Below are 115,343 nucleotides of genomic sequence, written 5' to 3'. Positions count from 1 at the left end.
TGGCGAAGGCCTCGTCGTCGAAGTACTGCACCGGCGGGGACTTCATGAAGTACGACGACGCGGAGAGGATCGGGCCGCCGATGCCGCGGTCCTTGGCGATCTTCGCGGCGCGCAGGGCGTCGATGATGACACCCGCCGAGTTCGGGGAGTCCCACACCTCGAGCTTGTACTCCAGGTTCAGCGGAACGTCACCGAAGGCGCGGCCTTCGAGGCGGACGTACGCCCACTTGCGGTCGTCCAGCCACGCCACGTAGTCCGACGGACCGATGTGGACGTTCTTCTCGCCCAGCTCGCGGTCGGGGATCTGCGAGGTGACGGCCTGCGTCTTGGAGATCTTCTTGGACTCCAGGCGGTCGCGCTCCAGCATGTTCTTGAAGTCCATGTTGCCGCCGACGTTGAGCTGCATCGTGCGCTCAAGACGGACACCACGGTCCTCGAACAGCTTCGCCATCACGCGGTGCGTGATGGTCGCGCCGACCTGCGACTTGATGTCGTCGCCGACGATCGGGACGCCCGCCTCGGTGAACTTGTCCGCCCACTCCTTGGTGCCGGCGATGAAGACCGGGAGAGCGTTGACGAAGGCGACCTTGGCGTCGATGGCGCACTGGGCGTAGAACTTCGCGGCGGCCTCGGAACCCACCGGCAGGTAGCAGACGAGAACGTCGACCTGGCGGTCCTTGAGGATCTGGACGACGTCGACCGGCTCCTCGGCGGACTCCTCGATGGTCTCGCGGTAGTACTTGCCCAGACCGTCGAGCGTGTGACCGCGCTGGACCGTGACGCCGTTGCTCGGGACGTCACAGATCTTGATGGTGTTGTTCTCGCTGGCGCCGATGGCATCCGAGAGGTCGAGGCCGACCTTCTTCGCGTCGACGTCGAAGGCGGCGACGAACTCGACGTCACCGACGTGGTACTCGCCGAACTGGACGTGCATCAGGCCGGGCACCTTGGCCGCCGGGTCGGCGTCCTTGTAGTACTCGACGCCCTGAACCAGCGAGGCGGCGCAGTTGCCCACGCCGACGATGGCTACGCGAACCGAACCCATTCCGGTTGCTCCCTGTGTGATCGTGGAAGCCCTGCAGTGCGCAGGGTTTCACTTGGCGGTGTCGTCGGACGGATCCGGCCGGGTACTGCCCCCGTGCCGGGGCAGGCCGCCCGTTTCTCCAGAATCGTTGTCGTGCAGAGCGGGGGCGTCGGAGCCGGATCGTTGATCCCGCCCTGCCCGCTCGCTCTCGATGAGCTCGTTCAGCCAGCGCACTTCGCGCTCCACGGACTCCATACCGTGGCGCTGGAGCTCAAGCGTGTAGTCGTCGAGACGCTCGCGGGTCCGGGCCAGGGAGGCGCGCATCTTCTCCAGGCGCTCCTCCAGCCGGCTGCGGCGTCCTTCGAGGACGCGCATCCGCACCTCGCGCTCGGTCTGCCCGAAGAAGGCGAAGCGTGCGGCGAAGTGCTCGTCCTCCCAGGCGTCCGGCCCGGTGTGGGAGAGCAGCTCCTCGAAGTGCTCCTTGCCCGCGGAGGTCAACCGGTAGACGATCTTGGCTCGGCGTCCCGCGAGTGAAGCGGCGAGGGCCTCCTCGGGAGCGCTGCCCGGTTCCTCGATCAACCAGCCGTTGGTGACCAGCGTCTTGAGGCAGGGATACAGCGTTCCGTAGCTGAAGGCCCGGAAGACCCCCAGCGAGGTGTTGAGGCGCTTCCGCAGCTCGTACCCGTGCATCGGGGCCTCGCGCAGCAGGCCGAGGACGGCGAACTCGAGGATGCCGGAGCGTCTGCTCATTCGTCGCCTCCTCCTCCGCCTTCGGGGCCCTTATGCCGTGCTGATGTATCGACTCGATACATCAGCACGATAGAACGGCCTCCCTGTCCCGACAAGTGGGACCGCCGTGACCGGCGTCACATCGTCAATTCACAGCGTTCGACTTGCCTGATTTGGGGTGAAGTCCGGCCCTAGGAGGGTTTTGGCCGTGCGTAGTCTGTGCGGCATGCAGAACACCGGGAACCGAGCATCGCCGTGGGGCGTCAGTGCTCCGGGTGACCGGCTGCGGTACGGAGGGACTTCCGATGGGGTTCCGGCCGTGCGCATTTCGGGGGGACCGGAACTCAACTGCCGCTTCCAGGCGTATGCGCCTGCCCGAGGAGTAGTCGTTCGATGAGCGAGCATCGTCGCAAAATGCCGCCGCAGCAGCCGCCGACGGGCGGACGCGCGGCGACACGGCGCGCTGCCCAGCAGCCGGTGGGCCGCAGGTCGGCCCCGGCCCATGACGTCGGTACGGGGGCCCCTTCGGCCTCGTACGGTCCCGCTTCCTCCCATGGGGAGGAGCAGCGTCCCTACGGGGGTCGCGCGGAGGCCCGCAGGGCCGCCCAGCGCGGCAGCCGCCGGAAGGGGGCCGACGTCGGCCCCGGTGGCCCTGCGGGCCCCGGCGGGTCCGGTGGTGGACGACGAGGTGGTGGCGGCCGCGGCAGCGGTCCGGGACGCGGTTCCGGCGGTCCCCCGCCCGGCAAGAAGCGGATCATCGACTACCCCCGTTACGGAAAGTACGGCTGGCGTCGCTGGATGCCGTCGTGGAAGCTCGTGACGGGCACGTTCCTGTTCTTCGTGACGAGCCTGATGGGCGCGGGCGCCATCGCGTATACGCAGGTGGAGATTCCCAACGAGGCCCTGACCGCGAAGTCGCAGAACAACATCTACTACTGGGCCGACAAGACCCGCATGGTCGCGACGGGCAGTGGCCAGAACCGCCAGATCGTCAACTTCGAGCAGATCCCGAAGTCGATGCAGAACGCGGTGATCTCGGCCGAGAACAAGACCTTCTGGGACGACTCCGGAATCGACCCCATGGGTATCGGCCGGGCCGTGTGGAACATGGCCAAGGGCGGCGAGACCCAGGGTGGTTCGACCATCACCCAGCAGTACGTGAAGAACAACCGTCTTGACGACCAGTCGCAGACCCTCAGCCGGAAGGTGAAGGAACTCTTCATCTCCATGAAGGTCGGCGGCGAGGTCGAAAAGTACGACATCATGGCCGGCTATCTGAACACCGCGTACTACGGCCGGGGAGCCTACGGCGTCCAGGCGGCGGCGCGTGCCTACTTCAACACGGACGCCGAGAAGCTCAACCCCAGCCAGTCGGCGCTGCTGGCCGCGGTCCTCAAGGGCGCGACGTACTACGACCCCGCCGGCTACCCCGAGATCGACTCCGAGGCCACGCCCGAGAAGAACACGAAACGTGCCACCGAGCGGTGGGCGTGGATTCTCGACGAGATGAAGAACGACGGGCATCTCTCGGCCGAGGAGCGTGCGAAGTACACGACGTTCCCCAAGGTCGAGGTGCCCAAGAAGAGCGCCAACCTGAGCGGTCAGATCGGCTATCTGGTCAGCACGGCCAAGGCGAACGTCAAGGCCCAGTTCGGTATTACCGAGCAGGATCTGGAGCGTGGCGGCTACGAGATCTACACCACCTTCGAAAAAGAGAAGGTGAATGCCCTCGAGAAGTCGGTCACGAAGATCCTGGACGAGTACATCGACCCGAAGAAGCGCCCGAAGGAGGACACCAACGTGCAGTTCGGTGGTGCCTCCGTCGACACGGCGACCGGGAAGATCGTCGCTCTCTACGGTGGCGTCGACGCGACCAAGCACTTCCGCAGCAACGCCGACAACACCGGCGCCCAGGTCGGATCGACGTTCAAGCCCTTCGTGCTCGCCGCCGCCATGACCGACGGGGTCCGGGACAAGGACCTCGGAGAGGTCCAGGACCGGTCCACCCGCACGATCGTGGACCCGGACAAGAGCCGCTACTCCGGCCAGAACAAGCTGACGATCCGCAAGTACAACGGCGAGATCTGGCACGACGACAAGGGCAAGGAGTGGCGCCAGACCAATGACGACGACGCGAGCTACAAGGACATGACCCTGCGCCGGGCCATGGTCAAGTCGGCGAACTCGCCGTACGTGCAGCTCGGTATGGACGTCGGCATCGACAAGGTCCGCGAGGCCGCCATCAAGGCGGGCCTGCGCCCCGACTCGCTCGTCCCGGGCGAGTTCCCCTCCTTCTCCCTCGGTGTCTCCAGTCCCAGCGCCATCCGCATGGCCGGCGCCTACGCGACCTTCGCCAACGAGGGCAAGCAGAACGACCCCTACTCGGTGGAGACCGTGAAGCGGGAGGGCGTCGTCATCAAGCAGCACGAGGGGAAGCCGGCGACCGCCTTCTCCCCGGCCGTCGCCAACAACGTCACCGACGTCCTCCGGAGCGTCGTGGACGAGGAGGAGGGCACCGGCAGGAAGGCCCGGATCCCGGGCCGCGAAGTGGCCGGCAAGACGGGTACGACCGACGGCAACAAGTCGGCCTGGTTCGTGGGCTACACCCCGCAGCTGTCGACGGCGATCGACATGTACCGGTTCGACGACGACGAGACGAAGAAGAACCGCGAGTTCCAGGAGATGTTCGGCACGGGTGCCCAGCCGCGCATCCACGGTTCGTCGTTCCCGTCCCGGATCTGGCAGGACTACATGACCGGGGCCGTGGCGAGCTACCCGGTCAAGAGCTTCCCGAAGCCGGAGAAGCTGGAGGGCGCCGAGCCGGTCTTCGGTGGTGGCGCCACCAGCCCGACGCCGACCCCGACCGCGACGACGCCGTCGCCGACCATGACGACGCCGACGCCGACGACGACTCCCCCGACGACGCCGCCGACGACGACTCCCCCGCCCACCGCCACCAGGACGCCCAAGCCGGGCAAGACGACCTGTGACGTCTGGAACTGGAACTGCGACAACACGGGGGAACCGGGTGACCCCGGCGGCAACACCGGGCAGCCCACCACCACGGGTACCCCGTCGGGCACACCGACGACGCCGAGCGGCACACCGAGCGACGACGGCAACGGCAACAACGGGAAACCCGAGGACGGGACCTGGATCCCCTGATCCCTCCCGCCCGGGCACTTCCTGAGGGCCGCCGCGACCGCTCCGTACCTTCCGTACGGGCCGGGCGCGGCGGCCCTCGCCGTTTTCCCGGAGACGTACGGCAGGATGTCCCCCATGCCGAGCCTCCAGAAGACGAGCGCGCCGCAGGGACGGTCGCAGGGCCGCTCGCAGACGGTCATCCCCACCCACCGGGACAAGGTGGCCGCCACGGGCAGCGAGCTGATCGGCGGCCCCTACGGCCGTCGGGCGCTGAGCGGTACCGGACAGCTGACGCCGGTGCGGGTGATCGCCCTCGTGGCCATCGGCATGTTCGCGCTCGGCATGGTGCAGAAGCTGCCCTGCTACAACTGGGCCTGGTTCCGGGGTACGACCTCCCAGTACACCCACGCCTGCTACTCGGACATCCCGCACCTCTACTCCGGGCGGGGCTTCGCGGACGGTCTGGTGCCGTACTTCGACCGGCTGGGCGGCGACATACCGTTTCTGGAGTATCCGGTCCTGACGGGCCTGTTCATGGAGGTCGCGGCCTGGCTGACGCCGAGCGGCGGCGACACGATGCAGCAGGAGCGGGCGTACTGGCTGGCCAACGCCGGTCTGCTGATGGTCTGCACGGCTGTCCTCGCGGTCTGTGTGGCCCGTACGCACCGTCTGCGACCCTGGGACGGCCTCCTCGTCGCCCTGGCGCCCTCGGTCGCGCTCGCCGCCACGGTCAACTGGGACCTGCTGGCCGTCGCGCTGACCGCCGCCGCGGTCCTGATGTGGTCGCGCGGGCGGCCGCTGGCCTTCGGCATCCTGCTCGGCCTGGCCGCCGCGTCCAAGCTCTACCCGGTCCTGCTCCTCTGCCCGCTGCTGCTGCTCTGCTGGCGGGCCGGGAAGTGGCGTGAGTACGGGGCAGCCGTGCTCGGCACGGGCGGCGCGTGGCTGCTGGTGAACCTGCCGGTGATGCTGCTCGCCCCCGAGGGCTGGAAGCAGTTCTACCTCTTCAGCCGCCAGCGGAACGTGGACTTCGGTTCGGTCTGGCTCCTCGTCAGTCAGCGGACGGGCGTGTCGATCCCGCCGGACCGGGCCAACCTGTACGCGCTGCTGCTGATGCTGGCGGCGGTGGCCGGCCTCGCCTACCTGGCGTTCACGGCGCCCCGCAGGCCCCGCTTCGCCCAGCTGGCCTTCCTGATCGTCGCCGCGTTCGTACTGACCAACAAGGTCTACTCGCCTCAGTACGTCCTGTGGCTGGTCCCGCTCGCGGCCCTCGCCCGGCCGCGCTGGCGCGACTTCCTCATCTGGCAGGCGTGCGAGGTCATGTACTTCGTGGGCGTCTGGATGTACCTGGCGTTCACGTACAGCGGCAACAAGCAGGGACTGCCGGTGGACGGCTACCAGTTCGCGACCGTCCTGCACCTGCTCGGCACGCTCTACCTGTGCGCGATGGTCGTACGCGACATCCTGAGGCCCGAGAAGGACCCCGTCCGGCAGGACGGCGCCGACGACCCCTCGGGGGGTGTCCTGGACGGCGCGGAGGATGTCTTCGTGGCCGGCAGGGCCGCACATCCGGCCCGGCACGCGGCACCGGCCATGGAGACAGGGCCGCGCGTGGAGTGGGGCACCCCCGGGGAGCAGGTCTCCCGGGGGTGAGCGGGTCCGGCCGGCTCAGCGCTCGACGATCCGGTCGAACTGCGTCGTGGTGTGGCGCAGATGCGCCACGAGCTCGTCGCCGACCCGGGGCTCCTGGGCGTCGGCTGGCACGAACAGGATCGACACCTGCATGTGCGGCGGCTCGGCGAACCAGCGCTGCTTCCCGGCCCAGACGAAGGGCGACAGGTTCCGGTTGACGGTGGCCAGACCGGCCCGTGCGACGCCCTTGGCGCGCGGCATGACGCCGTGCATCGCCTTGGGGGCCTCCAGGCCCACGCCGTGCGAGGTGCCGCCGGCGACGACGACGAGCCAGCCGTCCGACGCGGCCTTCTGCTGGCGGTAGCCGAAGCGGTCGCCCTTGGCGACCCGGGTCACGTCGAGGACCGCGCCCCGGTACTCCGTGGCCTCGTGGTCACCCAGCCACAGCCGGGTGCCGATCCGGGCGCGGAAGCGGGTCTGGGGGAACTGCTGCTGGAGCCGGGCCTGCTCCTCGGCGCGCAGGTGGCTGACGAACATGGTGTGCAGCGGCAGCCGGGCGGCCCGCAGCCGGTCCATCCAGCCGATGACCTCCTCCACGGCGTCGGTGCCGTCCGGGCGGTCCAGGGGGAGGTGGAGCGCGAAGCCCTCGAGACGGACGTCCTCGATGGCGGCGTGGAGCTGCTGGAGCTCCTCCTCGCGGACGCCGTGGCGCTTCATCGAGCTCATGCACTCGATGACGACCCGGGCCCCCACCAGGGCGTGGACGCCGTCCACGGACGACACGGAGCGGATGACCCGGTCGGGCAGCGGAACCGGTTCCTCACCCCGGCGGAAGGGGGTGAGGACCAGCAGGTCACCGCTGAACCAGTCCTTGATCTTCGCGGCCTCGTAGGTGGTGCCCACGGCGAGCATGTCGGCACCGAAGCGGGCCGCCTCGTCGGCGAGGCGCTCGTGCCCGAAGCCGTATCCGTTGCCCTTGCAGACAGGGATCACACCGGGGAACTGGTCGATGACGGTCTTCTGGTGCGCGCGCCAGCGAGCGGTGTCGACGTAGAGGGAGAGCGCCATGGCCGGCCCGGAACCTTTCTGATGGCAGCGGTGTATCAAAGGTATGTACGAGACTACGGAAACGTCAGCGGCGCGACATGTAGATGTCGAGCGCCTTGTGCAGCAGCTTGTTCAGCGGGAAGTCCCACTCGCCGACGTACTCGACGGCCTCGCCACCGGTGCCCACCTTGAACTGGATGAGTCCGAAGAGGTGGTCGGTCTCGTCGAGCGAGTCCGAGATGCCCCGCAGGTCGTAGACGGTCGCGCCCATCGCGTAGGCGTCGCGCAGCATGCGCCACTGCATCGCGTTCGAGGGCCGGACCTCGCGGCCGATGTTGTCGGAGGCGCCGTAGGAGTACCAGACGTGGCCGCCGACGACGAGCATCGTGGCCGCGGAGAGGTTCACACCGTCGTGACGGGCGAAGTAGAGCCGCATGCGGTTGGGGTCCTCGTTGTTGAGGACGGTCCACATGCGCTGGAAGTACGAGAGCGGGCGCGGCCGGAAGTGGTCACGTACGGCCGTGATCTCGTACAGCCGCTGCCACTCGGCCAGGTCCTCGTAGCCGCCCTGGACGACCTCGACGCCGGCCTTCTCGGCCTTCTTGATGTTGCGGCGCCACAGCTGGTTGAAGCCCTTGAGGACGTCGTCGAGCGAGCGGTTCGCGAGCGGGACCTGGAAGACGTAGCGGGGCTGCACGTCGCCGAAGCCGGCGCCGCCGTCCTCGGCCTGCTGCCAGCCCATCTTCCGCAGCCGGTCCGCGACTTCGAAGGCACGCGGTTCGACATGGGTGGCCTGGACGTCCTTGAGACGCTTGACGTCCGGGTCCTGGATGCCGGACTTGATGGCGGCCGAGTCCCAGCGGCGGATGACGACGGGCGGGCCCATCTTCACCGAGAAGGCACCCTGCTGCTTGAGGTGCGCCAGCATCGGCTGCAGCCAGTCGTCGAGGTTGGGCGCGTGCCAGTTGATGACCGGGCCCTCGGGCAGATAGGCGAGGTAGCGCTTGATCTTCGGCAGCTGGCGGTAGAGCACCAGGCCGGCGCCGACGAGCTCGCCGTCCCTGTCGAACCAGCCGAGGTTCTCCGAGCGCCACTCGGTCTTCACATCAGCCCACGCCGGGACCTGGCAGTGGCTCGCCGACGGCTGGCTCTGGATGAATGCCAGATGCTGCTCACGGCTGATGGTCCTCAGGGTCAGGCTCATGCGGGGCGCTCCTCGGCAGGTGTGTCCCCATCGGTCAGGGGCTCCGGCTCTCGCGCCGAAGCCTACTGTGACCGGGGAGCGCCCCGGATGGGCATGTGTGCCCTGACGTGCCGCCGGTCAGCCGACGACGCCTCCGAAGAGACCGCCGTGGGCCATGCCGAGGAAGAAGCCCAGGGCTGCCGCGCCGAGCCCGACGATCAGGGCGAAGCGCTCGCGGGTCGTCACGGAGATGAACTGGCCGTAGGCGCCGGTCAGGATGCCGATCAGGCCCGACCAGGAGCTCAGCAGATGCAGGTTGTGGAACTGCGCGGTGACGAGGGCGAGGACGCCCAGCACCAGTGTCACTCCGACCAGGGTGTCCTGGAGCGGATGGGGCTTGCCGTCGGTGGCGAAGAGGGAGTGGCCCGGGTCGGGTCGCATTGCCTGTGCCATGGAGCACCTCCTGGCGTGCCTGCGGGAAGGCGGCGCGTCGTGGCGCCGCCGACATCCGATGTGTACAGATTGCGTCCCCTCACCAGTGAATTTCAACCGGAGGGCGATGTCCGGGTACGCTGTACGGTCTGCACCGGTGTCTGCCCTGGTCCGTCTGGATCCCGGCGGTGTCCCTCGTTCGCGAGGGGGACTGTCAGTGGCGGCGGATACCGTTGCTTACGCATCACGACCCTCCTGCCACGGAACGACCGTGGCCGCTGAGTCCAAAGGAGGTGGGTTCCACATGCGTCACTACGAAGTGATGGTCATCCTCGACCCCGATCTCGAGGAGCGCGCTGTCTCCCCGCTGATCGAGAACTTCCTTTCTGTCGTCCGTGAGGGCAACGGAAAGGTCGAGAAGGTCGACACCTGGGGCCGTCGTCGTCTGGCCTACGAGATCAAGAAGAAGCCCGAGGGCATCTACTCGGTCATCGACCTGCAGGCCGAGCCTGCGGTCGTCAAGGAGCTCGACCGACAGCTCAACCTGAACGAGTCGGTCCTCCGGACCAAGGTCCTCCGTCCCGAGACCCACTGAGCTTCTAGCTCAGTGGTCATCGGGTCCGAGTAGCAGCAAAGCAGCCAGAAGCAATCCCGCCGAGAGGTTCCCCCATGGCAGGCGAGACCGTCATCACGGTCGTCGGCAATCTTGTCGACGACCCCGAGCTGCGCTTCACCCCGTCCGGTGCGGCGGTCGCGAAGTTCCGTATCGCGTCCACCCCCCGCACCTTCGACCGTCAGACCAATGAGTGGAAGGACGGCGACAGCCTCTTCCTCACCTGCTCGGTCTGGCGTCAGGCGGCGGAGAACGTCGCCGAGTCGCTTCAGCGAGGCATGCGCGTCGTCGTGCAGGGCCGGCTGAAGCAGCGGTCCTATGAGGACCGTGAGGGCGTCAAGCGCACGGTCTACGAGCTGGATGTCGAGGAAGTCGGCCCCAGCCTCAAGAACGCCACGGCCAAGGTCACCAAGACCACCGGTCGCGGCGGCCAGGGTGGGTACGGCGGCGGTGGCGGCGGCCAGCAGGCCGGCGGAGACAGCTGGGGTGGGAACTCCGGCGGTGGCCAGCAGGGTGGTGGCGGTGCTCCCGCCGCCGACCCGTGGGCGACCGGCGGTCCCTCCTCTTCCGGCTCTTCCGGCGGCCAGCAGGGCGGCGGAGGCGGCTGGGGTGGAAACTCCGGCGGCGGCTACTCGGACGAGCCCCCCTTCTAGGGCGCAAGCCCTCGAAGCAGCTCGTATCCCACTTCTTGATCACACAGGAGAAACACCATGGCGAAGCCGCCTGTGCGCAAGCCTAAGAAGAAGGTCTGCGCGTTCTGCAAGGACAAGACCGTCTACGTGGACTACAAGGACACGAACATGCTGCGGAAGTTCATTTCCGACCGCGGCAAGATCCGTGCCCGCCGCGTGACCGGCAACTGCACGCAGCACCAGCGTGACGTCGCCACGGCCGTCAAGAACAGCCGTGAGATGGCGCTGCTGCCCTACACGTCCACCGCGCGATAAGGGAAGGGTGACCGAAAAATGAAGATCATCCTCACCCACGAGGTCTCTGGCCTCGGTGCCGCTGGCGACGTCGTCGACGTCAAGGACGGCTACGCTCGCAACTACCTGGTCCCGCGTGGTTTCGCGATCCGCTGGACCAAGGGTGGCGAGAAGGACGTGGCGCAGATCCGCCGCGCCCGCAAGATCCACGAGATCGCGACCATCGAGCAGGCCAACGAGATCAAGGCCAAGCTCGAGGGCACGAAGGTGCGCCTGGCCGTTCGCTCCGGCGACGCCGGCCGCCTCTTCGGCTCCGTGACCCCGGCCGACATCGCCTCGGCGATCAAGTCCGCGGGTGGCCCCGACGTCGACAAGCGTCGCGTCGAGCTCGGTTCGCCGATCAAGACCCTGGGCTCGCACCAGGTGTCCGTGCGTCTGCACCCCGAGGTTGCCGCGAAGCTCGGCGTCGAGGTCGTCGCCGCGTAACGCTGCCCTCGGCAGTCTGCGCTCAGCAGTGAGGAAGGGCCGCACCCCTCGGGGTGCGGCCCTTCCGCCGTTTCACGTGAAACATTCACCGGGTCGCGCCGGTGACGATCCAGCGTCCGGAGCGGGACCGCAGCCACAGCGTCGCCATCCGGACCGACATCATCAGCGCCATCGCCCACCAGAGCGCCGTGAGGCCGCCCCCGAGCGCCGGGATGACGAGGGCGACCGGGGCGAAGACAGCGAGGGTCAGCAGCATGGCCCAGGCCAGATAGGGGCCGTCTCCCGCGCCCATCAGGACGCCGTCGAGGACGAAGACCACTCCGGAGATCGGCTGCGAGAGCGCGACCACGAGCAAGGCCGGGAGCAGGGTGTCCTGGACCGTGGTGTCGTTGGTGAACAGCGGGATGAACAGGGGGCGGGCGACGATGATCAGGGCGCCCAGCACCACGCCGGAGACCACGCCCCACTGGACCATGCGGCGGCAGACCTGGCGGGCGCCCTCGGCGTCGTCCGCGCCGAGATAGCGACCGATGATGGCCTGGCCCGCGATGGCGATCGCGTCGAGGGCGAAGGCCATCAGGCTCCACAGGGACAGGATGATCTGGTGGGCGGCGACCTCCGCGTCGCCGAGCCGGGCCGCGACGGCCGTGGCGATCAGCAGGACCGCGCGCAGCGAGAGCGTACGAACGAGGAGCGGGACGCCGGCCTGGGCGGAGGCGCGGATGCCGGCCGCGTCGGGGCGGAGGGAGGCCCCGTGGCGGCGGGCGCCTCGTACGACCACGACAAGGTACGCGGCGGCCATGCCGCACTGGGCGATGACCGTGCCCCAGGCGGAGCCCGCGATGCCCAGATCGGCCCCGTAGACCAGACCGACGTTGAGCGCGGCGTTGGCCGTGAAACCGCCGATGGCCACGTAGAGCGGTGTACGGGTGTCCTGGAGGCCGCGCAGGACACCGGTGGCGGCCAGGACCACCAGCATCGCGGGAATGCCGAGACTGGAGATCCGGAGGTAGGTGACGGCGTAGGGGGCCGCAGTGTCGGAGGCCCCGAAGACGTCGACGAGCCACGGTGCGGTGGGCAGGGTCAGCGCGACGACGGCGGCGCCGAGGAGGAGGGCGAGCCAGATGCCGTCCATGCCCTGACGGATCGCGGCCTGGAGGTCTCCGGCGCCGACACGGCGGGCGACGGCGGCGGTGGTGGCGTAGGCGAGGAAGACGAAGACGCTGACGGCGGTGGTCAGCAGCGCCGCGGCGATCGCGAGACCCGCGAGTTGGGGCGTGCCGAGATGGCCCACGACGGCGCTGTCGACCATGAGGAAGAGCGGCTCGGCGACCAGAGCACCGAAGGCCGGGAGGGCGAGGGAGACGATCTCGCGGTCGTGCTGTCGGCGGATGGCCTTGGAGGTCGCGGGGGCCTGGGTCATGGGATCAATCTAATCTTCCACAGGTAAGCGACGCAATGCCTCTGTAGTCCTTACCTGTGGAGGGGAAGGGGCTTCGGATGTGGGTCGTTTGTTCTGATCTTGGTCCAGCGGGAAAAGTTTTTCTCCCCCACAGGCCGTGGATGGTAAAAGACCAGGTCAGATGGGTGGGGCAGGGAGCCTTATGAGTTTGTCCACATGACTGTCCCCCGCTGCGTGCACAGGTTCCGGCAAGTTCTCCACAGCATCTGGCCCTTCACCCACAGGGCCTGTGGATAACCAGATTGGCTGACGCCTCTCGCGGGCCTACCGTGGACCGGCGCCCGACGCGCCAGAAGCGGTCGCGAAGCCACTCTTTGATGAAGGCCGTGGCGTAAGAAAGAGTGGCATGGCGAGGTCCGCGGAGCGGACGGGAGGAGGTGGCTTGGTGAGCGTTACCGAGCCCTTGGACGACCCCTGGGCCGACAGCGGACCGAGCGACCGGCTGCCCGCCCGTCCCCGCGGCGAAGGGCGTGGCCGCGGCAGAGGCCGCGACGACCAGCATGAGCGGGGCGGTGACGGTGCCTGGGACGGCGGACTCTCCGGCTTCGAGCGGGTCCCCCCGCAGGACCTCGACGCCGAGCAGTCCGTCCTCGGCGGCATGCTGCTCTCCAAGGACGCCATCGCGGACGTCGTCGAGATCATCAAGGGCAACGACTTCTACAAGCCCGCGCACGAGACCGTCTACGCCGCGATTCTCGACCTCTACGCCAAGGGTGAGCCGGCCGACCCCATCACGGTCGGCGCAGAGCTCACCAAACGCGGCGAGATCACCCGTGTCGGCGGCGCTTCCTACCTCCACACCCTCGTCCAGTCCGTGCCGACCGCGGCCAACGCCTCGTACTACGCGGAGATCGTCCACGAGCGGGCGGTGCTGCGCCGCCTCGTGGAGGCCGGCACCAAGATCACGCAGATGGGCTACGCGGCCGACGGAGACGTCGACGAGATCGTGAACTCGGCCCAGGCCGAGATCTACGCGGTCACCGAGCAGCGCACCACCGAGGACTATCTGCCGCTCGGCGACATCATGGAGGGGGCGCTCGACGAGATCGAGGCGATCGGCTCCCGCAGTGGCGAGATGACCGGTGTCCCCACCGGCTTCACCGACCTCGACTCGCTCACCAACGGCCTCCACCCCGGCCAGATGATCATCATCGCGGCCCGCCCCGCCATGGGTAAGTCGACCCTCGCCCTCGACTTCGCCCGGGCCGCGTCCATCAAGCACAACCTGCCCAGCGTCATCTTCTCGCTCGAGATGGGCCGCAACGAGATCGCGATGCGTCTGCTCTCGGCCGAGGCCCGGGTCGCGCTGCACCACATGCGCTCCGGCACGATGACCGACGAGGACTGGACCCGCCTCGCCCGCCGGATGCCGGACGTCTCGCAGGCCCCGCTCTACATCGACGACTCCCCGAACCTGTCGATGATGGAGATCAGGGCGAAGTGCCGCCGGCTCAAGCAGCGCAATGGCCTCAAGCTCGTCATCATCGACTATCTGCAGCTCATGCAGTCCGGCGGCTCGAAGCGGCAGGAGAGCCGACAGCAAGAGGTCTCCGACATGTCGCGAAACCTGAAGCTCCTCGCCAAGGAGCTGGAGCTGCCCGTGATCGCGCTCTCCCAGCTGAACCGTGGCCCCGAGCAGCGCACCGACAAGAAGCCGATGGTCTCCGACCTGCGTGAATCCGGCTCGATCGAGCAGGACGCCGACATGGTGATCCTGCTCCACCGCGAGGACGCCTACGAGAAGGAGTCCCCCCGCGCGGGCGAGGCGGACATCATCGTGGGCAAGCACCGTAACGGCCCGACGGCCACCATCACCGTGGCCTTCCAGGGCCACTACTCCCGCTTCGTGGACATGGCCCAGACCTGACGCAGGAAGGCTTATGCGCTCCGGGTGAGGTACATGTTGCCGTCGGTGAAGGAACCCTCGACGTACGGGTCCAGGTGGCCGGGTCGCCCACTGGAGGCCCACCAGATGCGCCACACCCCGGCCTCCGGGTCGAACTGCCGCAGTGTGAACCCCTCGAAGGCGTCGGCCCAGATCCGGTCGATTCGGAACGCCCGTCGGCGGGCACGGCAGAACTCATAGAGGCAGGCACTCGGCGAGCAGGTCGACGATGTCGCGCCAGGCTCGCCGCGCGTGCTGGGGGTGGTAGCCGACGCCGGGGAGCACGGTCTGGTCGACCGGCGGGTGGTGGAAGGCGTGCAGGGCTCCGCCGTAGACCACGAGGCGCCAGTCGACGCCCGCGGCCTGCATCTCGGCGGTGAAGGCGTCCCGTTGCGAGGCGGGCATGATCGGGTCCTCCGATCCGACCCCGGCCCAGACGGGGCAACGGATGTGGGCCGCCTCGCCCGGGCGGCCCGTGATCAGGCCGTTGACCGTCCCGATCGCGCGCAGGTCGACGCCGTCGCGCCCGAGTTCGAGTGCGATGGCGCCCCCGGTGCCGTAGCCGATGGCGGCGATCCGGCCCGGGTCGGTGCGTGGCTCGGAGCGCAGGACGTCGAGTGCCGCATGGCCGATCCCCCGCATCCTGTCCGGGTCGGCGAGCAGCGGGGTGACGTGCGCCAGCATCTCCTGGGGGTCGGTGAACCAGCGCCCGCCGTTGATGTCGAAGGCCAGTGCCACGTAACCCAGTTCGGCGAGGGCGTCGGCCCGGCGGCGCTGGACGTCGTTCAGGCCCGGGCCCTCGGGCCCGAGCAGGACAGCGGGCCGGCGGTCGGCACCGGCGGGGAGCGCGAGGTGCCCGATCATCGTGAGGCCGTCGGCCGGGTATTCGACCGTGCGTGTGGTGACCGTCGTCATGAGACGGACTGTAGTGAGGGGCGAGCCCGGACGGGCCGGTCTTCACCGTCGGCAGAACGGCGTGGGGGCGGCGCGGGGCCGTCTGCGGACAAATCGAGAAGCATTGTGGGGGGCCGTCGCGTTGGATGGCCCTCATGACCTCATCTTTCGAAGCCCTGTTGCCCGGTACCGAGCGGGCCCTGCTGCACCGCGTCGCCGTCGCCCAGTCCGAGGGGCGGTCGCCGTCCTTCGTGGGGGCCGTGGTGCGCGACGGAGCACTGGTGTGGAGCGGTTCGCGCAGCTGTGTGGACGGGCATGCGCCGGACGCCGACACGCAGTTCAGGATCGGCTCGCTCACCAAGGTGTTCACCGCGGTGCTGGTGATGCGGCTGCGCGACGAGGGGCTTCTCGGCCTTGACGATCCGCTGGAGCGGCACCTCAAGGACACGGACGTCGGTGAGGTGACGATCGCTCAACTCCTCGGCCACAGCGGTGGACTCGCGGCCGAGACTCCCGGGCCGTGGTGGGAGCGTTCTTCCTCCGAGCTGCGGCCGGAGCTCTCCGACGTCCTGGGGGAGCAGCCGTTCCTCCAGACGCCGGGGCGACGGCACCACTACTCCAACCCCGGCTACACACTGCTCGGTTCGCTGCTCGAGGCCGTGCGCGGCATGACCTGGGAGGAGGCACTGCGGCGCGAGATCCTGGAGCCCCTGGGGATGGGCCGTACGACCGTCGATCCGGTCGCCCCGCACGCGGGCGGCTGGGCCGTGCATCCCTGGGCCGATGTGCTGCTGCCGGAGCCGTCCGAGTCCTTGGGGCTGATGGCGCCGGCGGGGGTGCTCTGGTCGACGGCGGCGGACCTCGCCCGGTTCGCCGCGTTCCTCGCGGCGGGTGACGAGCGGGTGCTCGCCTCGGCTTCGGTGGAGGAGATGAGGGTGCCGGCCGCCCCGGCCGGTGAGGGGGACTGGGAAGGCGGTTACGGGCTCGGTCTCCAACTGCTCCGCAAGGACGGTCGGACCCTGATCGGCCACACCGGTTCCCTGCCCGGCTTCGTCGCCGCCCTGTGGGTGAGTGTGGAGGACGGGCTTGCGGCGATCGCCCTCGCCAATGCCACCTCGGGGCCGCCGACGGCGGTCGTGGCCGCCGATCTCGTGCGGATCGTGGCCGAGGCGGAGCCGCGGTTCCCCGAGCCGTGGCGCCCGCTTCCGGAGGCCGAGGTCGACGAGGAGCTCCTTGCCCTGACGGGGCCCTGGTACTGGGGTACGTACGCCTACGGGCTCCGGCTCGGACCGGAGCGGGGAGTGGTACTCGAACCCCTGCGGGGAGCCGGGCGGCGGGCCCGCTTCCGGGCGCTGCCCGAGGGCGGCTGGGTCGGGCTGAACGGCTACTACGCGGGGGAGACGCTCCGGGCGGTCCGGCGCGCCGACGGCAGCGTGAGCCATCTCGATCTGGGCTCGTTCGTCTTCACGCGGGAGCCGTACGCGCCGGCGGACGTCGTGCCGGGCGGAGTGGACGAGGCAGGGTGGCGCGGCCTCTGAGCCGTTCCGCGGTGTTTCACGTGAAACGGCGCGCCCGGACCTGTGTCCTGGCGCGCCGCTGCCTCGCTCACCGTCTCAGAGGCTCTTCTTGAAGCCCAGGTGGGAGGCCTCGAAGCCGAGGCGCTCGTAGAAGCGGTGGGCGTCGGTGCGGGTGGCGTCGGAGGTCAGCTGTACGAGCTGACAGCCCTGGCGCTCGGACTCCGCGACGGCCCACTCGATGAGCTGTGTCCCCAGGCCGCTGCCGCGCTCATCGGCGTGGATGCGGACGCCCTCGATGATCGAGCGGGTGGCGCCCCGGCGGGAGAGCCCCGGGACGACAGTCAGCTGGAGAGTGCCGACGACCTTCTCCGCGCGGACGGCCACGACGAGGTGCTGGTGGGGGTCGCTCGCCAGACGCTCGAAGGCGGTGAGGTACGGGCCGAGGTCGTCCGGGGATTCGCGCTGTGCGCCCAGGGGGTCGTCCGCGAGCATCGCGACGATGGCTTCGAGGTCTGCCGCTGTGGCGGGGCGTATCTCAAGATCGCTCATGGCCCGCAGCGTACGCCGGTCATGCCGTGCGGCTGTGCGTCAGGCGGGAACGCTCACGCCCTCCACGACCTGGACCAAATGTGAGGGCTATCCGGCCGCGACGGTGAGGGGGGCGAAGCGGCGGCGCCAGTCGCCGGGGAGGTCGGGGAGGGAGCGGACCATCACCGCGTTGGAGGCGATCGCGTCGATGCCGTTCTCCTTGACCCAGCTCAGCAGGGCCGTGTGGCGTACGTCGATGTCCGTGCGCAGCGGACGGTGGGTGGCGGCCGCCAGGGAGGCGATCAGGGCCTGGGCCGTCGCGGGGTCCCGGGCGATCAGCGGTCCGACGACATGGGTGTCCATGTTGGGCCAGGCCGCCGCGAAGCCGGTGATCTCGCCGTCCGCCTCCGCGACTCGGAGGTGGTCCGCGAACGCGGGGAGGCGTGTGATGACGTGGGTGCGGTCGAGGCCGAAGACCTCGTGGTCCAGGCGCAGGATCGCCTGGAGGTCCTCCGCTGTCGCCGGGCGCACCGGTATGGCCGGGGCGGGTGTGGTGAAGGTGTACCGCCCGAGCACCATCTCCGCCCGGCTCGTCTGCGTGAAGCCCAGCTGCTCGTACAGGGGCCGGCCGTTCGCCGTGGCGTGGAGCGTGAGCGGCGTGTCCCCGGCCTCCGCGACGACGTGCTCCATGAGTCGGCGCCCCAACCCTTGGCGGGCGTACCGCTCGGCGACGAGGACCATGCCGATCGCGGCCAGCTCCGGACCGTACGGCGTGACCACGGAGCAGGCGATCAGCCCGGTTCCCGAGGGGTCGTCGATGCCGTAGCCGGTGCCGGCGGTGAGCAGCAATCCCCATTTGTGTTCCTCGCGGTGCCAGCCCCGGTTCTCGGCCAGGTCGGCGCAGGCGGGGAGGTCGACCGAGGTGAGGCGCCGGATGGGGAGCTGTGCGAGGGCGGAGGGGGAGATCGGCATGCTTTCAGGCTGTCCGACTCGGAGATCTTCCGTCCACCGTTTTAGTGGATCTGGCCGATACGCGAGGCGGCGTTGCATCCACCCGGCGGCATGAGGACGATGTTTCACGTGAAACCCCGTAAGCAGCGACTGCACCTCTTCGACCTCGACGGCACCCTGATCCGGGGGTCGGCCGCCGCCGTGGAGATCTCCCGGCAACTGGGGCTCAGCGAGGAGATCGCCGCTCTGGAGGAGAGCTTCCTGCGGCGGGGGCTCACTCCGGACGAGTTCGCCGTCCGGGCCCATGCGCTGTGGTCCGCGCTCACCGAGGACCAGGTGACGGCTGCTTTCGAAGGGGCGCCCTGGCTGGCGGGCATCCGTGAGGTCTGGGCCGACATCCGGGAGCGGGGCGACCGCTGTGCGGTCATCTCCCTCTCCCCCGACTTCTTCGTCGAGCGGCTGCTCGACTGGGGTGCCGACGCGGCGCACGGTTCGCGCTGGCCGGCCGTCCCCTTCACCGAGCCGATCCACCGGCCCAGCATCCTCGACGCGAGGGCGAAGGTGCGGATCGCGGGGCGGCTCTGCGTGGAGTTCGGGGTGGACCCGGTCGACTGCGTCGCCTACGGAGACTCGATGTCCGACGCGGAACTCTTCGCGATCGTGCCGGAGACCGTGGCCGTGAACGCGGATCACCATCTCGCCGGGCTCTCCCGCCACAGCTATGCGGGCGGCGATCTGCGAGAGGCCTACGCGCTGGTCCAGAACAGCGCAGCCTAGCCAGAAACCTTGGCCTTTGGCCCGAGAACGGCTGTTTCCGTCTGAAGCGTCGGGGGGTAGGCGCATGCTGCGATCACGGAAGCCGTCCAGCGCGAGGCGAGGCACATGATGGATGCTCCGACCACCACGACGACAGCGGAGGACACGGACGAGCCCCGAATATCCGGCGAGCCCTCCGCCGACGCGGTGCTCGTACGCCGCACCCTGGCGGAGATCGAGCCGCTCGCCGACCGGGTGACCTCGTACTTCTACGCCCTGCTCTTCATCCGGAACCCCGGGCTGCGCGAGATGTTCCCCGCGGCCATGGACACCCAGCGGGACCGGCTCCTGAAGGCCCTCCTCACCGCGGCGGAGCATCTGGACGACACCCCGAAGCTCACCGCGTACCTGGAGAACCTCGGCCGAGGGCACCGCAAGTACGGCACCCACTCCGCCCACTACCCGGCCGTGGGCGAGGCGCTCATCGGGGCGCTCGTCCGGTACGCGACGACGAGCTGGGACGAGGAGACCGAGGCGGCCTGGGTCCGTACGTACACGACGATCTCCCAGATCATGATCGACGCGGCGGCGGAGGACGAGCGGTCGGCGCCCGCCTGGTGGCACGCCGAAGTGGTCTCCCACGAGCTGCGGACCCCGGACATCGCCGTCGTCACGCTCCGGCCCGACCAGCCGTATCCCTTCCTCGCGGGGCAGTACACGACGCTCGAGACCCCGTGGTGGCCACGGACCTGGCGCCACTACTCCTTCGCTTCGGCCCCCCGGCCCGACGGGCTGCTCTCCCTCCACGTCAAGGCGGTCCCGGCCGGCTGGGTGTCCAACGCCCTTGTCCACCGGGCACGCCCCGGGGACGTACTGCGCCTGGGGCCGCCGGCCGGCTCCATGACGGTCGACCACGCCACGGACACCAGCCTGCTCTGTGTGGGCGGCGGCACCGGGATCGCGCCGATCAAGGCCCTGGTGGAGGACGTGGCAGAGCACGGGGACCGGCGGCCGGTCGATGTCTTCTACGGGGCACGCAGCGATCACGACCTCTACGACATCGACACGATGATGCGGCTCCAGAAGACCTTCCCCTGGCTCTCCGTCCACCCGGTCACGGAAGAGCAGGGGCGGCTCCCGGAGGCCGTCTGCCGCTACGGCCCCTGGAGCGAGCGCGACGCCTATCTCTCCGGTCCGCTCGGCATGGTCCGTCGTGGGGTGGACGCGCTCCGGGGAGCCGGGATTCCCGCGGAGCGCATCCGCCATGACTTCCTCGCCGAGCTCGCCCCGGCGAAGGCTTCCGATCAGCCGAGGTCGGGGGCGTGCATCGCGCGGACTCCCTCGATGTTGCCGTCGAGGTAGTGGCGCAGCGAGAGCGGCACGAGGTGCACGGCGGCGATGCCGACCCGGCTGAAGGGCACCCGGACGATCTCGTACTCGCCGACCGGTTCCTCCACCTCGGGGCCGTGGCGCATCGAGGGGTCCATGGAGTCGAGCCGGCACACGAAGAAGTGCTGGACCTTCACCCCGGAGACCCCGCCGTCGACGATGTGTTCGACGGTGTCGACGAAGCAGGGCACCACGTCGGTGATCTTCGCGCCGAGCTCCTCGTGCACCTCGCGGTGGAGGGCTTCGACGACGGTGGTGTCGGAGGTTTCCACGCCGCCACCGGGCGTGACCCAGTAGGGATCCATCCCCGGCTTGGTGCGCTTGATGAGGACGAGGTCGTCCCCGTCGAGCAGGATGGCGCGTGCGGTGCGTTTGATCACGGGCCGTTCGTTCATGGGAAGAAAATGGCCCGTACGCGGTGTCCTGAAACTCACCAGTCCGCAGCGGCTCGCAGCAGTTCCTCGTGAGCCCGGGCGATCGGCGACAGTGCGAGCGTCCCCGTACGCACGACGAGGAAGTAGGTCCGCAGCGGAGGGACCGGCGGGTCGAGCAGCGCCACGAGCCGGCCCTGCTCCAGCGCCTCCTCGCAGAGGTAGCGGGGCAGGACGGCGAGCCCGGCGCCGGAGGCGGCGGAGTCCCGTACCGCGCGCAGGTCGGGGGCGATCACGGTGGCGGCGACCGCCGGCTCGGACTCGAAGACGCTCGCCCAGTAGCGGGCGACGAACGGCAGCGACTCGTGCACCTCGACCACGGGAAGCTGCTCAAGGGCCACCGCGCCCCGGTGGAGGAGCGCCTCGGGGGAGAGCCGGGCCGCCCAGCGTGGCGCCGCGACCAGGACGTACTCCTCGTCGCAGAGCGGGGTGGAGACGAGCAGCCCGCCCCGGGGGCGCGCGGTGGCGACGGCCAGGTCGTGGTGGCCCGCGGCGAGGCCGTCGAGGATCTCCTCCGTGTTCCCGAGGAACGACGCCCGTACGGCGAGCCCCTGGCCGACGAGGGGAGTGAGAGCCGGCAGGACGCGGAAGGCGGTGAACTCCGGCAGCCCCGCGACATGGAGGGTACGGACGCCGCTCTCCTCGTCGAGGCCCGTCTCGGCGATCTCGACGAGGGCGTCCAGGTGCGGAGCGGCTCGGTGCGCGAGTTCGTCGCCGATGGTCGTCGGGGTGACTCCGCGCGCCCGCCGGAGGAAGAGCGGCCGGCCGAGCTGCCGTTCGAGGGTGCGGATCTGGCTGGTGACGGCCGGCTGGGAGAGGCCGAGGAGCGCGGCCGCGCGGGTGAAGGAGCCGGCCCGGTGCACCGTGACGAACGTGCGCAGCAGGGCCAGGTCCATGTCCGTCCCCTCCCGGGCGTGCGGCCGTTCGACTCAGGCGGTCGGCTGACTGCGCCTCAGGAACGTCCAACTATAAATAAGTCGATAGGTCTCTGTCGCTACCGTGATTGGACACTGACGCTCGGTCAACTAGCCTTGCTCAGGCGGTCTCCGCGCGTGGACCGAGGCGTTCCGAGCCACGAGGGGGGAGGCTCGGAGCGCCCCGTTCCGCGTACCGGCGGCCGGTGGCGCCGGTCTCAGCCGGCGGCTCCGGCCTCGTCGAGGGCATGCAGCACATCGGCGATCAGGTCCTCCGGGTCCTCGGCGCCGACCGAGAACCGGATGAAGCCCTCCGCGACCGCGTCCCCGCCCCACCGCCCGCGCCGCTCCGCCGTGGAGCGCACGCCGCCGAAGCTGGTGGCGTCGTCCACGAGTCGCAGCGCTTCGAGGAACCGATCGGCCCGCTTCCGGTCCGCGAGTTCGAAGGAGACCACGGACCCGAAGCGCCGCATCTGGCGGGCGGCGACCGTGTGCGAGGGGTCGCCGGGCAGCCCCGGGTACCGCAGCCCGGTCACGTCCGCGCGCTCGGCGAGCGCCCGGGCGAGCGTGAGGGCGGTGGAGCACTGACGGTCGATCCGCAGGTGGAGCGTGGCGAGCGAACGGTGGGCGAGCCAGGCCTCCATGGGACCGGGAATGGCCCCGACGACCTTGCGCCAGCGCCGTACCTCCGCCGCCCGCTCGGGATCGCGGCAGCTGACATGGCCGAGCAGGATGTCGCCGTGCCCGGTCATGCCCTTGGTGTCGCTGGCGACCGAGAAGTCCGCGCCCAGGGCGAGGGGCCGCTGGCCGAGCGGGGTGGCGAGGGTGTTGTCGACGGCCACGAGCGCCCCCGCGGCATGCGCCTCGCGCACCAGGCGGCGGATGTCGCAGACGTCGAGCCCGGGGTTCGACGGGGTCTCGATCCAGAGGAGACGGGCCCCGTCGAGCACGGCGAGCTGGCCGTCGCCGCCGGTCGGCGCGGTGCGGACCTCGATGCCGTACGCCCGCAGCTGCTCGTGCAGCAGGGGCAGGGCCTGGTAGCCGTCGGTGGGCAGCACCACCGCGTCGCCCGCCTTCAGCTGGGAGAGGAGGACGGCCGAGATCGCGGCCATGCCCGAGGCGAAGACCAGCGTCTCGACGCCCTGCTCCCCCGGCGCCTCCAGCTCGCCGATGGCCCGCTCCAGATGGGTCCAGGTGGGGTTCTCGTCGCGGCCGTAGGTGTACGGGCCCGTCGGCTCGCCCGGCAGATGGAAGTGCGCGGCGAAGACCGGCCCCGGCAGGGTCGGCTCGTACTTCACGGGTTCGGGAAGCCCGGCCCGCACGGCGCGGGTCCCGTCGCCGTATTCCTTGTCGGTCACGGCGTCCCCGCTCGTGGTGCCCACTCAGTCGCCGTCCGGAAGCACGACGTTCAGCGCCCACGAGACGACGGAGATGATCAGGCCGCCCAGGACGGCGGTCCAGAAGCCCTCGACGTGGAAGCTGAGGTCGAACTGCTCGGCGAGCCAGGAGGTGAGGAGCAGCATCAGGGCGTTGACCACGAGGGTGATCAGGCCGAGTGTCAGGATGAAGAGGGGCAGCGTAAGCAGCTTGACGACCGGCTTGACCAAGAAGTTCACGAGCCCGAAGACCAGGGCGACGAGAATGAGGGTCAGGGCCTTCTTGCCGGTGCTCTCACCGGTCAGGGTGATGTCCTGGAGCAGCCAGATGGCCACTCCCAGGGCGCCCGCGTTGGCGAGCGTCTTGACTACGAAATTCATCATGTGTCTGATCGTGGCAGACATGATCGGGCCGAGGGCAGGGGCGAGCGGGCGATGAAGGCATTCCGACTGGATGAACTGGAGGCGGAGCGTGCCGCGAACAAGGGCGCGTACCTCCAGTTCCTGCGGGAGCGGAACATGTCGGTGGGCCTGTACGCGCTGGACGCCGGGGAGCTCGACCCCCAGCAGCCGCACCGTCAGGACGAGGTGTACTTCGTCGTGAGCGGCCGGGCGGCGATCACGGTCGGGACGGAGACGACCCAGGTGGCGCGCGGCAGCGTGGTCTATGTGCCGGCCGGGGTGGAGCACAAGTTCCACCACGTCAGCGAGGATCTGCGGGTGATGGTGGTCTTCTCCCCACCGGAGAGCTGAATCCCTGTCCTGGCCAGCCACCCCCTAGGGGTCGGATCAGGGGAGAGCGGGGGCCTCGGCGCCCCCATGCGTCTCTCCCGGCCCCTAGCCTTGGGGGTGTTCGGCGCGGAGTGTGCCGGACGGGATTCGAGAGCGAGGTAGGACGATGGCCGTACAGGAGATTCTCGCGGGGATGCCCTGGTGGGTGAAGTGGCTCGCCATACCGGCGCTCGCCCTGCTCGTCTTCGGCGGGCTGATCACCAGCGTCCTGGCCGTCGTGGTCGGACTGCTCTTCAAGGTGCTGCTCTTCGTGGCCCTCGTCGCCGGACTGATCTACGTCGTACGGAAGTTCAGCTCCTCCGGCCGCTCCCGTGAGGACTGGTAGCACAAGCTACTCATCGGTATGAAGGCGACGGAGGGTATTAGCCCGGCCGGGGGAACGCGCCGGTCGAATCGGGGCGGGGGCCCGAGGGCTGCCACTATGGTGGAATCTCTCCGCCGCGTTGGGGACTACAGGCGTAGACCTCCGTACTGACCAGCGGTTTCCCAGGCCCGGCGGGCGCGCGGGGGCGGCCCCCGCGGGCGGGTGCACTGCATCCGTCGACACGCCTGGGGGTGACCTTTGGCCACGGCTACGCAGACAGCTGCGCCTACCCTGATCGGCTCGGTGCAGCGGGCGCTGAGACTTCTGGAGGCCGTGTCCTCCCACGAGGGCGGCGCACCGGCCAAACAGCTCGCCCGTGAGACGGGCCTCCCGCTGCCCACCACGTACCACCTGCTCCGCACCCTGACGCACGAGGGCTATCTGCGCCGTGAGAAGGGTGTGTTCGTGCTGGGTGAGGCCGCCGTCCGACTGGCCGGCGGCGAAGCTGTGCAGAATCGTCGCATCAAGATCGAAGACTCCCTTGCCCGTTGGCGGGACGAGATCGGTGTGCCGGTGTACTTCGCCCTCTACCGCGAGGGGGAGATCGAGCTCGTCGCCGTCGCCGACACTCCCTCCGCCCCCGCCGTGGAGGAATGGGCCGACTTCCGGCAGACCGCTCACGCCCATGCGATCGGGCAGTGTCTGCTGAGCCAACTCGATCCGAAGTCTCGTCAAGACCACCTCGACCGCCATCCGGTGGAAGCCATCACTCCCTTCACGGTGCGTAACCACCGTGTGCTTTTGGAGCGTTTGGACGGTTTGGGGCGAATGGAACCCCTGGTAGAGCGTCAGGAATATGCGCTCGGCACGGTCTGTGCCGCGATCCCCATCACCGCGGGCTCCGCGGCGGCCGCGATGGCCATTTCCCTCCCCCTTCACCAGGAAGAACGGTTGCTGCCAGCAATCGAGCGGCTACGTAACGAGATCGGAAGGCTCTTCAGTTCACTCGCTTTCTCTATCAGTATCTGAAAAATCACTCCTTGTGATCTGCTAGCGCTTCCAGCACGATTGCGTCAAGAGGGCCACGGGGGATCATTCCTGGCCGTTTCGGTCACAGCTTTCAGCAGCTGTGTTCACACAACTGCTTCATCTACTGCGGGGTACACGATGCGAGAGTCCGTTCAGGCCGAAGTCCTGATGAGCTTCCTCGTCTCCGAGGAGCTCTCCTTCAGGATCCCGGTCGAACTGCGATATGAGTCCCGGGATCCCTACGCGGTGCGGATGACCTTCCACCTTCCCGGGGACGCTCCCGTGACCTGGGCGTTCGGCAGAGAACTGCTGCTCGACGGGATCAACCGGCCGAGCGGGGACGGCGATGTGCACATCGCACCGACCGAGCCCGAAGGACTCTCGGACGTCTCCATCCGGCTCCAGGTCGGCGGCGACCGCGCGCTGTTCCGCGCGAGCGCGCCACCGCTGGTCGCCTTCCTCGACCGTACGGACAAACTGGTTCCGCTCGGTCAGGAACGGACCCTCGGCGACTTCGAGGACAACCTGGAGGCCGCGCTGGGCCGGATCCTGGCCGAGGAGAGTGCGGGCCCGGCCGCCTGACCCGGCGCACGCGCCCCCTCGTACGCCTCAGGTGGCCCGGCTCGTACGCCTCACTTGGCGCGGCGGCGCCGTCCGCCCCGTACCGCCGCGGGCCGGGATCCCCCGGAAGCCGGTCGGTCGGCGGAGACCACCAGGGCCGCGAGCGCCGTGGTGACCGGCACCGAGGCGACCAGCCCGATCGATCCCACCAGCGTCCGCACGATCTCCTCGGCGACCAGCTCGCTGTTGGCCACCGTCCCCATGCTGCTCTGCGCGATCGAGAAGAGCAGCAGCAGCGGGAGGGCGGCGCCCGCGTAGGCGAGCACCAGGGTGTTCACGACCGAGGCGATGTGGTCGCGGCCGATGCGGATGGCGGCCCGGTACAGCGCGCGTGGACCCATGCCCGGATCTGCCTGGTGCAGCTCCCAGACCGCCGAGGTCTGGGTGACGGTCACGTCGTCGAGCACACCGAGCGAACCGATGATGATCCCGGCCAGGAGCAGGCCGGACATGTCGATGTTCGGGTACAGGCCGTGGATCAGGCCGGTGTTGTCGTCGGTGTTGCCGGTGAGCGAGGCCCAGCCGATGAAGAGCGAGCCGAGCAGGCCGATCAGCAGCAGGGAGATCAGCGTCCCGAGCACAGCGACCGAGGTGCGGGCCGAGAGGCCGTGGCACATGTAGAGCGCGATCAGCATGATGGCGCTCGAACCGACCAGCGCCACGACCAGCGGGTTCGATCCCTGAAGGATCGCCGGCAGGATGAAGAACGTGAGCACGAGGAAGCTCGCGACGAGGGCGATGAGTGCCATCACGCCCCGCATCCGGCCGACGAGGACGACGACCAGGGCGAAGATCCCGGCGAGGATCGCCAACGGGACCTTACGGTTCACATCGGTCACCGAGTACTGCAGGTCGCGTGGGGCGTCGGGGGCGTACGCCACCACCACCCCCTGCCCCTCGTGCAGTTGGCGTGGCGCGTCCGGCTGCACGATCTCGGTGAACGTACGTCCCTTCTCCGGGCCGCTTGTCACCTCGATGGTCGCCTTCTCGCACTGCCCCTGCTGGGATTCGACGGCCTCGCGCCCCTCCGGGGTGGAGGTGTCGCCGGTCGGCGGGACCTGCGCGGCGTTCACGTCCTTGCAGTCGACCTGCTCGACGGAGACGACGCTGCCCTGCTCGGTCTGCCGGTCGAAGCCGACGCCGGTGCGCTCGTGCGCCGGGGCGCCGCCCGGCCACAGCCACACCAGGCCCACCACGACAGCGGTGGCGAAGGGGATCAGGACCGCGGCGATGACCTTGCGCAGGTGCCGGGAGACCGGGGCGGCGGGGCCGTGGCTGTGGCTGTGGCCGTGCCCCTGGCCGTGCCCGTGGGAGGGGCCTGGACCGTGGTCGTGGCCGTGCGGCTCGGGAGTCTGCTCGGGGGAAGTCACCGACCGATCATCGCAAGAACGACGGGGGCCCACTGTTCAGCACGCCAGGGATGACGCTAGCGTGGTGGCACCTTTGCACACGCGGGAGCTCGGAGCACCGGGCTGAGAGGGCGCTGATCACCGTACGCACGTACGGGAAGAGGCTGCGCCGACCGCCGAACCTGTTACCGGGTAATGCCGGCGTAGGGAGATCGGTCTCATGACCATTCAGGACGCACGCACGCCTGCCTCCGACCAGGACGGCACCTCTGTCGACGGCGAGCGCACGCCGGGCTGGCACAAGGGGTATGTCCAGGGCTCGCGCCCCGACCTCCGGGTGCCGGTCCGTCAGGTGCACCTCACCAACGGCAAGGACGTCACGCTGTACGACACGTCCGGCCCGTACACCGACCCCACCGTCGACACCGACGTACGCCGGGGCCTTCCGCCGCTGCGCGAGAACTGGATCATCGCGCGCGGCGACACCGAGGAGTACGCGGGCCGCCCGGTCCGCCCCGAGGACGACGGCATCAAGCACACCTCGCCGCGCGGGGGCGGGCTCAAGAACCTCGACGCCGTCTTCCCCGGCCGCCCGCGCCTGCCGCGCCGGGGCCGCGACGGCGAGGCGGTGACGCAGCTCGCGTACGCCCGCCGGGGCGAGATCACCCCGGAGATGGAGTACGTGGCGATCCGGGAGAACGTCTCTCCCGAGGTCGTACGGGAGGAGATCGCCGCAGGCCGCGCGGTGCTCCCGGCGAACGTCAACCACCCGGAGATCGAGCCGATGATCATCGGCAAGCGGTTCCTGGTGAAGGTCAACGCCAACATCGGCAACTCCGCCGTCACCTCCTCCATCGAGGAGGAGGTGGAGAAGATGACCTGGGCGACCAAGTGGGGCGCCGACACGGTCATGGACCTGTCCACCGGCCGCAACATCCACACCACCCGCGAATGGGTGCTGCGCAACTCCCCCGTGCCGATCGGCACCGTGCCGCTCTACCAGGCCCTGGAGAAGGTCGACGGCAGGGCCGAGGACCTGACCTGGGAGATCTACAAGGACACGGTCATCGAGCAGGCCGAGCAGGGCGTGGACTACATGACCGTGCACGCCGGCGTACTCCTGCCGTACGTGCCGCTCACCGCGCGCCGCAAGACCGGCATCGTCTCGCGCGGCGGCTCGATCATGGCCGCCTGGTGTCTCGCGCACCACGAGGAGAACTTCCTCTACACCAACTTCGAGGAGCTCTGCGAGATCCTGGCGGCGTACGACGTCACGTACTCGCTCGGCGACGGACTGCGCCCCGGCTCGATCGCCGACGCCAACGACGAGGCGCAGTTCGCGGAGCTGCGCACGCTCGGCGAGCTGAACACGATCGCCAAGCGCCACAACGTCCAGACGATGATCGAGGGCCCCGGGCACGTCCCGATGCACAAGATCAAGGAGAACATCGACCTCCAGCAGGAGATCTGCGAGGAGGCGCCGTTCTACACGCTCGGCCCGCTGACGACGGACGTCGCGCCCGCCTACGACCACATCACCTCGGGCATCGGCGCGGCGATGATCGCCTGGTGGGGCACGGCGATGCTCTGCTACGTCACGCCCAAGGAGCACCTGGGCCTGCCGAACAGGGACGACGTGAAGACGGGCGTCATCACGTACAAGATCGCGGCCCACGCGGCGGACCTCGCCAAGGGGCACCCGGGCGCGCAGGAGTGGGACGACGCGCTGTCGGACGCGCGGTTCGAGTTCCGCTGGGAGGACCAGTTCAACCTGGCGCTCGACCCGGTCACCGCACGCGAGTTCCACGACGAGACGCTGCCGGCGGAGCCCGCGAAGACCGCGCACTTCTGCTCGATGTGCGGTCCGAAGTTCTGCTCGATGAAGATCTCGCAGGACATCCGCCGGGAGCACGGCGGTACGCAGCAGGAGATCGAGGCCGGGATGGCGGAGAAGTCCAAGGAGTTCGCCGCGAGCGGTAACCGCGTCTACCTGCCGCTGGCGGACTGACCCGTGGCGGACCGACCCGTGGCGGACTGACCTTCTCCGGCGCTTGTCCGGCCCGCGGCCCCGGGGGAGCCGCGGGCCGGTGGCGTGTCAGGGGAGGGGCGGTGCCGGTGGGCCGGTGGCGGCCAGGGCGTCGCGGAGGAAGGGGAGGATGCCGCGTTCGAGGAGGGCGCGGTGCCAGGCCTCCCGGGCGCGGGTCAGCTCCTCGTCGGGTGGGGCGCTCGCGGCCGGAGTGTTGCGCAGGGCCGTCACGAGGAGCCCGGCGGCCGCGCAGAGCAGTCCGGCCGCGGCCAGGGTGCCGAAGACCAGGCCGGCCGTCAGCAGCGTCGCACCGAAGACCAGGGTGGGGGCGAGGGCCCGCAGGACCGCGCCGACCAGCAGGAGTACGGCTGCGGCCGACCCGGCGAGGACGGGCACCAGGACGGTGAAGATCGCGACGACGCCCGCGCCGGGACCGGGACGGTCGGCCGGTTCCGGTGACCGGGCCCCGAGCGCGGCGCGGTTCGCCTCGCGGACCTTCACGAAGTGGTCGTACTCGCTCGCCGCCGCGCTGGTGACCAGTGCCGTCGCGTTCAGCGTCATGGCGCGCAGCTGCGCGAGCGTGAGCCGGGTCCCGGCTCCGGAGAGGTCCGGGCGTGCGTGGGCGGTGCTCAGTGCCTGGTCGAGGATCCGCTCGTACTCGGCGCGGTCCTCGGTCAGCAGGTGCGGAGCCACGTTCATGTGCATCCCCCGATGCTCCGTAGGCCCGGATCAGCCGTGGGACACGGTGGGTCGGGCGGAAACGGAGGAGAGCCTGCTACGGATGGACCCGATGGTAGGGCCGGGGTGCCACGCGCTGACAGGGAGTTTCCGGAATTCGCCTTCCCCGGATGCGCAGGGTTATGCCTCAGCGGTCCAGGGGGAGTTGGACGACCAGTAGCTTTCCGGCCATGGTCACTCCGCCGTCCATGGCGATCGCCAGACCGTCCGCGTAGACGTGCGGTCCGTCGACGACCGGGCCGGAATTGCCCTCGCCGTCCTCCGTGCCGACCTGGCCGAGGAGGTACGGGATGGGGCTGTGGCCGTGGACGATCCGGTGGCCGCCGTAGGTGGAGAGCAGCTCCTGGACGGCCTGGGGGCCGCCTTCGTCGCGGAAGGCGAACCGCTTGGTGAACTTGCGGAAGACGTCCCAGACCTCGTCGGCGTCGTTCCGGTTGAGGATGTCGTGGACCGTGTCGTTGACGTCCTCGATGGTCCCGCCGTATTCGAGGTACGCGGTGGTGTCGGAGTGCAGGAGGAGGTGGTCGTCCTCGCGCACCACGGCGTCGAGCCGGGACATCCACTGGAGGTGGACGTCCTGGAGCCGGTCCATGTCGTGCTTCTGGCCGCCGTTGAGCAGCCAGGCGGCCTGGAAGGTGGCGGTGCCCGCGCCGGAGTTCACCGGGGTGTCGCCGAAGCGCTTGGCGCCGATGAGCAGCAGTTCGTGGTTGCCCATGAGGGCCTTGCAGTAGCCGCCGGCGGCGGCGGCCTCGGCGGAGAGCCGCATGACGAGGTCGATGACGCCGATGCCGTCGGGGCCGCGGTCGGTGAAGTCGCCGAGGAACCAGAGGCGGGCGTTGCCCGCGGCCCAGCTGCCGTTCTCGTCGATGAGGCCCTGGGCGTGGAGGGCGGCGACGAGCTCGTCGAGGTAGCCGTGGACGTCACCGACGACGAAGAGCGGGCCGGGTCCCTCGCCGTTCGCGGGCGCGGGCTCCGTGGCGGGGGCGGTCTCGGGGGCGACCGGGACCTGGACGGTGTCGCCGCGGTTGATGACCGGGAGGTCGCGCTCGGTCGGCGTGTAGCCCTCGGGCATCGCGTCGTCCGGGAAGGCGTTGCCCGGGTGACCGGTGGCGACGGAGACGATGGAGGAACCGGCCGTGGCGGCGTACGCGGGTGCGGTACGGCGTCCCAGATGGAGGGTCGGCTCGGCGGGCATGGGCGCGGGCTGCGCGGGTGCGGCCTGCGGCGGTGCGGGCGCGGGTGCGGCCGGCGGTGCGGCGGGGGGCAGGGGCGCGCCCGGCGGTGCGGCGGGCGCGGGTGGGTTCCCGGCCGGTGCGTGCGCCGGTCGTGGCGCCGCGGAGGTCGGCCGGGGCTCCGCCGGCGTCGGTTCGGTGACATGGCCCTGTACGGGCACCCGGGCGTACGGCGGTACGCGGAAGTCGCGCAATGTCGCCGTGCGCACCACGGGCTCCTGCCCGGCCCCCTGAGTCATGGACCCCTCCACCACCGTCGCGATGCCCTGCACATCGCGGCCCGGCCTGGTCGGGGTGGTCCACGATGTCGTGCGCCCATCATAGGAATGAGCTTCCTCCTGTGTGACGCACCAGGGGTGGTGAATCCGGGTCCACTCCGGGTTCACCGGTTGTTTCGCCCGAATTGAGAAGGTCGAGTCCAGGGTTGAGGCCGGTTCGATGGCCGGTTTCGCCGCCCCTGCCCACGGGCAGGGGCGGGGACGGCGGATTGGGCGGGGCGGAATTCAGTCCTTCGCGGGTGAGCGCGGCGGGCTGACCGTCGTGCGGGGCGGACGGCGCTGCGAGGAGGTGCGGACGATGAGTTCGGTCGGTATGACCTGCTCGACCGGGCCGTCGGCGTCGGTCCCCTCGATGGCGTCGATGAGGAGTTGGACGACGGCCGTGCCGATGCGGCGCGGCTTGAGCGAGAGGGTCGTGATGGGCGGTTCGGTGGTGGCGTAGACGGTCGACTCGCTGCAGCAGACCAGCAGCAGGTCGTCCGGGACGCGCAGTCCGTAGCGGCGCGCGGCCGCGAGGAGGTCGGTTCCGTTGGGGTCGAAGAGGCCGTAGACGGCGTCGGGCCGGTCCGGTCGGGCGAGCAGCCGGTCGGCCGCGACGGCGCCCGCGCACGGGTCGTGCGCCGGATAGGCCTCGTAGACGGGGTCCTGGCCCACTCGCTCGCACCAGTTGAGGTAGGCGGTGGTGGACAGGCGGGTGTAGGTGTCGGTGGTGGTTCCGGTGAGGAGTCCGATGCGGCGGGCGCCGGCGTCGGCGAGGTGGTCGAGCAGGTCGAGGACGGCGGCTTCGTGGTCGTTGTCGACCCAGGCGGTGACCGGAAGGGTGCCGGCGGGGCGTCCGTCGGAGACGACGGGGAGGCCCTGGCGGACCAGTTCGGTGACGACCGGGTCGTGGTCGGAGGGGTCGATGACGACGGTGCCGTCGAGGGCGACGTTCGACCAGACGTCATGGCGGGAGGTGGCGGGGAGGATGACCAGGGCGTAGCCCCGGGCGAGCGCGGCCGATGTGGCTGCTCTGGCCATCTCCGCGAAGTACGCGAATTCGGTGAAGGTGAAAGGTTCATCCCCGTACGTGGTCACGGTCAGGCCGATGAGTCCCGACTTCCCGGTGCGGAGCGTGCGGGCCGCCGCGGACGGGCGGTAGCCCAGCCGGTCGGCGACCTCGCGTACGTGACGGCGGGTGGCGTCGGGGAGTCGGCCCTTGCCGTTGAGCGCGTCGGAGACAGTCGTGATGGAGACCCCGGCGGCGGCGGCCACGTCCCGGATGCCCGCCCGGCCCTGCCGGCTTCCCCGGGTCTGTGCCCGGCTCACCTGGTGCTTCCCTGCTGCTGTCATGGCGAGCCGATAGTAGGGCGATGAGGGGCGGTTGAGACGGTCGCATATGCAAGCGTTGACAGGCACGTTTCTGCATGGTCGACAGCGGCCAATCGGCAAGGAATCCAAGGTAGTTGGGGTTCTTGACATGGGACCTGTGGTTGTCGAACGGCGTAGGCCTGGCGTGGGGGCGAGGTCTCGAAGAGGTCTCAACTCACCTCTACGGGGGATGCGCGCCACGGCGCTCGCCACCGGCGCGCGCCACCCCGGTCCGCGCTCCCCCTGTTTCGGGCCGCTCCGGGTGGCTGTGTCCCCAGCGTGTCCCTCCTGTTGTCCACAGGCCATTCGCAGCGGGGGTGAATCCTCTTAAGGTGAGGAGTATTGGCGGTACGGACGGTCGAGGAGGCCACACAGTGAGCGAGACCAGCGGGACGAGTACGGGCAGCCCCAAGCTGCGCGCCGAGCTGGACGGCGTCCCCACCTACAAGCCGGGCAGGCCGGCGGCCGCGGGCGGCCCCGTGGCCTTCAAGCTGTCCTCCAACGAGAATCCGTACCCGCCACTGCCGGGGGTCATGGAGAGCACGCTGGCCGCCGCCTCGAACTTCAACCGCTACCCCGACATGGCCTGCACGGGTCTGACGGAGGAGCTGGCCGACCGCTTCGGCGTGCCCGTCTCGCACCTGGCCACGGGCACCGGCTCGGTCGGCGTCGCCCAGTCGCTGCTCCAGGCGACCTCGGGCCCGGGCGACGAGGTGATCTACGCCTGGCGTTCCTTCGAGGCGTACCCGATCATCACGCAGATCAGCGGGGCCACCTCGGTGCAGGTGCCGCTGACCGAGGGCGAGGTGCACGACCTCGACGCGATGGCCGAGGCGATCACCGACCGGACCCGGCTGATCTTCGTCTGCAACCCCAACAACCCCACGGGCACCGCGGTGCGCCGGGCCGAGCTGGAGCGCTTCCTCGACCGGGTGCCCTCCGACGTGCTCGTGGTGATCGACGAGGCGTACCGCGAGTTCGTGCGCGATGCCGAGATCCCCGACGGCATCGAGCTGTACCGCGACCGTCCGAACGTCGCCGTGCTTCGGACCTTCTCGAAGGCGTACGGCCTGGCGGGGCTGCGGGTCGGCTTCGCCGTCGCCCATGAGCCGGTGGCGGCGGCGCTGCGCAAGACCGCGGTGCCGTTCGGGGTGAGTCAGCTGGCGCAGGACGCCGCGGTGGCCTCGCTGCGGGCCGAGGACGAGCTGCTCGGGCGGGTCGGCTCGCTGGTGTGCGAGCGCGACCGCGTGCGCGCGGGGCTCGTGGCCCAGGGCTGGACCGTGCCGGACACCCAGGCCAACTTCGTCTGGCTGCGGCTCGGCGAGCGGACCACGGAGTTCGCTGCGGAGTGCGAGCGGCACGGGGTGATGGTCCGGCCGTTCGCCGGTGAGGGTGTGCGCGTCACGATCGGTGAGACCGAGGCGAACGACCTGTTCCTGAAGGCGGCGGAGGGCTTCCGCAGCGAGAGCTGACCAGCTGTCCCACCTTCTGACCCAGGCCCCCGCGAGCGCGCCGCTCGTGGGGGCCTTCGCTTGGGTATGTCCCGGTTTCCGGCCCTGTCCGGTTCTAGGGGGCCCCGGTTGACGATACGGATTTCGTATGAGCCATAATAGCTTGTGAATGTGAACGCGTTCACAAGCGCTTCCGGTTCCTCCCGTTATGGGTGGAATCCAGGGGGCGAACTGCCGATGTGATCGCGGCGATGTAAGGAGAGAACGACGTGGACCTCGCTCTGGCGCCAGAGACGTTGGCGCGCTGGCAGTTCGGCATCACCACCGTCTACCACTTCCTCTTCGTCCCCCTGACGATCTCCCTCGCCGCGCTCACCGCCGGGCTTCAGACGGCCTGGGTGCGGACGGAGAACGAGAAGTACCTGAGGGCGACGAAGTTCTGGGGCAAGCTCTTCCTGATCAACATCGCCATGGGTGTCGTCACGGGCATCGTGCAGGAGTTCCAGTTCGGTATGAACTGGTCCGACTACTCCCGGTTCGTCGGTGACGTCTTCGGCGCGCCGCTCGCCTTCGAGGCGCTCATAGCCTTCTTCTTCGAGTCGACCTTCATCGGTCTGTGGATCTTCGGCTGGGACAAGCTGCCGAAGCGCATCCACCTCGCCTGCATGTGGATGGTGTCGATCGGCACCATCCTCTCCGCGTACTTCATCCTCGCGGCCAACTCCTGGATGCAGCACCCGGTGGGCTACCGCATCAACGAGGAGCGCGGCCGGGCGGAGCTCACGGACTTCTGGCAGGTGCTCACCCAGAACACCGCCGTCACCCAGTTCTTCCACACCATGACGGCGGCCTTCCTGGTCGGCGGCGCGTTCATGGCCGGCATCTCCGCCTTCCACCTGGCGCGCAAGAAGCACATCCCGGTGATGCGGACCTCGCTGCGGGTCGGCCTGATCACCCTGATCATCGCCGGCCTCGGCACCGCCATCAGCGGTGACCTGCTCGGCAAGGTCATGTTCAAGCAGCAGCCGATGAAGATGGCCGCCGCCGAGGCGCTCTGGGACGGCGAGGCGCCCGCGCCGTTCTCGATCTTCGCCTACGGCGACGTCGAGAAGGGCCACAACAAGGTCGCCGTCGAGGTCCCCGGCATCCTGTCCTACCTGGCCAACGGAGACTTCGACTCGTACGTCCCCGGCATCAACGACATCAACAAGTCCGAGCAGGAGAAGTTCGGTCCCGGCGACTACCGGCCCAACATCCCCGTCGCCTACTGGGGCTTCCGCTGGATGATCGGCTTCGGCATGGCCTCGCTGACCATCGGGATGCTCGGCCTCTGGCTGACCCGGAAGAAGTTCATGCTGGCGCCGGGCCTGAGGACCGGTGAGGACGAGGTGCCGAACCTGGTCCTGTTCAAGCGGAAGGCGCTCAGCCCCCGCCTGGGCAGGTGGTACTGGATCATCGCCCTCTGGACCATGGCGTTCCCGCTCATCGCCAACTCCTGGGGCTGGATCTTCACCGAGATGGGCCGTCAGCCCTGGGTCGTCTACGGCGTGCTGCGCACCCGGGACGCGGTCTCCCCCGGCGTCTCCCAGGGCGAGGTACTCGCCTCGATGATCCTCTTCACCACCCTCTACGCGATCCTCGCGGTGATCGAGGTCAAGCTGCTCGTCAAGTACATCAAGGCGGGCCCGCCCGAACTCACCGAGGACGACCTCAACCCGCCCACCAAGATCGGCGGGGACTCGCGAGACCCCGACCGCCCCATGGCCTTCTCGTACTGAGGCTCAGGAGATCGAGGCATGGAACTCCACGACGTCTGGTTCGTACTCATCGCCGTCCTCTGGATCGGCTACTTCTTCCTCGAAGGCTTCGACTTCGGGATCGGAGTCCTGACCAAGCTGCTCGCCCGCGACCGGGTCGAGAAGCGGGTCCTCATCAACACCATCGGACCCGTCTGGGACGGCAACGAGGTGTGGCTGCTCACCGCCGCCGGCGCGACCTTCGCCGCGTTCCCCGAGTGGTACGCGACCCTCTTCTCCGGCTTCTACCTGCCGCTGCTGACCATCCTGATCTGCCTGATCATCCGGGGCGTCGCCTTCGAGTACCGGGCGAAGCGGCCCGAGGAGAACTGGCAGCGGAACTGGGAGCAGGCCATCTTCTGGACCTCGCTGCTCCCCGCGTTCCTCTGGGGTGTGGCCTTCGGCAACATCGTCAGGGGCGTGAAGATCGACGCCGACATGGAGTACGTCGGCGGCTTCTGGGAGCTGCTCAACCCGTACGCGCTCCTCGGCGGCCTGGTCACGCTCACCCTCTTCACCTTCCACGGCGCGGTCTTCGCCTCGCTCAAGACGGTCGGTGACATTCGGGTCCGGGCGAGGGCGCTCGCGCTCAAGCTGGGTCTGGTCACGGCGGTGCTCGCGCTGGGCTTCCTGGTCTGGACCCAGGTCCACACCGGGGACAGCTGGAGCCTCGCGGCGATGCTGATCGCCGTGGTGGCCCTGATCGGCGCGATCGGCGCGATCAAGGTGGGCCGGGAGGGCTGGTCGTTCGCGCTCTCGGGCGTGACCATCGCCGCCGCCGTGGCGATGTTCTTCCTCGCGCTCTTCCCGGACGTCATGCCGTCTTCGCTCGACCCCGCGTGGAGCCTCACCGTGACGAACGCGTCGTCCAGCCCGTACACGCTCAAGGTCATGACCTGGTGCGCGGCGATCGCGACCCCGCTGGTGCTGCTCTACCAGAGCTGGACCTACTGGGTGTTCCGCAAGCGGATCGGTACGCAGCACATCGCCGACGCCCACCAGCCGGTCCGCCCGTAGTCGGCTCCGTCCTTCGGCCAGCTCTTGGCCGGCCCTTCCCAGGGAGCATGTTTCACGTGAAACCGATCGATCCGCGTCTGCTCCGGTACGCCAGGGCCACCCGTGTCTTCCTGATCGCGGTGGTGTTCCTCGGCCTCGTCGGGGCGGCGCTGGTCATCGCCCAGGCGATGTTCATCGCCGAGATCGTGGTCGGGGCCTTCCAGAAGGGGCAGTCGGTCGCGGACCTGACGACCCCGCTGCTCCTTCTCGCGGGCGTGGCGGCGGCGCGGGGCCTGGTCTCCTGGCTGACCGAGCTCGCCGCCCACCGGGCGAGCGCGGCGGTCAAGTCCGAACTCCGTGGCCGGCTCCTCGACCGCGCCGCCGCGCTCGGGCCGGGCTGGCTGAGCGGGCAGAAGGCCGGTTCCCTGATCGCCCTCGCCACGCGGGGTGTGGACGCCCTCGACGACTACTTCGCCCGCTATCTGCCCCAGCTCGGCCTCGCGGTGGTCGTGCCGGTGGCGGTCCTGGCGCGGATCGTCACCGAGGACTGGGTCTCGGCGGCGATCATCGTCGTCACCCTGCCGCTCATCCCGCTCTTCATGATCCTCATCGGCTGGTACACCCAGGCCCGGATGGACCGGCAGTGGAAGCTGCTCTCCCGGCTCTCCGGCCACTTCCTGGATGTGGTCGCCGGGCTTCCCACTCTCAAGATCTTCGGCCGGGCGAAGGCCCAGGCCGAGTCGATCCGTTCGATCACCTCGGAGTACCGCCGGGCGACCATGCGCACGCTGCGGATCGCCTTCCTCTCCTCCTTCGCCCTGGAACTCCTCGCGACCCTGTCGGTCGCGCTCGTCGCCGTGACCATCGGCATGCGGCTCGTCCACGGGGAACTCGATCTGTACGTCGGGCTCGTCATCCTGATTCTGGCCCCCGAGGCGTATCTGCCGTTGCGGCAGGTGGGGGCGCAGTTCCACGCGGCGGCGGAGGGGCTTGCGGCGGCGGAGGAGATCTTCGAGGTGCTGGAGCAGCCGGTGCGGGTGGGGGGTGCGGGGCCGCGTGCGGGTGTTGCGGTTCCGGGCTCCGTCCGGCTGGAGTTGGAGGGGGTGACGGTACGTCATGCCGGGCGGGCCGAGCCCTCGCTCGACGCGGCGACGCTGACGGTCCAGCCGGGCGAGACGGTGGCCCTGGTGGGGCCGAGCGGGGCCGGGAAGTCGACGCTGCTCGACGTGGTGCTGGGCTTCGCGGTGCCCGAGGAGGGCGGCTCCGTGCGGGTCGGTGGCGAAGACCTCGCCGCGGTCGACCTCGAGGAGTGGCGGTCGCGGATCGCCTGGGTGCCGCAGCGGCCGTACCTCTTCGCGGGGACGATCGCCGAGAACGTCCGCCTGGCCCGCCCGGACGCCTCCGACGAGGCGGTACGGGATGCTCTGCGGGACGCCGGTGCGGACGGGTTCGTCGCGGGGCTCCCGCGGGGGCTCGACACGGTGCTCGGGGAGGACGGTTCCGGGCTCTCGGCGGGGCAGCGGCAGCGGCTCGCGCTGGCCCGGGCGTTCCTCGCGGACCGGCCGCTGCTGCTGCTCGACGAGCCGACGGCGGCGTTGGACGGGGCGACGGAGGCGGGGGTGGTCGAGGCGGTACGGAGGCTGGCGGCCGGCCGGACCGTGCTGTTGGTCGTGCATCGGCCGGCGCTGCTCGCTGTCGCGGACCGGGTGGTCGGTCTGGCCCCGGCCGGGGTGCCGTCGCGGGGCGGGGTGCCGGGGGGCGGGGTGCTCCCTCAGGACGGGGTGCCGGGGGGCGGGGGTGCTGTTCTGGCGGACGCGCTCGGGGTGGGCCGGGGTGACGGGGGCGCCGGGTTCGGTGCGGGTGGGTTGTGCCCACCCGTTCCGCCCTTTGCGGAACAGATGCCCACAACTGGTGGGGACGGGGGCGGGGAGTCCACAACCGGGGTGGGCGGGCACGGGGTGCCTGCAGCCGGGGTGGGCGATGGGGGCGCCGGGACCGGGGGTGCGGAGTCGCCCGCGATCCGGGGGGCCGGGTTGGGGCGGGTTCGGGGGATGGTGGGGGAGTTCCGGGGGCGGATGGGGCTTGCTCTGTTGCTCGGGAGTCTGGCGCTCGGGTCTGCCGTGGGGCTCATGGCCGTGTCCGGGTGGCTCATCTCGCGGGCTTCCGAGCAACCGCCCGTGCTGCACCTCATGGTGGCCGTCACCGCCACGCGCGCCTTCGGTATCGGGCGGGCCGTGTTCCGGTACGCCGAGCGGCTCGTCTCGCACGACGCCGTGCTCCGGATGCTCGCCGAACTCCGGGTCTCCGTCTACCGGCGCCTTGAGCGGATCGCCCCGGCCGGGCTGCGCCGCACCCACCGGGGGGACCTGCTCGCCCGGCTCGTCCAGGACGTCGACGCGCTCCAGGACTACTGGCTCCGCTGGCTGCTCCCCGCGGGCGCCGCGCTCGTCGTGGGCGTCGCCTCCGCCGGGTTCACCGCCTGGCTGCTGCCCGAGGCCGGTGCCGTCCTCGCCGTGGGCCTGCTCGTCGCGGGTGTCCTCGTGCCGGCGGCCGGTGGGGCGCTCGCCCGCCGGGCCGAACGGCGGCTCGCCCCCGCCCGCGGCGCCCTGGCGACCGCGGTGGCCGACCTGCTCCGCGGCTGCGCCGAGCTGACGGTGGCGGGGGCCCTGCGGAGCCGTATCGAGCGGGCGCGGGCCGCCGACCGTACCCTCACCGGCATCGCCTCCCGGCAGTCCGCCGCCACCGCGCTCGGGGCCGGGCTCTCCGCCCTGGTGTGCGGGCTCACGGTCGTGGCCGCCGCGGTCGTCGGCGTCCAGGCCGTACGGGACGGGCGGCTCGACGGAGTGGCCCTCGCCGTGGTCGTCCTCACCCCGCTCGCCGCCTTCGAGGCCGTCACCGGGCTGCCGCTCGCCGTCCAGTACCGGCAGCGCGTCAAGCACAGTGCCGAGCGCGTCTTCGAGGTGCTCGACGCCCCCGTTCCCGTACACGAACCGGCCCGGCCCGGCACTCCCCCGGCGAGCCCGTTCCCGCTGGAGCTGGCCGGTCTGTCCGCCCGGTACCCGGGCCAGGAGCGGCCGGCGCTCGCCGACTTCCGGCTCACCCTGGAGGCCGGGCGCCGGGTCGCCGTCGTCGGCACCTCCGGCTCCGGCAAGACCACGCTCGCCCAGGTGCTGCTCCGTTTCCTGGACGTGGAATCAGGCACGTACCGCCTCGGCGGGGTGCCCGCCCGGGAGCTCGACGGCGACGCGGTCCGGCGGCTCGTCGGGCTCTGCGCGCAGGACGCCCACCTCTTCGACAGCTCCGTCCGCGAGAACCTGCGGCTCGCCCGCACCGGGGCGAGCGACGAGGAACTCCGCGAGGCGCTGCGCCGGGCGCGGCTGCTCGACTGGGTGGACGGGCTTCCGGACGGGCTCGACACCCTCGTGGGCGAGCACGGCTCCCGGATCTCCGGCGGTCAGCGGCAGCGCCTCGCGCTCGCCCGTGCCCTGCTCGCCGACTTCCCCGTCCTCGTCCTCGACGAGCCGGCCGAGCACCTGGACCTGGCCACCGCCGACGCGCTCACCGACGATCTGCTCCGGGCCACCGAGGGCCGTACGACCGTCCTCATCACCCACCGGCTGCACGGGCTCGACGCGGTCGACGAGGTGCTCGTCCTGGACGAGGGCCGGACCGTGCAGCGCGGCCCCTACGCGGAACTCGCCGCGGCCGACGGGCCGCTGCGCCGGATGCTCGAACAGGAGCGGGAGACCGACCTGCTCGTCGTCGGCGCCGGGGCGGACAGTGACGGACGGCCGACTTTTCTCGCCAAATAGGACTTACTAGGCTCAAGCCCATGACCGCCGCAGCGTCCGACGCCCCGGACCCCCTGGAAGCCGCCACGCAGGCCGCCCGCAGCCTCCAGGGACTGTCCACCGAGCTCACCGCCCGCGTACCGCAGCTCCTCGAGGCCATGCGCTCGGTCGGTACCGGGCTCGAACTCCACTCCACCCTCGACCGCATCTGCGAGACCGCCGCCGAACTCGCCGACGCCCGCTACGCCGCGATCGGCGTCGTCGACGAGGAGGGCAAGAGCCTGTCGGACTTCGTCACCTTCGGCGTCGGCGAGGACGTGGCCCGCCGGATCGGGCGCCGCCCCGACGGCCACGCTGGGCTGCTCGGCGCGCTGATCCGCGAGCCCCAGACGATCCGTCTCGCCGATCTGTCCACCGATCCGCGCTCGGCGGGCTTCCCGGCCGCGCACCCCCCGATGGCCAGCTTCCTCGGCGTCCCCATCCGGGTCCAGGGCGAGATCTTCGGCAATCTGTACCTCGCGGAGAAGCGTGGCGGCGGCGCGTTCAACGACTACGACGTGCACATGGTCCGGGTGCTCGCCACCGAGGCCGGCATCGCCATCGGCAACGCCCGGCTGTACGAGGCGGCCCGGCAGCGCGAACGGTGGATCGACGGTTCGGTCGCCGTCACCACCGCGCTGCTCTCCGGTGGTGACGCGGACGACGCCCTCACGGTCGTCGCCGAGCAGGCCCGCCGCCTCGCCGACGCGGACGCGGGGATCGTGCTGCTGCCCGCCGAGGACGGCGGTCTCGAGATCGTCGCCGTCTCCTCGCCCCGGCCGACGAAATCCCTCGGCGTGGTGATCCCGCCCGAGAGCGCCGTGGTGCGGCGGCTCCTGGGGGGCGAGGCGGTCTTCGTGACGGACGCGGCGGCGGACCCGCGCATGATCAGTCGGCTGACCTCCTCGTACGGGCCGAGCATGATGCTGCCGCTGCAGAGCGGTGGCCGGGTGCTCGGCGCGCTCGCCACGCCCCGGGCGCGGGGGGCCCGCCCGTTCACGGAGACGGAGCGGACGCTCGCCACCCAGTTCGCCTCGCAGGCGGCGCTTGCGCTGATGATGGCCGACGCGCAGCGGGACCGGGAACGGCTCGCCGTGTACGAGGACCGCGACCGGATCGCCCGTGACCTGCACGATCTGGTGATCCAGCGGCTCTTCGCCACCGGCATGATGCTGGAGAGCGCCCAGCGCAGGTCGATCGTGCCGGCCGTGCGGGACGGCGTCGGCAAGGCGGTGGACGAGCTCGACGTGACGATCCAGGAGATCCGTACGGCGATCTTCGCGCTCCAGCAGGGGCCCGCCGAGGCGCCGTCGGGGCTGCGCACCCGTGTCCTGCGGGAGATCAACATGGCCGCCGTGCCGCTCGGCTTCAAGCCCGCGCACCGCTTCCTCGGCGCGATCGACTCGACCGTCGGCGAACTCACCGGCAAGAACCTCATCGCCGCCCTGCGTGAGGCGCTCTCCAACGCGTTCCGGCACGCGGAGGCGAGCCGGATCGACGTGGTCGTCGAAGCGGGCGTCACCCTGCCCGACGGCTCCGCGGGCGTACGGCTCTCGGTCGCGGACGACGGCATCGGCCTCCCGGCCGGCGGTCGCCGCAGCGGCCTGCGCAACCTGGCGCGGCGGGCCGAGTCACTGGGCGGCGCGAGCTGGTGCGGGCCGGGTGTCGGGGAGGACGGCGGCGGTACGACGGTGGTGTGGGAGGCACCGCTCTGACGGCTGTCCGCTGGGACGGGTGCCTGCTTGGCGGGTGTCCGCTGGGACGGGTGCCTGCTCCGGCGGGTGTCCGCCGGGACGGGTGCCTGCTCTGGCGGGTGTCCGCTCCGGCCCGAGCTCAGGTGGTGTCCTGCCGGGTCTCGGCGGCCGCCTTCACCTCGGTGACCAGTTGTTCGATGACGGCGGCCACGCCGTCCTCGTTGTTGCTCACCGTGCGGCCCGAGGCGGCGCTGATCACGTCGGGGTGGGCGTTGTCCATTGCGTACGAGCGGCCGGCCCAGCTCAGCATCTCGATGTCGTTCGGCATGTCGCCGAAGGCGACCACCTCCTCGGCCGTGATGCCGCGCTCGGCGCAGCACAGGGCCAGGGTGGAGGCCTTGGAGACGCCGAGCGCGCTGATCTCGATGAGGGCGGTGGGGCTGGACCGGGTGAACGAGGCCCGTTCTCCGGCGGCCGCCCGGGCCGTCGCGAGGAACACGTCGGGGTCGAGCTCCGGGTGCTGGGCGAGCAGCTTGAGGACCGGGGCCGCGGCGCCGGGCGTCTCCTCGAAGAGGAGCTTCTCCGCGGTGGCGACGGTCGCCCCGGGGTCGAGGAAGAACGGCGGGTACTGGGGCTCGTAGTGGATGCCGGTGGTGAGCTCGACCGCGAAGGACGTCCCCGGCGCGGCGGCGCGCAGGGCCCGGACGACGTCGAGGGCGATCGGCCGCTCCAGCGGGTGCACCTCGAGGAAGGTGCCTCCCGCGTGGAGGTCGACGACGGCGGCGCCGTTGGCGCAGATCGCGAGGCCGTGACCGTGGACGTGGTCGCTGACGACGTCCATCCAGCGGGCCGGGCGGCCGGTGACGAAGAAGACCTCGATCCCGGCCCGCTCGGCCGCGGCGAGTGCGGCGACCGTGCGCTCGGAGACGGACTTGTCGTCGCGCAGCAGCGTGCCGTCGAGGTCGGTGGCGATCAGCCGGGGCGCCGGGGCGGGAGTGCGCGGGGCACGGGGAGAGGTCACCGCACCATTCTTCCGCACCGAACGCACGGGCGTGCGGGGAGCCGCACATATGAGTGACCGAGGTCGCCGGCCGGGCCCGGCGGGGGCGGGACCGCACCGCCCGGCGGCTACGCCCCGACATGGCCGTAAACATCCGTTCGTTTTCGGGCCCGCGGGGGAATGTCCCTGAGAGCTGATGGCGTCTCAGGGGGGCGGGACATGGGCTCGGGCGGGCGAAGCGACGCGTGCGACTCCTGCGGTGCGCCGTACGGGACATGGGTCCCGAGCCTCGGCATGGACCTCTGCCCGCGGTGCGAGGGGTCCGGGGCCACGCGGGACCCGGTGCTGGTGGGAGACGTTCTGGCAGGCCTGGTCGACGCCGCGGCGTTCACGGTCGTCGTGCCGGAGCCCCGCTCCGGGGCGCTCGTACCGGAGGTGGCCGCTCCCGCCCTCGCGGCCTGCGAGCAGTGCGGGGCCCGCATCGAGTGGCGCCGTACGGTACGGGGGCACTGGATCATGATCGAGCCCGGGACGCTGAGGGCGGCCGTCGTTCCGGCGGGCAGCCGCTGGCGCGTCGCGGGTGACGGGACCGTGGCCGGTCCGGCCTCCGCCGCGCCGTCGGACACCTGCCGGGTCCGTCATGTCGACGTCTGCGCGGCGCATCCGGAGCCGGTCGGCTCGCCCGTCCTGCTGGCCCTCTGGCGGGGCCACGCCCGGCGGTTCGCCGTACACGGTGACGCTCGCGCGTGAGGTGTGAGGTGTGAGGTGTGAGATGGGTGTGGGGACGCGTGCGTGACCCCTGAAAGCCGAGACGGCACCGAGGACCGTTGTCCTCGATGCCGTGCTCATTCTGGAAAGGGCACCGGGCACTCCGGGCGCCCCGTCCCGCGTCACCGGGCGACGCCATGGCGGCGAAGCGTCGAGGCGTCGAGGCGGATGTCAGCCCCAGATCATGTCGTCCGGCGCGGGGCCGCCGACGACGACGGACTCCGTGGTGTCGCCGGACATGGCGATCGCCGGGGTCAGGAGGGCAAAGGCCGTCAGGAGAACCGCAGCCCAGCGGGCGGGACGAAAGCGCAGCAACGGATGATTCCCTTCCGAAGTAAGGAGTTGTTCCTTCTGTGCGACAAGCTTCGCCAAGCAGAAAGACCTTCGGAAGAGGAATCCGGTGGACGGAACGGGCCCTGGACCGAAGCGGTCAGCGGGACGCGTCCCCGTCCTCAACGATCAGACATCAGGACTCAGCCACAGGTCCTCGAGCCCGTACGGGGCGAGCAGCGGCGCCTCGGAGCGCCCGACCCGCCACCCCGGCAGCGGACCGATCGCGTCCACCGCGCGTCCGCACAGTCTCGCCGCCGTCTCCTCCGCGTCCCGCAGGCCGTCGGTCAGCAGGTAGACGCCCACCGTCACCCCGTGCCCGGGGCGGGGGTGGATGACCACATGTTCCACACCTTCGTCGGGGTGCGCCAGGGCGCGAAGGAGATCCGCGAGGTTCTGAGGGATACACAAGTCCACCTTCCTGTTAAGGAGTTCGGTGTGAACGAGATACACGCTCGCATTTTCCCAAAAGGGCGAACACGGGAGAAGAGCACCAGAAGTCCCATTCCGGCAATGGCCGGTACAGTCCACCCCTCCACCTGTAGAAATCAGGCCACACGTGTGATGATGTAGCGTCTTTACGAGAGCTCCGGGGGGAGAAGTTCCGTGCTCAAGTCGCTTGGTCTCGATGCCATTGCCGAGGCCGTCTACCGGGGCCTTCTCGCACAGCCGCGTGACGGCGTGACGGACCTCGCCGAGCGACTGGGGCTCACGCCCGAGCAGGTGCGCCACGCCCTCGACACCCTGAGCGAGCTGGCGCTGCTCAGACCCTCGTACGACCGCGAGGGCGAGCTGTGGCCCGTATCGCCCGAGGTCGGCCTCCAGATGTTGATGGCGCGCCAGCAGGCGGAACTCGCCGCACACCAGAAGCAGATGGACGACTCGCGGGCGGCCGCGGCCCGGCTGATCGCGGAGTTCGCGGAGGCACGGCCGGCCGACACCCGCTCGCACAGTGAGCGCCTGACCGGGATCGACCAGATCCGCGACCGGCTCGCGGCCCTCACCCGGGAGACGCGGGAGGAGGTCATGACCTTCGCCCCCGACGGGCCCCAGCGGCCGGAGCACATCGAGGCCGCGAAGCCGCTCAACCAGGAACTCCTGGAGCGCGGTGTCCGGATGCGGACGGTCTATCTCAACAGCGCGAGCAACAGCCCGCACACCCTTCAGTACGTGAGCTGGCTGTCCAAGCTGGGCGGCGAGGTGCGTACCGTGCCGACGCTGCCGACCCGGATGATCGTCGTCGACCGCAAGGCCGCCGTCATCCCCGTGAACAGCGACAACAGCTCCGAGGGAGCCCTCATACTGACCGGCCACGGCACGCTGACCGCGCTGTGCGCGCTGTTCGACAGCGTGTGGAGCGGCGCCCGGCCACTGAACGAGGAGAGCAGGGCCGACGACCAGGGGCTCACCGACCAGCAGGCCATGGTCGTGGTCCTGCTGGCCGAGGGCCACACCGACGAGACCATCGCCAAGCGGCTCGGGGTGTCGCCGCGGACCGCGCGGCGCCTTGCCTCCGAGCTGATGACCCGGCTCGGGGCGCGCAGCCGGTTCGAGGCGGGCGTCCGCGCCGTGCAGAACGGCTGGCTCTCGGAGCACCGCTGACCGTCGGAGACCGGTGGCCCTTGATGGGGCCGGTCGTCCCCTCGTAGACCGGTGGCCCTGAGGTGGGCCGGTCGTCCCCCCATAGACCGGTGGCCCTGAGGTGGGCCGGTCGTCCTCCCCGTAGACCGGTTGCCCGTGTGGCAGGCCGGTCTTCTCGCCGTACCCCTGCGGTCTCGCCGTACCCCTGCGGGCCCGGCGCCCCGATGTCCCCTTCTGTCCAGGACCCCAATGGGCCACCGGAGTTGTCTTCCGTACCGTCCGAACGATCCAGAAGAGTGGCCCCGTACAGCCGGAATGGACCGGAACCAGCCGCAGACGGGGAGTCGACATGGTGCGTGCCGGGATCTTCGTCCGGAACCAGCTCGCCCTCCTGGGCATCCGCTACCTGCTCGACGCGGAGGCCGACATCCAGGTCGCGTTCGCGACGGGCACGCCCTTCGCGGTGGCGGCCGGCACGGTCGACTGCCTGGTCCTCGACCTGGGTCTGCTCGACGGACTGCCCGCCGGGGTGCCCGCCGCCCGTACGGTCCTGCTGACGGCCGACGGAACCTCCGCCGGCCGCGACGCGGGCCCGCACCCGATGGGCGAGACGCATCCGTTCGACGACGCGCCCCTGCTGCTCGTGGACGCCGTCCGGCGGGTGGCGGGCCCGGGACCGGTTCCGGCCGGTGCCGCACCCGGCGCGCCGCAGGGCGTCGCCACGCTCTCCCCGCGGGAGCGCGAGGTGCTCGGGCATCTCGTCGAGGGCTGCACCCATGACCAGGCGGCCCGGCGGATCGGCATCAGCCAGCACACGGTCGACACGTACGTGAAGCGCATCCGCTCCAAGCTCGGCGCGCACAACAAGGCGCAGCTGGTCCGCGCCGCCCTGACCGCACCGCGCGCGGCGCAGTCCGCGCACCACTAGCCCGAAGAAACCCCACTCACCCCGACAACGACAGCAGGTGGAGACATGACGTCCGAAGACAACAGCGCCCATCTCGTGGTCCGCAATCACGAACTGCGGTACTCGCTCTGGCCCGCCGACCGCGAGCTGCCGGCCGGCTGGGAGCCGGACGGGTTCCGTGGCGACCGTCAGCAGTGCCTCGACCACATCGAGCAGGTGTGGACGGACATGAGGCCGCTCAGCGCCCGGTCCCCGGAGCCCGCGGCGGCCCCGCGCTGAACGCGGCGGCCGAGGGGCGGCTCCGGGAGTAGGCGGTGAAGGCCAGCGGCCCGCCGCCGATCACGGCCACCGCGGCCGCGCGGCCCGCACCCGCCTCCAGGTCGGCCAGTACGAAGTCCTCGGCCGGCCTGGCGGCCGGACCTCCCAGGAACAGCACCCTCGGGTCCTCCTCCGGGGCAGACACCCCGATCTCGGAGAGCGGCACCCGCAGCCCCAGGCCCGTCGCCTTGAGCACGGCCTCCTTCCGGGTCCACATCCGGTGGAAGCCGCTCGCGGTGGCGTGGGCGGGGGTGCGTGGTTCCGCCGGCCCGATGACATGGGGGAGCAGTTCCGTGGGGGACACGGACGTACTGATCTCCTCCACGTCGATGCCGACCGCACCGGCCCTGGTGACGGCGACCGCCACCCGGTCGCCCGAGTGCGAGACCGACACCTGGAGTCCGGTGCCCGGCAGTTCGGGCTTGCCGTGGTTCCTGTCGCAGTCGGGGCAGTGGGCGACCACCTCGATACGCCGGGGCGGAAGGCCGAGATAGCCGGCGGCGGCCGTACGCAACAGGGCCCGGCCGGCGATGAACCGTCGGCGGTCCTCCGCCCTGCGCAGCTGCGGGACCCGTTCCTGTTCGGCCCCGTCGAGCAGGGTCAGGCATTCGTCGGTGACCGTGGCCGGATCGGTCCACCAGATGTGGCAGTCGGCCGAACCGAGCGCCGGGACGGCCGGGGGCGCGTCAAGCAGCACGTGCTCTCCCTGTGGTCGAGGGCAGAGCCCGGGTGACGCGCTCCACCATGGAGCCGAACGAGGCGTCGACGGCCAGGTCGCTGCTGCTCACCTCGACCCCGAAGACGTCGGCCGCCCGCGCGGTGACCTGCACCGCGAGCAGGGAGCGGCCGCCGACGGCGAAGAAGTCCGTGGCGTCCTCGACGCGGTCCATGGCGAGCGCCCCGCACCAGATCTCTGCGAGCCGGCCGCGTACGGCGCCGGGCCCGAGGTCGTCTTCCACCGCATCGCCTTCCGTCATGCCGTCCACTGCCGGTCGGCCTCCCATGGTCACCGCGTCACGGCGCGAACACACGCCCCCGAAAGCCGTGACACCTGTTCGGGGGACACCGCCTGTTCAGGAACAAGACAACGCACTGTCCACCCCTTGGACGGAATTGCACGCCCCCGGCATTGACCGGATCCGTCCAGGGATCCGATATTGCCCACCCTCTCGGCGCCCCTCTAACGTCACCGTCGTGATCGAAAGTCAGGGCCACTCCTCACTAGGAATTCTCATGGCTGTAACCCCCTTCAAAACGTCTCCCCTTTCCGATCACCACGGTCTGGTGATCGAGAGTGCGGATCTTCCCCTCGCCGAACTCCCGCACTCCGAGATAGCCGAACTCTTCAAGCAGCACGGCACGCTGATGTTCCGCGGGTTCGGGGCCGGCGCCGACGATTTCCGCGCCCTCGTCCAGAAGTTCTCGTCGAAGCTTTTCTTCCACCAGAACCCCAACCGCGAGACGATTTCCGACGACGGCGCCGTCCTCCTCGTGGACGCGCACCGGAATCCCATTCCGGCGCACTCCGAGATGAGCTACTGCCCGCTGCACCCGGGCCTCCAGTGGTTCTACTGCGTGCGGCCGGCCGACGAGGACGGTGAGACGACCGTCTACGACGGCGTCGAGGCGTACAAGCGGCTCGCCACCGAGACCCGCGACCTGTTCGACAAGCTGCGGCTGACCTGGCGCCTGCCGTTCCCGACCGCCCCGGAGCACCAGGAGCGCGTGTTCGGTACGGCCGACCGCGCCGAGCTCGAGGCGCTGTTCGCCACGTTCGACGACTTCGAGTACGACTTCGACGACGCCGGGAACCTCAACTGGAAGTGGACCGTCTCCGCGGTCCCGCAGGCGCCCTACGTGGACGCGCCCACGTTGTGCAACAGCTACCTGGGCTCGGGCGCGATCGTCTCCTTCGAGGACGGATCCTCCATCCCGCAGCACGTCCGCTGGGACGCGCTCGACGCCACCGAGCAGGTGCGGGTCGACCTCCAGTGGCAGGCCGGCGACATCGTCATGATCGACAACAAGCGCGTGATGCACGGCCGGCGCGGCTTCGAGGACCCCGACCGCAAGGTCGCGGCGATGCTCTCGACGCCGAACTTCTGATCGCCCGGCCCCCGCCCGCGCCCACTCCACCGCCGCGCGCCCCCCGTACCGCCTCCGCTCTCCTCCGCCCGTCGCCCGTCGACCGCCGCTCTCACAGTTTGGATGCGACTCCATGACCCACGCCGTCGGTCTGCCCACGCTCACCGGTCCGACCGCCCCGCTGTCGTCCTTCTACGAAAACGCCCTGCACGCCATGGAGCTCGGCGACCCCGCGCTCTACGGGCTCATGGACGACGAGCTCCGCCGGCAGCACGAGACCCTCGCCCTGGTCGCCTCGTGCAGCCCGGTGACGCCCGCGGCGCTGCTCGCCGAGGGCAGCTTCTTCGCCAACGTCACGGCCGAGGGGTACCCGGGCCGGAGGTTCCACGCCGGCTGTGTGAACGTCGACAAGGTCGAGCGGCTCGCGGTCGAGCGCGCCAAGCAGGCCTTCGGCGCCCGCTACGCCAACGTCCAGCCCCACTCGGCGAGCACCGCCAACCAGGTCGTCATGAACGCGCTCCTGAAGCCCGGCGACCCGATCCTGGGCCTCGACCTGGACGCGGGCGGCCACCTCAGCCACGGCGCCTCGGTCAACATCTCGGGCCGGATCTTCGACGCGCACAGCTACGGCCTCGGGGCCGACGGCCTCATCGACTACGCGGAGGTCCGGGCCCAGGCCCTGCTGCACCGGCCGCGCCTGATCGTCGCGGGCACCACGGCGTACCCCCGTACGCTCGACTGGGCCGCGTTCCGCGCCATCGCCGACGAGGTGGGCGCGTACCTGCTCGCCGACATCACCCACATCGCCGGTCTCGTGGTGGCCGGGCTGCACCCGTCGCCGCTGGCCCACGCCCATGTGGTGACCACCTGCACGCACAAGCAGCTCTACGGCCCGCGCGGCGGTCTGATCCTGCTCGGCGACTCCGCCGACACCGTGCTCCCCACCGGCCGTACGCTCCGGCAGACCCTGCAGAGCGGGCTCTTCCCGCTGATCCAGGGCGCGCCGGTGGTGAACAGCATCGCCGCCAAGGCCTACGCGCTCGGGGCGGCGACCACGCCGGAGTTCACCGCCAGGATCCACCGGGTGCGCGACCTCGCGGCCGCGCTCGCCGAGCAGCTCGTGGGCCGTGGTGTGCGGGTCATCTCCGGCGGCACCGACAACCACATCGTCGTGGCCGACGTCCTCACGTCGTACGGCGTCACGGGCGTCAACGCCGAGAAGGCGCTGGAGCAGTGCGGCATCCTCGTCAACAAGAACCGGATCGTCGGTGACGCGCACTCGGCCATGGTGACCTCGGGCGTGCGGTTCGGCAGCAACAGCATGGCGGCGCGCGGGTTCGAGCTCGCCGACGTCGCGGAGGTCGCGGGCCTCGTCCACGAGGTGCTGACCGCCACGGAGAACACGGCGAACACCACGTACGCGCTCGACCCCGCGCTCCAGGCGCGCGTCCAGGAGCGGATCCGCTCCCTCTGCCACCGCCGGCCCGTCGCCGGCTACTGACCGCGATTCCCCGGCGGGCCGGCACCCCCATCACGCCGGCCCGCCCCCGCGGTGCGCCCTCGGGCGGACCCCCAGGCCCGCCCCACCCGTCCGGGCTCCAGAACTCCACGCCGATGCGAGAACGGTCTATGTACGCAAACAACTCTGTCGTTGATGTCATCCGCCGCAATGTCTCCGAGCGCGGTGCCGCCCTGAGCTACGAGTTCCTCGCCGACGCCGGCGGTGTCGACACCGAGCTCAGCATGCTCGAGATCGACAGGCGTGCGCGGGCGATAGCCGTCTCGCTCCTGGAGCGGGCGAAACCCGGTGCGCGGGTCATGCTGCTTTATCCGCCGGGCGAGCACTTCGTCGTGGGCTTCGTGGCCACGCTGTACGCCGGCATGGTCGCGGTCCCCGTCTACCCGCCGGACCCGATGCGGATCGCCCGTACGCTGCCCCGCCTTCGCGCGGTCGTCCGCAGCTCCCGCGCCGAGATCGTCCTCTCCGACAGCCTCGTACAGGCCTTCACCCACGAGCTGTTCGAGCAGCAGGCGCCCGAGGTGGCCCGGCTGCCGTGGGTGGTCACCGAGGACGCGATGCTGGAGGGCGCCGACGACTGGCGCCGCCCGGACCTGAGGCCCGACTCGGTCGCCCTGCTCCAGTACACGTCCGGCTCCACCGGCACCCCGCGCGGTGTCGTGGTGACGCACGGGAACCTGCTGTCCAACGGCTCCGCGATCGCCGCCGGTTTCGGCATCGGCGAGGGCGACGTCGTCGCCTCGTGGCTGCCCTTCTACCACGACATGGGTCTGCTCGGCGGTGTGCTCCAGCCGATGCTCTCCGGTCTGTCCAACGTCCTGATGTCGCCGCTGGAGTTCATGCGCCGGCCCATGCGCTGGCTGGAGGCCATCTCCTCCCGCGGCGCGACCGTCAGCGGCGGCCCGAACTTCGCCTTCGACCTCTGCGTCAACAAGAGCACGCCCGCCGAGCGCGAGGCCCTCGACCTGTCGTCCTGGCGGGTCGCGTTCTGCGGCGCCGAGCCGGTGCGTCACCGCACCCTTGAGCGCTTCGCCGAGGCGTTCGCCCCCAGCGGTTTCGACCGGTCCGCGCTGCTGCCCTGTTACGGGCTCGCCGAGGCCACCCTGTTCGTGGCCGGCAGCGGCCGTGGCAACGGCGCCCACACCACCCGTCTCGACCGCGCGGCCCTGGAGCAGGGCCGCGCCGAGGTGCGTGCGGACGGCGACCCCCTGATCTCCTCCGGTCTCGTGGCCGAGGGGCACGAACTCGCCGTCGTCGAACCGGAGTCCGGCGCGCGCGTCGCGCCCGGAGCGGTGGGCGAACTGTGGGTGCGCGGCACCTCCGTCGCCGCCGGCTACTGGGAGGACGAGGCCGCGACCGAGGCGGCGTTCGGCGCCCTGCTCGCCGACGACCCGAAGCCGTACCTGCGCACCGGCGACCTCGGTTTCGTCCTGGACGGCCAGATCCACGTCACCGGCCGCCTCAAGGAGATGATGGTCGTCCGCGGCCGCAACCTCTACGCGCACGACCTGGAGGAGACCGCCGTGGCGGCGTCCTCCTGGGCCCGCCCCGGCTGTGGCGCGGCGTTCTCGGTGGAGACCGGGGACGGCGAGGAGTGCGTGATCCTCCACGAGGTCGCCGTCGGCACCCCCGACGAGGAACTGCCCCGGATCGCCGACGCGATCGCCGCCGCCGTCCAGCACGAGCACGGCATCGCCCTGTTCGACGTGGTCCTGCTCGGCGCCCGCAGCCTCGCGAAGACCTCGAGCGGCAAGATCCAGCGCCTGGCCGGCCGGACGGCGTACACCGCCGGTCAGGTCGAGGGCGAGCTGCACCGCCGCCCCGCCGCCGCCCCCGCCCGCGGCGAGAAGCGGCAGCTCACCCTCCCGGCGCGCGCCGAACTCCTCGCGCTCCCCCGTGAGCAGCGCGTCGACGCCATCGAGCGCGCGCTGAGCCTGGTCGGGCGGGGTGAGGGCGACGCGCCCGCCACCATGGTCGCCGAGCTCGACCTCGACTCCCTCGCGGCGGTCGACCTCGCCTTCCGGATCGAGGAGCAGCTCGGTGTCGTCACCGACCCGGGCCTGCTGCTCCAGCCGACGAGCCTGCGCGAGGTGGCCACGGCCATCGAGGAGCGGGCCCACACCGCCCCCGAGACACGGGTGCGGCAGGAGCCCGGCCGGCGCGGCGGGGCCGTACCGCTGTCGGCCGGTCAGCAGTCGCTGCTGTTCATGCGCGACCTCGAAGGCCCGGACTGCCTGCAGAACGTGTCGGTGGCCGTCCGGCTGCACGAGCCGGTCGACGCCGGTGTGCTGTCCGCGGCCGTACGCCACATCGGCGCCCGCCACCCCGTCCTGACCGCCCGCTTCACCACCGACGGCAGCCGGCGTACGCAGCTGATCGACCCGGCCGTCCCGTTCGAGCTCGACGTCGTCGACCTGACGGGCGAGGCGGAGCCGGCGCTCCGGGCCCGGGTCGACGCGTGCGCCCTCGCCCCCTTCGACATCGAGAGCGGCGACGTCGCCCGCGCGAAGCTGTTCACCGGCTGCGGCGCACCGGTTTTGGTCCTCGCGCAGCACCACGCCATCACGGACTTCTGGTCGGTGGTGACCCTGCTCGACGAGCTGACGACCGTCTACGGCGACCTGCTGCACGAGCGCACGCCCGAGCTTCCGGCGGCCGTCGGCTACGAGGAGTTCGTCCGCTGGCAGCAGGACTACGAGCGCTCCCCGCAGTGGGGGGCCGACGAGCGCTACTGGCTCGACCTGCTCGCCGGTGACGTCCAGGCGCCGACCCTTCCGGTACGGGAGCGTCCGCAGCCGGAGAAGGGCATCGCGAGCCACCGGGTGACCGTGGGCGCCGAGCTGCTCGCCGACCTCGAACGGGTCGCGGGCGACAGCGGCACGACGGTGTTCTCGGTCCTGATGGCGGCGTTCGAGGTCCTCGTGGCCGCGCACAGCGGCTCGCGTGACTTCGTCGTCGGCGCCACCACCGCCGGCCGTCCGCAGGCACGTTTCCGCAACACCCTCGGCTACTTCGTCAACACCATTCCGGTACGCGCCGAGCCCGGCGCCCACGCCACCGTCACCGAGCTGATCCGCAGCACCGGGCAGCAGCTGCGCCAGTCCCTCGGCCACCAGCACTTCCCGGTCAGCCGGCTCGTCGAGCTGCTGCGCGCCCGCGGCAACACCTCGGTCGCGATCAACACGGCGGTCGTCTTCGAGCGCCCGCACAACGCGATCGCCGACGACGTCACCTCGGTGCTCTTCGGCGCGGGCCGTGACAGCGCGGTCCTCGGCGACCTCACCCTCGCGCCGTTCCCGGCGGGTGAGCTGGCCACCCAGTTCGACATCACCCTGCACGCCGTGCCCGCCGACGGCGGCCTCCTCGCGCACATGCTGGTCCGCGCGGACCGCTTCGACGAGGCCCTCGCCGAACAGCTGGGACAGCAGTTCCTCGAACTGCTCGGGCAGCTCGTCAGCCACGGCGACTCGCCGGTCTCGGCGCTGCGCCTCACCGGCGCGACCGAGTCCCTCGGCCGCGCCGACGTCCCCGCCCGCACCCTGCCGGGCGTCACCTCCGTGCACGAGCTGTTCGAGGCGACCGCCGACCGCACCCCCGACGCGGTCGCGCTCACGGCCGGGCCGGTGGAGCTGACGTACGCCCAGGTGGAACGCGCGGCGAACCGCCTCGCGCACCGCCTCCGGCAGGACGGCCTCGGCCCCGAGGACACCGTCGGTCTCTGCCTGGAGCGCTCCACCGAGCTGATCGTCGCGATGCTGGCGGTGATGAAGTCCGGGGCCGCGTTCGTGCCCCTGGACCCGACGCTGCCGCAGAACCGTCTCGCCGACATGGTCGGCGACGCGCGCTGCGCGCGGATCCTCTGCCACGGCGCGACCGCGGACCTCGCCGGCTCCCTGGGCGCCGCGACCCGCGTCGACGAGGAGTCCGGCGCGGACCTCCCCGAGGACCGCCCCGCGCTCGTCGCCACCGGCGACACCCTGGCGTACGTCATCTTCACCTCCGGCTCGACCGGACGCCCCAAGGGCGTGCAGATCGAACACCGGTCGCTGGTCAGCTACCTGCTGTCCTTCCTCGACGCCTTCGACGTCGAGGAGGGCGACCGGGTGCTCCAGTTCGCGCCGCTCACCTTCGACCCCTGCCTGGAGGAGATCTTCTCCGCCTGGACCCGGGGCGCGACCCTGGTGCTGCGCGACGAGTCCGTCCTCGGCTCGCCGGAGCGGTTCTGGGCCTGGTGCGAGGAGCAGCGGCTCACCCTCCTCGACATCCCCACGGCCTTCTTCCACGTCCTCGTCACCGCCCTCGACGCCGGCGCGCAGGTCCCGCCGGCGCTCCGCTCGATCCTCATCGGCGGCGAGGCCGCGCACCCCGACAAGCTCGCCCGGTGGTTCGCGGCCGACCGCGGCCACGTCGAGCTCTACAACCGCTGGGGCACCACCGAGACCACGGTGTGCTCGACCGTCGCCCACCTCGGCCCGGAGTCGGGCCAGGTCTCCCGCGCCCGCGACGTCTCCATCGGCGCCGACATGACCGACGCGGTCATCCACGTCCTCGACGCAGGGCTGCGGCCCGTCGCGGACGGCGTCGTCGGCGAGGCGTACATCGGCGGCGTGGGCGTCGGACGCGGCTACGCGTCGGCACCCCGCAAGACCGCCGAGCGGTTCGTCCCCGACCCGTTCGCGACCGAGCCGGGCCGGCGCCTGTACGCCACCGGAGACCTGGTCCGCCGGTCCGCCGACGGCGAGCTGCGCTACGTCGGCCGCGCCGACCAGCAGGTGAAGGTACGCGGCTACCGCATCGAGCTCGGTGAGGTCGACGTGGCGCTGCGGCGTCACCCCGAGGTCGCGGAGGCGGCCGTCGTCGCCTCCCGGGGCACGGGCGAGACGGAGCTGATCGCCGCCGTCACCGGCGAGGGCGTCGGCGTCGAAGGACTGCGCGCCTGGCTGAACCGCGAGCTGCCCAGCTACATGGTCCCGAGCCGGCTCCTCGTCCTGGACGCGATCCCGCTCACCTCCAACGGCAAGGTGGACGCGCACGCACTGCGCGAACTCGCCCTCGACGCGTCCCGATCGGCCGGGGCCGCGGACATGTCGCCCCTGGAGAGCAGGCTCGCGGCGATCTGGTGCGAGGTGCTCGAAGTCGCCGGGGTCGGTCCCGACGAGGACTTCTTCGCGCTCGGCGGCCACTCGCTGCGCGCGGCGGACCTCAACACCCGGGTACGCAAGGAGTTCGGCGTCCAGCCGCCGCTGCGGATGTTCTTCGAGTCCGTGACCGTACGGGCCCAGGCGGCGCGGATCGCGGAACTCGCGGCAGCCACGGAAGACGCCGTGGTCCCGCGGGAGACCCCGCCCGCCGTCGCCGAGCCCGCCCTCTCGCTGGGACAGCGCCGGCTGTGGTTCCTGGAGAAGTTCGCCCCCGGCTCCCGCGCCTACGTCGTGCCCGGCGTGCTCCGGCTGTACGGGGAGCTCGACGCGGCCGTCCTGCGCGGCGCGCTCGACGCGATCGTCGAGCGGCACCCCGCGCTGCGTACCGGCTTCAAGGACGAGGGCGGCCGGCCCGTACCCTTCGTGCACACCGGCCTCACCTGCCCCTTCGAGGTCATCGACCGGACCGCGACCACGCCCGCACAGCGCGAGGCGGAGCTGGCCGGACTCGCCGTCGACCACACCCGGCAGCTCTTCCGGCTGGACGAGCCGCCGCTGATGCGCGCCGCCCTGGTGGAGTTCGGGCCCGACGAGCACGCGCTGCTCCTGGCCTTCCACCACATCGTCTCCGACGGCCGCTCCATGGAGATCATCGCCGGGGAGCTGGCCGAGCTGTACGCGCACGGCTCGGGCGTCGCCGGTCACGGCGAACCGCCCGCGGTCGTCCACGAGTACGCCCGGTGGGCGGTCGACGAGACCGTCCGTCTCGAGTCGGCCGAGGGCCGGCGCGGCCTGGAGTTCTGGACCGGACACCTCGGCGGTGCGCCGCTCGCCCTCGACCTGCCCTTCGACCGGCCCCGCCCGGCCGTGCAGACCTTCGACGGCTCGCGGGTGCCGCTGACGCTGGGCCAGGCCGACTCGGACCTGCTGCGCTCCCTCGCCAGGGACCAGCGGGCGACCGTCTTCATGACGCTCGCCGCGTGCATGTCCTCCACCCTGTCCCGGCTGACCGGGCAGGAGCGGGTGGTCATCGGCGTACCCGACGCCAACCGCACGGGCGACGGCGCGTACGACGACGTCGTCGGCTTCTTCGTGAACACCGTGCCGCTCTGCTTCGAGGTGCCGGGCGCCGCCACCGGCCGCGACCTCGTCGACCGCGCCAGGGCCACCACCCTGGAGACGCTGCCGCACAAGTGGGTCCCCTTCTCCGCGATCGTGGAGGCGACAGGACAGGACCGCGACCCGAGCCGCAGCCCGCTCTTCCAGGCGATCCTCGACGTCCGCAACGGCGCGCTGCCCACGCCGGCCCTGCCCGGCCTGCGGGTCGAGACGGCGCCGCTGTACACCGGCACCGCCAAGACCGACCTGGCCTTCGAGATCACTGACGACGGCGGTCCGCTGACGGGCTGGCTGGAGTTCAACTCGGACCTGTTCGGGCCCGAGACGGCTCAGCTCATCGCCCGGCTCTTCGGCGAGACGGCCCGCGCGATGGCGCAGCGGCCGGACGAGCGCGTCGAGACCCCCTCCGCGGCGGCGTCCCTGGACCGCTGGCCGTCCCCCGCGGGCGCCGAGGAGCGGCCCGACACCTTCTGGGCGCGGTTCGAGCGGGTCGCGGACAGCCGCGCCGACGCGATCGCCCTCGAGGGCCCCGACAGCGCGCTGTCCTACGGCGAGCTGCGCGCCCGGGTGGACCGGGTCGCCGGGGTGATCGCGCGGCGGTTCGCCGTGCGCCCCGGGGACGTCGTCGCCGTGTCGGTCGAGCCGTCCGTCGAGGCCGTCGTCGCCGTCCTGGCGGCGCAGCGCTGCGGAGCGGCGTACCTGCCGATCGACCCCGCCTACCCGGCGGAGCGCAAGGAGTTCATGCTGGCCGACTCGGGGGCGCGCGGTCTGGTGACCCGCGACCTCGTCGAGGAGGCCCTGCGCGAGGCAACCGACGCGGAGGACTCGGCGCTGCCGCAGGCCGACGCGGACGCCCCCGCCGAAGCTGCGGCGCTGCCGCAGGCCGATCCGGACGCGCCCGCGTACCTCCTCTACACCTCGGGCTCCACCGGCCGCCCCAAGGGTGTGCTCGTCTCCCACCGTGCGCTCGCCCACCTCACGGCGTACCAGGCGGGTGTCTTCGGGATCGACGCCGACGCCCGCATGCTCCAGTTCGCGAGCCTGAGCTTCGACGCCTCCGTCTGGGAGATCTTCTCCACGCTCGCCGCGGGCGGCACCCTGTGCGTCGCCGGCCGTGAACACGCCCTCGTCGGTGAGGCGCTCGCCGACGTCCTCGCCGAGCGCGCGATCAGCGTGTGCCTGCTGCCGCCTTCGGTGATCGCGTCCCTGCCCGGCCGTGAACTGCCGGAGCTCAGGACCCTGGTGTCGGGCGGCGAGGCCTGCCGCGCCGAGCTGGTCGAGCGGTGGCAGCCGGGACGGCGCTTCGTCAACGCGTACGGCCCCACCGAGTGCACCGTCGTCATCACGGCCGCCGAGTGCGTCCCGGGGCGTCCCGCCTCGCTGGGCGCGGTGCTGCCGGGCGGGACGGCGTACGTCCTGGACGCGGAGCTGCGGCCGGTCGTCGCAGGCGCGGTCGGCGAGCTGTACGTCGGCGGCGCGGGCCTGGCCCTCGGCTACCACGGCAGGCCGGGACTGACCGCGGGGCACTTCCTGCCCGACCCGTTCTCCGCCGCTCCCGGCGCCCGGATGTACCGCACGGGCGACCTCGTCCGGCTGCGCGCCGACGGGACCCTGGACTACTGCGGCCGTCGCGACAGCCAGATCAAGCTGCGCGGCTACCGGATCGAGCCGGCCGAGATCGAGTCGGTGCTCCTCGCCCTCCCCGGTGTGACGCGGGCCGTGGTGCGGGGCCTCGACGGGGTGCTCGTAGCCCATGTCGAGTCCGCCCATGTCGAGTCCGACGAGACGGAGCTGACCCCGCCGGCACTGGCGAAGCTGTGCGCGGCCGAGCTGCCGCCGCACATGGTCCCGGCCGCGTTCGTGGTCCGGGGGGAACTGCCCCGGCTGCCCGGCGGCAAGATCGACCCGAGCCGCCTCGGGCGTCCGGGCCGTGCCGACTTCGCGCTCGCCGAGTTCGCCGCCCTGGAGACGGAGACCGAGCGGACCGTCGGCCGGGTCTGGGCCCAGGTCCTGGACGTCGACATGGTCGGCGCGGGTGACGACTTCTTCACCATCGGCGGTCACTCCCTGCTCGCGACCGTGATCACCTCGCAGGTGGCCGAGGAGCTGGGCCGGGAGGTCCCGCTGCGGGCCCTGTTCGAGGCGCCCGTGCTCCGGGAGTACGCCGCGCTGTGCGACGCCGCGGCCGTCCGGGACACCTCCGGCGGGATCGCCACCCACGCCGCAGGCGGTGCGGACGCACCCCTGTCGGTGATGCAGGAACGCCTCTGGCTGCTTGAGGAGATCGAGAACGGCTCCGGAGAGACCGGCTCCGTCGAGAACGGCTCCCGCGCGACCGGCCGCACCGGCAACACCTCCACCGGCCGCTACCACCTGGCCGGCGCGATCCGGCTCACCGGCGCACTCGACGAGGCCGCCCTCCAGCGGGCCGTCACCCGCCTGGTGGACCGGCACAGCACGCTCCGCACGGTCGTCGCCCACCAGGAGGGCGAGCTGACGCAGGCCGTCCTGGACAGCGCCGACGTCACCCTGACGCGCACCGAGCTGACCGGCGCGACCGCCGAGGAGCGCGCCTCCGAGGCCCGCGCCCTGGTGGAACGCGAGGCGGCGGAGCCGATGGACCTGGCGGGCGGCCCGCTGCTGCGGGTCCGGCTGCTCCAGCTCGGCCACGACGACGCGGTCCTCGTCCTGACCCTGCACCACATCGTGGGCGACGGCTGGTCGATGGAGATCCTCAAGCGGGATCTGACCCACTTCTACGCCGAGGAGACCGGCCACGAGCCGTCCTCCCCGCTGCCTCCGCTCCAGGTCACCTACGAGCAGTTCTCCCGCTGGCAGCGCCACCAGCTCGACTCCGGCGCGCTCGACGCCTCCGTCGCGTACTGGTGCGAGCAGCTCGACGCGCTGCCCTCGCTCAGCCTGCCGGTCTCGCGCGGCGCCTCCGACCCCGTCGCCGACGAGGGCCGGGGCCACCGGACCCGGGCGACCGTCACGCCGGAGCTGCGGGAGGCGATGGAGCGGCTCGCCGCCGAGTCCGGGGCGACCCTGTTCATGGTGCTCGCGGCGACCCTCCAGCTGACCCTCGGGCGGCTCGCGGGCCAGCGTGACTTCGCAATCGGCGTGCCCATCGCGGGCCGCGGGCACCGCGAGGTGGAGGACCTGATCGGCTTCTTCATCAACTCGCTCGTGCTGCGCGCCGACCTGTCGGGCGACCCGACCTTCGACGAGCTGCTCCAGCGGGTCCGCACCAGCACCCTAGACGCGTACGAGCACCAGGACGTGCCGTTCGAGACGCTGGTCGGCAGGCTCGCCCCCGAGCGCGACCTGAACACCACCCCGCTCTTCCAGGTCTACCTGAACCTGCTCAACATCCCGCCGCACCAGGGCGACCTGCCGGGCCTCACCGTCGACACCTTCGCCGTCCCCGACCTGGGCGCGAAGTTCGACCTGACCTTCTACGTCGACCCCGGGCAGCCGGGTCTCTCGCTCGACCTGATGTACGCCGCCGACCGCTTCGACCGGGCCACCGTGGACGAGCTGCTCGCCCAGTGGATCAGGGTCATCGAGCAGGCCGTCGCCGACAGCGGCAGCCCCGTCGCCGCGCTGCGGCTCGACACCCCGCTCGCGCGCCGCGCGCTGCCCGACCCGGCCGCACCGCTGGACACCACCTGGTACGGGTCGGTGGTCGAGCAGTTCGAGCGGCGGGCCGCCCGTGAACCGGGGCGGATCGCGATCACCGAACCGGGCCAGGAGCTCACCTACGGGGAGCTGTCCTGGGCGACGGCCGCCATGTCGGGCCTGCTGAACCAGCAGGGCGTCGCCAAGGGCGACGTGGTCGCCATCTACGGCGAGCGCAGTGCCTCGCTGGTCTGGGCGATCCTGTCCGTGCTGCGCGCCGGTGCCTCGTTCGCCATCCTCGACCCGAGCTATCCGGCGGACCGCATCGCCGACTGTCTCGCGGTGGCCCGCCCGAGCGCCTTCCTCCAGCTGGAGGGCGCCGGAGCCGTACCGCTCGCCGTGGACACCGCGCTCCAGGCGGCGTCGCTGCGCTGCCGCTTCGAGCTGCCGTCGAGGCTGGCGGACGCCCGGCACCTGGTGCCGCAGGGCGCGGAGCCGGCCGAGGCGGTCGAGGTCGGGCCGGGGGACTGCGCGTACATCGCGTTCACCTCGGGTTCCACCGGCAAGCCGAAGGGCATCCGGGGCGCGCACGGCTCCCTCACCCACTTCGTGCCGTGGATGGTGGAGACCTTCGGGCTCCGCGAGACCGACCGCTACAGCCTGCTCTCCGGCATCAGCCACGACCCGCTGCACCGCGAGGTGTTCACGCCGCTGGTCACGGGCGCCACGATCTGCGTGCCCGACCGGCTCGACGTCGAGACCCCGGGCCGGCTCGCGCAGTGGTTCCGTACCGCGCAGGTGTCGGTCAGCCACATGACGCCCCCGATGGCGAGGCTGTTCGACCAGCTGTCGGTCGCGCCGGGCACCCTGCCGCTCCTGGAGCGGGTCTTCTTCCTCGGCGACACGCTGACCAGCCGTGACGTGCGGGCCATCACCCGCATGGCGGGCTCGGCGACCTGCGTCAACCTGTACGGCTCGACCGAGACGCAGCGCGCGGTCGGCTACTACGTGGTGCCCGCGGCCCACGGCGTCGCCGACACCGACCCGGGTGTCACGTACCCGCTCGGTCGCGGCATGAAGGACGTCCAGCTCCTCGTACTGAACGAGGCGGGGCGGCAGGCCGGCGTGGGGGAGCCGGGAGAGATCGTCATCCGCTCCCCGCACATCTCGCTGGGGTACGCCCACGACGAGGTGCTCACCGCCGCCAAGTTCGTGCGCAGCCCGTTCGGCGACTCCGACGCCGACCGCATGTACCGCACCGGCGACCTCGGCCGTCATCTCCCCGACGGCTCCGTCACCCCGCTGGGCCGCGCCGACACCCAGGTCAAGATCCGTGGCTACCGCGTCGAGACGGACGAGGTGCAGCACGTGATCTGCGCCGCGCCGGACGTCCAGGACGCCCTGGTCGTGGCCCGCGCCGACGCGAGCGGAGAGAACGCGCTGGTCGCGTACGTGGTGTCGAGGCCCGGCACCAGGGCCGTCGGCAACGACGTGAAGGCCTTCGTCCGCAAGCGGCTGCCGGACTACATGGTCCCGGCGTTCGTCGTCGCCCTCGACGCCTTCCCGCTGACCCCGAACCGCAAGATCGACCGCGCCGCGCTGCCCGAGCCCTCCTCGGTGACCGGCGGCCACGAGGACGGACCGCGCGCGCCGCTGACCCCCACCGAGGAACTGGTGGCCGGCCTGTGGCAGGACGTGCTCGGCGCGCCCACGGTGGGCCCCGAGGACAACTTCTTCAACCTCGGCGGGCACTCGCTCATGGCCACCCAGGTCGTGTCGCGGATCCGCCGGGTGTTCGGCTGCGACATCGCGCTGCGCACCCTGTTCGAGAAGCAGACCGTACGGGACCTCGCCGCGCACATCGACGGCGTCTCCGGCGGAGGCAGCGAGACCGCACCGGTCGTCGCCCTGCCCCGCACCGGTCCGCTGCCCGCCTCGTACGGCCAGGAACGCCTCTGGTTCCTGGACCAGCTGGAGGGCGACACCGGCGCCTACAACAGCGCCACGGTCGTACGCATGCGCGGCCCGCTGGACACCGGCGCCCTGGCCGCGACGCTCGACGAGCTGGTCGCCCGGCACGAGGTGCTCCGCACCCGGCTCGTCATGGACGACGGCCGGGTGAGCCAGATCGTCGAGCCCGCCGACGCGGTCACCATGCCGCTCACGGTCGTCGACCTGAGCGGCGAGCCGGAGGAGACCGCCGAGCGGCGCTGGCCGGAACTCGTCGACGAGGCCGCGCGGCACCGCTTCGACCTGGCCGAGGCACCCCTCGAACAGGCGACCCTGATCCGGCTCTCCGACGAGGACCACGTCTTCGTCCTCGCCGTGCACCATGTCGTCGCCGACGGCTGGGGCCTGCAGATCGTGGTCCGCGACTTCGCGGCCCTCTACCAGGCACACCGCCAGGGCACGGCCTCCCCGCTGCCCGAGCTCGACGTGCAGTACGCCGACTGGTCGAGCTGGCAGCGCGAGCGCGTCGAGGGCGGCGACCACCAGGCGCAGCTCGACTTCTGGTGCGAGACGCTGGCGAAGCCGGCGCCGCTCCTGGAGTTCCCGGCGCAGCGGCCGAGGCCGGCGGCGATGACCAACCGGGGCCTGACGGTACGCCGGATCCTCGACGCCGAACTGGTCGGCGGGGTACGGCAGGTGGGCCGCGAGCACAACGCGACCCTGTTCATGACGCTGCTCGCGGCGTTCAACTGCCAGCTGCACCGCTACAGCGGCGCCGCCGACATCGCGGTCGCCACCCCGGTGGGGACCCGCTCGGTCGAGATCGAGGACGTGGTCGGGTTCTTCGTGAACACGATCGTCTTCCGCAACACGCTCCGGGCGGACGAGTCCTTCACCGAGCTGCTCGACCGCGTCCGGTCCACGACCCTGGCCGCGTACGCCAACCAGGACGTCCCCTTCGACCGGGTGGTGGACGCGCTCCAGCCGAGCCGGGACATGAGCACGAGCCCGCTGTTCCAGGTCATGTTCACCCTGCACAACGCGCCGTACTCGGAGATCGACCTCGGCGACCTCAGGCTGGAGCGGCTGCACGCTCCCGTCGGCACCGCCAAGTTCGACCTCAGCCTGGACCTGGCCGAGGAGAAGGACGGCCTGCACGCCACCCTGGAGCTGAACGCCGACCTCTTCGACGAGGAGACCGGCCGGACGCTCCTGGACCACTTCGAGGCCCTGCTCGGCAGCATCGCCGCCGCCCCGAAGCGCTCCGTGGCCGACCTGGAACTCCGCCCGGAGGCCGAGGCCGCCGCGCAGGACGCCCTGAGCGCCGGACCGCCGGCCTTCACGCCGATGACCACCACCGAGTCCCTCGCGCACTGGGCGCGGCTCACCCCGGACGCCCCCGCCGTCATCGACGGCGACACCGTCTGGACGTACCGCGAACTGCGGGACCGGGTCGCGGCGCTCGCCGAGCGGCTGTCCACGGCGGCCTCCGGCCCCGAGCCGGCCGTCGTGGTGTGTGCCGGGCGCTCGGCCCGGCACATCGCCGCCGCCCTCGCCTGCGACGCGGCCGGTGCGACGTACGTGCCGGTCAGCCCTGCCGTACCGGACCGGCGGATCGCCACCGTCCTCGACCGGCTCGGCGAGGTCGTCGCCCTCACCGACGACGAGCAGGCGGCTCGTGTCGCCGCCCTGCTCGCCGACGCCCGCGGCACCCACCTCGTCCTCGACGACTCCGTCTCGGACCGGCCGCTCGACCTGAGCGGGACGCACCCGGCCCGGCGCTCGTACGTCATCTTCACCTCCGGTACGACCGGTGAGCCCAAGGGCGTGGAGATCGAACAGGCTGGACTGCTCAACCACCTGGAGCTGATGGCCCACGACCTGGAGCTGTCCTCGGGCGACGTCATCGCCCAGACCGCCTCGCAGTCGTTCGACATCTCGGTCTGGCAGATGCTCGTCGCGGTGACGCGCGGCGCGGCCACCGTGGTCAGCGACGACGCCACCAGCCGGGACGCGGAGGCGCTGGTCGCCCTCGTCCGGGAGCGCGGTGTCAGCGTGCTCCAGCTGGTGCCCGGCATGATCAGGGCGCTGCTCGACCGCGCGGAGGACGGCGACCTGGCGAGCCTGCGGTATCTCATCGCCACCGGTGAGGCCCTGCCGCCGGACCTCGCGGCAAAGTGGCTGCGCCGCTTCCCCGGCATCCCGATGGTCAACGCGTACGGCCCGGCGGAGTGCTCGGACGACACCCACCTCGCGGTGCTGACCACCCCGCCGCCGACCGACCGCGCGGTCCCGCTCGGCACGCCCGTCGCCGGAGTGACGTCCTACGTCCTCGACGCGCAGGGACGGCGCCTGCCGTTCGGCGTGCCGGGCGAGCTCGCCATCGGCGGCCCGGCGGTCGGCCGCGGCTACCTCGGGGACCCGAAGGCCACGGCGGAACGGTTCGTCCCCGACCCGTACGCGGCGGAGCCCGGCGCCCGGCTGTACCGCACCGGCGACCGCGTGAGGCTGGGCGCCGACGGCCATCTCGAGTTCCTCGGGCGGCTCGACGACCAGCTGAAGATCCGCGGCTTCCGCATCGAGGCCGGCGAGGTCGAGACGGCCCTGTGCGAGCTGCCCTCCGTACGGGAGGCGGCGGTCGTCCTGCGCGACTGCGACGGCGAACCGACCCTGGTCGCCTGCGTGGTCACCGCCGAACGGGACCCGGCCGTCCTGGCCGCCGCGGTCGGCACCCGCCTGCCGCGCTACATGGTCCCCACCGGTTACGTCTTCGTCGACCGGCTGCCCCGCACCCCCAACGGCAAGGTCGACCGGGCCGCGCTCCAGCGGGACGACGTGACCGTCGAGCGGGTCCGCCGGCGCTTCGAGGAACTGTCAGGACCGACCGAGCGGCTCGTGGCCTCGGTGTTCGAGGAACTCCTCGGCACCCCGGCGGTCGGCGCGCTCGACGACTTCTTCACCCTGGGCGGCCACTCGCTGCTCGCCACCCGTCTGGTGGCCGAACTGGCCGCCCGGACGGACATCGAACTGCCGTTGCGCACGGTCTTCGAGCAGCCCACCGTGCGCGGTGTCGCACAGGCCCTGGAGGAACTCCAGCTGGCCGGGCTGAGCGAGGCCGAGCTCCTCGAACTCGAGGTGCTGCTCGACGGCGTGACCGACGACCAGGCCCGCGAGCTGCTCGCGGCCGGCGAGGAGAGGGACGCATGATCCGGGAAGCCGCCACCGAGCGGGAGAGCATCGAGAGCCTGTCCGCGGCCAAGCGGGAGCTGATGGCCTCGCTGCTGCTGGCCCGCGGCAAGCAGCGGGCCGCGGCGCGCACCATCCGCCGCCGCGACCCCGCGAAGCCGGGTCCGCTCTCCCGCGGCCAGGAGCAGCTGTGGGTCGCCGAGTCCCTCGCGGACGGCCGGCCGCTGTACAACGTTCCCTACGGCGTCCGGCTGCGCGGCGCCCTCGACATCACCGCGCTGCGGGCCGCGCTCGACGGGCTCGTCGACCGGCACCCCGTCCTGCGCACCGTCTACCGGCAGCTGCCGGACGGCGGCCTCGAACAGGTCGTCCTGCCGGCCGCGCCGATGGAGCTGCCGGTCGAGGAGGCCGCCGACGAGGAGGCCGCCGTGGCCGCCGCGCAGCGCGAGGCGGCCCTGCCGATCGACCTGACGGACGGCCCCGTGATCCACGGGCGCCTCTTCCGGATCGCCGCCGACGACCATCTCCTCGCCCTGGTCGTGCACCACATCGCGACCGACGCCTGGTCGGTGGGCGTCCTCCTGGAGGACCTCGCGGAGCTGTACGACGCGGCCCGCGAGGGCCGCTCGCCCCGGCTGCCCGCGCTCGGCATCGACTACGCCGACGCGGCCGCCCACGAGCGGGCCCAGGAGCCCGAGGACTACGGCTGGCTGGTCGCGCAGTGGCGTGAGCAGCTGGCCTGGGCCCAGCCGCTCGGCCTCTCCCCGACCGGGGACCGGGGCACGGCCCGTACCGGCCGGCGCATCCGCTCCCAGTGGGACGGGCAGTTCGGCCGCGAGCTCCAGCGCGCCGCCGAGGCACACCGTACGACCGTGTTCAACGTGATGCTCACGGCGTTCGCGGTGCTGCTCAACCGGTACACGGGCACCTCCCGGTTCGCCGTCGGCACGGTCATGGCCAACCGGAACCGGCAGACCGAGCGCCTGGTCGGCTACTTCGCGAACACCGTCCCCGTGGTGGCCGACCTGTCCGCAGGGGGCGGCAGCCTCGGCGACGTCCTCGCCGGCATCAGCCGCGAGTCGCTGTGGGCGCAGGAGCACCAGATCCCCTTCGACGTCCTCGTCGACAAGGTCGCGCCGCAGCGCACGCTGGCCGAGAGCCCGCTGTTCGAGGCGATGTTCGTCTTCAACAACGGCCCCGGCCACGAGATGCGGCTGCGCGACCTGTCCCTGACCCCTACCCATCTGCACTCGGGCACGGCCAAGTTCCCCCTCGACCTGTCCTGCGCGGTGACGGACGACGAGGTCATGGTGTCCCTGGAGTTCGACGAGTCGGTGCTCGACACCGCCGCCGCCGAACGCCTCCTCGGCCACTACCGGCGGCTGCTCACCGGCCTGTGCGAGACGCCGGACGTCCACGTCGACAACGCGGACCTGCTCACCCCGGCCGAGCGGGAGCTGGTCGTCGACGAGTGGAACCGTACGGGCGAGGAGTACCCCGCCCACGCCACCGCCCACGGCCTGTTCGAGCAGTGGACGGACCTGGAGCCGGACGCCGTCGCTGTGACCTGCGGCGACGAGGCGGTGAGCTACGCCGAACTCGACGCCCGCGCCAACCGGCTCGCCCATCTGCTCATCGCCGAGGGCTGCGGCCGCCACGCACGCGTCGGTGTCTGCCTGGAGCGGGGCGTCGACCTGGTCGTCACCCAGCTCGCCATCGCCAAGACGGGCGCGGGATACGTCCCGCTCGACCCCGGCTACCCGGCCGAGCGCCTCCAGTGGATGCTGGCGGACTCCGGCGCCCGCCTGGTCGTCACCCGCGACGACCGGCTCGCCGGGGAGGGCGTCACGGCCGTCGACCCCGCCTCCGCCGCCGCGCACCCGGCGACCCGGCCGGAGCGGGACGTCCGCCCGGACGACCTGCTGTACCTGATCTACACCTCGGGCTCGACCGGACTGCCCAAGGGCGTCCTGCTCGACCACCGGGGCCGCGTCAACAACTTCACCGACTTCAACCGGCGCTTCCTCGTCGGCCCCGGTGACAAGGTCTTCGGCGTCTCGGCGCTGGCCTTCGACATGAGCGCGTACGACGTGTTCGGCACGCTCATGGCCGGTGCGACCGTGGTGTTCCCTGCCCCGGAGGACGAGCGTTCGCCGCACCGCTGGATCGAGACGATCGAGCGCGAGTCCGTCACCGTGTGGCACTCGGTACCGGCGCTCTTCGGGCTCCTCGTCGAGGAGTGCGAGATCCGCGCCGGCGAGCGGCTGCCGATCCGGCTCGTGCTGCTCGGCGGCGACTGGATCCCGCTGGCACTGCCGCAGCGGGGCGCCGCGCAGCTGATCCCCTCGGCGCAGCTCGTCAGCATGGGCGGCGCCACCGAGGTCTCCATGGACTCCACGATCCACCTGATCGGTGACGTCCTGCCGGAGCAGCGCAGCATCCCGTACGGCGTCCCGATGGCCAACCAGACCTCGTACGTCCTCGACGCGGGCCTCTCCCCGCTGCCCGTGGGCGTGCCCGGCGAGCTGTACCTCGGCGGCGTCGGTGTCGGCTGGGGCTACCACAACCGGGCCCGGCTGACCGGCGAGCGCTTCGTGCCCGACCCGTTCAGCACGGTCCCCGGGGCCCGGCTGTACCGCACCGGCGACCGCGCCCGCTGGATGCCCGACGGCAACCTCGAACTGCTCGGCCGCATCGACTTCCAGATCAAGATCAACGGCTACCGGGTGGAGACCGGTGAGATCGAGGCCGCCCTGCGGGAGGTCATCGGCGGCGGCTCCTGCCTGGTCGCGGCGCACGGCCCGCGCGACGGCGCGAAGACCCTCGTGGCCTATCTGGTGGCGCCCCCGGGCGGTGAGGTCCCCGACGACGCCGAGCTCAAGCGGCAGCTGTCGGCGAGCCTCCCCCAGCACATGGTGCCCGCCTCCTTCGTCCGTATGGAGTCCTTCCCGCTGACCCACAACGGCAAGGTCAACCGGCGCGAGCTGCCGGCGCCCACGGCCGCCGCCCTCACGGGGCGCGCCGCGAGCACCGGGACCGAGCGGGCGCTGGTGGAGCTGTGGCGCGAGGCCCTCGGCCGTGACGACGTCCCCGTCGACATCGGCTTCTTCACCCTCGGCGGCAACTCGATCGCGGTCATCCGCATGGTGAGCGCCGCCCGCCGCGCCGGGCTCGAGATGACGCCCCGCATGGTCTTCGCCCACCAGACGGTCGAGGCCCTCGCGAAGGCGATCGACGAGCGGGAGGCCTCGGCCCCGACCCGCGACGCCTCGGCCCCGGCGGCGGGGGCGAGCCGGACCCGGTCCACCGGGCCGGTGGTGACGCCCGGGCAGCAGCACATGCTCGACGTCCTCGACAGCGCCTGGGTGCCCGGCCTCTACCAGATGCAGTCCACGACGGAGCTGCCCTTCGAGATCGACCCCGACTGCTTCCGGACGGCCTGGCGGCAGCTCAACGACCGGCATGCCGTGCTGCGCACGGGGTTCCGGCGCGACGCCGAGAGCAGCGGAGACGCGGGCGCCTGGACGCCCGTCGTCGCCGACGCCGACGGACTCGACCCGGTGATCGAGGTGCTCGACTGGAGCGACCACGCGCCGGACGCGGTCGCCGACGAGCTGATCGCCCTCCTCGAAGCCGAGCGCGCCACGCCCTTCGACGTGTCCGCGCCGCCCCTGTGGCGGGTGTGGCTGGTGCGCGGCCCGTCCACCTGGTGGCTCGGCCAGATCCAGAGCTACCTCGTGGCCGACGGCTGGTCGAACCTGGTGCTGCTCGACGAACTCCTCGCGCTGTACCTCGCCGCCCTCGAAGGCCGCGACGCCGGCCTCCCGCCGGTCCCCGCACTCGAAGCCGAGGAGGCCGACCCCGAGGCGGACCGCGCCTTCTGGCAGAACCAGCTGGCCGGGGCGCTCCCCTCGCGCCTCGCCGCGGAGCCGGGCCGCCTCGGTCCGTCCCGCTTCAGCCGTACGGCGGGCAGGCTGGACCCGGCGGTCGCCGAGACGCTGCGGGAGCGGGCGGCCGAGCACGGTCACACCTTCTCGACCCTGGCCTGCGCGGGCTGGGCCCTGCTCGCCGCCTCGCGCCTCGACCGTCCGGACGTCACCGTCGGCGTGGTCTCGGCGGGCCGCGACCGCGCCGTCGAGGGCCTGGAGCGCGCGGTCGGCCTGTTCATCGCCGCCCTGCCCGTCCGGGTCGAGGTGAACCGGGACGACACCCTGACCTCCCTCTTCGACCGCTTCCAGCTGGCCCGCGTCGAGGGCGCCGAGCACACCTCGGTCCCCACCGGCACCCTCCAGCGGATGGGGTCGGGCGAAGGACCGCTGTTCGACTCGGTGGTCGTCGTCGCCAACTACCCGGTGTCCTCGGGGCTGCGCGCCCAGCAGTCCGCGAGCGTCCAGCGCGGCACCGAGAGCGACGGCACCCGCAACCAGACCGAGTACGCGCTCCGCCTGGACATCACCGACGACGCCGAACCCCGTATCGCCCTGTCGTACTACGGCGACCGCGTCGCCGACACCGAAGCCCGGCGGCTGCTCGACGACTACCTCGCGCTGCTCGCCGCGGTCGCCCGTACGCCTGCCGCCACCGTCGGGCAGGTACTCCCGCTCCCGCTCTCCCCCCTCCCGATAGGAGACCCCCGATGACGGTCCTGGCAGATCTGACGACGTCCACCCAGGTGCTCGAAACCACCCCCGCCACGGTGCGCGAAGCCATCCCCGCCACGGTGCGCGACGCCACCGCCACCACCGTGTTCGAGACGCGCGAGTCCGCTGTCCGCTCGTACTGCCGGGCGTTCCCCGTCCTCCTCAGCTCGGCCCACGGCACCACCCTGGTCGCCGAGGACGGCACGGAGTACGTCGACTTCTTCTCCGGCGCCGGCGCCCTCAACTACGGCCACAACCACGCCCACATCAAGCGCCAGGTCGTCGCGCACCTGGAGGGCGACGGGCTGCTGCACGCGCTCGACTTCCACACGGCGGCCAAGCGCGAGTTCCTGGAGCGCTTCGGCCGGGAGGTCCTGGAGCCGCGCGGGCTGGACCACCGCGTCCAGTTCTGCGGCAGCACCGGCACCGACGCCGTCGAGGCGGCCCTGAAGCTGGCCCGTAAGCACACCGGCCGGTCCCAGGTCATCGCGTTCTCCGGCGCGTACCACGGCGTCAGCCGCGGCAGCCTCGCCGCGACCGCCGACCGGTCGCTGCGCAAGGTGGCCGGTACGCCCCTCGGCGAGGTCACCCACCTGCCGTTCCCGGTCGGCCCGCGCGGCCCGTTCCCGACGATGGACCTCCTGGAGCAGTACCTCGGCGACGACCTGTCCGGCGTCGACGTGCCCGCGGCCGTGATCCTCGAAGTCGTGCAGATGGAGGGCGGCGTCTACCGCATCCCCGACGCGGACCTGCGGCAGCTGCGCGACATCTGCGACCGGTACGGCATCGTGCTGATCGCCGACGAGATCCAGGCCGGCTGCGGCCGGACCGGCGGCTTCTTCTCCTTCGAGCAGGCCGGGGTCGTCCCCGACCTCATCACCGTCTCCAAGTCGATCGGCGGCCTCGGCCTGCCGATGTCGATCCTCCTCATCCGCGAGGGCCTCGACTCGTGGGCGGCCGGCGACCACCCGGGCACCTTCCGCGGCAACCAGCTGGCGTTCGTCGCCGCCTGCGGCGCCCTCGACCTCTGGCAGAGCCAGGCCTTCCTCGACCAGGCCCGCGACGGCGCCGAACTGCTGCGCGCCTTCTGGGAGAACCACCCGCTGCCCGGCGTCGAGGTGCGCTGCGAGGGCCACGCGATCGGCATCGACCTGACCCACGCGGGCGGCCGTCAGGCCGCGGACTCCGTGGTGGCCTGGTGCTTCGAGCGCGGCCTGATCGTCGAGTCGACCGGCCGCGACAAGGCCGTCCTCAAGCTGCTGCCCGCGCTGACCATGGAACTCGACGTGCTCCGTTACGGCTGCGAGCTGATCCACGAGGCCCTGCGCACGGCGCTGGCCCGCTGATCCGCCGTACCCCTTCTCGACCCCCCACCCCACAGGACACAGGAACAGGAACAGGACCCGTCATGACCATCGACCAGGCCGAACTGGACGCGACCGTCGCCGGCACGATCTTCCCCGAGGCCACGGTGAAGACCGACGCGATCGACCGGATCCACGCGCCCTCCCGCGAGGAGTTCACGCGCGAGTACGTCTACAAGCGCAAGCCCGCCATCATCACCGGCCTGATGGACTCCTGGCCGGCCATGGAGCGCTGGAGCCTCGACTACTTCCGCGAGCACTTCGGCGACCTGGACATCCACGCCAACCTCCAGCGGCTCGACAACGAGCTGATCCTGGGCAACGTCGGCGGCTTCCGCGGGATGAAGCTGGCCGCGCTGCTCGACGAGATCGAGAAGAACACGGACGCGAACCGCGCGTACTACCTGCGCGCCTACCCCGTCCACCGCATGGTCGAGCACTTCCCGGGGCTCGCGGACGACTACGACCTCCCCGACCTGGCGCCGAACTGGGCCGACATCCGCTTCAAGGCGGACTGGCGGACCGGCACGGTCAACCCGGCCAAGCTCCTCGGCCTCTACCTCGCCAAGACCTTCCTCAACCGCGGCGGCGGCAAGGGCGCCCCGCGCGAGACCGTGTCCTCGCGGGTCGCGGCCGTGATGTTCGTCGGCAGCAAGGGCACCGTCACGCCGTTCCACAGCGACGGCATGCAGACCGCGGCCTACCTGAGCCAGGTCGTCGGCCGCAAGCGCTGCTACTTCGTCTCCCCCGACCAGCACGCGAAGCTGTACCCGCGCCGGTTCCGCCGCCAGTTCGGCATGGCGCAGGTCGACTACCGCCGCCCCGACCTGACGCGCCACCCGCGCTTCAAGGACGTGGTCGTGGAGGAGACCGTCCTGCACCCGGGCGAGACGCTGTACGTCCCCAGCGGCTACTGGCACGCCATCGAGGCCATGGACACCTCGATCTCGTACAGCCACCAGATCGTCGGCGAGGACAACGCCCTCGGGTGGCTGACCTGCATCCCCGAGCGTTACCTGGCCCAGATGTACTTCAAGTCCCAGGGCGGTCTGCGCAACGTGACCGGCGCCAAGGACTGGGACGACTGGGCCTGACGGTGAGCACACCAGCGAGCACACCCCCAGCGGGCACGGCCGTGAGCACGGACGTCGGCATGGCAGCGAGTACGGCCTCCGGCACGGGAGCGAGTACGGCCTCCGGCGCGGCAGCGAGTACGGCCTCCGGCACAGGAGCGAGTACGGCCTCCGGCGCGGCAGCGAGCACGGCCGTCCCCGCCGGCCCGAATCTGCTGCGGGACCGCGACTTCCTCCTGTTCGCCGGCGGTCAGGGCGCCTCCGCACTCGGCGACGCGCTGAGCAAGACCGCCCTGCCGCTCCTCGTCCTTGCCCTCACCGGCTCCGGACTGCACATGGGCCTCATCGCCATGCTGACGGCGCTGCCCATGATGCTGCTCGGCGTCGCCGCGGGCGCCTGGGCCGACCGCTTCGACCGGCGGCGGATGATGCTCTGGTCGGACGTCGGGCGTGCCGTGCTGGTCGCCGCGGTGCCACTCGCCGCGCTGTTCGACCTGCCGATGCTGCCGGTGCTGTACGCGATCGCCGTGCCGGTCGGTGTGCTGTACGCCGTGTTCGAGGCGGCCTGCCTGTCCTGTGTCCCGTCGCTCGTCGGCCGGGACCGGCTCGGCGAGGCCAACTCGCTGCTCTCGATCGGCAACGCGCTCGGCTACATCGCGGGTCCCGCGCTCGCCGGTGTCCTGGTGACGGGCATCGGCGGGGCGGGCACTCTCGGGGTCGACGCGCTGACGTTCGCGGTGTCGGCGGTCTCCCTGATGCTGATCCGCCGCCCGCTCCAGACCGCGCGGGAGCACCCGCCGGCCCCGATGCGCCGGCAGGTCCTGGAGGGTTTCCGGTTCATCGCCGGGCACCGGCTGCTGCGGGCGGCGCTGCTCTACTGGGCGGCGATCACCTTCTTCACCGCGCCGATCATCATCTGTGCCACGTACTTCATCCGTGAGGACCTCGGCTGGTCGCCCGGCGTGCTGGGGTCGATCATCGCGGTCTACGCCGTCGGGGCGATCGCCGGCGCGGTGCTCGCCTCGCGGATCAAGGAGGCCTCCGTCGCCGTCATGTGCGCGGGGACGGTCCTCGGCAGCGTCGGCCTGCTCGTCCTGAGCGTCACCGCGTCGCTGCCGCTGGCCCTCGGCGTCGTCCTGCTCGCGGGCGGCGGGGAGTCGCTCTCCGCGATCCTCTACAGCACCCTGCGCGCCCGGCTCACCCCGGACGAGCTCCTCGGCCGGGTGACGACGACGGCGCAGGTCGCCGCGTTCAGCCTGAAACCCCTGTCCGTGCTGGTGGCCGGTCTCGCCCTCGAAGCGACCTCCGGCTCCCTGACCCTGGCCGTGATCGCGGTCTCCTGCATCGCGATCAGCGTCGCCTTCGGCCTCTTCAGCCGCCGGCTCCCGACGGCGGCCCCCGCGACCCCCCTTCTCCCGACCCTGACACCCCAAGAGGTAGTGCGATGACTGTGACCACCGTGGAGCCCGAGTACGTCGTCGTGGTCAACGACGAGGAGCAGTACTCGATCTGGCGGAGCGACCGCGAGCTGCCGGCCGGCTGGGAGGCCGACGGCCCTTCCGGCACCAAGGACGAGTGCCTCGACCACATCGAGACGGTGTGGACCGACATGCGTCCGCGCTGCGTGCGGGGCTGATCGGCCGTCATGACTCTCCTCAGAAGGCTCAGCGCCGGTGACGGAAGCAGCCGGATCGTCTGCCTGCCGTACGCGGGAGGCAACGGGACGATCTACGAGAGCTGGACCGCGTGGCTCCCCTCCGACGTGGAGCTGTGGGCCCCCGACCTGCCCGCGCGCGAGCAGCGGATGCTCGAAGCGCCCGTGGAGGACATGGAGCTGCTCGTCGCCACCCTCACCGACGAACTCGGCGCGGACGGACGGCCGACCAGCCTGTTCGGGCACAGCTTCGGCTCGCTCGTCGCGTTCGAGGTGGCCCGCAGGCTCCAGCGGCGGGCGGACCCGGTGAACTGCCTGGTCGTCTCCGGGATGCCGGCGCCGCAGGTGCTGCCCGACCGGCTCGCGCCGACGGACGCGGAGATCCTCTCCAACCTCCGTTCGCACGGTGTGGCCCCGCCGGAGTTCTTCGAGCAGCCGGATCTGCTCGAACTCGTCATGCCCGGCCTGCGGGCCGACTACCGGATGGCGATGGGCTACCGGTACCGGGACGGCGAGCAGCTCTCGGCCAGGGTGTTCGCCCTGGGAGGCACCGACGACCCCGGGGTGCCCGCCGAAGGACTCACGGCCTGGGCGGCGCAGTCCGTGTACGGCTGCCCGACCCGGATGTGGCAGGGCGGACACATGTATCTGCTGAGTCATGCCGAGGAAGTCGCCGCATTCGTGATCGGCTGCCATGTGCGGTCGACCGGCCGCACTCTGCAGTCACTGGAAGGATGAACATGGAAACGCGCAGGATCACCGTCCCCGGTGGAGAGCTCTGGACCGCCGGCAGTGGTGCGGCGGCCGCCCCCGCCGCCGTCATGGTCCACTCCGGCATCGCCCACGGGGAGATGTGGTCCCCGCTGCTGCGGGCCCTCGACGACGAGGTGTTCGGCGTCGCCTACGACTGCCGCTGCTTCGGCCGGTCCACGACGACGCTCGACGGCGAGTTCTCCGACCTCGACGACCTCGCGAGCGTCCTGGACGCCTACGGACTGAAGTCCGCCGTCCTGGTGGGGGAGTCCCGGGGCGCGCGGCTCGCGATCGACTTCGCGCTCGCCCACCCGGAGCGGGTCAGCGGGCTCTTCCTGCTCGCGCCCGACGTCTCGGGCTTCGACGGGCCGGTCGCGGACGACGAGCGCCCGCTGCTCGACGCGGTCGACGCGGCCGAGGAGGCCTGGGACGCCGCCGAGCCGGCCGACACCGACCGGGCGGTCGAGGAGCTGATCGCGCACGAGGTACGGCTGTTCGTCGACGGCCCCGGCCGTGAGCCGGCGGCCGAGCGCGCCGCCGTACGCGAGACGGTCGCCGACATGCTGCGGCTCAACTACACGCAGCAGAAGGACACCCCGGACTTCGTGAAGGCGGAGCCCGCCGCCGGACGCCTCGCGGAGCTCGGCTGCCCGGTCCGGGTCCTCGTCGGGGACGCGGACACCGCCGGCATGCGGGCCACGGCGGAGGAGATCGAGAAGACCGCTCCGGGGGCCTCGCTGGTACGGGTCCCGGACGCGGCGCACGCCCTCACCCTCGAACACCCGGAGACGGTCGAGCGTGAACTGCGAGCGTGGTTGCGGGAGATCAGGGGCGCCGGGTCATGACCGAAGGAGCAGGCACGGCGGTGAGCGCACTGAAGTCCGGGGCGGACGAGTCCGGGGCGGACGAGGGCGTACGGGACGGGGCCGACGCGCGGTCCGTACGGGCCGGAGTCGACACCGCGCGGTCCGGTCGCGACGATGTTTCACGTGAAACCCCGCGCCGCGTGGGTGTCGCGGGCCGGCCCGGTCCGGGCCGGTTCGCCGCCACCTGGGCCGTCCTGGGCCTGCTCCTGGTCGTCGCCTTCGGGCTCGCGCACTGGGCGACCCGCCCGGCGCCCGACGGGGAGGCCGGCCGCGCCGCCCTCGCCACCACCCAGCGCCTTGAGGACCTCGGCCCGCACGTCGCGGCGAGCCCGCAGGTCGCCGAGGCGCTGGACATCGTCGCCGGCGAACTGAAGGCGGTCCCCGGCCTGGAGGTGGAACGGCAGCGTGCCTCGGGCTCGTACCGCTTCCACGACCGCGCCGTCGACTACAGCGTCGAGAACGTGATCGCCCGCCAGCCCGGCGACTCCGACGACGCCCTCCTGGTGAACGTCCACGTCGACTCCGCGATGGAGGGCCCGGGCGCCGCCGACGACGGCGTCAACGTCGGCGCGCTGATCCAGGCCGCACGGCAGCTGGCAGGCCAGGACCACCACCGTACGGTCATCTACCTGTTCAACGGCGGCGAGGAGGTCGGCCTCACCGGGGCCGACGCCTTCACCCGGCACCCGTGGGCGGCGGACGTCCGCTGGTTCCTGAACCTGGAGGCTGTCGGCTCCGGCGGACTGCCCATCCTGTTCCAGGCGGGCGAGGACGACGGCCGGCTGATCGAGCTGGCGGGCAACACCGAACGGCCCTACGGTTCCGTCCTCGGCCAGTGGCTGTTCCAGGCGGGCCTCATCAACTCCGACACCGACAGCCGGGTGTGGCGCGCCCAGGGCTGGTCGGGCCTCGACTACGCCCTCTTCGAGGACGGCTACCGCTACCACACGCCGAACGACCGGGTCGTCGGCATCGGCTCCGGATCGGCGCAGGCGGTCACCGACATGACCGTCCGGTTCGCCACCGACGTGGCCGGGACCGCCGACCTCGGCGAACGGAAGCCCGCCCCCTACTACTTCGACGTGCTGTCGCGCGGCTGGGTGACCCTCGACCCGCTCCAGATGAGGATCGGCACGCTCGGGCTGCTGCTCGCCCTGGCCGCGCTGACCTGGCGGGCCTGCCGGGTCTGGGACCTCAGGACCGGCCGGGTGGCCGCCACCGCGGGCGCCGCGCTCCTCGGTCTCCCCGCGGCCGTGGTCACGGGCGTCGCGCTCGGCGCGGCCCAGTCCCTGGCCGGCCCGCACTCCTGGTTCGCGCACCCGTGGCTGGTCCACGCGGTGACGCTGCCCCTCGTCGTCCTCGGCGCGCTCGCCCCCCAGCTGCTCCTCGAACGCAGGCGCCGCCGCCGCGCCCCGGACGGCGCCCCCCGGCGGCCTGCGGCCCGTACCGCGCTCCTCGGCAACGCCTGGGCGGTCGCCCTGCTCGGGGCGGTCACCGCCTGGCTCGGCATCGGACCCGGCTACCTGCTGTGGATCGCCTCGGCCCTGCTCGTCGTGTCGATCACCGGCTTCCTGGTGCTGCCGGGCCGCTGGCGGGCGGTCCCGCTGGTGGTGAGCGCGTTCGTGTCGTTCGTGCTGATCGCACAGTTCACCCGGAACCTGTTCGAGCTCGCGGTCCCGATGATGGGCCGGCTGCCGACCGCCATCCCCCTGGACGCGGCCCTCGCCGTGGCGTCCGTCCTGGTCGCCGTACCGCTGGCGCTGATCCTCGCGCCGTTCGCCGTGTACGCGGGGCGGCCGCCGCGCCGGACCGGCCTCGTCCTGGCGGCGTACACCGTCTGCGGACTGCTCGTCGTCGGCCTCACCTCGCCGTACGACAGTGCGCACCCGAAGCTGGTGGAGCTGTTCCAGGAGCAGACCGACGCCGAGGACGCGCGGATCGTGCTGGAGGGCCGCGACTACCTCACGCCGCAGAAGCTGGGCGTCGTCGACCAGGTCGCCCGCGACACCGGGCTGCGGGCCCACGACGGCGCGCTCACCGCGCGGAAGGTGTCCATACCGGAGGGCACCGTCTCCTTCGCCACCGCCGGTACGACCGCTCCCGTCCGGATCACCCTCGGCGCGAACCGCGCGGAGCTGATCAGGATCACGGTGACGGGCCCCGGCCTCTCCGTCGGCGGCCGGCCCTTCGACGGCGGCGAGGCGGTGATCGACGTCGTCGGCCGCTTCGACGGCCACACGGTGACCGTGACCCGCTCGGGTCCCGTCGAGATCCAGGTCGACCAGGTCTTCCTGCAGACCGGGGAGGACGCGAAGCGGGCCCTGGCGGCCCTGCCCGAGTGGACGGTGGGCCACGCCCAGACGGTCGTCCAGCGCAGGTGGGCGGACGACCGGTCCTGAGAAGGCGTCACTGCCGAGGGCGCCGACGGAGGTGGTACGACCACCGCCGTCGGCGCCCTCGGCTCGGTGTCTATCGGGTGCCGTCGGTCCAAGCCGCGGGCAGCCGGTAGGTCAGGTCGGCTTCGACGGTCGCCACGTCCATCTGGGCCTTCTGCAGCGAGCCGGAGAAGTCCCAGTTCATCGACTGCCAGCGGGTGAACTGGTCGAGGACCCACACACCGGACTGGCGGCTGCCGTTGCCGGACTTGCCGTTGCCGCCGAACGGCAGGTGGGCCTCCGCGCCCGAGGTGGAGTTGTTGACGCTGATCATTCCGGCGCCGACGCCCTGCCGGAAGCGGAACGCGGTGGCCGGGTCGCTGGTCCAGACGGCTGCGGAGAGCCCGTAACCCGGGGTGTTGGCGAGCTCGATCGCCTCGTCGATCGTCCGGTACGTAGTCACCCCGACGATCGGCCCGAAGGTCTCCTCAAGGAAGATCCGGTCCGTGGGGCGGACCCCGTCCACGAGCACCGGGTGGTAGTACAGGCCGTCCGACGGATCACCGACGAAGCCCTCCCGGGGCGACTCGGCGGTGATCCTGCCGACCGCGGTCGAACCGAGGACCGTGTGGTGCTCGTCGATCCAGCTCAGGGCGGTCTCGTAGGAGCGGGCGAACTTCTCGTCGAGCAGCGGGCCGTAGACGACGCCCTCGGACGGCTCGCCCACCGGCGCGGTCCGTACCGCCTCGGTGAAGCGGCGCACGAACTCGTCGCGCACGTCCTCGTGCGCGATGACCGTGCCCAGCGAGGTGCAGCGCTGGCCCGCCGTGCCGTAGCCGGAGAACAGCGCGGCCTGCACGGCCAGGTCGAGGTCCGCGTCGGGCGCGACGACCATCGGGTTCTTGCCGCCGAGCTCCAGGCACGGCGTCTGCAGGTGCCGGCCGCACAGCTCACCGATCCGCCGGCCGACGAGCGTCGAGCCCGTGAAGCCGACCTTGTCCACCAGACCGCGGCCCAGCGCCGCGTCCAGACCCTCGAACGTCGTCTCGCCGTCGGCGAAGACCAGGTTGAGGACCCCGGCGGGCACGCCCGCCCGCCACGCGAGTTCGGCCAGGGCGCGGGCGGTCGCCGCCGCGTACTCGGCGGGCTTCCACACGACCGCGTTGCCGCACAGCAGGGCCGGGGCCAGGTACCACGAGGGCACCGCCACGGGGAAGTTGCCCGCCGTCACGATGACCGCCACGCCGACTGGCATCCGGAAGGTGAAGAGCTGCTTGTCGGGCATCTCCGACGGCACCGTGTGCCCGTACAGCCGCCTGCCCTCGCCGAGGAAGAACTCGCAGGTGTCGATGATCTCCTGGACCTCGCCCAGCGCCTCGGCGTACGTCTTGCCCACCTCGCGGGTGACCAGCCGGGCGAGGGCCTCCTTGTTCTCCTGCACCAGGCGCCCGAAGGCCCCGACGACCTGCCCGCGCACCGGGGCCGGCACCCGTGCCCAGTCGCGCTGTGCCTCGCGCGCCGCCGCGCAGGCGTCCTGGAACGTGTCCGCGTCGGCCAGCCGGACCTCGGTGACGACGTCGCTCAGGAGCGCCGGGTTCCGTGAGGTGTAGGTGACGCCGTCCCCGGCGGTCTCCTTGCCGTCGATCACCGAGTTCAGCGCAGTCGGAGCCGCCACCTGGGTTTCCTCTCACCGTGTCGAATGCGGCCGCGAGTATAGCTGTCGGCGCCCGCGTGACCGGCTCGTCGGACCAGGCCCTTCGATCACGCCCCCGGGAAGCGCAGGAACTCCGGTGGGACGGCGTCGGACAGCCAGACCCCGTTGGCGCTGACGTGGAAGACGTGTCCGGCCCGGTGCATGGCGCCGGCGTCGACGGCGAGCACGACCGGCCGCCCGCGGCGGGCGCCGACCCGGGTCGCGGTCTCCCGGTCGGGGGAGAGGTGCACATGGTGGCGGGCCATGGGGCGCAGCCCCTCCGCCCGGATCGCGGGGAGCACGGCCGCGACCGTGCCGTGGTAGAGGTACGCGGGCGGTTCGGCGGCCGGCAGGTCCAGGTCCACCTCGACGGTGTGGCCCTGGCTGGCGCGGATGCGGGTGCCCTCGATCGCGAACCGCTTCTTGTCGTTGGTCGCGACGACGTGGTCGAGTTCCTCGCGGGTGATCGGGAAGCCGCTCCGCGCGGTGGCGTCGAGCAGCGCGTCGATCTCGGTCCAGCCCTGGGCGTCGAGAACGAGTCCGATGCGCTCGGGCTGGTGGCGCAGATGCTTGGAGAGGTACTTCGAGACTTTCACCGTGCGGCGCTCGTCCGACGGTTGTTGACGGGTCATTCCCTCAGGATGCCGGAGCCGGGTCCGCCCGACCATTGATTTGCGGCGGGCAGGTTTGGTCCACAGCCAAAGTGAGTTATCCACAGGCTGGTTGCGAATTCTGTGGACAACAGGTCTGTGACTACAGGCCAATTGAGCAACTTAATCCACAACAGGGCGACTTGCGGTAAGAGCGTCCAATGTTCGCTTGTGTACCTCTCGTTCGGCGGCGGCGGCTACGAAGGCCGCGACCCCCTCCTGCCCGACAAGATCCTGAACCGCCCGTATGGTCCCGGCCGGAAGCGCCACCGGGCGCGGCTCGTCATCCCGCACCGGTGGCGCGTCCGGCGACAGGTGGAGCTGGAGATGCCGGGTCGCCAACACTTGCATGGCACGTGCCAGTTCGGCGTCCACGGTCTGCTGGGCGAGTGGCCGGAGCCGTCGCACCATCGTCGCCGCCTCGGTCGCGTCCGCGTCCGTCGGCGGCCGGTGCTCCAGATAGCGGGCGAAGACGTGCTCGGTCGTGAACTCCAGGAAACGGGAGGCGATGTGCTCCACCTGATCGCGAAGTTCCCTCAGATGACCGGTGATCGCCACGAGCGGCACCCCCGCCGCGTACAACTCCACCGCAACGGCAAGCTCCTGTGGGCTGGGTACGAGGTACTCCTCCGTCTCCCGGTCCGGTATCCGCTCCAGTACGCCGAGCTCGACGGCCTCCCGGATGGCGTCCTCGTCCGGCGTGCCGCCGAAGCGGGCGTCCAGTTCGGCGCGCGAGATCCGGGCCGCCTCCTCGTCCGTCCACGGCCCGTGGACCTCCGCGACCAGACCGAGCACCCCGCCGAGGCCCCGGCCGGTGTCCCAGGCCTCCAGGAGCTCCTTGATCGAGGCCAGGGTGTAGCCCCGGTCGAGGAGGTCGGCGATCTGCCGGAGCCGCGCGAGGTGCGCGTCCCCGTACACGTTCGACCTGCCCCGCCGCTCCGGACGGGGCAGCAGACCGCGGTCCTGATAGGCGCGGATCGTCCGGACGGTGGCCCCGCTGTGATGGGCGAGGTCCTCGATCCGGTACTCCGGCTGTGCTGACTGCTCGGACAAAACCGCTCCCACCGACCGCTCGCTCCACCCCGTCACCGGGGCCCCTCCAGACAGGGATCGTACGACCGCCGACCTGCCCGCCACCCCTGCCTGCCCGCTCCCTACGCCGGCGGCTGCCAGCGTGCGAAGGCGCGCAGCGCTCCCGGGCTCAGCCGGGACAGGAGGCGGACACCCCGGGCCTCGGGCGTCACCGGCACCACCGCACGGTCGTGCAGGACCGCCCCCAGGATCGCGTCCGCGACCTTCTCCGGCGGGTAGTTCCGCAGGCCGTACAGCCGTGACGCGTTCTTCTGGCGCCGTTTCTCCTCCGCCTCGTCCGCGACTCCCGCGAACCGCGTCGTCGCCGTGATGTTGGTGTTGACGATGCCGGGGCATATCGCGGACACCCCGATGCCCTGGTCGGCCAGCTCCGCGCGCAGGCACTCGCTGAGCATGAGCACCGCCGCCTTCGACGTGCTGTACGCGGGCAGGGCCCGGGAGGGCTGGAACGCCGCGGCGGACGCGGTGTTCACGATGTGGCCGCCCTGACCGCGCGCGGTCATCTGCGCGCCGAAGATCCGGCACCCGTGGATCACGCCCCACAGGTTGACGTCGAGGAGCCGCTTCCACTCCTCGCTCGTCGTGTCGAAGAAGGAGCCGGCGAGCCCGATGCCCGCGTTGTTGACGAGGACGTCGACGATCCCGTACTCGCTCGCCACCTTGGCCGCCAGCTTCTCCATCGCCTGCTCGTCGGCGACGTCGACGGTCTCGCCCCAGGCCTCGGGGGCGCCGATCAGCCGGGCCATCTCGGCCGTGCGGACCGCGCCCTCGCTGTCCCGGTCCACGGCCACGACCCGCGCACCGGCCTCGGCGAAGGCGAACGCGGTGGCCCGCCCGATGCCGCTGGCCGCGCCGGTCACCAGGACCAGCTGTCCGCCGAACCGCTCCACGTACTCCGGCCTCACCCCGCTCTTCGCCGCCGTCGCGGCGGCCGGCCAATGGGCCCCCGGCGCCTTGGCCGCCGGTTCCTCGTTGGCCCGGACGAACGAGCCGATCCACGCGGACAGCTGGTCCGGCCGGGTCCGCGGCACCCAGTGCTTCGCGGGCAGCGTGCGCCGGGTCAGGTCCGGCACCCAGGTCCCCAGGTCGTCGTAGAGCCGCTCGGAGAGGAAGGCGTCACCGGTCGGCGTGATCAGCTGCACGGGCGCGTGCGCGAACGCGTCGGGGCGCGGCCTGCGGAGCCGGGCGCGGACGTTGTCCCGGTAGAGCCAGGCGCCGTGGGCCGCGTCGCTCGGCAGTGAGGGCGTCGGGTAGTCACCGGCCGGGACCTTCTCGATCCGCTCCAGGATCTTCGGCCAGCGCCTGCCGAGCGGCCCCCGCCAGGCGAGCTCGGGAAGGACGGGGGTGTGCAGCATGTACACGTACCAGGACTTGGCGCCCTGGCCGAGGAGCTGGCCGACCCGGCGCGGGGTCGGCCGGGCCATCCGCTGCTTGATCCAGTGCCCGAAGTGGTCGAGGGAGGGCCCCGACATCGAGGTGAAGGAGGCGATCCGGCCCTCGGTGCGGGGGACGGTCACGAACTCCCAGGACTGCACCGAACCCCAGTCGTGGCCGACGAGGTGCACCGGCCGGTCCGGGCTGACGGCGTCGGCGACCGCGAGGAAGTCGTCGGTCAGCTTCTCCAGGGTGAAGCCGCCGCGCAGCGGGGCCGGCGCCGTCGAGCGGCCGTGGCCCCGGACGTCGTAAAGGACCACGTGGAAGTCCTCGGCGAGCCGGGTCGCGACCTCCGACCACACCTCCTTGGAGTCCGGGTAGCCGTGGACGAGAAGGACGGTCGGCCGGCCCGTCTCACCGAGTTCGGCGACGCACAGCTCGATCCCGCCCGTACGGACCCAGCGCTCCCGCGCCCCCTTGAGCCCCGCGAGTCCCTTGAGTCCCACGAGCCCCTTGGATCCTGTCGTCGTCGTTCCGTCGTGCCCCGCCATCAGGCCGCCCCCTCGTTCCAGCGCCGCACGTGCGGCAGATCGTCGTCCAGCCAGAACGCGCTCTGCTCGGGGTCCCGGGAGTCGGTGACGACCAGGATCTCCTCGAACTTCGCGCCCGTCCCCCGGAATCCGAGGTGCGGCTCGACCGCCCACAGGCCGGGCCTCGGCGGGTGGTCGGAGAACGTGTAGGGCGACCAGAGCGGCGACCAGCCGTCCCGGTGGCCGTGCAGGGCGTCGCTCGCGAGGCCCTTGAGAGCCTGGGTGCCGAAGCCGAAGAGCGTCGGGGACCAGCGGCGCTCCTTCACCCGGTCGATCTTGTGGGCGATGACGCCGAAGGGATAGGCCCGGTGCCGGTTGGCGTATCCCTGGCGGACCATGAGCCGGTCCACGTCCTGGTAGATCTCGCGGAGCGTGCGGCGCTCGCGCACCTCGCGCAGGATCAGCTCACGATGGTCCTCGAGGTCGGCGAGCAGCTTGTCGTGCAGGGGGTTGAGGCCCAGACAGCCGCTGTAGCCGATGTCGGCGGTGTACCCCTTGTGGACGGGGGCCATGTCGAGGATGAAGGGCATGCCCGCTTCGAGCCGCCGGTTCGTCGGGAAGAACTGCAGCGGCACCCTGAAGTCCACGAAGGCCGTGCGGTCCCCGAACCAGGCGAACGGCCGGTGGAACCAGTCCCGCACCCCCCGCTCGTACAGCCACTCGCGCTGCATCCGCGCGGCCTCGCGCTCGGTCACGCCCGGCTTGAGCTGCGCCGCGACGGCCTCCGCGCATGCGTAGGAGAGTCGCTGTACTTCCCTGAACCCCCGCAACTCCGCGGAGAGTTCGCCAGTCACTGCTGAGGCCATGCCACCCGCCGTCCCGTGTGAGCATCCGGTCGCGCTACGCGTTCGTAACGTGACATCGATGAATGTGACAATGCCTGGCGGCTACGTCAAGGGGTCGGACACGAGGCTGTGGAAAAGTCCGGCGGCCTGCCTGTGGAAAAAGACTTTCGTCTCGACCCCCCTACTGGCTTTGTACTCCTGTAGTCGGACAAGGATCGAGCCGTTGGGCTGACGACCGCTGTGGCGCACACCACTACCGTCGAAGCGTGACTGTGATCGCGACCGAAAGCCTCAGCAAGCGGTTCCCCCGGGTGACCGCTCTTGACCGGCTCTCCCTGGACATCGGACCCGGTGTGACCGGACTCGTGGGTGCCAATGGAGCCGGCAAGTCCACCATGATCAAGATCCTGCTCGGACTCTCCCCCGCCACGGAGGGCCGCGCCGAGGTCCTGGGCCTCGACGTCCGGACGGACGGCGCCCGGATCCGTGAGCGCGTGGGATACATGCCCGAGCACGACTGCCTGCCCCCCGACGTCTCGGCCACCGAGTTCGTCGTCCACATGGCGCGCATGTCCGGGCTGCCCCCGACCGCCGCCCGCGAGCGGACCGCCGACACCCTGCGGCACGTGGGCCTGTACGAGGAGAGGTACCGCCCCATGGGCGGCTACTCGACCGGTATGAAACAGCGGGTGAAGCTCGCCCAGGCCCTGGTCCACGACCCGAAGCTGGTCCTCCTCGACGAGCCGACCAACGGTCTGGACCCGGTCGGCCGGGACGAGATGCTGGGACTGATCCGCCGGGTCTGGACCGACTTCGGCATCTCCGTCCTCGTCACCTCGCACCTCCTCGGCGAGCTGGAGCGGACCTGCGACCACGTCGTCGTCATCGACGGCGGGAAGCTGCTGCGCTCCAGCTCCACCAGCGACTTCACCCGGACGACCACGACCCTCGCGGTCGAGGTCACCGACTCCGACGCCCACCCCGACGGCACGTCGTCGCTCCGCGCGGCGCTCGCCGCCGCGGGGATCACCCTCCACGCGGGCGTGGAGGACGGCCTGCCCGGCGCCGGCCACATCCTGCTCCTGGAGGCGCAGGGCGAGGAGACGTACGACCTCGTGCGGGACACCGTCGCCGACCTCGGCCTCGGTCTCGTCCGCATGGAGCAGCGCCGCCATCACATCGCCGAGGTCTTCCGGCCCGAGGCGTCCCCGCAGCACGAGGAGGTGCCGGCCCGATGAGCACCCAGACCCCCCAGCCCTCCCAGGCCGCTCCCGACACGACGCAGATCCACAACATCGGCTACCGGTCGTACGACGGCCCGCGCCTCGGCCGGGCGTACGCGCGCAGGTCGCTGTTCTCGCAGTCGTTGCGCGGCGCGTACGGCCTGGGCCGCAGCGCCAAGTCCAAGGTGCTGCCGATGCTGCTCTTCGGCGTGATGTGCGTCCCGGCGCTGATCTTCGTCGCGATCGCCGTCTTCACCAAGCAGTCCAAGCTGACGATCGAGTACACGCAGTACGCGATCTTCCTCCAGGTCGTCATCGGCATCTACCTGGCCTCGCAGGCCCCGCAGTCGGTCTCCCGCGACCTGCGGTTCAGGACCGTGCCGCTGTACTTCTCCCGCCCGATCGAGCGCGCGGACTACGTCCTCGCCAAGTACGGCGCGATGGCGTCGGCCCTCTTCATCCTCACGGCCGTGCCGCTGCTGATCATGTGGGTCGGCTCGATGCTCGCCAAGATGGACTTCGCCGAGCAGACCAAGATGTTCGGCCAGGGGCTCGTCTCCGTGGCGCTGCTCTCGCTGCTCTTCGGTGGCATCGGCCTCGTCATGGCGGCTCTCACCCCGCGCCGCGGCTTCGGCGTCGCCGCCGTGATCGGCGTCCTGACCATCTCGTACGGCGCGGTCTCGACGCTCATGGGCATCGCCTACGCCACGGAGAACACGGGCGCCATCGACTGGCTCGGTCTGTTCTCGCCGATCACCCTCATCGACGGCGTGCAGACCGCCTTCCTGGGCGCACCGCCCATGTTCCCCGAGCTCGGAGGCCCGGGCGCCGGTGTCGGCGCGGTCTATCTGCTGGTCGTCCTCGCGCTGATCGCCGGCTCGTACGGCATCCTGATGCGCCGCTACCGAAAGGTCGGGCTGTGACCACGCTCCACATCGACCACGCCTCCCGCTGGTTCGGGAACGTCGTGGCCGTGAACGACGTCACGATGACGGTGGGCCCGGGCGTCACCGGCCTCCTCGGGCCCAACGGCGCCGGGAAGTCCACCCTGATCAACATGATGGGCGGCTTCCTCGACCCCTCCACCGGCTCCGTCACCCTCGACGGGCAGACGATCTGGGGAAGCGAGTCGGTCTACCGCGAGATCGGCGTCGTGCCCGAGCGGGAGGCGATGTACGACTTCCTCACGGGCCGCGAGTTCGTCCTGGCCAACGCGGAGTTGCAGGGCCTCGGCGCCAAGGAGGCCCAGCGGGCCCTGGGCACGGTCGAGATGGAGTACGCCCAGGACCGCAAGATCTCCACGTACAGCAAGGGCATGCGGCAGCGCGTGAAGATGGCCTCGGCCCTCGTCCACGAGCCGTCCGTGCTCCTGCTCGACGAGCCGTTCAACGGCATGGACCCGCGCCAGCGCATGCAGTTGATGGATCTGCTGCGGCGGATGGGCGCGGACGGCCGCACGGTCCTGTTCTCCTCGCACATCCTGGAGGAGGTCGAGCAGCTCGCCTCCCACATCGAGGTGATCGTGGCCGGGCGCCACGCGGCCTCCGGTGACTTCCGCAAGATCCGCCGGCTGATGACGGACCGGCCCCACCGCTACCTCGTCCGCTCCAGCGACGACCGGGCGCTCGCCGCCGCGCTGATCGCCGACCCGTCCACGGCCGGCATCGAGGTCGACCACGGCGAGGGCGGACTGCGCGTGCAGGCGGTGGACTTCGGACGGTTCACGGAGCTGCTGCCGAAGGTCGCGCGCGAGCGGGGGATCCGTCTCCTGACGGTCTCGCCCTCGGACGAGTCCCTCGAATCGGTCTTCTCATACCTCGTCGCGGCCTGAAAGGAGCCTGACCGATGTACAACCCCACAGTCGCCCGGCTCACCTACCGGGCCCTCCTCGGCCGCCGCAGGGCCCTGATCCTCTTCCTGCTGCCCGGCATGCTGCTGCTCATCTCGGCGGCGATCCGCGTCCTCAGCGGTGCGGACGACCAGGCCGCGGCCGACGTCCTCGGCGGCTTCGCGCTCGCCACGATGGTGCCGCTGATCGGCGTGATCGCCGGCACCGGGGCGATCGGCCCGGAGATCGACGACGGCTCGATCGTCTATCTGCTCTCCAAGCCGGTGAAGCGCTCCTCGATCATCTTCACGAAGCTGATCGTCGCGATCGCCGTCACGATGGTCTTCTCGGCGGTGCCGACGCTGATCGCCGGCTTCATCCTCAACGGCAACGGTCAGCAGGTGGCCGTGGCCTACATGGTGGCGGCGCTCGTGGCCTCCATCGCGTACAGCGCGCTGTTCCTGCTGCTCGGCACGATCAGCAGGCACGCCGTGGTCATCGGCCTGGTCTACGCCCTGGTGTGGGAGACGCTCTTCGGTTCCCTGATCGCGGGCGCGCGGACCCTCAGCGTCCAGCAGTGGGCGCTGGCCCTGGCGCAGAAGGTCACCGGTGACGGCCTGGTCAACTCCGACGTCGGGCTCACCACGGCGGTGGCGCTCCTCGCGGGTGTCACGATCGCGGCGACCTGGTTCGCCGGCTTCAAGCTCAACCGGCTGACGCTGGCGGGCGAGGAGTAGAAACCGAGGAAGAAGCGGTACGACTCCGAGGGCGGACGCCCCACCCCGAAACGCCCACCCCGGAGCCGTACCGCACCCCCTCCCTCACACCGTCCGATCCCGGGCGGCGAACAGTCCCACGGCGAGGGCCGCCGCGCAGACGGCGAGGACTCCACAGATCGGCAGGGTCCAGGAGCCGGTGGCCTGGTGGAGGACACCGGCCGCCAGCGGCCCCACCGCGGCGAGCAGATAGCCGACCGTCTGCGCCATCCCGGACAGCCGGGCCGCGGTCACCGCGTCCCCGGCGCGCAGGACGATCAGGGTCAGGGCGAGACCGACAGCCCCGCCCTGGCCGACGCCGAGCACGGCCGACCAGAGCCAGGCCCCCTCCACCGGCGCCACCATCAGACCGGCGTAACCGGCCGCGACCAGTGTGGTGACAAGCACGATCAGCGGGCGCTGGCTCCGCATCCGGCCGGCGAGCAGCGGCACCACGAACGCGCCCGCGACCTGGATCAGGTTGTTGAAGGCGAAGACGACACCGGCGGTGGAGCGGCTCATCCCGTGGTCGGTGAAGATCGTCGGCATCCAGGCGATCAGCACGTACGTCCAGAGCGACTGCAGGCCCATGAACAGCGTGACCTGCCAGGCGAGCGCGGAGCGCCAGACGCTCACCGGCCGTGCGCCGGCGGCCGGGACGGCCCGTACCTCGTGGCCCGTACGGCCGCGGGCGATCAGCACCTGGGGCAGCCAGGCGAGGGCGGCGACCACGGCGAGCAGCGACCAGAAGCCCAGCGAACCCTGCCAGCCGCCGCCCAGCGACTTCTCCAGCGGCACGGCGGCCGCCGCCGCGACCGTCGCTCCGGCGATCATCGCGCCCGTGTAGACCGAGGTCATCGCGGCGGCCCGGCCCGGGAAGTCACGCTTGATCAGGCCGGGCATGAGCACGTTGAGCAGGGCGATCGACGTGCCGACGAGGATCCCGCCGCCGTACAGCGCGTACACGGACGGCAGTACGCGCGCGAGGATGCCGACGCCGAGCAGGAGGAGCGCCGCGAACAGGACGCGCTCGGTACCGAACCGGCGGCCCAGCCACGGTGCGACCAGCGCGCCCACGCCGAGGAACAGCACGGGCACCGAGGTGACGAGGGAGCCGGCCGCCGCGGAGAGCCCGAAGGCGTCGGATATCTCGCCGACCAGGGGGGCCACGCTCGCGAGGGCGACCCGCATGTTCAGCGAGGCGAGCACGATCCCGGTGAGGAGCAGCGCCGGGTGGGCGAGCAGGGCCTTACGGGCGGCCGCCCCCGCCGCCGAGGTCCGAACCCCGGCCTCGGCGTCGACGAGGGCCCGCGACGACGCGGCCTCGGACTCCGCCGCAGGTGTCTCCCCCGTACGCGTCTCCGCCGTACGTGTCTCGGCGGTCATCAGGAGCGCTCCGTGAGCGCGGTGACCGTCTCCATCGGCACCCGCAGCAGTTCGCGGGCCTGCCGCTCCGCAGCGTCCGGGTCGGCCGCCTCGATCGCGGCCACCAGCGCCTCGTGGGCGTCGATGTCGACCGGCGGCATCTCCCGGTCGCCGAGGGCCTCCACGAGCACTTCGTGGACCTGTGCGGAGAAGAACCGGTACACCTCGACGAAGGCCGCGTTGTGCGTCGCGCCGACGACGGCCAGGTGGAAGGCGAGGTCCGCGTCCGCGTCCCGGTCGCCCTCCTCGCGCAGGCCGGTCAGGGCCGCCCGCAGCCGCAGCAGGTCATGGGTGTCCCGGCGGGCCGCCGCGAGCCGGGCGGCCTCGGCCTCCAGGGCGACCCGGAGTTCGAGGACGTCGGCCGCACCGGCGTGCCGCACACCGCGCAGGACGGCCGCCGGATCCGCGGTCGACCTGACGAAGGTGCCGTTGCCCTGACGCGACTCCAGAAGGCCCGCGTGGACCAGTACCCGGACCGCCTCACGGACGGTGTTGCGGCCCACGCCGAGCTGCTGCGCGAGCTCGTGCTCGGTCGGGATGCGGTCGCCGACCGCCCACTCGCCGTCCGTGAGCTGCGTCCGCAGCTGCTCCACCACGGAGTCCACCAGTGAGGTCCGCCCCGCCGCCCTGAGTGCCATGCCGTTCCGACCTTCCATTTGCCCGGTTGCCCAGTCATCCTACAACTGACCGGGCCGGGGACACCGGACTACTGTGGGCCCGTACGCGGACCGAACACCCTCACCACCCTCGGGAGTCAGTCATGTCAGACCGCTTCGACGTCGTCGTACTCGGAGCTGGCCCCGGCGGCTACGTCGCCGCCATCCGCGCCGCCCAGCTGGGCAAGCGGGTCGCGGTCGTCGAGGAGAAGTACTGGGGCGGTGTCTGCCTGAACGTCGGCTGCATCCCCACCAAGGCGCTGCTGCGCAACGCCGAACTCGCCCACATCTTCAACCACGAGGCCAAGACCTTCGGCATCAAGGTCGACGGCACCGTCACCTTCGACTACGGCGACGCCTACCGCCGCAGCCGCTCGGTCGCGGACGGCCGCGTCAAGGGCGTCCACTTCCTGATGAAGAAGAACGGCATCACCGAGTTCGACGGCCGGGGCACCTTCCTCGACGCGAACACCCTCCAGGTGGCCAAGTCCGACGGCACCTCGGAGACGATCACGTTCGACAACTGCATCATCGCGACCGGCGCCACCCCGCGCCTGCTCCCGGGCACCGCCCGCAGCGAGCGCGTCGTGTCGTACGAGGAGCAGATCCTCGCCGAGGACGCCCCGAAGTCGATCGTCATCGCGGGTGCCGGCGCCATCGGCATCGAGTTCGCGTACGTCCTCAACAACTACGGCACCAAGGTCACGATCGTCGAGTTCCTCGACCGGATCGCCCCGCTGGAGGACGAGGAGGTCTCCAAGGAGCTGGCGAAGCAGTACCGCAAGCTCGGCATCGACGTCCTGACCTCCACCCGTGTCGAGACCATCGACGAGTCCGGCCCGCAGGTCCGCGTCACCGTCACCGGCAAGGACGGCACCCAGAAGGTGCTTGAGGCCGACAAGGTCCTCCAGGCCATCGGCTTCGCGCCGAACGTCACCGGCTACGGCCTCGAGGCGACCGGCGTCGCCCTCACCGAGCGCGGCGCGATCGACGTCGACGGCCGCTGCCGCACCTCCGTGCCGCACATCTACGCCATCGGTGACGTCACCGCGAAGCTGATGCTGGCGCACACCGCCGAGGCCATGGGTGTCATCGCCGCCGAGACCATCGGGGACGCCGAGACCATGGAGCTCGACTACCCGATGATCCCGCGCGCCACCTACTGCCAGCCGCAGATCGCCAGCTTCGGCTGGACCGAGGCGCAGGCCCGCGAGAAGGGCTTCGACGTCAAGGTCGCCAAGTTCCCCTTCGTGGCGAACGGCAAGGCGCACGGTCTCGGCGACGCCACCGGCTTCGTCAAGATCATCGCCGACGGGACCCACGGCGAGATCATCGGCGCCCACCTGATCGGCCCCGACGTCACCGAGCTGCTGCCCGAGCTGACCCTGGCCCAGCAGTGGGACCTCACCGTCCACGAGGTCGCGCGGAACGTCCACGCGCACCCGACGCTCGGCGAGGCCGTGAAGGAAGCGATCCACGGCATCGCGGGACACATGATCAATTTCTGAGGTTTCTCTTCCTCGTACCGCTCGCCGCCGACGTACACGCTCCCCCCGCGGAAAACCGCTCGCCCCCGAACGGCGGCCCGGCGCACACTGGTTGTACGGGGGGCACGGGGGATCCCCCGGGAGCGGCCGCTTCGAGCGCGCGGACTTCGGTCCGCGCGGGCCGCGACCCGCGAAGGCCCGCTCCCTCACCGGGAGCGGGCCTTCGAACGTGTGTGAGTGCTTGCGGCGCTCAGGCGGCCAGCAGGTTCTCCAGTACGACCGCGATGCCGTCCTCCTCGTTGGAGGTGGTCACCTCGTCCGCGACCGCCTTCAGCTCCGCGTGCGCGTTGCCCATGGCCACGCCGTGGGCCGCCCAGCCGAACATCGGGATGTCGTTCGGCATGTCGCCGAAGGCGATCGTCTCCGCGGCCTTCACGCCGAGACGGCGCGCGGCCAGCGAGAGGCCGGTCGCCTTGCTGAGGCCGAGCGGGAGGATCTCCACGACGCCCGGCCCCGCCATGACGATGTCCACGAGCCCGCCGACCGTCTGACGGGCGGCCAGGGTCAGCTCGTCGTCCGTGAGCGTCGGGTGCTGGAGGTAGAGCTTGGTCAGCGGCGCCGCCCACAGCTCCGCCGGGTCCTCGTACGGCAGGTACGGCAGCCGACCCTCGTGGACCCGGTAGCCGGGGCCCATCAGGACCTCGCCCTCCAGACCGTCGCGGCTCGCGGCCAGCGCCAGCGGGCCCACCTCCGCCTCGATCTTGGAGAGAGCGAGCCCCGCGAGCTGCCGGTCCAGGGTCAGCGAGGTGAGCAGCCGGTGCTCACCCGCGTGGTAGACCTGCGCCCCCTGCCCGCACACCGCGATCCCCTCGTAGCCGAGGTCGTCCAGGATGTGCCGGGTCCAGGGCACCGCCCGGCCGGTGACGACGATGTGGGCGGCGCCCGCCGCCGTCGCGGCGGCGAGCGCGTCCCGCGTGCGGTCCGAGATGGACTCGTCGGCTCGCAGCAGCGTGCCGTCGAGGTCCGTCGCGACCAGGCGGTAGGGGAAGGAGCTCACTTGGCGATCGGCTCCAGGACCTCGCGGCCGCCGAGGTAGGGCCGCAGGATCTCCGGCACCCGCACCGAACCGTCGGCCAGCTGGTGGTTCTCCAGGATCGCCACGATCGTGCGCGGTACGGCGCAGAGCGTGCCGTTCAGGGTGGCCAGCGGCTGCACGGTCTTCTTGCCGCCCTGCTCGTCGCGCATGCGGACGGAGAGGCGGCGGGCCTGGAAGCTGTTGCAGTTCGAGGCGGAGGTCAGCTCGCGGTACTTGCCCTGGGTCGGGATCCACGCCTCGCAGTCGAACTTGCGGGAGGCGGAGGCGCCGAGGTCACCGGTGGCGACGTCGATGACCTGGAACGGCAGCTCCAGAGCGGTCAGCCACTGCTTCTCCCACTCCAGGAGCCGCTTGTGCTCGGCCTCGGCGTCCTCCGGAGCGACGTACGAGAACATCTCGACCTTGTCGAACTGGTGGACGCGGAAGATGCCCCGGGTGTCCTTGCCGTACGTGCCGGCCTCGCGGCGGAAGCAGGGCGAGAAGCCCGCGTACCGCAGGGGCAGCTTGTCGGCGTCGATGATCTCGTCCATGTGGTACGCGGCGAGCGGGACCTCGGAGGTGCCGACCAGGTACAGGTCGTCGTTCTCCAGGTGGTACACGTTCTCCGCGGCCTGGCCGAGGAAACCGGTGCCCTCCATGGCGCGCGGGCGGACCAGCGCGGGGGTCAGCATGGGGATGAAGCCGGCCTCGGTGGCCTGGGCGATCGCCGCGTTGACCAGGGCGAGCTCCAGGAGGGCGCCGACGCCGGTCAGGTAGTAGAAGCGCGAGCCGGACACCTTGGCACCGCGCTCGACGTCGATGGCGCCGAGCGCCTCGCCGAGCTCCAGGTGGTCCTTGGCCTCGAAGCCCTCGGCCGCGAAGTCACGGATGGTGCCGTGCGTCTCCAGGACGACGAAGTCCTCCTCGCCACCCACGGGCACGTCCGTGTGGACGATGTTCCCGAGCTGGAGCAGGAGCCGCTTGGCCGTCTCGTCGGCCTCGTTCTGCTCGGCCTCGGCGGTCTTGACGTCGGTCTTGAGCTGCTCGGCCTTCTGGAGGAGCTCGGCGCGCTCCTCGGGCGTGGCCCTGGGGATCAGCTTGCCGAGCGCCTTCTGCTCGGATCGGAGCTCGTCGAAGCGGACGCCGGACGACCTGCGCCGCTCATCGGCGGAGAGCAGGGCGTCGACGAGCGCGACGTCCTCTCCACGGGCGCGCTGGGAGGCGCGAACACGGTCGGGGTCCTCACGGAGCAGGCGAAGGTCAATCACCCCACCAGGCTACCGGTGCGCGTTCGCCCGCCCCCACCGATTAACGTCACGCGTACTGTTTCGCCCGAATTGCCACCTGTGGAATGCGGGGGGCCGAGTGCCGCGCATTTAGTTATCCACAGGCTGTGCGGAAAATCTGTGGACCACGGGAAAGAGTGCGCGGATTCCCGCTCCCCAGCCTGGGAATTCCGTGATCAAACGCCATTGAGGCACTCATTTGGGTGGGAATTGCTCGCTCCGAAGAGTTGGCCGAGCGGGGAGTGCTGACGGCGGCGCCCTCTGGTGCTGTGGAGCGCTGTGGACAGGCGAGGTCCGGCCGGAGAGTGGCTAGGGCGATTTGTCGACCTTGTCGGGGTGGGCTGTCGACTTGTCCCCAGGTTGCGGGTGACCCCTGTGGATAACCGCGATGGGAAAGTGAAAATACGCAGGTAGGACTAGTGGTTCGTACCTGTGGACGAACGCTCCCGGCGAAGGGAGCGTTCCGTCACCATCGGGTCAGGCCCGACCGTCCTGGGTCCTCGCCAGCCAGTCGGAGGCCGACATGAACTCCCCGTCCGAGGTACCGCGCCGCAGCGCCCGCACGTCCTCGACCGCGACGCCCGCCCTCGGGTACGAGCCGAGGAAGCGCACGTTGGGGCAGATCCGCTTGAGCCCCATCAGCGCCTCGCCCACGCGCCGGTCCGAGATATGGCCCTCGGCGTCCACGGCGAAGCAGTAGTTCCCGATCCCCGCCCCCGTCGGCCGGGACTGGATCAGCATCAGGTTCACCCCGCGCACCGCGAATTCCTGGAGCAGTTCGAGGAGGGCACCCGGATGATCGTCACCCAGCCACAGCACCACCGAGGTCTTGTCCGCGCCGGTCGGGGCCGCCGGCCGGGCCGGCCTGCCCACGAGCACGAACCGGGTCTCGGCGTTCTCCGCGTCGTGGATCTCCGTGACCAGGGCTTCGAGGCCGTACGTCGCCGCCGCGAACTCCCCCGCGAAGGCGGCGTCGAAGCGCCCCTCCTGCACCAGCCGGGCCCCGTCCGCGTTGGAGGCGGCCGACTCCCACACCGCCTCGGGCAGGTGCGCCCGCATCCAGTTCCGGACCTGCGGCTGGGCCACCGGATGGCCCGTCACCGTCTTGATCTCCGACAGCTTCGTCCCCGGGCGCACGAGCAGCGCGAAGGCGATCGGAAGGAGCACCTCGCGGTAGATCATCAGCGGCTCGCCGGAGGCCAGCTCGTCCAGGGTCGCGGTCACCCCGCCCTCGACCGAGTTCTCGATCGGGACGAGCGCGGCGGCGGCCTCCCCGTTCCGTACGGCGTCGAGCGCGGCCGGCACCGAGACCATGGGGACGAGTTCCCTCGTCGCGGCCTCGGGCAGCGTACGCAGCGCGGCCTCCGTGAAGGTGCCCTCGGGGCCGAGATACGTGTACCGGGTGGCGGACATACCGTCACCCTAATGGGCCCGGAGGGCGCGGGGCGCCCGCTCGGGGCGTCACGACTCCAGGAGCCGCTGCCCCACGTACTCGCCCTCGGCGGGACCGCCCGGGACGGCGAAGAGGCCGCTCGACTCGTGACGGATGAACGCGGACAGCGCGTCGCCCCGGTCGAGCTTGCGCTGCACCGGGACGAAGCCCCTCAGCGGATCCGCCTGCCAGCAGACGAAGAGGAGACCTGCGTCCGGCGCCCCGTCGGGGCCGATGCCGTCGTGGAAGGAGAACGGCCTGCGCAGCATCGCCGCCCCGCCGTTCTGTTCGGGGGCGGAGATCCGGGAGTGCGCGTTGTCCGGGATGACCGTCCTCCCGTCCGGGCCGACCTTGGCCAGGTCCAGCTCGGTGGTCTCCGTACCGCCGGTGAGCGGGGCCCCGTCGGACTTCCTGCGCCCGATCACCTTCTCCTGCCGGTCCAGCGGCAGCTTCTCCCAGTCGTCGAGCAGCATCCGGATCCGGCGCACCACCGCGTACGAGCCGCCGGCCATCCACTCCTCCGCGCCGGTGGCCCCGGCCTGGACGAAGATCCGCCGGTCGAAATCGGGGTCGGTCACCTTCGGGTTGCCCGTGCCGTCGACCTGGCCCATCAGGTTGCGCGCGGTCATCGGCTTCGCGGTGGCACCGGCCGAGCGGTTGAAGCCGTTCATCTGCCATCGCACCCGGGCCGCGTCGCCCGCGTCCTTCTGGAGCGCCCGCAGCGCGTGGAAGGCGACGAGCGCGTCGTCGGCACCGATCTGCACCCACAGGTCGCCCTCCGAGCGCCGGGGATCCAGGGCGTCGGCGGAGAAGGCGGGCAGCGGGTCGAGCCCGGCGGGGCGGCGCGCCACGAGCCCGGTGCGGTCGAAGAACGTACGGCCGAAGCCGAAGGTGACGGTGAGGGAGGAGGGGCCCGCGTCGAGCGCGATCCCGGTGTCCCCGGCCGGGGCCCCGCCCGACATCACCGCCTTCGCCGTCGCCGACCAGCGGCGCAGCAGAGCGACCGCCTCCTTGCGGCCGGCGCCCGGCGCGAGGTCGAAGGCGAGCAGATGACCCCGGGACTGGAGCGGGGTGGTGATGCCGGCCTGATGTTTCCCGTGAAACATCACCTCGGTGGCGCCGACCGTGGACAGCGCCGGGGCGCCACCCGCTCCGGTCGCGGTGGCGCCCTCGCCCGAGGCGGCCTCGGTGACTCCGACGCCGGCGGCCGCGCCGATGACGAGGCCGGCCGCGCCCGCCGCGCCGACGGTGCCGAGCAGGCGTCGCCGGGAGATATCAGGGGTGTCGTTCTCGGTCACGGTCACGGGTCAGCCGATCTTCACGTTCTTGTCGATGGTGGTCTGGTCGATGTCGGAGGTACGGACGGTCACCTGGATCCGCCACTCCCCGGGCATCGGGATCTGGACGCCGCTCGCGCTCCAATGTCCGGTCTGGATCCGGTCGGGGGCGACGGGCAGCGGGCCGACGTCCTTTGCCTCCAGGGTGAGGGCGACCTTGATCTCGGGGACGTCCAGCGGCTTGCCGTTGGGGCGCTCGACGTAGAGGTGGAGCGCGTTGGCGCCGACGCGGCCGGGGTCGAGGCTCAGCCGGACGACGCCCTTGCCGTCGACGCCGCCGGTGTCGAAGGGCAGCCGGATGTCGACGGGCCGGTCGGGCACGGCGGCCGGGCCGGAGGCGGCGGTACCCCGCGCGGCCTCCTCCTCGGTGCGGCCGGGCTCGGTGGAGGTGAGGACGGTGGTCACGGCGAGGAGCACGACGGCGACCGCGGCCTCGGTGAGCACCGAGCGGCGCAGGCCGGACCGTTCGGGGTCGGCGTCCCGCTCCCGCTTGCGGCGCGCGGTGGCGACGGCGGCCCGCTGCCGGGCGAGCTGAGCGGCCCGCTCGGGATCGGCGGCCTCTTCGGCCTCTTCAGCCTCTTCGGTCGCTTCAGTCGCTTCCGCCTCGTTGGTCGTTTCGGCCGGCGTCGGGTCGGCGAGGCGCTGGATCCAGCGGCGGCTGATCCACGCGATGCCGAGGAGGACGCACATCAGGCCGATCTTGACGAGGAGCAGCTGCCCGTAGCGCGTCCCGGTCAGCGCCGACCAGGAGCCGACCTGGCGCCAGGACTGGTAGAGCCCGGTGGCCGCGAGGACGGCCACGGCACCGAAGGCCACCTTGGAGAAGCGCTCGACCGCCGCGCGTTCGACGGACGGGGTCCGGTAGAGGGCCACGAGCAGCACCGTGAGACCGCCGAGCCAGGCGGCCACGGCGAGGAGGTGCAGGATGTCGACGGGCATGGCGATGCCGGGCTGGATGCCGGTCGAGGCGTGCTCGGCCAGCGCCCAGGTACCGGCGATGCCGGCGGCGACGACGGTGCCGCCGATGCCGAGCCCGAAGGCGAGGTCCTTCTTCTCCTTCGGGTCGGTGCGCCGGGCGTAGGCGCCGAAGAGGACGGCCACGAAGAGCGCGGCCGCGCCGAGAAGCAGCAGCCGGGAGGTGAGCGCGGCCCCGGTCTTCGTCTCCAGGACGGCCTTGAGCCCCGCCAGGTCGAAGGCGTCGGAGAGTTCACCGGAGCCGGTGTACGGGTTGCGCAGGAGCAGCATGACGAGAGTGGCGCCGGTGAGGGTCAGCCAGCCCCGGACCACGGTCTGCTGGACGGGCCGGACGCTCGCGCCGCGCGGCCAGCAGGCCAGGACGAAGGCGCCGCCGCCGACGAGGACGGCGAATCCGGCGTACGAGAGGTAGCGCGCGATGCCGTAGAGGGCGCCGACGAGCCCGCCGCCGGCCGTCCGGTCGGGCAGGGCGACGGACGTGGCGGAGGGGGCGCCGATGGAGAAGGTGAAGGCGCCGGAGATGGGGTGGCTGTCGGCCGAGACGGTCTGCCAGGCCACCGTGTAGGTGCCGTCGGGAAGCCCGGCGCGCAGCCCCACCCCGTAGCGGACGACGGAACCGCTGCACAGGTCGCGTATCTCGCCGGTGTCGGCCCTCCGGCCCGCCGGGTCGAGGACCCGGATGGAGTCGCCGCTCATGGCGACCTGTTCGGAGAAGGTGAGGTTGACCTCCTTGGGAGCGGTGGCGACCACCGCCCCGTCCTTCGGATCGCTTCCGGTCAGCGCCGCGTGCGCGGACGCGGGGGCGGCGCCGGCGAGCAGCGTGCCGAGCAGCGCGGCCGCGAGGATCAGCAGCCGGCCCAGGGCGGTACCGAGGCGCGGGGCGGTGGTTGTCATCTCTGGGTCACTCCGTCAGTTCTCTCGGAACTCCGTCAACGCGCTCAGTGCTTCTGCGGGTTGTGGGTGGCGGCCTCGACGGGAAGCTCGACCTTGATCGGGCCGGACTTCTCGAAGTGGAGCTCGATGCTGACCTTCTCGCCCTGCTTGGGCTTCGTCTTCAGCTCCATGAACATGATGTGGTTGCCACCGCGTTCCAGGGAGAGGGTGCCGCCCGCAGGGATGTCGAAGGACTTCACCTCCTGCATCTTCTGGTTCTTCGTCTCGTGGATGGTGACGTCGTCCGAGATCGGGCTGGTGACGGAGGTGAGCTTGTCCGCCGTGTCGCTGTCGTTGGTGATGGTGAGGAAGCCGCCGGCCATGTCCGTCACCGGCTGCGGCATGAACGCGCCGCTGACCTTCAGCTCGGGCGTCCCGCCGTCGGAAGAGGACGAACACCCGGTCAGAGCGAGCGTGGCGGCGAGCGCGACGGCGGCGGACAGGGTGGTGGTGCGGCGGTTCACGGGTTCTCCCCCTTGATGAGCTTCGGCAGGTCCTTGGCGTAGTCGTCGACGGACGCGTCCTCGCCGTACAGGACGTAGCCCTGGTCGGTCGTGGGCGAGAAGGCGATCACCTGTGCTCCGTGCATGGAGACGACCTTGCCGTCCTTCTCCTTCTTCGGCGGGTCGATGCCGATGCCGATCTGCCGGGCTCCCGCCTGGATGGTGGAGAACGCGCCGGTGAGACCGGTGAAGGAGGGGTCACCGAAGGCCGGCAGCCACTTGGCGAGCTCGGCGGAGGTGTCCCGCTCGGGGTCGGTGGTGACGAAGACGACCTGCAGCTTGTCCTGGTCGGCCTTGGGCAGCTGCTTCTTGGCGATGGCGATGTTGCTCATCGTCAGGGGGCAGACGTCGGGGCAGTGGGTGTAGCCGAAGTAGATGAGCGTCGGCTTGCCCTTGGTGCGCTCCCGCAGGTCGTACTTCTCGCCCTTGGTGTCGGTGAGGACGAGCGCGGGCTTGGTGAACGGCCGGTCGAGGACGGTGGCGGCCTTGGTGGAGTCGCTGCCACCGGAGACCTCCGCGACCGCGCCGGAAGCCTGGCCGGAGGCCTTGTCGTCGTTACCGCCGAGGCCGACGGCCGCGGTGATGCCGAGCGCGGCGACGATGGCGACCGCGGCGACGATCAGTGGGGTGCGGCGGCTCGGAGAGGATGTCTTCTCTGCGGACATGCTGTTTCTTTCCGCTTCTTTCCGGAGTCTGAAGGGGTGAGGTGCGGCCGGCTGTCAGAGCGAGCGGCGGCGGCCGGCGAGGACACCGAAGGCGACACCGGCGACACCGATGAGGATGCCGAGGACGCCGAGGATCCGGGCCGTGGTGTCGGAGGAGTCGGCGGCGGCCGTCTCCTTGTGCGACGCCGTCTCGTCCTCGTGACCGGCCTTCTCGTCCGCCGAGGCGGAGGCGGACGGGGCGGCGGAGGCGGACGGGGCGGCGGCACCGCCGTGGTGGTCGGCGGAGGCGGCGGAGAGCTTCAGGACGGGGGCGGGGTTCTGCGGCTCCTCCGCGCCCTCCTTCTGCTCCTCGATCCAGCGCACGACCTCCTTGTTGTCGTACGTCTGGATCGCCTTGAGGACCAGCTGGTCGGCGTCCTCGGGCAGCTGGCCGAGGGAGAGCGGGAACTGCTGGAACTGGCCGGGGCCGATCTTCGAACCGTCGGCGGTCCAGGTGACCTTGGAGACGGCCTCGTTGATCGTCCTGCCGTGCAGCTCCAGCGGCTTGCTGAGCTTGCTCTTGGTCACCTCGGCCTTCCAGCCGGGGACGGGCTGCGGCATGACGGAGGCGAGGGGGTGGTCGAGCGGGAAGTTGACCTCGACCTTCACGGTGGAGGCGTTGTCGCGCTCGTTCGGGACCTTGATGTTGACGGTCGCGTAGCCGCCCTTGGCGGCCTCGCCCTGCGGCTGCACGCTCACGTGTGCGAAGGCCGTGCCGGACAGCAGCACGACGGAGGAGAGGGCGATGCCACCGGCGAGGGCGACACGGGAAGCGGAGGAGGTGAGACGGGAAACGGTCATGGCAGAAGACACTCCAGCTCGGAGAACGACGGTGGGGTCCGGCACGCCGGAGGGAGGGAACCTCCACGGGCGTGCGGACGAGCGCGGCCCCCGCTCCTGTCGAGCGGACCGCGGCGGACTGCGTCGGCCCGCGTCAGGCCGGGGCAGCCTGCGTCGGGCCGGGTCGGGCCCGCGTCAGGCTGCGAGGACGCAGTCGGCGGCCGGCGGGCCGCGCCTGATCACCGTGTCCTCGAGAGCCTCGGCCACCGGCGGTGGCGAGGAGCCGAAGGTCGTACGGACCGCCTGCCGCGGCCCGGTGCGCGGAGCCGTCGAAAGCCCGGTGAGCATCGCCCGTACGAGACGGAGCGCGGCCCGCAGCGAGCGGACGAGGGCGCACTCGGCGAGCTCCGTCGCACCCTGCTCGGACAGCTCGACGAGGCGGCTGAGGGCCCGGTCCCCGCGGCGCAGCAGCCAGCCCGCGGCGAGGGCGGCGAGCAGATGGCCGAGGACCATGGGCAGCCCGGGCAGCAGCTCACCGGCGGGCGTGGCCGCCGTGGCGGCCGAGTGCCCCGCGTGGGCGTGGGCGGCCGAGGCGGTGGCCGGGTCGACTCCGGCGTCGCGGAGGATCCTGGCGGCGTCGACGGAGTTCAGGGACGCCGTCCCCGCTCCGCAGACCAGCCGGGCCGCCATCCGGATGAGGGCGTCGTCCGCCTCGGGGCTCAGGCCGAGCCGGCGCTGGCCGAGGCCGAACAGGACGTGCAGACCGAGCTGTCCGCCGGCGAGGGCGCCGACGACGACGCCGAGGGACCGCTCCCGCCCGGTGAAGAGAACGGTCACACCGAAGACACCGAGGAACCCGGCGAGCAGGGTCCACAGGGCGATCCCCGCGCAGGCGGCCAGGGCGTGCCCGAGCGCGGACAGCACGACGCAGACCGCGGTGAACACCGCGGCCCTCAGCAGCCGTGGAGCGAGCGCGGGGGCATTCATGGCGGGCCCATCATCGCACCAGGGGCCCTGCCGGCATGCGGCAGGTCCAGAAGGTCGTTCTTGGGGGCCTTCGGGGTGACATACACCGGCGCACTGGGCGAATGCATCCGCCGAACGAGCGCTCTTGTCGCGCCCGGGGGCTTACGAAGGGTGGTGTCCGGCAATACGTATCGGTATGTCGAGCCGCTTCCAGGAGGCTGGAGCATGAGCATCTGGTGGTCACTCCATCTGCGGCGCGAAGCGGCGAGCGTGCCGCTCGCCCGGCGGCTTCTGATGGGGACGATGGAGACGGCGGGCGTCGATCCGGACGTGTCCTACGAGCTGTCGGTAGCGCTGACCGAGGCGTGTGCGAACGCGGTGGAGCACGGCGGCGGCGCCGGGCGCGGCCGTCCGCACGGGGCGCCGACGGGGGCGTACCGGGTGACGGCGTACCTGGACGGCGAGACCTGCCGGATCGAGGTGGCCGATTCGGGTCCGGGCTTTCCCGGCGCCGAGGTGCCGACGGCTTCACACGACGCCGAGAACGGCCGGGGGATGCGGCTGATCGAGGAGCTCGCGGACCATGTGCACTTCGGCAACAGGTCGGGCCGGGGCGGCGCGGTGGTCAGCTTCGACAAGATCCTGAAGTGGAAGGACACCCCTTCCCTCCTCATGGCGTGACGGCCTGAGCCGCACGGCCGATCGAGGGCATGGGGAAGGGCCCCCGCCGGTCGGTCGGCGAGGGCCCCTCGGATCCAACGTACGACGGGATCAGCCCTTCAGCGAGGCCATCCACGCCTCGACCTCGTCGGCGCGGCGGGGCAGCCCCTCCGAGAGGTTCCGGTTGCCGTCCTCGGTGACGAGGATGTCGTCCTCGATCCGGACGCCGATGCCGCGGTACTCCTCCGGCACGGTCAGGTCGTCGGCCTGGAAGTACAGACCCGGCTCGACGGTCAGGCACATGCCCGGCGCGAGGGTCGTCTCGACGTAGGCCTCGGTGCGCGCGGCGGCGCAGTCGTGGACGTCCATGCCGAGCATGTGGCCGGTGCCGTGCAGGGTCCAGCGGCGCTGGAGGCCGAGCTCCAGGACGCGCTCGACCGGGCCCTCGACGAGGCCCCACTCGACGAGCTTCTCGGCGAGGACGCGCTGGGCGGCGTCGTGGAAGTCGCGGTAGGCGGCGCCGGGCTTCACCGCGGCGATGCCGGCCTCCTGCGCCTCGTACACGGCGTCGTAGATCTTGCGCTGGAGCTCGGTGTACCGGCCGTTGATCGGCAGGGTGCGGGTGATGTCGGCGGTGTAGAGCTCGGTGGTCTCCACGCCGGCGTCGAGCAGCAGCAGGTCGCCGGAGCGCACGTCGCCGTCGTTGCGCACCCAGTGCAGGGTGGTGGCGTGCGGGCCGGCGGCGCAGATGGAGCCGTAGCCGATGTCGTTGCCCTCGACGCGGGCGCGCAGGAAGAAGGTTCCTTCGATGTAGCGCTCGCTGGTGGCCTCGGCCTTGTCGAGGACCTTGACGACGTCCTCGAAGCCGCGGGCGGTGGAGGCGCAGGCCTTCTCCAGCTCGGCGATCTCGAAGGAGTCCTTGACGAGACGGGCCTCGGAGAGGAAGACGCGGAGTTCCTCGTCGCGCTCGGCGGTGACCTTGTCGGTCAGCGCGGCCTCGATGCCGGCGTCGTGGCCGCGGACGTTGCGGACGGGGCCGGTGGCCTCGCGCAGGGCGCCGGCGAGTTCGCGCACGTCCTTCGCGGGGATGCCGAGGAGCTGCTCGGCCTCGGTGAGGGAGTGGCGGCGGCCGACCCACAGCTCGCCCTGGCCGTCGAGCCAGAACTCGCCGTTCTCACGGTCGGAGCGCGGCAGGAGGTAGATCGTCGCCTGGTGGCCGTCGGCCGTGGGCTCCAGGACGAGGACGCCGTCATGCGTCTGGTCGCCGGTGAGGTAGGCGTACTCCGTCGACGCGCGGAAGCTGTACTCGGTGTCGTTCGACCGGGTCTTCAGGTTGCCGGCCGGGATCACCAGGCGCTCGCCCGGGAAGCGGGCGGAGAGCGCGGCGCGGCGGGCGGCGGTCCGGTCGGCCTGGGCGATCGGCTCCAGACCGTGCAGCTCGGTGTCGGCCCAGCCGGACTTCATGTTCTCGGCCAGCTCGTCGGAGACGCCCGGGTACAGGCCGTTCTTCCGCTGCTTGATCGCCTGTTCCTCAGTCTCTTCCGGGGTCTCCGGCGTGAGCTCCTCGGCCACGGGTCTGCCTCCTCTTGGTACGACACTGAACCCCCACCATCGTACGGTCGTACGGAAGGGGGCCCAGGGCCGGAAGACCCATTACCGCTGTGTCACCCGACGGTCACCCGCCGGTCACTCGAAGCGGGCGGCGAGCAGGACCACGTCCTCTCCGTCCTCCGCGGTGCCGAGGCCCTCGGGCAGCAGGGTCCGCAGGACGTGGTCGGCGACGGCGCCCGGGTCGCCCCGGTCGGCCTTCGGCACGCTCGCGGCCGCCGCGTGCAGCCGGGCGAAGGCGCGGTCCATGGCGTCTCCGGTACGGCGCAGCAACCCGTCCGTGTAGAGAAGCACCGTTTCTCCGGGTGCCGGGGACAGCTCCACGCTCGGCGCCTCCCAGCAGGAGAGCATCCCGAGCGGGGCGGAGAGCGAGGTCTCGACGAACTCGGTGCGCCGCTCGCCGATGACCAGCGGCGGGGCGTGCCCGGCCCCGGCGAGGACGATCCGGCGCTGGGCGGGTTCGGCGTACGCGAAGAGCGCGGTGGCCGAGCGGGCGGGTTCGGTGAGCCGGAGCAGGAGTTCCAGGTCGGAGAGGACGGCGACGGGGTCCTCGCCCTCCATCACCGCGTACGCCCGGAGGGAGGCGCGCAGCCGGCCCATGGCGGCGAGCGCGCTGGGCCCGGTCCCGGAGACGGAGCCGACGGCGAGCCCGAGGGCGCCCTCGGGCAGCGGCAGCGCGTCGTACCAGTCGCCGCCGCCCCGGGGGCCGGTGCGGTGGCGGGCGGCGAGCTGGACGCCGGGGACGCGGGGGAGACGGCTGGGGAGCAGCTCCTCGGCGACGGTGGCGATCTGCACGCGGGCGCGTTCGACCTGGAGGAGGCGGGCGAGGTGCTCGGTGGCGAAGCGGCCGTACAGCCCGATGAGGTGGCGCTGGCGGTCGCTGGGTTCGGCGGGTTCGTCGTAGAGCCAGACGGCCGCGCCGAGCCGGCCGGCGTCCTCGGTGGCGAGGGGGAGGGCGTAGCTGGCGGCGTAGCCGAGGCGGGCGGCGACCTCGCGGTGGCGCGGGTCGAGGCCTTCCTCGGTGCGGACGTCGCGGATGGCGATCGGGTCGGGGACGCGCTCGGGGTGGCCGGGGTCCGGGAGGCCGTCGAGGAGGCGGCCGTAACTGCTGGTGCCCCGCGGGACGGTCTCGATGGTGCCGAGGTCGGAGTGGGCGAGGCCGAGGCCGATGGTGGTGGCGGGGCCCAGTCCGTCGGCCGGTTCGAGGACGGCCATGCCGCGGCGGGCGCCGACGAGGGCGGCTCCGGCGCCGAGCACCTCACGGAGGGCCTCGTCGAGGGAGGCGGTCCTGATGAGGCGCTCGGTGAGTTCGTGGAGGGTGGTGAGGTCGGAGACCCAGGCGGCGAGCCTGTCCTGGATCAGCGCGCCGGGCGGGGGGACCGGGTCGGAGGGGGGCGCCGCCGCGGGAACCCCGGGGAGGGGCGCCGTAGTGTGCGGGGGCCCGGGAACCGTTGAATCGATTCCAGCCACTTTCGGCATGTGTGGGGCGCTCATGTCAGTCGGCTTTCCGACCGGTGCGTTTGACGCCATAGCATCGCAAACCCCCATGTCATTCTGCGCCGCTCGATGCATCCACATGTACACGCACAAGAGGAGCGATGTCCAGCATTGTCCCCACGGGACTTGTGGTGTCCGTGGGGTTGTCTACAAGGTGGTGCGCAAGGGTTGAACTCCTCGGGAAGTTGGCCGAAAATTGTCCCCGGTGTGCACCTTTTGCGATCGACTGACGTCGTTTGAAGGCGCGTCATTCCGAGCGTGCTGGGTACGTAATCGGTGACAGGCAGGGGCAGTTGGTACTGCCCCGGAACGGGACGCGGGGCCCCGGCGTCTCTCATGCCGCAGGCCGCAGCCCGTCATCGAGTGGCGGGGAACGTGTTCTGACCGCCCTGGTTCCGACCCGGCTCCATCTCGTTCTGACCTGGCTCCACCTGGTTCTGATCCCGCTCCATCCGGTTCCACGTGGCTCCACCCGGTCACGGCCCGGCCGGCCCCGCTCCGACGGGGGCCGCCATCCCCCGCGGGCCCGGTACGCGCTGATACGCACGGTGAAAAGTCCTGCACATGGTGTGATGTGGATTCGGCGTTCAACGGAAAGGAACGAGCGCTCATGCGCGAGATCCTCGGAAGGCGACGCATGTTCCGGTTCCGACGCAAGGCGCGGACCGCCCGGCGTGACGCGGCGATCACCTTCGCCGTCCGATGGAACTGGCCCGTCCTGCCGGGAGCAGGCCTGAGAGCGACGACCCGTACGGCCGCGGGGGCAGCCGCCTGCGCCTGCCCCGACCCCGACTGCGTGGTGCCGGGCGCCCATCCCTTCGACCCCGGGTTGCTCGCGGCCACCACGGACGAGCGGATGATCCGCTGGTGGTGGACCCGGCGCCCGGACGCCCCGGTGGTCCTCGCCACCGGCGGCGCCGCGCCCTGCGCGGTCAGCCTGCCGGCGGCGGCGGGCGCGCGGGCGCTCGCCGCGCTCGACGCGACGGGCATGCGGCTCGGCCCGGTGGTGGCGACCCCGACGCGGTGGTCCATCCTCGTCGCCCCGTACGACCTCGAAAGACTCGGCGAGCTGCTGTACGCGAAGGACAGCGTGCCGAGCTCGCTGCGCTTCCATGGAGAGGGCGGCTATCTACTGCTGCCCCCCTCGCTCGCCGATACCGGGCCGGTGCGGTGGGAACGGGCGCCGCTCGCGGGCTCGGCCCGGCCGTGGCTGCCGGACGTGGAGGCGGTGGTCGACGCCCTGGTGGAGGCGAGCACGAGCACCCCGGGCGGCGGGAGCCGACTGACGTACTGAGCGGGTAGCCGGGACCGCGGGCAGCCGGGACAGCGGGCGGCCGGGACAGCGGGCGGCCGGGACGCCCCTTCACCCGAACGGGTGTGTCCTGGTCCGACTTGTACGGGAAATGGGCGCGCGGCCGACCGCGCGCCCGCCGGCCGCCGATATGTTCCCCCCACCGTTCAAGATCTCCAGCCGAGCAGGAGCAGGTGGGACGCATGAGTCCGGTGAACCTCCGCGTGGTCGGACTCGGGGCCGTCGTCACGGTCGCCGTCCTGCTGCCGCTCGTCGCGATGGCGGGGCCGGCGGGCGATCCCGTACGACCGGCCGGGGCGACCGAGGCCGCCGACGCGAAGCCGGGGGGCTTGCTGAGGGGGCTCGACCTGGGGTCCCGTACAGAGCCCACTCCGGTCCCGGTGGCTCCGGCTACTCCGGCGGCTCCAGCCGCTCGTGCTGCCGTCCCCGCGTCTCCGGCGTCCCCGGTGGCCCCCGCGTCTCCGGCTTCCCCGGCGTCCCCGGAAGGGGTCACGGAGCGGATCACGAACTGTGGGCCGGAACTCGCCTCTCCCGACGGGGTCGAGGCGCAGACCTGCGTACTGGCCGAGGGCCCCGACACCTGGGCGCGTACGTACTACCGGAACGCCACCGGCCAGGAACTCGACGCGTTTCTGACCCTCATGGCCCCCGGCGGGCGGACCGTACAGGTCCACTGCCGGGTCCCGGCGCAGGACGAACCGGGGACCTGTGAAACGCCCAGGGAGCGCGGTCAGGGCGGGGCCACGGGCTATACGGCGGTCGCGGAATTCGCGGGCACGGGCGAGGGTGACAGCACTCCGCTGCTGCTGCGGGCGGGCAGCAACACGGCGGAGCAGGAGGGAAGTTGAGCGTCGACGCTCCGGAGCCTGCCGGAAGCGGACATGGAAAGGCCCGATCGCTGGCGACGGGGGATGCACCAGCGACCGGGCTTCCAGAACGGTAACAAGAGATCTGCTGTTCGCAAATTCGATCTCGGTTATTCGGACAGGGATTTACCCGTCCCTTGACCGGGTTGTGGTGGAAGTCACCGACCGGTCGGTCTGTCAGTCACCGATACCACCTGGGGTATCAGCTGAGAGTCACCTGACGGTTGGTGAGGCCGCCGCGCGCCCGCCGCTCCTCCGCGGTGAGCGGGGCGTCCGAGGCGAGCGCCCCGGCCAGTCGCTCGGCGAACTCGGCGGCCGGCTTCTCGCACTCCTCGGCGGTCATCGAGGTCGGCAGGTCCCAGACCGGCACCATCAGACCGTGTGCACGGAACGAGCCGACGAGCCGGGTGTCCGCGCCGATGGAGGTGCCGTCGCCGGCCTGGAGCCGGGCGAGCGCGTCGAGGAGCTTCTCCTCCGGGTGCGGCATGACCCAGCGCAGGTGGTTCTTGTCCGGGGTCTCGCACCAGTAGGCGGAGTCGACGCTCGTCAGCTTGACGGTCGGGATCGCGGCCGCGTTGGCCCGCTCCAGGGAGGCGGCGACCTCCGGGTCGGCGCCGTCCGCGGACGGCGGGATCCAGAACTCGAAGCCCGAGTGGACCTCGGGAGCGAAGGCGGCGTCCGCGTCGAGCAGGTCCTGCAGACGCGGGCCCTCGGCCGGCACGCGGCGCGGGGGGACCGGGGTGCCCGGCTCGGTCTCCAGGGCGCGCTGGAGCGTGTCGGCGAGGTCGCGGGCGAGGTCGCCGGAGGTGGAGTCGTTCTGCAGGGCGAGCAGGACGGAGCCGTCGTCGCGGCGCAGCGCCGGCCACGCCATCGGCAGCACGGTCGCGAGGGTCACGGACGGTACGCCGTCCGGGAGCCCGCCCTTCAGGGTGAGCGGCACGGTGGCGGCGGGCACCAGCTCGCGCAGCGCGACCCAGTCGCACTCGCCGGCCAGCCCCTCGAAGGGGCGCTGGACGAGCTCGGTCACGGCGTGCGCGGCGGCCCGGCCGTGACACGCCTTGTAACGGCGGCCCGAACCGCACGGGCACGGCTCGCGGGCGCCGACGACCGGGATCTCCCCGCTCGTGACCTGTGCCTGGCCGGTCTTGCCGGCCTTCGTCTGGGGGCGCTTCTTGGCCATGGTGTGGCTTTCTCCCGATCGCGGCGGTGCGGTGCTTGTTTCCGGGCGCGAGCCTAGCCGCACCGGGCGCCGACACCCCTCAGGCGGGGCGCGCTGCCCTGCCGGGCGGTACGCGCACCCGCACCCCCACCCGTCCTCGCACCGGCCGCGCCGCAGCACGCACGCACATGCACACATGTACGCACGCGCCGCGCCACGCAGCCCCGCACGCCGTGCGCGCGTCAGTCGAGATCGTCGTACGCGTCCAGGATGTCGAAGCGTGAGCCCCCGCCGCCGACGCGGGCGGCGAAGTCCTCGCGGCGGTGTCCCTCGGTGACCACCACCCAGACCGTGACCTCGCCGGCCGCGCTGTCCCGTACGCCCCAGTCCTGGGCCAGCGCACTGATGATGTTCAGCCCGCGGCCTCCCCGTGCGGTGACCGAGGGCGTCGAAGGAACGGGCCGTGTCGGACCACCGCCGTCCGTCACCTCGACCCGCAGGCCGCCCGCGGAGTCCACCCGCCAAGCCGCCCGTACATCCCCGTCGCCCCGGTCCGCCCGCCCCAGCGGCCTGCCGTACCGGCAGGCATTGCTGAGCAGCTCGGAAAGGATCAGTACCGCGTCGTCGACCACCGTGTCGGCCACCCCGCTGCGGTACAGCTCATCCCGCATCCGGTGCCTCGCCGCACCCACGCCCGCAGGGCCATGGGGTACGGCCATGCTCGACGACGTGGGCACCTCCTGTGCCACCACCAACGCCACCCCCGAGACCTCCTTTGCCCCACGCCACGGTGTGAATGCCCCAATGGCCTGGACCGGAAACCGGCCAATCCGCGTGGGATGAGGCACTCGTGACGATCGCGTAGGTACCGAACGCGCCGGTGCACACCCTGAAGCCCCTGTGAACCCGTGTGGCGCAAGGGAAGGAAGGGGCTGCGGGGGAGTGGGGGATCAGTCGCGGCCCAACTGGGAGAGCACCTGCTTCGGGCGGTTCGTGATGATCGCGTCCACGCCGAGGCGCTCGCAGAGCTCGACGTCCTCGGCCTCGTCGACCGTCCAGACGTGGACCTGGTGCCCGGCGTTCCTGAGCCGGAGGATCACGGCGGGGTGGTGTCGGACGATCCGGATCGAGGGGCCGGCGATGAGGGCGCCCGCGGGGAGCCGGCCGTCACGCAGCCGTGGCGAGACGAACTGGGCGAGCGAGACGGTGGGGAGCGTCGGCGCGGCGACGGCGATCCGCTGGAGGGAGCGGGCCGAGAAGCTCATGACGCGGACGGGGGAGTCGGTGGGGGACGCGGGCGCGTGGAGGCCGAAACGCTTGAGGAGCTGGAGGAGCCGCTCCTCGACCTGGCCGGCCCAGCGGGTGGGGTGCTTGGTCTCGATGGCCAGCTCGACCCGGCGCCCGGCGTCGGAGACCAGCTCCAGGAGGCGTTCCAGGGTGAGGACGGAGGTGTACCCGGGGTCCCGCCAGTCGGGGCTCTCGCCGGAGTCGTCGCGGCCCTTCCAGACGCCGAAGTCGAGGGCGGTGAGATCGGCGAGTTCGAGGGCGGAGACGGCACCGCGGCCGTTCGAGGTGCGGTCGACGCGCCGGTCGTGGACGCAGACGAGATGGCCGTCTGCGGTGAGCCGGACGTCGCACTCCAAGGCGTCGGCGCCGTCCTCGATGGCCTTCACATAGGCGGCCAGGGTGTGTTCCGGTGCGTCCTCGGAGGCTCCACGGTGGGCGACGACCTGGAGGGGGGCGCGGTTCGGGTGCTGCCGTGCGTGAGTCACGGCGTCATGGTGCCATTGGCGGGGCGGAGCGGGCACACGGGAAGGCGTCCGTTCTGTCCGTATATAAAGGAAGAGGTGCGAACGCACAGCTCCGCCTTACCGTGCCCTGACGTCCGGTGGGAAAAGCTGGTGCAGCACCCTGAATCCCCTAGGTGATCCTTCAGGTGACCCCATAGGCACCCCACCCCGCGCAGTCAACGAGGAGAGCGAGCTGTGAGCACCGAGAACGAGGGCACGGCGGTTCCGGCGGACCCGGCTGCCCCGTCCGCCCCGCCGACACCTCCCTCGACGACGACACCGGACCAGCCGACGGCGCAGACCTCGCCCCCGCCGCCGCCCCCGACGGACGCCCCGACCGTCGTGCAGACCCCGGAAGCGACGGCGGCCACCCAGGCTCCCGCGCCCGCTCCGGCTCCCGCGCCCGCCGCGGCGGGCGGCTGGCCGCCGCCTCCGCCGGCCGTACCGGCCTGGGGTGCCCCTCCGCCCGCGTCCCCCGCTCCCGGCTCGCCGCGCAAGCGGTCCGGCGGCCTCGTGGCGGCCGTCCTGGCGGCGGCGCTCGTCGCCGGCGGCGTCGGCGGTGGCATCGGCTACTGGGCGGCCGAGCGTGGTGACGACGGCGTCAGCTCCACGACGGTCTCCTCGGGCCAGGCCCCGGCGGCCTTCAAGCGGGACCCGGGCACGGTCGCCGCGGTCGCGGCGCAGGCGCTGCCGAGCGTGGTCACGATCCAGGCGAAGTCCGGCGCCGCGCAGGGCGGCGGCGAGGGCGAGGGCGGTACGGGCACGGGCTTCGTGTACGACCAGGAGGGCCACATCGTCACCAACAACCATGTGGTGGCGTCGGCGGCGGAGGGCGGCACGCTCTCCGTGACCTTCCCTGACGGCAAGGCGTACGACGCGGAGGTCGTCGGCCGGGCCGAGGGCTACGACGTGGCCGTCCTGAAGCTCACGAACGCGCCGAAGGGGCTGAAGCCGCTGCCGCTCGGCGACTCCGACAAGGTGGCGGTCGGCGACTCGACGATCGCGATCGGAGCGCCGTTCGGCCTGTCCAACACGGTGACGACGGGCATCATCAGCGCCAAGAACCGCCCGGTCGCCTCGGGCGACGGCTCCGGCGGCGGCAACTCGTACATGAGCGCCCTGCAGACGGACGCGTCGATCAACCCGGGCAACTCCGGCGGCCCGTTGCTCGACGCGAGCGGCGCGGTGATCGGCATCAACTCGGCCATCCAGTCCACGGGGAGCGGCTTCGGCCAGTCCCAGGCGGGCTCGATCGGCCTTGGCTTCGCGATCCCGGTGAACCAGGCGAAGAACGTGGCCCAGCAGCTGATCAAGACGGGCAAGCCGGTCTACCCGGTGATCGGTGCGACGGTGAACATGAGGGGCGAGGGCGCCACCATCGCGTCCCAGGGCACGGGCGGCACCCCCGCGGTCGTCCCCGACGGCCCCGCGGCGAAGGCGGGCCTGAAGCCGGGCGACGTGATCACGGGCTTCGGCGACCGCCAGATCGACAGCGGCCCGACCCTGATCAGCGAGATCTGGACGCACAAGCCGGGCGACTCCGTCAAGATCACCTACGAACGCGACGGAAAGACCTCCACGGCCACGGTCACCCTCGGCGAACGCACCGGCGACAGCTGACCGGTTAGGCTGTTCCCCGCGCCGCCCGTGCACACACCGACGGCGCGGGGTGGGTTGCCCGAGCGGCCTAAGGGAACGGTCTTGAAAACCGTCGTGGCAGCGATGTCACCGTGGGTTCAAATCCCACACCCACCGCAGATGAACGGCCCCTGACCAGGTAATTCGGTCGGGGGTCGTTTGCTGTTCCGGGTGGTGGGGTCGCTCAGCGGATGCGGGAGTCGGGTGGTGCCGCGATGCTGGAGGGGCTGGAACAGCGGCTAGGAGGGCCAGATGTCTGTGTTCGACAAGCTCAAGGGGATGCTGAAGGGCCACGAGGAACAGGCCTCCAAGGGCGTCGACAAGGCTGGTGACTACGTCGACGGCCGGACCCAGGGCAAGTACAGCCGTCACGTCGACACCGCCCAGGAGAAGCTCAGGCAGCAGATGGGCGGCACGGGGCAGGGGCCGGACACCCCACCGCCGAACTCCCCGCCGCCGCCGGACTCCCCGCCTCAGCGGTAGAGCGGAGGCGCGCATCGCCCTCAGGGGCGCCCCGGATGTTTATTCGGGGCGCCCCTTCGGGTTGATCCGGTTGTATGGCCTCGCCGGAGGGTTGCTGGAGAAAGGGTTCTGTCGTGGTGCGGATCGTGCTCGTGCAGGGGGACATCACCGCCGAGCCGGCGGACGCGATCGTCAATGCCGCGAACTCCTCGCTCCTCGGGGGTGGGGGAGTCGACGGAGCCATCCACCGGAAGGGCGGCCCCGAGATCCTCGCCGCCTGTCAGGACCTGCGCCGCTCGCACTACGGCAAGGGGCTGCCGACCGGGCGGGCCGTGGCGACGACGGCGGGGCGGCTGCCGGCCCGGCATGTGATCCACACGGTCGGGCCCGTCTGGTCGCGGGAGGTGGACCGTTCGGACGCGCTGGCCTCCTGCTACCGCGAATCGCTGCGGGTCGCCGACGAACTGGGGGACCGCACGGTCGCGTTCCCCGCCATCTCCACCGGGATCTACGGCTGGCCGATGGAGGACGGCGCCCGGATCGCCGTGGAGACGGTACGGGAGGCCCGTACCGAGGTGGAGGAAGTGCGGTTCGTGCTGTTCGACGCGCGCGCGTACGCGGCCTTCGAGTCGGCTGTGGGGCAGGAGATCCCGTAGGGGGTCGGAGAATCCAGCAGGCCACCTCCCTTGTCGTGTCGTCGAACCTTTTTCCCCTTTTGCTTGTTTGTTCTGGTGCTGTGCCGGGGCGACTCGCCGTCGCGTTCTTCTCGCGGGGAGATTGGCGGGAAATCTGCCGGAACGGTTCCTCCCTTGCGGCACACCGGCTGTGCCTGTCCTGAAGTGCCTCTCCCCCGGTGAGCTGGGCCTTTCCTTGTATTCATGGGGTTTATCGGCTTGTCCTCACGCTTGCGGGGGAAACAGCCGCTCCGGGGTGGTTCGCCGGGGATTCGGTGGGCAACTCTGGATTCGCGACGTCGAGCACGAACAACCGGGGCGGTCGGCCAACTGCCCTGGAAGACGGCCGTAGTTCAGAGCAGTGCAGAACAGTGCAGAACAGTCCGGCGCACTTCAGAGCAGTTCCGCGCAGTCAGCACCAGTTTTCAGTTCCCGGAGGAACACACATGGCAAGCATCCGTACCGCCCGCATCCTCGCCGCTGCCGCCGCCCTGCCCCTCGCCGCCGCGCTCTTCGCCGGGGTGGCCCAGGCCGACAACGGCGGGTTCGCGGACAACGGATCGAACACGAGCGTCGCCACGATCATCGGCAGTGGTGTGGGTGGGGAAAACGACGGCAACTCGACCACGACGCAGCAGGTGGCGACCGGTTCCGGTGCCTCCAACCAGAACAACACGGCCAGCGTGAACGGCTCCGGCTTCACCCACATCACCCAGAGCAACCCGGTGGTCAACTTCTACCCGTGGTGGTGACCAGCAGCACGGCAGCCGGCCCGACGGGGGGCGTGACCGCGGTGTGAACGACGGCCTGTGCGCCGGTACTTCGGTACCGGCGTGCGGGCCGTCGCGCTTTCGTGCGCGGGGGCGCGCAGGGGGTGCGTACGACGGGGCAGGCGGGGGGTGCGTACGGGGCGGGCGGGGGCATGCAGGGGGTGCGCGTGGGACGCGCGGTCGGTCGCCGACCTTGACAGAGGTCCTGAATCTGACGGACAGTCAGAAACCTCAGTCGTCCCACGGGAGGCCGTCGCCGTGCACCTCGCCCCGACCGAGCGGCAGCTGCGGCTGCGCGCCGAACTCCGC

At 71.4% G+C, this 115,343-nt stretch carries 91 protein-coding genes, 1 tRNA gene and 1 riboswitch (2 of these 93 cut by a window edge); of the genes, 49 read left to right on the top strand and 43 right to left on the bottom strand.

All coding sequences use genetic code 11. From position 1 onward, the window contains the following. Together ACIRB7_RS29300 and ACIRB7_RS29295 are read right to left on the bottom strand one after the other, a co-directional pair. Positions 1-1,045 carry the 5' portion of an inositol-3-phosphate synthase gene (locus ACIRB7_RS29300; RefSeq protein WP_403604332.1) on the bottom strand. Its footprint begins 38 nt before the window's first position, so 1,045 of the gene's 1,083 nt are visible here — the first part of the coding sequence; its start codon is at positions 1,043-1,045; the stop codon falls past the left edge of the window. Between the two features lie 48 nt (positions 1,046-1,093). Continuing rightward, positions 1,094-1,774, bottom strand: a complete 681-nt coding sequence (locus ACIRB7_RS29295) for a helix-turn-helix transcriptional regulator (RefSeq protein WP_351210990.1) — start codon at positions 1,772-1,774, stop codon at positions 1,094-1,096. Between the two features lie 372 nt (positions 1,775-2,146). Between ACIRB7_RS29295 and ACIRB7_RS29290 the strand changes: the two genes are divergently transcribed. Both ACIRB7_RS29290 and ACIRB7_RS29285 read left to right on the top strand, forming a co-directional pair. After that, positions 2,147-4,918, top strand: a complete 2,772-nt coding sequence (locus tag ACIRB7_RS29290) for a transglycosylase domain-containing protein (protein WP_403604329.1) — start codon at positions 2,147-2,149, stop codon at positions 4,916-4,918. A gap of 114 nt (positions 4,919-5,032) precedes the next feature. Next, a complete protein-coding gene (locus tag ACIRB7_RS29285; RefSeq protein ID WP_403604326.1) occupies positions 5,033-6,547 on the top strand; it encodes a glycosyltransferase family 87 protein in 1,515 nt (504 codons plus the stop codon). A 15-nt stretch (positions 6,548-6,562) separates the two neighbouring features. Here the strand turns inward: ACIRB7_RS29285 and ACIRB7_RS29280 are convergent, their stop codons facing one another. The 3 genes from ACIRB7_RS29280 to ACIRB7_RS29270 form a co-directional block, all read right to left on the bottom strand. Continuing rightward, positions 6,563-7,594 carry an alanine racemase gene (locus ACIRB7_RS29280; protein ID WP_403604323.1) on the bottom strand — a complete coding sequence of 344 codons (1,032 nt, stop codon included), beginning with the start codon at positions 7,592-7,594 and terminating at the stop codon, positions 6,563-6,565. A 64-nt stretch (positions 7,595-7,658) separates the two neighbouring features. Then, complete coding sequence (locus ACIRB7_RS29275) at positions 7,659-8,777, bottom strand: lipid II:glycine glycyltransferase FemX (protein ID WP_403604320.1); 1,119 nt, start codon at positions 8,775-8,777, stop codon at positions 7,659-7,661. Positions 8,778-8,894: 117 nt separating this feature from the next. Continuing rightward, positions 8,895-9,209 carry a hypothetical protein gene (locus ACIRB7_RS29270; RefSeq protein ID WP_403604317.1) on the bottom strand — a complete coding sequence of 105 codons (315 nt, stop codon included), beginning with the start codon at positions 9,207-9,209 and terminating at the stop codon, positions 8,895-8,897. 283 nt (positions 9,210-9,492) lie between these two features. Here ACIRB7_RS29270 and rpsF point away from each other — a divergent pair, with 283 nt between their 5' ends. From rpsF to rplI, 4 genes are all read left to right on the top strand, one after another. Further along, the gene (gene rpsF, locus ACIRB7_RS29265) at positions 9,493-9,783 is read left to right on the top strand and encodes a 30S ribosomal protein S6 (protein WP_015034882.1); all 291 of its coding nucleotides are present in this window, start codon (positions 9,493-9,495) and stop codon (positions 9,781-9,783) included. A 74-nt stretch (positions 9,784-9,857) separates the two neighbouring features. After that, positions 9,858-10,454: a single-stranded DNA-binding protein gene (locus tag ACIRB7_RS29260; protein WP_403604314.1), complete on the top strand. Its 597-nt coding sequence runs from the start codon at positions 9,858-9,860 to the stop codon at positions 10,452-10,454. A 57-nt stretch (positions 10,455-10,511) separates the two neighbouring features. Further along, positions 10,512-10,748, top strand: a complete 237-nt coding sequence (gene rpsR / locus ACIRB7_RS29255; RefSeq protein WP_003956534.1) for a 30S ribosomal protein S18 — start codon at positions 10,512-10,514, stop codon at positions 10,746-10,748. A gap of 18 nt (positions 10,749-10,766) precedes the next feature. Next, positions 10,767-11,213 carry a 50S ribosomal protein L9 gene (gene rplI, locus ACIRB7_RS29250; RefSeq protein WP_073811712.1) on the top strand — a complete coding sequence of 149 codons (447 nt, stop codon included), beginning with the start codon at positions 10,767-10,769 and terminating at the stop codon, positions 11,211-11,213. 85 nt (positions 11,214-11,298) lie between these two features. Here the strand turns inward: rplI and ACIRB7_RS29245 are convergent, their stop codons facing one another. Then, positions 11,299-12,636 (bottom strand): MATE family efflux transporter, encoded by a 1,338-nt coding sequence (locus tag ACIRB7_RS29245; RefSeq protein ID WP_403604310.1) that lies wholly within the window; start codon positions 12,634-12,636, stop codon positions 11,299-11,301. A gap of 424 nt (positions 12,637-13,060) precedes the next feature. Between ACIRB7_RS29245 and dnaB the strand changes: the two genes are divergently transcribed. Continuing rightward, positions 13,061-14,542, top strand: a complete 1,482-nt coding sequence (dnaB, locus tag ACIRB7_RS29240; RefSeq protein ID WP_403604307.1) for a replicative DNA helicase — start codon at positions 13,061-13,063, stop codon at positions 14,540-14,542. 213 nt (positions 14,543-14,755) lie between these two features. On the opposite strand, the gene ACIRB7_RS29235 is transcribed toward dnaB, so the two are convergent. Beyond that, positions 14,756-15,475: a dienelactone hydrolase family protein gene (locus tag ACIRB7_RS29235; protein WP_403604304.1), complete on the bottom strand. Its 720-nt coding sequence runs from the start codon at positions 15,473-15,475 to the stop codon at positions 14,756-14,758. 134 nt (positions 15,476-15,609) lie between these two features. Here ACIRB7_RS29235 and ACIRB7_RS29230 point away from each other — a divergent pair, with 134 nt between their 5' ends. Further along, the gene (locus ACIRB7_RS29230; protein WP_403604301.1) at positions 15,610-16,992 is read left to right on the top strand and encodes a serine hydrolase domain-containing protein; all 1,383 of its coding nucleotides are present in this window, start codon (positions 15,610-15,612) and stop codon (positions 16,990-16,992) included. A 75-nt stretch (positions 16,993-17,067) separates the two neighbouring features. On the opposite strand, the gene ACIRB7_RS29225 is transcribed toward ACIRB7_RS29230, so the two are convergent. Beyond that, positions 17,068-17,520 (bottom strand): GNAT family N-acetyltransferase, encoded by a 453-nt coding sequence (locus ACIRB7_RS29225; RefSeq protein ID WP_403604298.1) that lies wholly within the window; start codon positions 17,518-17,520, stop codon positions 17,068-17,070. Between the two features lie 87 nt (positions 17,521-17,607). Continuing rightward, positions 17,608-18,471, bottom strand: a complete 864-nt coding sequence (locus tag ACIRB7_RS29220; protein WP_403604295.1) for a GNAT family N-acetyltransferase — start codon at positions 18,469-18,471, stop codon at positions 17,608-17,610. A 99-nt stretch (positions 18,472-18,570) separates the two neighbouring features. Here ACIRB7_RS29220 and ACIRB7_RS29215 point away from each other — a divergent pair, with 99 nt between their 5' ends. Together ACIRB7_RS29215 and ACIRB7_RS29210 are read left to right on the top strand one after the other, a co-directional pair. Beyond that, entirely contained in the window at positions 18,571-19,227 is a 657-nt protein-coding gene (locus ACIRB7_RS29215) for an HAD family hydrolase (RefSeq protein ID WP_403604394.1), read from the top strand. Positions 19,228-19,335: 108 nt separating this feature from the next. Beyond that, positions 19,336-20,568 carry a globin domain-containing protein gene (locus ACIRB7_RS29210; RefSeq protein ID WP_403604391.1) on the top strand — a complete coding sequence of 411 codons (1,233 nt, stop codon included), beginning with the start codon at positions 19,336-19,338 and terminating at the stop codon, positions 20,566-20,568. Here ACIRB7_RS29210 and ACIRB7_RS29205 read toward each other — a convergent pair. From ACIRB7_RS29205 to ACIRB7_RS29190, 4 genes are all read right to left on the bottom strand, one after another. Continuing rightward, positions 20,511-20,990, bottom strand: a complete 480-nt coding sequence (locus ACIRB7_RS29205) for an NUDIX domain-containing protein (protein WP_403604292.1) — start codon at positions 20,988-20,990, stop codon at positions 20,511-20,513. The two genes, ACIRB7_RS29210 and ACIRB7_RS29205, sit on opposite strands and share 58 nt — an antisense overlap. 35 nt (positions 20,991-21,025) lie before the next feature. Continuing rightward, positions 21,026-21,922 carry a LysR family transcriptional regulator gene (locus tag ACIRB7_RS29200; protein ID WP_403604289.1) on the bottom strand — a complete coding sequence of 299 codons (897 nt, stop codon included), beginning with the start codon at positions 21,920-21,922 and terminating at the stop codon, positions 21,026-21,028. A 236-nt stretch (positions 21,923-22,158) separates the two neighbouring features. After that, positions 22,159-23,298 (bottom strand): cystathionine gamma-lyase, encoded by a 1,140-nt coding sequence (locus ACIRB7_RS29195; RefSeq protein WP_403604286.1) that lies wholly within the window; start codon positions 23,296-23,298, stop codon positions 22,159-22,161. A gap of 24 nt (positions 23,299-23,322) precedes the next feature. After that, complete coding sequence (locus ACIRB7_RS29190; RefSeq protein WP_351211025.1) at positions 23,323-23,700, bottom strand: phage holin family protein; 378 nt, start codon at positions 23,698-23,700, stop codon at positions 23,323-23,325. 51 nt (positions 23,701-23,751) lie between these two features. Between ACIRB7_RS29190 and ACIRB7_RS29185 the strand changes: the two genes are divergently transcribed. The 4 genes from ACIRB7_RS29185 (at position 23,752) to ACIRB7_RS29170 (ending at position 26,023) form a co-directional block, all read left to right on the top strand. Further along, on the top strand, positions 23,752-24,069 hold the full coding sequence (locus ACIRB7_RS29185) for a cupin domain-containing protein (RefSeq protein WP_403604283.1): 318 nt from the start codon (positions 23,752-23,754) through the stop codon (positions 24,067-24,069). 145 nt (positions 24,070-24,214) lie between these two features. Next, a complete protein-coding gene (locus ACIRB7_RS29180; RefSeq protein WP_403604280.1) occupies positions 24,215-24,433 on the top strand; it encodes a DUF5326 family protein in 219 nt (72 codons plus the stop codon). 237 nt (positions 24,434-24,670) lie between these two features. Further along, entirely contained in the window at positions 24,671-25,441 is a 771-nt protein-coding gene (locus ACIRB7_RS29175) for a helix-turn-helix domain-containing protein (protein ID WP_351211031.1), read from the top strand. A gap of 138 nt (positions 25,442-25,579) precedes the next feature. Then, entirely contained in the window at positions 25,580-26,023 is a 444-nt protein-coding gene (locus tag ACIRB7_RS29170; protein ID WP_403604277.1) for an SsgA family sporulation/cell division regulator, read from the top strand. Positions 26,024-26,073: 50 nt separating this feature from the next. On the opposite strand, the gene ACIRB7_RS29165 is transcribed toward ACIRB7_RS29170, so the two are convergent. Beyond that, positions 26,074-27,432: a YibE/F family protein gene (locus tag ACIRB7_RS29165; RefSeq protein WP_403604274.1), complete on the bottom strand. Its 1,359-nt coding sequence runs from the start codon at positions 27,430-27,432 to the stop codon at positions 26,074-26,076. Positions 27,433-27,503: 71 nt separating this feature from the next. Beyond that, positions 27,504-27,638, top strand: a riboswitch (TPP riboswitch). Here ACIRB7_RS29165 and thiC point away from each other — a divergent pair. After that, positions 27,632-29,419 carry a phosphomethylpyrimidine synthase ThiC gene (gene thiC / locus ACIRB7_RS29160; RefSeq protein ID WP_403604271.1) on the top strand — a complete coding sequence of 596 codons (1,788 nt, stop codon included), beginning with the start codon at positions 27,632-27,634 and terminating at the stop codon, positions 29,417-29,419. Its footprint overlaps the riboswitch before it by 7 nt. An 87-nt stretch (positions 29,420-29,506) precedes the next feature. Here the strand turns inward: thiC and ACIRB7_RS29155 are convergent, their stop codons facing one another. From ACIRB7_RS29155 to ACIRB7_RS29145, 3 genes are all read right to left on the bottom strand, one after another. Further along, positions 29,507-30,142 carry a hypothetical protein gene (locus ACIRB7_RS29155; RefSeq protein ID WP_403604268.1) on the bottom strand — a complete coding sequence of 212 codons (636 nt, stop codon included), beginning with the start codon at positions 30,140-30,142 and terminating at the stop codon, positions 29,507-29,509. 160 nt (positions 30,143-30,302) lie between these two features. Next, positions 30,303-31,646 (bottom strand): metallophosphoesterase, encoded by a 1,344-nt coding sequence (locus ACIRB7_RS29150; protein WP_403604265.1) that lies wholly within the window; start codon positions 31,644-31,646, stop codon positions 30,303-30,305. Between the two features lie 264 nt (positions 31,647-31,910). After that, positions 31,911-33,017: a LacI family DNA-binding transcriptional regulator gene (locus ACIRB7_RS29145; RefSeq protein WP_360788084.1), complete on the bottom strand. Its 1,107-nt coding sequence runs from the start codon at positions 33,015-33,017 to the stop codon at positions 31,911-31,913. A gap of 392 nt (positions 33,018-33,409) precedes the next feature. Between ACIRB7_RS29145 and hisC the strand changes: the two genes are divergently transcribed. From hisC to ACIRB7_RS29120, 5 genes are all read left to right on the top strand, one after another. Next, positions 33,410-34,507 (top strand): histidinol-phosphate transaminase, encoded by a 1,098-nt coding sequence (hisC, locus tag ACIRB7_RS29140; protein WP_403604262.1) that lies wholly within the window; start codon positions 33,410-33,412, stop codon positions 34,505-34,507. Between the two features lie 248 nt (positions 34,508-34,755). Further along, complete coding sequence (locus tag ACIRB7_RS29135) at positions 34,756-36,264, top strand: cytochrome ubiquinol oxidase subunit I (RefSeq protein WP_403604259.1); 1,509 nt, start codon at positions 34,756-34,758, stop codon at positions 36,262-36,264. 18 nt (positions 36,265-36,282) lie between these two features. Further along, a complete protein-coding gene (gene cydB, locus ACIRB7_RS29130; protein WP_403604256.1) occupies positions 36,283-37,299 on the top strand; it encodes a cytochrome d ubiquinol oxidase subunit II in 1,017 nt (338 codons plus the stop codon). A 47-nt stretch (positions 37,300-37,346) separates the two neighbouring features. After that, the gene (cydD, locus tag ACIRB7_RS29125) at positions 37,347-41,090 is read left to right on the top strand and encodes a thiol reductant ABC exporter subunit CydD (protein WP_403604253.1); all 3,744 of its coding nucleotides are present in this window, start codon (positions 37,347-37,349) and stop codon (positions 41,088-41,090) included. A gap of 20 nt (positions 41,091-41,110) precedes the next feature. After that, positions 41,111-42,823 (top strand): GAF domain-containing protein, encoded by a 1,713-nt coding sequence (locus ACIRB7_RS29120; RefSeq protein ID WP_403604250.1) that lies wholly within the window; start codon positions 41,111-41,113, stop codon positions 42,821-42,823. Between the two features lie 118 nt (positions 42,824-42,941). Here the strand turns inward: ACIRB7_RS29120 and ACIRB7_RS29115 are convergent, their stop codons facing one another. Next, positions 42,942-43,823 carry a Cof-type HAD-IIB family hydrolase gene (locus ACIRB7_RS29115; RefSeq protein WP_403604248.1) on the bottom strand — a complete coding sequence of 294 codons (882 nt, stop codon included), beginning with the start codon at positions 43,821-43,823 and terminating at the stop codon, positions 42,942-42,944. Between the two features lie 327 nt (positions 43,824-44,150). On the opposite strand from ACIRB7_RS29115, the gene ACIRB7_RS29110 reads away from it, so the two are divergent. Continuing rightward, positions 44,151-44,552: a DUF6083 domain-containing protein gene (locus ACIRB7_RS29110; RefSeq protein WP_403604245.1), complete on the top strand. Its 402-nt coding sequence runs from the start codon at positions 44,151-44,153 to the stop codon at positions 44,550-44,552. Between the two features lie 189 nt (positions 44,553-44,741). Here the strand turns inward: ACIRB7_RS29110 and ACIRB7_RS29105 are convergent, their stop codons facing one another. Beyond that, positions 44,742-44,942, bottom strand: a complete 201-nt coding sequence (locus ACIRB7_RS29105) for a hypothetical protein (protein ID WP_403604242.1) — start codon at positions 44,940-44,942, stop codon at positions 44,742-44,744. 87 nt (positions 44,943-45,029) lie between these two features. After that, positions 45,030-45,311, bottom strand: a complete 282-nt coding sequence (locus ACIRB7_RS29100; protein ID WP_403604239.1) for a hypothetical protein — start codon at positions 45,309-45,311, stop codon at positions 45,030-45,032. Positions 45,312-45,506: 195 nt separating this feature from the next. Here ACIRB7_RS29100 and ACIRB7_RS29095 point away from each other — a divergent pair, with 195 nt between their 5' ends. The 3 genes from ACIRB7_RS29095 (at position 45,507) to ACIRB7_RS29085 (ending at position 47,667) form a co-directional block, all read left to right on the top strand. Next, entirely contained in the window at positions 45,507-46,502 is a 996-nt protein-coding gene (locus ACIRB7_RS29095; RefSeq protein ID WP_403604236.1) for a helix-turn-helix domain-containing protein, read from the top strand. 328 nt (positions 46,503-46,830) lie between these two features. Further along, the gene (locus tag ACIRB7_RS29090) at positions 46,831-47,409 is read left to right on the top strand and encodes a response regulator transcription factor (RefSeq protein ID WP_403604233.1); all 579 of its coding nucleotides are present in this window, start codon (positions 46,831-46,833) and stop codon (positions 47,407-47,409) included. Positions 47,410-47,454: 45 nt separating this feature from the next. Beyond that, positions 47,455-47,667 (top strand): MbtH family protein, encoded by a 213-nt coding sequence (locus tag ACIRB7_RS29085; RefSeq protein WP_403604230.1) that lies wholly within the window; start codon positions 47,455-47,457, stop codon positions 47,665-47,667. Here the strand turns inward: ACIRB7_RS29085 and ACIRB7_RS29080 are convergent. Both ACIRB7_RS29080 and ACIRB7_RS29075 read right to left on the bottom strand, forming a co-directional pair. Further along, positions 47,627-48,403: a 4'-phosphopantetheinyl transferase family protein gene (locus tag ACIRB7_RS29080; RefSeq protein ID WP_403604227.1), complete on the bottom strand. Its 777-nt coding sequence runs from the start codon at positions 48,401-48,403 to the stop codon at positions 47,627-47,629. The genes ACIRB7_RS29085 and ACIRB7_RS29080 overlap by 41 nt on opposite strands. Further along, positions 48,393-48,683, bottom strand: a complete 291-nt coding sequence (locus tag ACIRB7_RS29075; protein ID WP_403604224.1) for a phosphopantetheine-binding protein — start codon at positions 48,681-48,683, stop codon at positions 48,393-48,395. Before ACIRB7_RS29075 ends, ACIRB7_RS29080 begins: the two co-directional genes overlap by 11 nt. 307 nt (positions 48,684-48,990) lie before the next feature. Here ACIRB7_RS29075 and ACIRB7_RS29070 point away from each other — a divergent pair, with 307 nt between their 5' ends. The 11 genes from ACIRB7_RS29070 to ACIRB7_RS29020 all read left to right on the top strand — a co-directional run bounded on the left by ACIRB7_RS29070 (position 48,991) and on the right by ACIRB7_RS29020 (position 79,073). Continuing rightward, the gene (locus ACIRB7_RS29070) at positions 48,991-49,812 is read left to right on the top strand and encodes a TauD/TfdA family dioxygenase (RefSeq protein ID WP_403604221.1); all 822 of its coding nucleotides are present in this window, start codon (positions 48,991-48,993) and stop codon (positions 49,810-49,812) included. A 112-nt stretch (positions 49,813-49,924) separates the two neighbouring features. After that, positions 49,925-51,292, top strand: coding sequence for a serine hydroxymethyltransferase (glyA, locus tag ACIRB7_RS29065; protein WP_403604218.1), 1,368 nt, complete (start codon positions 49,925-49,927; stop codon positions 51,290-51,292). 128 nt (positions 51,293-51,420) lie between these two features. Next, positions 51,421-66,345, top strand: coding sequence for an amino acid adenylation domain-containing protein (locus ACIRB7_RS29060; RefSeq protein ID WP_403604215.1), 14,925 nt, complete (start codon positions 51,421-51,423; stop codon positions 66,343-66,345). Further along, positions 66,342-70,964: an amino acid adenylation domain-containing protein gene (locus tag ACIRB7_RS29055; RefSeq protein WP_403604212.1), complete on the top strand. Its 4,623-nt coding sequence runs from the start codon at positions 66,342-66,344 to the stop codon at positions 70,962-70,964. Before ACIRB7_RS29060 ends, ACIRB7_RS29055 begins: the two co-directional genes overlap by 4 nt. After that, entirely contained in the window at positions 70,961-72,310 is a 1,350-nt protein-coding gene (locus ACIRB7_RS29050; RefSeq protein ID WP_403604209.1) for a diaminobutyrate--2-oxoglutarate transaminase, read from the top strand. The genes ACIRB7_RS29055 and ACIRB7_RS29050 overlap by 4 nt, the downstream gene beginning before the upstream one ends. A gap of 62 nt (positions 72,311-72,372) precedes the next feature. Next, positions 72,373-73,422 (top strand): cupin-like domain-containing protein, encoded by a 1,050-nt coding sequence (locus tag ACIRB7_RS29045; RefSeq protein ID WP_403604206.1) that lies wholly within the window; start codon positions 72,373-72,375, stop codon positions 73,420-73,422. Positions 73,423-73,481: 59 nt separating this feature from the next. Further along, a complete protein-coding gene (locus ACIRB7_RS29040) occupies positions 73,482-74,849 on the top strand; it encodes an MFS transporter (protein WP_403604203.1) in 1,368 nt (455 codons plus the stop codon). Further along, positions 74,846-75,037, top strand: coding sequence for an MbtH family NRPS accessory protein (locus ACIRB7_RS29035; protein ID WP_351211084.1), 192 nt, complete (start codon positions 74,846-74,848; stop codon positions 75,035-75,037). Before ACIRB7_RS29040 ends, ACIRB7_RS29035 begins: the two co-directional genes overlap by 4 nt. 9 nt (positions 75,038-75,046) lie before the next feature. After that, complete coding sequence (locus ACIRB7_RS29030; protein ID WP_403604200.1) at positions 75,047-75,793, top strand: thioesterase II family protein; 747 nt, start codon at positions 75,047-75,049, stop codon at positions 75,791-75,793. Between the two features lie 2 nt (positions 75,794-75,795). Next, a complete protein-coding gene (locus ACIRB7_RS29025) occupies positions 75,796-76,653 on the top strand; it encodes an alpha/beta fold hydrolase (RefSeq protein ID WP_403604197.1) in 858 nt (285 codons plus the stop codon). 20 nt (positions 76,654-76,673) lie between these two features. After that, a complete protein-coding gene (locus ACIRB7_RS29020) occupies positions 76,674-79,073 on the top strand; it encodes a M28 family peptidase (RefSeq protein WP_403604193.1) in 2,400 nt (799 codons plus the stop codon). Between the two features lie 70 nt (positions 79,074-79,143). Here ACIRB7_RS29020 and ACIRB7_RS29015 read toward each other — a convergent pair whose 3' ends face one another. The 5 genes from ACIRB7_RS29015 to ACIRB7_RS28995 form a co-directional block, all read right to left on the bottom strand. Continuing rightward, positions 79,144-80,724 carry an aldehyde dehydrogenase family protein gene (locus tag ACIRB7_RS29015; RefSeq protein WP_403604190.1) on the bottom strand — a complete coding sequence of 527 codons (1,581 nt, stop codon included), beginning with the start codon at positions 80,722-80,724 and terminating at the stop codon, positions 79,144-79,146. A gap of 86 nt (positions 80,725-80,810) precedes the next feature. After that, on the bottom strand, positions 80,811-81,374 hold the full coding sequence (locus tag ACIRB7_RS29010) for an RNA 2'-phosphotransferase (protein WP_403604187.1): 564 nt from the start codon (positions 81,372-81,374) through the stop codon (positions 80,811-80,813). Between the two features lie 141 nt (positions 81,375-81,515). After that, positions 81,516-82,445, bottom strand: a complete 930-nt coding sequence (locus tag ACIRB7_RS29005) for a MerR family transcriptional regulator (RefSeq protein ID WP_403604184.1) — start codon at positions 82,443-82,445, stop codon at positions 81,516-81,518. A 101-nt stretch (positions 82,446-82,546) separates the two neighbouring features. Then, positions 82,547-84,409: an SDR family oxidoreductase gene (locus ACIRB7_RS29000; protein WP_403604181.1), complete on the bottom strand. Its 1,863-nt coding sequence runs from the start codon at positions 84,407-84,409 to the stop codon at positions 82,547-82,549. Beyond that, the gene (locus tag ACIRB7_RS28995; protein WP_403604178.1) at positions 84,409-85,254 is read right to left on the bottom strand and encodes a M24 family metallopeptidase; all 846 of its coding nucleotides are present in this window, start codon (positions 85,252-85,254) and stop codon (positions 84,409-84,411) included. The genes ACIRB7_RS29000 and ACIRB7_RS28995 overlap by 1 nt, the downstream gene beginning before the upstream one ends. Positions 85,255-85,505: 251 nt before the next feature. On the opposite strand from ACIRB7_RS28995, the gene ACIRB7_RS28990 reads away from it, so the two are divergent. Genes ACIRB7_RS28990 through ACIRB7_RS28975 form a run of 4 tightly spaced genes read left to right on the top strand, consistent with a single transcriptional unit; the run spans position 85,506 to position 89,021 of the window. Further along, the gene (locus ACIRB7_RS28990) at positions 85,506-86,471 is read left to right on the top strand and encodes an ABC transporter ATP-binding protein (RefSeq protein ID WP_403604388.1); all 966 of its coding nucleotides are present in this window, start codon (positions 85,506-85,508) and stop codon (positions 86,469-86,471) included. Beyond that, entirely contained in the window at positions 86,468-87,379 is a 912-nt protein-coding gene (locus ACIRB7_RS28985) for an ABC transporter permease (RefSeq protein ID WP_403604175.1), read from the top strand. Before ACIRB7_RS28990 ends, ACIRB7_RS28985 begins: the two co-directional genes overlap by 4 nt. Then, on the top strand, positions 87,376-88,287 hold the full coding sequence (locus ACIRB7_RS28980) for an ABC transporter ATP-binding protein (protein WP_403604172.1): 912 nt from the start codon (positions 87,376-87,378) through the stop codon (positions 88,285-88,287). The genes ACIRB7_RS28985 and ACIRB7_RS28980 overlap by 4 nt, the downstream gene beginning before the upstream one ends. 14 nt (positions 88,288-88,301) lie before the next feature. Beyond that, on the top strand, positions 88,302-89,021 hold the full coding sequence (locus ACIRB7_RS28975) for an ABC transporter permease (RefSeq protein WP_403604169.1): 720 nt from the start codon (positions 88,302-88,304) through the stop codon (positions 89,019-89,021). A gap of 84 nt (positions 89,022-89,105) precedes the next feature. Here ACIRB7_RS28975 and ACIRB7_RS28970 read toward each other — a convergent pair whose 3' ends face one another. Then, entirely contained in the window at positions 89,106-90,425 is a 1,320-nt protein-coding gene (locus tag ACIRB7_RS28970; RefSeq protein ID WP_403604166.1) for a CynX/NimT family MFS transporter, read from the bottom strand. Beyond that, complete coding sequence (locus ACIRB7_RS28965) at positions 90,425-91,102, bottom strand: FadR/GntR family transcriptional regulator (RefSeq protein ID WP_403604163.1); 678 nt, start codon at positions 91,100-91,102, stop codon at positions 90,425-90,427. The genes ACIRB7_RS28970 and ACIRB7_RS28965 overlap by 1 nt, the downstream gene beginning before the upstream one ends. 122 nt (positions 91,103-91,224) lie before the next feature. On the opposite strand from ACIRB7_RS28965, the gene lpdA reads away from it, so the two are divergent. Beyond that, positions 91,225-92,628 (top strand): dihydrolipoyl dehydrogenase, encoded by a 1,404-nt coding sequence (lpdA, locus tag ACIRB7_RS28960; protein WP_403604160.1) that lies wholly within the window; start codon positions 91,225-91,227, stop codon positions 92,626-92,628. Positions 92,629-92,857: 229 nt separating this feature from the next. Here lpdA and ACIRB7_RS28955 read toward each other — a convergent pair whose 3' ends face one another. From ACIRB7_RS28955 to ACIRB7_RS28915, 9 genes are all read right to left on the bottom strand, one after another. Beyond that, a complete protein-coding gene (locus ACIRB7_RS28955) occupies positions 92,858-93,664 on the bottom strand; it encodes an HAD family hydrolase (RefSeq protein WP_403604158.1) in 807 nt (268 codons plus the stop codon). Beyond that, positions 93,661-94,950, bottom strand: coding sequence for a serine--tRNA ligase (gene serS, locus ACIRB7_RS28950; protein ID WP_403604155.1), 1,290 nt, complete (start codon positions 94,948-94,950; stop codon positions 93,661-93,663). The genes ACIRB7_RS28955 and serS overlap by 4 nt, the downstream gene beginning before the upstream one ends. 495 nt (positions 94,951-95,445) lie before the next feature. After that, positions 95,446-96,381, bottom strand: a complete 936-nt coding sequence (gene pheA / locus ACIRB7_RS28945) for a prephenate dehydratase (RefSeq protein WP_403604152.1) — start codon at positions 96,379-96,381, stop codon at positions 95,446-95,448. 48 nt (positions 96,382-96,429) lie between these two features. Beyond that, positions 96,430-97,698, bottom strand: a complete 1,269-nt coding sequence (gene efeB / locus ACIRB7_RS28940; RefSeq protein WP_403604385.1) for an iron uptake transporter deferrochelatase/peroxidase subunit — start codon at positions 97,696-97,698, stop codon at positions 96,430-96,432. Between the two features lie 9 nt (positions 97,699-97,707). Further along, on the bottom strand, positions 97,708-99,606 hold the full coding sequence (locus ACIRB7_RS28935) for a copper resistance protein CopC (RefSeq protein ID WP_403604149.1): 1,899 nt from the start codon (positions 99,604-99,606) through the stop codon (positions 97,708-97,710). Positions 99,607-99,650: 44 nt separating this feature from the next. Next, entirely contained in the window at positions 99,651-100,109 is a 459-nt protein-coding gene (locus tag ACIRB7_RS28930; RefSeq protein WP_403604146.1) for a copper chaperone PCu(A)C, read from the bottom strand. Beyond that, a complete protein-coding gene (locus ACIRB7_RS28925; RefSeq protein ID WP_403604143.1) occupies positions 100,106-100,813 on the bottom strand; it encodes an SCO family protein in 708 nt (235 codons plus the stop codon). The genes ACIRB7_RS28930 and ACIRB7_RS28925 overlap by 4 nt, the downstream gene beginning before the upstream one ends. Positions 100,814-100,867: 54 nt before the next feature. Next, positions 100,868-101,653: a YcnI family protein gene (locus ACIRB7_RS28920; protein ID WP_403604140.1), complete on the bottom strand. Its 786-nt coding sequence runs from the start codon at positions 101,651-101,653 to the stop codon at positions 100,868-100,870. Between the two features lie 174 nt (positions 101,654-101,827). Further along, positions 101,828-102,619: a hypothetical protein gene (locus ACIRB7_RS28915; protein WP_403604138.1), complete on the bottom strand. Its 792-nt coding sequence runs from the start codon at positions 102,617-102,619 to the stop codon at positions 101,828-101,830. 204 nt (positions 102,620-102,823) lie between these two features. Here ACIRB7_RS28915 and ACIRB7_RS28910 point away from each other — a divergent pair, with 204 nt between their 5' ends. Further along, on the top strand, positions 102,824-103,279 hold the full coding sequence (locus ACIRB7_RS28910) for an ATP-binding protein (RefSeq protein ID WP_403604135.1): 456 nt from the start codon (positions 102,824-102,826) through the stop codon (positions 103,277-103,279). Positions 103,280-103,369: 90 nt separating this feature from the next. On the opposite strand, the gene ACIRB7_RS28905 is transcribed toward ACIRB7_RS28910, so the two are convergent. Next, positions 103,370-104,830, bottom strand: coding sequence for an aminopeptidase P family protein (locus tag ACIRB7_RS28905; RefSeq protein WP_403604132.1), 1,461 nt, complete (start codon positions 104,828-104,830; stop codon positions 103,370-103,372). A gap of 114 nt (positions 104,831-104,944) precedes the next feature. Continuing rightward, entirely contained in the window at positions 104,945-106,336 is a 1,392-nt protein-coding gene (locus tag ACIRB7_RS28900; RefSeq protein ID WP_403604129.1) for a PP2C family protein-serine/threonine phosphatase, read from the bottom strand. Positions 106,337-106,973: 637 nt separating this feature from the next. Here ACIRB7_RS28900 and ACIRB7_RS28895 point away from each other — a divergent pair. Beyond that, the gene (locus ACIRB7_RS28895) at positions 106,974-107,657 is read left to right on the top strand and encodes a bifunctional DNA primase/polymerase (protein ID WP_403604126.1); all 684 of its coding nucleotides are present in this window, start codon (positions 106,974-106,976) and stop codon (positions 107,655-107,657) included. A gap of 200 nt (positions 107,658-107,857) precedes the next feature. Then, entirely contained in the window at positions 107,858-108,523 is a 666-nt protein-coding gene (locus tag ACIRB7_RS28890; protein WP_403604123.1) for a hypothetical protein, read from the top strand. Positions 108,524-108,743: 220 nt separating this feature from the next. Here ACIRB7_RS28890 and ACIRB7_RS28885 read toward each other — a convergent pair whose 3' ends face one another. From ACIRB7_RS28885 to ACIRB7_RS28875, 3 genes are all read right to left on the bottom strand, one after another. Continuing rightward, positions 108,744-109,721 carry a DUF5926 family protein gene (locus ACIRB7_RS28885; protein ID WP_403604120.1) on the bottom strand — a complete coding sequence of 326 codons (978 nt, stop codon included), beginning with the start codon at positions 109,719-109,721 and terminating at the stop codon, positions 108,744-108,746. Positions 109,722-109,942: 221 nt separating this feature from the next. Then, a complete protein-coding gene (locus tag ACIRB7_RS28880) occupies positions 109,943-110,548 on the bottom strand; it encodes an ATP-binding protein (protein ID WP_403604117.1) in 606 nt (201 codons plus the stop codon). A 102-nt stretch (positions 110,549-110,650) separates the two neighbouring features. Then, positions 110,651-111,472 (bottom strand): glycerophosphodiester phosphodiesterase, encoded by an 822-nt coding sequence (locus ACIRB7_RS28875; RefSeq protein WP_403604115.1) that lies wholly within the window; start codon positions 111,470-111,472, stop codon positions 110,651-110,653. 213 nt (positions 111,473-111,685) lie between these two features. Here ACIRB7_RS28875 and ACIRB7_RS28870 point away from each other — a divergent pair, with 213 nt between their 5' ends. From ACIRB7_RS28870 to ACIRB7_RS28845, 6 genes are all read left to right on the top strand, one after another. Then, a complete protein-coding gene (locus ACIRB7_RS28870) occupies positions 111,686-113,110 on the top strand; it encodes a S1C family serine protease (RefSeq protein WP_403604112.1) in 1,425 nt (474 codons plus the stop codon). Positions 113,111-113,158: 48 nt separating this feature from the next. Next, a tRNA-Ser gene (locus ACIRB7_RS28865) sits at positions 113,159-113,245 on the top strand. Positions 113,246-113,380: 135 nt separating this feature from the next. Next, a complete protein-coding gene (locus tag ACIRB7_RS28860) occupies positions 113,381-113,611 on the top strand; it encodes an antitoxin (RefSeq protein WP_403604109.1) in 231 nt (76 codons plus the stop codon). 113 nt (positions 113,612-113,724) lie between these two features. Next, positions 113,725-114,246 carry an O-acetyl-ADP-ribose deacetylase gene (locus ACIRB7_RS28855; protein WP_403604106.1) on the top strand — a complete coding sequence of 174 codons (522 nt, stop codon included), beginning with the start codon at positions 113,725-113,727 and terminating at the stop codon, positions 114,244-114,246. A 464-nt stretch (positions 114,247-114,710) separates the two neighbouring features. Then, entirely contained in the window at positions 114,711-115,016 is a 306-nt protein-coding gene (locus ACIRB7_RS28850; protein ID WP_403604103.1) for a hypothetical protein, read from the top strand. 276 nt (positions 115,017-115,292) lie between these two features. Next, on the top strand, positions 115,293-115,343 hold the beginning of the coding sequence (locus ACIRB7_RS28845) for an acyl-CoA dehydrogenase family protein (protein ID WP_403604100.1). The gene runs 1,116 nt beyond the window's last position; only the first 51 of its 1,167 coding nucleotides appear in the window; its start codon is at positions 115,293-115,295; its stop codon lies beyond the right edge, outside the window.

Origin of the sequence: Streptomyces sp. NPDC093795 (assembly GCF_044764665.1) — a bacterium.
Classification (GTDB): Bacteria; Actinomycetota; Actinomycetes; order Streptomycetales; family Streptomycetaceae; genus Streptomyces.
This window is presented reverse-complemented; position numbering and strand designations above follow the sequence as displayed.

What these genes read in the sequence shown, in the direction of transcription:
- ACIRB7_RS28935 (WP_403604149.1), bottom strand. Translation starts at nt 99,606, where the DNA reads ATGACAACCACCGCCCCGCGCCTCGGTACCGCCCTGGGCCGGCTGCTG.
- ACIRB7_RS29010 (WP_403604187.1), bottom strand. Translation starts at nt 81,374, where the DNA reads ATGACCCGTCAACAACCGTCGGACGAGCGCCGCACGGTGAAAGTCTCG.
- ACIRB7_RS28975 (WP_403604169.1), top strand. Translation starts at nt 88,302, where the DNA reads ATGTACAACCCCACAGTCGCCCGGCTCACCTACCGGGCCCTCCTCGGC.
- ACIRB7_RS28860 (WP_403604109.1), top strand. Translation starts at nt 113,381, where the DNA reads ATGTCTGTGTTCGACAAGCTCAAGGGGATGCTGAAGGGCCACGAGGAA.
- ACIRB7_RS29090 (WP_403604233.1), top strand. Translation starts at nt 46,831, where the DNA reads ATGGTGCGTGCCGGGATCTTCGTCCGGAACCAGCTCGCCCTCCTGGGC.
- ACIRB7_RS29055 (WP_403604212.1), top strand. Translation starts at nt 66,342, where the DNA reads ATGATCCGGGAAGCCGCCACCGAGCGGGAGAGCATCGAGAGCCTGTCC.
- rpsF (WP_015034882.1), top strand. Translation starts at nt 9,493, where the DNA reads ATGCGTCACTACGAAGTGATGGTCATCCTCGACCCCGATCTCGAGGAG.
- ACIRB7_RS29030 (WP_403604200.1), top strand. Translation starts at nt 75,047, where the DNA reads ATGACTCTCCTCAGAAGGCTCAGCGCCGGTGACGGAAGCAGCCGGATC.
- ACIRB7_RS29150 (WP_403604265.1), bottom strand. Translation starts at nt 31,646, where the DNA reads ATGACTCAGGGGGCCGGGCAGGAGCCCGTGGTGCGCACGGCGACATTG.
- ACIRB7_RS28925 (WP_403604143.1), bottom strand. Translation starts at nt 100,813, where the DNA reads ATGTCCGCAGAGAAGACATCCTCTCCGAGCCGCCGCACCCCACTGATC.
- ACIRB7_RS29230 (WP_403604301.1), top strand. Translation starts at nt 15,610, where the DNA reads ATGACCTCATCTTTCGAAGCCCTGTTGCCCGGTACCGAGCGGGCCCTG.
- ACIRB7_RS28895 (WP_403604126.1), top strand. Translation starts at nt 106,974, where the DNA reads ATGCGCGAGATCCTCGGAAGGCGACGCATGTTCCGGTTCCGACGCAAG.
- ACIRB7_RS28920 (WP_403604140.1), bottom strand. Translation starts at nt 101,653, where the DNA reads ATGACCGTTTCCCGTCTCACCTCCTCCGCTTCCCGTGTCGCCCTCGCC.
- cydB (WP_403604256.1), top strand. Translation starts at nt 36,283, where the DNA reads ATGGAACTCCACGACGTCTGGTTCGTACTCATCGCCGTCCTCTGGATC.
- ACIRB7_RS28910 (WP_403604135.1), top strand. Translation starts at nt 102,824, where the DNA reads ATGAGCATCTGGTGGTCACTCCATCTGCGGCGCGAAGCGGCGAGCGTG.
- ACIRB7_RS29270 (WP_403604317.1), bottom strand. Translation starts at nt 9,209, where the DNA reads ATGGCACAGGCAATGCGACCCGACCCGGGCCACTCCCTCTTCGCCACC.
- ACIRB7_RS29220 (WP_403604295.1), bottom strand. Translation starts at nt 18,471, where the DNA reads ATGCCGATCTCCCCCTCCGCCCTCGCACAGCTCCCCATCCGGCGCCTC.
- ACIRB7_RS29215 (WP_403604394.1), top strand. Translation starts at nt 18,571, where the DNA reads ATGTTTCACGTGAAACCCCGTAAGCAGCGACTGCACCTCTTCGACCTC.
- ACIRB7_RS29200 (WP_403604289.1), bottom strand. Translation starts at nt 21,922, where the DNA reads ATGGACCTGGCCCTGCTGCGCACGTTCGTCACGGTGCACCGGGCCGGC.
- ACIRB7_RS28890 (WP_403604123.1), top strand. Translation starts at nt 107,858, where the DNA reads ATGAGTCCGGTGAACCTCCGCGTGGTCGGACTCGGGGCCGTCGTCACG.
- ACIRB7_RS29085 (WP_403604230.1), top strand. Translation starts at nt 47,455, where the DNA reads ATGACGTCCGAAGACAACAGCGCCCATCTCGTGGTCCGCAATCACGAA.
- ACIRB7_RS29075 (WP_403604224.1), bottom strand. Translation starts at nt 48,683, where the DNA reads ATGACGGAAGGCGATGCGGTGGAAGACGACCTCGGGCCCGGCGCCGTA.
- lpdA (WP_403604160.1), top strand. Translation starts at nt 91,225, where the DNA reads ATGTCAGACCGCTTCGACGTCGTCGTACTCGGAGCTGGCCCCGGCGGC.
- ACIRB7_RS28850 (WP_403604103.1), top strand. Translation starts at nt 114,711, where the DNA reads ATGGCAAGCATCCGTACCGCCCGCATCCTCGCCGCTGCCGCCGCCCTG.
- cydD (WP_403604253.1), top strand. Translation starts at nt 37,347, where the DNA reads ATGTTTCACGTGAAACCGATCGATCCGCGTCTGCTCCGGTACGCCAGG.
- rplI (WP_073811712.1), top strand. Translation starts at nt 10,767, where the DNA reads ATGAAGATCATCCTCACCCACGAGGTCTCTGGCCTCGGTGCCGCTGGC.
- ACIRB7_RS29285 (WP_403604326.1), top strand. Translation starts at nt 5,033, where the DNA reads ATGCCGAGCCTCCAGAAGACGAGCGCGCCGCAGGGACGGTCGCAGGGC.
- ACIRB7_RS29210 (WP_403604391.1), top strand. Translation starts at nt 19,336, where the DNA reads ATGGATGCTCCGACCACCACGACGACAGCGGAGGACACGGACGAGCCC.
- ACIRB7_RS29190 (WP_351211025.1), bottom strand. Translation starts at nt 23,700, where the DNA reads ATGATGAATTTCGTAGTCAAGACGCTCGCCAACGCGGGCGCCCTGGGA.
- ACIRB7_RS29000 (WP_403604181.1), bottom strand. Translation starts at nt 84,409, where the DNA reads ATGGCGGGGCACGACGGAACGACGACGACAGGATCCAAGGGGCTCGTG.
- ACIRB7_RS29155 (WP_403604268.1), bottom strand. Translation starts at nt 30,142, where the DNA reads ATGCACATGAACGTGGCTCCGCACCTGCTGACCGAGGACCGCGCCGAG.
- ACIRB7_RS28965 (WP_403604163.1), bottom strand. Translation starts at nt 91,102, where the DNA reads ATGGCACTCAGGGCGGCGGGGCGGACCTCACTGGTGGACTCCGTGGTG.
- ACIRB7_RS29120 (WP_403604250.1), top strand. Translation starts at nt 41,111, where the DNA reads ATGACCGCCGCAGCGTCCGACGCCCCGGACCCCCTGGAAGCCGCCACG.
- ACIRB7_RS29245 (WP_403604310.1), bottom strand. Translation starts at nt 12,636, where the DNA reads ATGACCCAGGCCCCCGCGACCTCCAAGGCCATCCGCCGACAGCACGAC.
- ACIRB7_RS29185 (WP_403604283.1), top strand. Translation starts at nt 23,752, where the DNA reads ATGAAGGCATTCCGACTGGATGAACTGGAGGCGGAGCGTGCCGCGAAC.
- ACIRB7_RS29025 (WP_403604197.1), top strand. Translation starts at nt 75,796, where the DNA reads ATGGAAACGCGCAGGATCACCGTCCCCGGTGGAGAGCTCTGGACCGCC.
- rpsR (WP_003956534.1), top strand. Translation starts at nt 10,512, where the DNA reads ATGGCGAAGCCGCCTGTGCGCAAGCCTAAGAAGAAGGTCTGCGCGTTC.
- ACIRB7_RS29050 (WP_403604209.1), top strand. Translation starts at nt 70,961, where the DNA reads ATGACGGTCCTGGCAGATCTGACGACGTCCACCCAGGTGCTCGAAACC.
- ACIRB7_RS29040 (WP_403604203.1), top strand. Translation starts at nt 73,482, where the DNA reads ATGGCAGCGAGTACGGCCTCCGGCACGGGAGCGAGTACGGCCTCCGGC.
- ACIRB7_RS29295 (WP_351210990.1), bottom strand. Translation starts at nt 1,774, where the DNA reads ATGAGCAGACGCTCCGGCATCCTCGAGTTCGCCGTCCTCGGCCTGCTG.
- ACIRB7_RS29180 (WP_403604280.1), top strand. Translation starts at nt 24,215, where the DNA reads ATGGCCGTACAGGAGATTCTCGCGGGGATGCCCTGGTGGGTGAAGTGG.
- ACIRB7_RS29280 (WP_403604323.1), bottom strand. Translation starts at nt 7,594, where the DNA reads ATGGCGCTCTCCCTCTACGTCGACACCGCTCGCTGGCGCGCGCACCAG.
- ACIRB7_RS29260 (WP_403604314.1), top strand. Translation starts at nt 9,858, where the DNA reads ATGGCAGGCGAGACCGTCATCACGGTCGTCGGCAATCTTGTCGACGAC.
- glyA (WP_403604218.1), top strand. Translation starts at nt 49,925, where the DNA reads ATGACCCACGCCGTCGGTCTGCCCACGCTCACCGGTCCGACCGCCCCG.
- ACIRB7_RS29205 (WP_403604292.1), bottom strand. Translation starts at nt 20,990, where the DNA reads ATGAACGAACGGCCCGTGATCAAACGCACCGCACGCGCCATCCTGCTC.
- ACIRB7_RS29145 (WP_360788084.1), bottom strand. Translation starts at nt 33,017, where the DNA reads ATGACAGCAGCAGGGAAGCACCAGGTGAGCCGGGCACAGACCCGGGGA.
- ACIRB7_RS29045 (WP_403604206.1), top strand. Translation starts at nt 72,373, where the DNA reads ATGACCATCGACCAGGCCGAACTGGACGCGACCGTCGCCGGCACGATC.
- ACIRB7_RS28915 (WP_403604138.1), bottom strand. Translation starts at nt 102,619, where the DNA reads ATGAATGCCCCCGCGCTCGCTCCACGGCTGCTGAGGGCCGCGGTGTTC.
- ACIRB7_RS29060 (WP_403604215.1), top strand. Translation starts at nt 51,421, where the DNA reads ATGTACGCAAACAACTCTGTCGTTGATGTCATCCGCCGCAATGTCTCC.
- ACIRB7_RS29035 (WP_351211084.1), top strand. Translation starts at nt 74,846, where the DNA reads ATGACTGTGACCACCGTGGAGCCCGAGTACGTCGTCGTGGTCAACGAC.
- thiC (WP_403604271.1), top strand. Translation starts at nt 27,632, where the DNA reads ATGACCATTCAGGACGCACGCACGCCTGCCTCCGACCAGGACGGCACC.
- ACIRB7_RS28985 (WP_403604175.1), top strand. Translation starts at nt 86,468, where the DNA reads ATGAGCACCCAGACCCCCCAGCCCTCCCAGGCCGCTCCCGACACGACG.
- ACIRB7_RS29290 (WP_403604329.1), top strand. Translation starts at nt 2,147, where the DNA reads ATGAGCGAGCATCGTCGCAAAATGCCGCCGCAGCAGCCGCCGACGGGC.
- ACIRB7_RS29235 (WP_403604304.1), bottom strand. Translation starts at nt 15,475, where the DNA reads ATGACGACGGTCACCACACGCACGGTCGAATACCCGGCCGACGGCCTC.
- ACIRB7_RS29170 (WP_403604277.1), top strand. Translation starts at nt 25,580, where the DNA reads ATGCGAGAGTCCGTTCAGGCCGAAGTCCTGATGAGCTTCCTCGTCTCC.
- pheA (WP_403604152.1), bottom strand. Translation starts at nt 96,381, where the DNA reads ATGTCCGCCACCCGGTACACGTATCTCGGCCCCGAGGGCACCTTCACG.
- ACIRB7_RS28995 (WP_403604178.1), bottom strand. Translation starts at nt 85,254, where the DNA reads ATGGCCTCAGCAGTGACTGGCGAACTCTCCGCGGAGTTGCGGGGGTTC.
- ACIRB7_RS28885 (WP_403604120.1), bottom strand. Translation starts at nt 109,721, where the DNA reads ATGGCCAAGAAGCGCCCCCAGACGAAGGCCGGCAAGACCGGCCAGGCA.
- ACIRB7_RS28970 (WP_403604166.1), bottom strand. Translation starts at nt 90,425, where the DNA reads ATGACCGCCGAGACACGTACGGCGGAGACGCGTACGGGGGAGACACCT.
- ACIRB7_RS29225 (WP_403604298.1), bottom strand. Translation starts at nt 17,520, where the DNA reads ATGAGCGATCTTGAGATACGCCCCGCCACAGCGGCAGACCTCGAAGCC.
- ACIRB7_RS29275 (WP_403604320.1), bottom strand. Translation starts at nt 8,777, where the DNA reads ATGAGCCTGACCCTGAGGACCATCAGCCGTGAGCAGCATCTGGCATTC.